The organism is Clostridioides sp. LIBA-2809, assembly GCF_056688965.1.
The window spans coordinates 1,694,631-1,809,973 of record NZ_CP197004.1; the positions used below are offsets into that span (position 1 = coordinate 1,694,631).

The 115,343-nt window shown below is 27.5% G+C and carries 108 protein-coding genes, 1 riboswitch and 3 other annotated features (2 of these 112 cut by a window edge); of the genes, 95 read left to right on the forward strand and 13 right to left on the reverse strand.

Features of this window, described 5'->3' with window-relative positions; translation table 11 throughout:
* The 7 genes from ACTG44_RS08130 to ACTG44_RS08160 form a co-directional block, all read left to right on the forward strand.
* On the forward strand, positions 1-135 hold the end of the coding sequence (locus ACTG44_RS08130; RefSeq protein ID WP_479921571.1) for a bifunctional diguanylate cyclase/phosphodiesterase. It extends 2,094 nt beyond the left edge of the window; only the last 135 of its 2,229 coding nucleotides appear in the window; its start codon lies off the left edge, out of view; its stop codon occupies positions 133-135.
* A 139-nt stretch (positions 136-274) separates the two neighbouring features.
* Positions 275-1,021: an ABC transporter ATP-binding protein gene (locus ACTG44_RS08135; RefSeq protein ID WP_479921572.1), complete on the forward strand. Its 747-nt coding sequence runs from the start codon at positions 275-277 to the stop codon at positions 1,019-1,021.
* A complete protein-coding gene (locus tag ACTG44_RS08140) occupies positions 1,021-2,895 on the forward strand; it encodes an FtsX-like permease family protein (RefSeq protein ID WP_479921573.1) in 1,875 nt (624 codons plus the stop codon). Before ACTG44_RS08135 ends, ACTG44_RS08140 begins: the two co-directional genes overlap by 1 nt.
* A gap of 119 nt (positions 2,896-3,014) precedes the next feature.
* Positions 3,015-4,406, forward strand: a complete 1,392-nt coding sequence (locus ACTG44_RS08145) for an MATE family efflux transporter (RefSeq protein ID WP_021384320.1) — start codon at positions 3,015-3,017, stop codon at positions 4,404-4,406.
* Positions 4,407-4,513: 107 nt separating this feature from the next.
* Positions 4,514-5,554: a Fic family protein gene (locus ACTG44_RS08150; protein WP_021384319.1), complete on the forward strand. Its 1,041-nt coding sequence runs from the start codon at positions 4,514-4,516 to the stop codon at positions 5,552-5,554.
* 312 nt (positions 5,555-5,866) lie between these two features.
* The gene (locus ACTG44_RS08155; protein WP_021384311.1) at positions 5,867-6,520 is read left to right on the forward strand and encodes an FMN-dependent NADH-azoreductase; all 654 of its coding nucleotides are present in this window, start codon (positions 5,867-5,869) and stop codon (positions 6,518-6,520) included.
* 75 nt (positions 6,521-6,595) lie between these two features.
* Positions 6,596-6,805: a hypothetical protein gene (locus ACTG44_RS08160; RefSeq protein WP_021384315.1), complete on the forward strand. Its 210-nt coding sequence runs from the start codon at positions 6,596-6,598 to the stop codon at positions 6,803-6,805.
* 140 nt (positions 6,806-6,945) lie between these two features.
* Here ACTG44_RS08160 and ACTG44_RS08165 read toward each other — a convergent pair whose 3' ends face one another.
* Positions 6,946-7,512, reverse strand: coding sequence for a DUF1836 domain-containing protein (locus tag ACTG44_RS08165; RefSeq protein WP_021384316.1), 567 nt, complete (start codon positions 7,510-7,512; stop codon positions 6,946-6,948).
* Between the two features lie 160 nt (positions 7,513-7,672).
* Between ACTG44_RS08165 and trhA the strand changes: the two genes are divergently transcribed.
* Positions 7,673-8,326, forward strand: coding sequence for a PAQR family membrane homeostasis protein TrhA (gene trhA / locus ACTG44_RS08170; RefSeq protein ID WP_021384309.1), 654 nt, complete (start codon positions 7,673-7,675; stop codon positions 8,324-8,326).
* Between the two features lie 157 nt (positions 8,327-8,483).
* Here trhA and ACTG44_RS08175 read toward each other — a convergent pair whose 3' ends face one another.
* Positions 8,484-8,660 (reverse strand): hypothetical protein, encoded by a 177-nt coding sequence (locus ACTG44_RS08175; RefSeq protein WP_003420092.1) that lies wholly within the window; start codon positions 8,658-8,660, stop codon positions 8,484-8,486.
* 526 nt (positions 8,661-9,186) lie between these two features.
* On the opposite strand from ACTG44_RS08175, the gene ACTG44_RS08180 reads away from it, so the two are divergent.
* From ACTG44_RS08180 to ACTG44_RS08280, 21 genes are all read left to right on the forward strand, one after another.
* Complete coding sequence (locus ACTG44_RS08180; RefSeq protein ID WP_021384314.1) at positions 9,187-10,131, forward strand: ATP phosphoribosyltransferase regulatory subunit; 945 nt, start codon at positions 9,187-9,189, stop codon at positions 10,129-10,131.
* 21 nt (positions 10,132-10,152) lie between these two features.
* Positions 10,153-10,779, forward strand: a complete 627-nt coding sequence (gene hisG, locus ACTG44_RS08185) for an ATP phosphoribosyltransferase (RefSeq protein WP_021384322.1) — start codon at positions 10,153-10,155, stop codon at positions 10,777-10,779.
* A 27-nt stretch (positions 10,780-10,806) separates the two neighbouring features.
* Complete coding sequence (hisC, locus tag ACTG44_RS08190) at positions 10,807-11,856, forward strand: histidinol-phosphate transaminase (RefSeq protein WP_479920136.1); 1,050 nt, start codon at positions 10,807-10,809, stop codon at positions 11,854-11,856.
* Positions 11,857-11,858: 2 nt separating this feature from the next.
* Complete coding sequence (gene hisB / locus ACTG44_RS08195) at positions 11,859-12,437, forward strand: imidazoleglycerol-phosphate dehydratase HisB (protein WP_479921574.1); 579 nt, start codon at positions 11,859-11,861, stop codon at positions 12,435-12,437.
* Position 12,438: 1 nt separating this feature from the next.
* Positions 12,439-13,044 (forward strand): imidazole glycerol phosphate synthase subunit HisH, encoded by a 606-nt coding sequence (hisH, locus tag ACTG44_RS08200; protein WP_021384321.1) that lies wholly within the window; start codon positions 12,439-12,441, stop codon positions 13,042-13,044.
* Entirely contained in the window at positions 13,041-13,763 is a 723-nt protein-coding gene (hisA, locus tag ACTG44_RS08205; RefSeq protein WP_479921575.1) for a 1-(5-phosphoribosyl)-5-[(5-phosphoribosylamino)methylideneamino]imidazole-4-carboxamide isomerase, read from the forward strand. Before hisH ends, hisA begins: the two co-directional genes overlap by 4 nt.
* Positions 13,745-14,503 carry an imidazole glycerol phosphate synthase subunit HisF gene (gene hisF, locus ACTG44_RS08210; RefSeq protein ID WP_479921576.1) on the forward strand — a complete coding sequence of 253 codons (759 nt, stop codon included), beginning with the start codon at positions 13,745-13,747 and terminating at the stop codon, positions 14,501-14,503. Before hisA ends, hisF begins: the two co-directional genes overlap by 19 nt.
* 28 nt (positions 14,504-14,531) lie before the next feature.
* Positions 14,532-15,200 (forward strand): bifunctional phosphoribosyl-AMP cyclohydrolase/phosphoribosyl-ATP diphosphatase HisIE, encoded by a 669-nt coding sequence (hisIE, locus tag ACTG44_RS08215; RefSeq protein ID WP_479921577.1) that lies wholly within the window; start codon positions 14,532-14,534, stop codon positions 15,198-15,200.
* A gap of 801 nt (positions 15,201-16,001) precedes the next feature.
* The gene (locus tag ACTG44_RS08220; protein ID WP_021384376.1) at positions 16,002-17,339 is read left to right on the forward strand and encodes an APC family permease; all 1,338 of its coding nucleotides are present in this window, start codon (positions 16,002-16,004) and stop codon (positions 17,337-17,339) included.
* Positions 17,340-17,889: 550 nt separating this feature from the next.
* Positions 17,890-18,723: a polysaccharide deacetylase family protein gene (locus ACTG44_RS08225; protein ID WP_479918571.1), complete on the forward strand. Its 834-nt coding sequence runs from the start codon at positions 17,890-17,892 to the stop codon at positions 18,721-18,723.
* A 68-nt stretch (positions 18,724-18,791) separates the two neighbouring features.
* Positions 18,792-19,748, forward strand: a complete 957-nt coding sequence (locus ACTG44_RS08230; RefSeq protein WP_021384346.1) for a peptidylprolyl isomerase — start codon at positions 18,792-18,794, stop codon at positions 19,746-19,748.
* A gap of 51 nt (positions 19,749-19,799) precedes the next feature.
* Complete coding sequence (locus tag ACTG44_RS08235) at positions 19,800-20,282, forward strand: RNA polymerase sigma factor (RefSeq protein WP_021384362.1); 483 nt, start codon at positions 19,800-19,802, stop codon at positions 20,280-20,282.
* A gap of 11 nt (positions 20,283-20,293) precedes the next feature.
* Positions 20,294-21,163, forward strand: a complete 870-nt coding sequence (gene rsiV / locus ACTG44_RS08240; protein ID WP_021384360.1) for an anti-sigma-V factor RsiV — start codon at positions 20,294-20,296, stop codon at positions 21,161-21,163.
* A gap of 13 nt (positions 21,164-21,176) precedes the next feature.
* Positions 21,177-21,956, forward strand: coding sequence for an anti-sigma-V factor RsiV (rsiV, locus tag ACTG44_RS08245; protein WP_479921578.1), 780 nt, complete (start codon positions 21,177-21,179; stop codon positions 21,954-21,956).
* A gap of 41 nt (positions 21,957-21,997) precedes the next feature.
* Positions 21,998-22,825 (forward strand): XdhC family protein, encoded by an 828-nt coding sequence (locus tag ACTG44_RS08250; protein ID WP_479921579.1) that lies wholly within the window; start codon positions 21,998-22,000, stop codon positions 22,823-22,825.
* On the forward strand, positions 22,825-23,586 hold the full coding sequence (locus tag ACTG44_RS08255) for a M48 family metallopeptidase (protein WP_479921580.1): 762 nt from the start codon (positions 22,825-22,827) through the stop codon (positions 23,584-23,586). Before ACTG44_RS08250 ends, ACTG44_RS08255 begins: the two co-directional genes overlap by 1 nt.
* A gap of 161 nt (positions 23,587-23,747) precedes the next feature.
* Positions 23,748-24,004: a binding site (T-box leader), on the forward strand.
* 110 nt (positions 24,005-24,114) lie between these two features.
* A complete protein-coding gene (locus ACTG44_RS08260) occupies positions 24,115-24,354 on the forward strand; it encodes an ACT domain-containing protein (RefSeq protein WP_021384344.1) in 240 nt (79 codons plus the stop codon).
* A 233-nt stretch (positions 24,355-24,587) separates the two neighbouring features.
* Positions 24,588-25,634, forward strand: coding sequence for a ketol-acid reductoisomerase (gene ilvC / locus ACTG44_RS08265; protein ID WP_265113935.1), 1,047 nt, complete (start codon positions 24,588-24,590; stop codon positions 25,632-25,634).
* A 50-nt stretch (positions 25,635-25,684) separates the two neighbouring features.
* On the forward strand, positions 25,685-27,373 hold the full coding sequence (gene ilvB, locus ACTG44_RS08270; protein WP_479921581.1) for a biosynthetic-type acetolactate synthase large subunit: 1,689 nt from the start codon (positions 25,685-25,687) through the stop codon (positions 27,371-27,373).
* A gap of 203 nt (positions 27,374-27,576) precedes the next feature.
* Positions 27,577-28,254 (forward strand): manganese catalase family protein, encoded by a 678-nt coding sequence (locus ACTG44_RS08275; RefSeq protein ID WP_021384353.1) that lies wholly within the window; start codon positions 27,577-27,579, stop codon positions 28,252-28,254.
* A 176-nt stretch (positions 28,255-28,430) separates the two neighbouring features.
* Entirely contained in the window at positions 28,431-30,467 is a 2,037-nt protein-coding gene (locus ACTG44_RS08280) for a thioredoxin domain-containing protein (protein ID WP_479921582.1), read from the forward strand.
* Positions 30,468-30,621: 154 nt separating this feature from the next.
* On the opposite strand, the gene ACTG44_RS08285 is transcribed toward ACTG44_RS08280, so the two are convergent.
* Complete coding sequence (locus ACTG44_RS08285) at positions 30,622-31,152, reverse strand: MarR family winged helix-turn-helix transcriptional regulator (protein WP_479921583.1); 531 nt, start codon at positions 31,150-31,152, stop codon at positions 30,622-30,624.
* A gap of 304 nt (positions 31,153-31,456) precedes the next feature.
* Between ACTG44_RS08285 and ACTG44_RS08290 the strand changes: the two genes are divergently transcribed.
* The 3 genes from ACTG44_RS08290 to ACTG44_RS08300 all read left to right on the forward strand — a co-directional run bounded on the left by ACTG44_RS08290 (position 31,457) and on the right by ACTG44_RS08300 (position 34,270).
* Positions 31,457-32,392: an alpha/beta hydrolase gene (locus ACTG44_RS08290; RefSeq protein WP_021384364.1), complete on the forward strand. Its 936-nt coding sequence runs from the start codon at positions 31,457-31,459 to the stop codon at positions 32,390-32,392.
* 294 nt (positions 32,393-32,686) lie between these two features.
* Positions 32,687-33,898 carry a helix-turn-helix domain-containing protein gene (locus ACTG44_RS08295; protein ID WP_479918578.1) on the forward strand — a complete coding sequence of 404 codons (1,212 nt, stop codon included), beginning with the start codon at positions 32,687-32,689 and terminating at the stop codon, positions 33,896-33,898.
* A 222-nt stretch (positions 33,899-34,120) separates the two neighbouring features.
* A complete protein-coding gene (locus tag ACTG44_RS08300; RefSeq protein WP_479921584.1) occupies positions 34,121-34,270 on the forward strand; it encodes a hypothetical protein in 150 nt (49 codons plus the stop codon).
* Between the two features lie 205 nt (positions 34,271-34,475).
* Here the strand turns inward: ACTG44_RS08300 and ACTG44_RS08305 are convergent, their stop codons facing one another.
* Positions 34,476-34,997 carry a GNAT family N-acetyltransferase gene (locus ACTG44_RS08305; RefSeq protein WP_479918580.1) on the reverse strand — a complete coding sequence of 174 codons (522 nt, stop codon included), beginning with the start codon at positions 34,995-34,997 and terminating at the stop codon, positions 34,476-34,478.
* A 361-nt stretch (positions 34,998-35,358) separates the two neighbouring features.
* Between ACTG44_RS08305 and ACTG44_RS08310 the strand changes: the two genes are divergently transcribed.
* From ACTG44_RS08310 to ACTG44_RS08440, 27 genes are all read left to right on the forward strand, one after another.
* On the forward strand, positions 35,359-36,156 hold the full coding sequence (locus tag ACTG44_RS08310; protein ID WP_021384368.1) for a 3D domain-containing protein: 798 nt from the start codon (positions 35,359-35,361) through the stop codon (positions 36,154-36,156).
* A 109-nt stretch (positions 36,157-36,265) separates the two neighbouring features.
* Positions 36,266-36,856, forward strand: a complete 591-nt coding sequence (locus ACTG44_RS08315; RefSeq protein ID WP_021384358.1) for an SGNH/GDSL hydrolase family protein — start codon at positions 36,266-36,268, stop codon at positions 36,854-36,856.
* 62 nt (positions 36,857-36,918) lie between these two features.
* Positions 36,919-38,616 (forward strand): phospho-sugar mutase, encoded by a 1,698-nt coding sequence (locus ACTG44_RS08320; protein WP_479918582.1) that lies wholly within the window; start codon positions 36,919-36,921, stop codon positions 38,614-38,616.
* 217 nt (positions 38,617-38,833) lie between these two features.
* Positions 38,834-39,673, forward strand: coding sequence for a YihY/virulence factor BrkB family protein (locus ACTG44_RS08325; protein WP_021384329.1), 840 nt, complete (start codon positions 38,834-38,836; stop codon positions 39,671-39,673).
* A 129-nt stretch (positions 39,674-39,802) separates the two neighbouring features.
* Entirely contained in the window at positions 39,803-40,423 is a 621-nt protein-coding gene (gene dhaL / locus ACTG44_RS08330) for a dihydroxyacetone kinase subunit DhaL (RefSeq protein WP_021384337.1), read from the forward strand.
* 55 nt (positions 40,424-40,478) lie between these two features.
* Entirely contained in the window at positions 40,479-41,480 is a 1,002-nt protein-coding gene (locus tag ACTG44_RS08335) for a dihydroxyacetone kinase subunit DhaK (protein WP_479920147.1), read from the forward strand.
* A gap of 23 nt (positions 41,481-41,503) precedes the next feature.
* A complete protein-coding gene (lsrF, locus tag ACTG44_RS08340) occupies positions 41,504-42,388 on the forward strand; it encodes a 3-hydroxy-5-phosphonooxypentane-2,4-dione thiolase (protein WP_479920148.1) in 885 nt (294 codons plus the stop codon).
* Positions 42,389-42,455: 67 nt separating this feature from the next.
* A complete protein-coding gene (locus ACTG44_RS08345) occupies positions 42,456-42,767 on the forward strand; it encodes a hypothetical protein (protein WP_479920149.1) in 312 nt (103 codons plus the stop codon).
* Between the two features lie 116 nt (positions 42,768-42,883).
* On the forward strand, positions 42,884-43,819 hold the full coding sequence (locus tag ACTG44_RS08350) for a sugar-binding transcriptional regulator (protein ID WP_021384370.1): 936 nt from the start codon (positions 42,884-42,886) through the stop codon (positions 43,817-43,819).
* A 127-nt stretch (positions 43,820-43,946) separates the two neighbouring features.
* Entirely contained in the window at positions 43,947-45,803 is a 1,857-nt protein-coding gene (locus tag ACTG44_RS08355) for a PAS domain-containing sensor histidine kinase (RefSeq protein WP_021384326.1), read from the forward strand.
* Positions 45,804-45,884: 81 nt separating this feature from the next.
* Positions 45,885-46,125, forward strand: a binding site (T-box leader).
* Between the two features lie 65 nt (positions 46,126-46,190).
* Positions 46,191-46,426: a binding site (T-box leader), on the forward strand.
* Between the two features lie 85 nt (positions 46,427-46,511).
* Entirely contained in the window at positions 46,512-47,729 is a 1,218-nt protein-coding gene (locus ACTG44_RS08360) for a homoserine dehydrogenase (RefSeq protein ID WP_021384371.1), read from the forward strand.
* A gap of 115 nt (positions 47,730-47,844) precedes the next feature.
* Positions 47,845-48,342 (forward strand): exosporium morphogenetic protein CdeM, encoded by a 498-nt coding sequence (cdeM, locus tag ACTG44_RS08365; RefSeq protein WP_021384340.1) that lies wholly within the window; start codon positions 47,845-47,847, stop codon positions 48,340-48,342.
* Between the two features lie 243 nt (positions 48,343-48,585).
* A complete protein-coding gene (gene hisD / locus ACTG44_RS08370) occupies positions 48,586-49,851 on the forward strand; it encodes a histidinol dehydrogenase (RefSeq protein WP_479918586.1) in 1,266 nt (421 codons plus the stop codon).
* A gap of 320 nt (positions 49,852-50,171) precedes the next feature.
* A complete protein-coding gene (locus tag ACTG44_RS08375; RefSeq protein WP_479918587.1) occupies positions 50,172-51,266 on the forward strand; it encodes an ROK family protein in 1,095 nt (364 codons plus the stop codon).
* Position 51,267: 1 nt separating this feature from the next.
* Complete coding sequence (locus ACTG44_RS08380) at positions 51,268-52,218, forward strand: N-acetylglucosamine kinase (protein ID WP_479918588.1); 951 nt, start codon at positions 51,268-51,270, stop codon at positions 52,216-52,218.
* The gene (locus tag ACTG44_RS08385; protein WP_479921585.1) at positions 52,211-53,395 is read left to right on the forward strand and encodes a hypothetical protein; all 1,185 of its coding nucleotides are present in this window, start codon (positions 52,211-52,213) and stop codon (positions 53,393-53,395) included. Before ACTG44_RS08380 ends, ACTG44_RS08385 begins: the two co-directional genes overlap by 8 nt.
* 12 nt (positions 53,396-53,407) lie before the next feature.
* Complete coding sequence (locus ACTG44_RS08390; protein WP_479921586.1) at positions 53,408-54,904, forward strand: sugar ABC transporter ATP-binding protein; 1,497 nt, start codon at positions 53,408-53,410, stop codon at positions 54,902-54,904.
* A gap of 22 nt (positions 54,905-54,926) precedes the next feature.
* On the forward strand, positions 54,927-55,877 hold the full coding sequence (locus ACTG44_RS08395; RefSeq protein ID WP_479918591.1) for an ABC transporter permease: 951 nt from the start codon (positions 54,927-54,929) through the stop codon (positions 55,875-55,877).
* A gap of 22 nt (positions 55,878-55,899) precedes the next feature.
* On the forward strand, positions 55,900-56,862 hold the full coding sequence (locus ACTG44_RS08400; RefSeq protein ID WP_479918592.1) for a sugar ABC transporter substrate-binding protein: 963 nt from the start codon (positions 55,900-55,902) through the stop codon (positions 56,860-56,862).
* Between the two features lie 372 nt (positions 56,863-57,234).
* Positions 57,235-57,867 carry a YitT family protein gene (locus tag ACTG44_RS08405; protein WP_021384339.1) on the forward strand — a complete coding sequence of 211 codons (633 nt, stop codon included), beginning with the start codon at positions 57,235-57,237 and terminating at the stop codon, positions 57,865-57,867.
* 421 nt (positions 57,868-58,288) lie between these two features.
* A complete protein-coding gene (gene kdpF, locus ACTG44_RS08410; protein WP_154106831.1) occupies positions 58,289-58,366 on the forward strand; it encodes a K(+)-transporting ATPase subunit F in 78 nt (25 codons plus the stop codon).
* Between the two features lie 46 nt (positions 58,367-58,412).
* Positions 58,413-60,089, forward strand: a complete 1,677-nt coding sequence (gene kdpA / locus ACTG44_RS08415) for a potassium-transporting ATPase subunit KdpA (RefSeq protein ID WP_479918593.1) — start codon at positions 58,413-58,415, stop codon at positions 60,087-60,089.
* A 24-nt stretch (positions 60,090-60,113) separates the two neighbouring features.
* A complete protein-coding gene (gene kdpB, locus ACTG44_RS08420; RefSeq protein WP_021384347.1) occupies positions 60,114-62,171 on the forward strand; it encodes a potassium-transporting ATPase subunit KdpB in 2,058 nt (685 codons plus the stop codon).
* An 18-nt stretch (positions 62,172-62,189) separates the two neighbouring features.
* Positions 62,190-62,816 carry a K(+)-transporting ATPase subunit C gene (locus tag ACTG44_RS08425; RefSeq protein WP_479918594.1) on the forward strand — a complete coding sequence of 209 codons (627 nt, stop codon included), beginning with the start codon at positions 62,190-62,192 and terminating at the stop codon, positions 62,814-62,816.
* A gap of 237 nt (positions 62,817-63,053) precedes the next feature.
* A complete protein-coding gene (gene cysK, locus ACTG44_RS08430) occupies positions 63,054-63,962 on the forward strand; it encodes a cysteine synthase A (RefSeq protein WP_479918595.1) in 909 nt (302 codons plus the stop codon).
* A gap of 26 nt (positions 63,963-63,988) precedes the next feature.
* On the forward strand, positions 63,989-64,579 hold the full coding sequence (epsC, locus tag ACTG44_RS08435; RefSeq protein ID WP_479918596.1) for a serine O-acetyltransferase EpsC: 591 nt from the start codon (positions 63,989-63,991) through the stop codon (positions 64,577-64,579).
* A gap of 159 nt (positions 64,580-64,738) precedes the next feature.
* Positions 64,739-64,927: a ferredoxin gene (locus ACTG44_RS08440; protein WP_021384372.1), complete on the forward strand. Its 189-nt coding sequence runs from the start codon at positions 64,739-64,741 to the stop codon at positions 64,925-64,927.
* Between the two features lie 53 nt (positions 64,928-64,980).
* Here the strand turns inward: ACTG44_RS08440 and ACTG44_RS08445 are convergent, their stop codons facing one another.
* Together ACTG44_RS08445 and ACTG44_RS08450 are read right to left on the reverse strand one after the other, a co-directional pair.
* Positions 64,981-65,850, reverse strand: a complete 870-nt coding sequence (locus ACTG44_RS08445; RefSeq protein WP_479918597.1) for a methionyl aminopeptidase — start codon at positions 65,848-65,850, stop codon at positions 64,981-64,983.
* A 196-nt stretch (positions 65,851-66,046) separates the two neighbouring features.
* The gene (locus ACTG44_RS08450) at positions 66,047-67,291 is read right to left on the reverse strand and encodes an anthrax toxin lethal factor-related metalloendopeptidase (protein WP_479918598.1); all 1,245 of its coding nucleotides are present in this window, start codon (positions 67,289-67,291) and stop codon (positions 66,047-66,049) included.
* A gap of 290 nt (positions 67,292-67,581) precedes the next feature.
* Here ACTG44_RS08450 and ACTG44_RS08455 point away from each other — a divergent pair, with 290 nt between their 5' ends.
* From ACTG44_RS08455 to ACTG44_RS08475, 5 genes are all read left to right on the forward strand, one after another.
* Entirely contained in the window at positions 67,582-67,893 is a 312-nt protein-coding gene (locus ACTG44_RS08455) for a GIY-YIG nuclease family protein (RefSeq protein WP_479918599.1), read from the forward strand.
* A 91-nt stretch (positions 67,894-67,984) separates the two neighbouring features.
* A riboswitch (TPP riboswitch) is annotated at positions 67,985-68,077 on the forward strand.
* Positions 68,078-68,178: 101 nt separating this feature from the next.
* A complete protein-coding gene (gene thiD / locus ACTG44_RS08460) occupies positions 68,179-68,973 on the forward strand; it encodes a bifunctional hydroxymethylpyrimidine kinase/phosphomethylpyrimidine kinase (RefSeq protein WP_021384361.1) in 795 nt (264 codons plus the stop codon).
* Between the two features lie 23 nt (positions 68,974-68,996).
* A complete protein-coding gene (gene thiM / locus ACTG44_RS08465) occupies positions 68,997-69,788 on the forward strand; it encodes a hydroxyethylthiazole kinase (protein ID WP_479918600.1) in 792 nt (263 codons plus the stop codon).
* A gap of 21 nt (positions 69,789-69,809) precedes the next feature.
* Entirely contained in the window at positions 69,810-70,442 is a 633-nt protein-coding gene (gene thiE, locus ACTG44_RS08470) for a thiamine phosphate synthase (RefSeq protein WP_479918601.1), read from the forward strand.
* Between the two features lie 137 nt (positions 70,443-70,579).
* Positions 70,580-70,882, forward strand: coding sequence for a PTS sugar transporter subunit IIB (locus tag ACTG44_RS08475; protein WP_003420211.1), 303 nt, complete (start codon positions 70,580-70,582; stop codon positions 70,880-70,882).
* A gap of 56 nt (positions 70,883-70,938) precedes the next feature.
* Here ACTG44_RS08475 and ACTG44_RS08480 read toward each other — a convergent pair whose 3' ends face one another.
* The 3 genes from ACTG44_RS08480 to ACTG44_RS08490 are packed head-to-tail and all read right to left on the reverse strand — an operon-like array spanning position 70,939 to position 73,106.
* The gene (locus ACTG44_RS08480; RefSeq protein WP_479918602.1) at positions 70,939-71,688 is read right to left on the reverse strand and encodes an ABC transporter permease; all 750 of its coding nucleotides are present in this window, start codon (positions 71,686-71,688) and stop codon (positions 70,939-70,941) included.
* Positions 71,682-72,644 (reverse strand): ABC transporter ATP-binding protein, encoded by a 963-nt coding sequence (locus ACTG44_RS08485; protein WP_021384366.1) that lies wholly within the window; start codon positions 72,642-72,644, stop codon positions 71,682-71,684. Before ACTG44_RS08485 ends, ACTG44_RS08480 begins: the two co-directional genes overlap by 7 nt.
* A gap of 3 nt (positions 72,645-72,647) precedes the next feature.
* Positions 72,648-73,106, reverse strand: a complete 459-nt coding sequence (locus ACTG44_RS08490; protein ID WP_479918603.1) for a GyrI-like domain-containing protein — start codon at positions 73,104-73,106, stop codon at positions 72,648-72,650.
* Between the two features lie 357 nt (positions 73,107-73,463).
* Here ACTG44_RS08490 and ACTG44_RS08495 point away from each other — a divergent pair, with 357 nt between their 5' ends.
* The 8 genes from ACTG44_RS08495 to ACTG44_RS08530 all read left to right on the forward strand — a co-directional run bounded on the left by ACTG44_RS08495 (position 73,464) and on the right by ACTG44_RS08530 (position 82,056).
* Positions 73,464-73,820: a GntR family transcriptional regulator gene (locus ACTG44_RS08495; RefSeq protein ID WP_021384333.1), complete on the forward strand. Its 357-nt coding sequence runs from the start codon at positions 73,464-73,466 to the stop codon at positions 73,818-73,820.
* Positions 73,821-73,892: 72 nt separating this feature from the next.
* On the forward strand, positions 73,893-74,609 hold the full coding sequence (locus ACTG44_RS08500) for an ABC transporter ATP-binding protein (RefSeq protein WP_021384335.1): 717 nt from the start codon (positions 73,893-73,895) through the stop codon (positions 74,607-74,609).
* Positions 74,602-75,426, forward strand: coding sequence for an ABC transporter permease (locus ACTG44_RS08505; protein WP_479918604.1), 825 nt, complete (start codon positions 74,602-74,604; stop codon positions 75,424-75,426). Before ACTG44_RS08500 ends, ACTG44_RS08505 begins: the two co-directional genes overlap by 8 nt.
* A gap of 10 nt (positions 75,427-75,436) precedes the next feature.
* Complete coding sequence (locus ACTG44_RS08510) at positions 75,437-76,636, forward strand: hypothetical protein (RefSeq protein WP_479921587.1); 1,200 nt, start codon at positions 75,437-75,439, stop codon at positions 76,634-76,636.
* Between the two features lie 8 nt (positions 76,637-76,644).
* Positions 76,645-77,457, forward strand: coding sequence for an ABC-2 transporter family protein (locus ACTG44_RS08515; RefSeq protein ID WP_021384365.1), 813 nt, complete (start codon positions 76,645-76,647; stop codon positions 77,455-77,457).
* A gap of 10 nt (positions 77,458-77,467) precedes the next feature.
* A complete protein-coding gene (locus tag ACTG44_RS08520; protein ID WP_479920158.1) occupies positions 77,468-78,736 on the forward strand; it encodes a hypothetical protein in 1,269 nt (422 codons plus the stop codon).
* Positions 78,737-79,677: 941 nt separating this feature from the next.
* Complete coding sequence (gene tnpB, locus ACTG44_RS08525; RefSeq protein ID WP_479921588.1) at positions 79,678-80,787, forward strand: IS200/IS605 family element RNA-guided endonuclease TnpB; 1,110 nt, start codon at positions 79,678-79,680, stop codon at positions 80,785-80,787.
* A gap of 144 nt (positions 80,788-80,931) precedes the next feature.
* Entirely contained in the window at positions 80,932-82,056 is a 1,125-nt protein-coding gene (locus tag ACTG44_RS08530) for a metal-dependent hydrolase family protein (protein ID WP_479921589.1), read from the forward strand.
* A 134-nt stretch (positions 82,057-82,190) separates the two neighbouring features.
* On the opposite strand, the gene ACTG44_RS08535 is transcribed toward ACTG44_RS08530, so the two are convergent.
* Positions 82,191-83,141, reverse strand: coding sequence for a CotA family spore coat protein (locus tag ACTG44_RS08535; protein ID WP_021384383.1), 951 nt, complete (start codon positions 83,139-83,141; stop codon positions 82,191-82,193).
* 252 nt (positions 83,142-83,393) lie between these two features.
* Here ACTG44_RS08535 and ACTG44_RS08540 point away from each other — a divergent pair, with 252 nt between their 5' ends.
* The 13 genes from ACTG44_RS08540 (at position 83,394) to ACTG44_RS08600 (ending at position 99,786) form a co-directional block, all read left to right on the forward strand.
* Positions 83,394-84,188, forward strand: a complete 795-nt coding sequence (locus ACTG44_RS08540) for an ABC transporter ATP-binding protein (protein ID WP_021384386.1) — start codon at positions 83,394-83,396, stop codon at positions 84,186-84,188.
* Positions 84,189-86,255 (forward strand): ABC transporter permease subunit/CPBP intramembrane protease, encoded by a 2,067-nt coding sequence (locus ACTG44_RS08545; RefSeq protein WP_021384382.1) that lies wholly within the window; start codon positions 84,189-84,191, stop codon positions 86,253-86,255.
* Between the two features lie 698 nt (positions 86,256-86,953).
* Complete coding sequence (locus ACTG44_RS08550) at positions 86,954-88,495, forward strand: putative bifunctional diguanylate cyclase/phosphodiesterase (protein ID WP_479918608.1); 1,542 nt, start codon at positions 86,954-86,956, stop codon at positions 88,493-88,495.
* Between the two features lie 265 nt (positions 88,496-88,760).
* A complete protein-coding gene (locus ACTG44_RS08555; protein WP_021384387.1) occupies positions 88,761-89,129 on the forward strand; it encodes a GntR family transcriptional regulator in 369 nt (122 codons plus the stop codon).
* Between the two features lies 1 nt (position 89,130).
* Positions 89,131-89,856, forward strand: a complete 726-nt coding sequence (locus ACTG44_RS08560) for an ABC transporter ATP-binding protein (protein ID WP_021384406.1) — start codon at positions 89,131-89,133, stop codon at positions 89,854-89,856.
* The gene (locus tag ACTG44_RS08565; protein ID WP_479918609.1) at positions 89,850-90,614 is read left to right on the forward strand and encodes an ABC transporter permease; all 765 of its coding nucleotides are present in this window, start codon (positions 89,850-89,852) and stop codon (positions 90,612-90,614) included. Before ACTG44_RS08560 ends, ACTG44_RS08565 begins: the two co-directional genes overlap by 7 nt.
* Positions 90,615-90,862: 248 nt before the next feature.
* Positions 90,863-92,113 (forward strand): MFS transporter, encoded by a 1,251-nt coding sequence (locus tag ACTG44_RS08570; RefSeq protein WP_021384413.1) that lies wholly within the window; start codon positions 90,863-90,865, stop codon positions 92,111-92,113.
* Positions 92,114-92,300: 187 nt separating this feature from the next.
* Positions 92,301-93,185, forward strand: a complete 885-nt coding sequence (locus ACTG44_RS08575) for a mechanosensitive ion channel family protein (RefSeq protein WP_021384393.1) — start codon at positions 92,301-92,303, stop codon at positions 93,183-93,185.
* A gap of 384 nt (positions 93,186-93,569) precedes the next feature.
* The gene (locus ACTG44_RS08580) at positions 93,570-95,015 is read left to right on the forward strand and encodes a cell wall-binding repeat-containing protein (RefSeq protein WP_479921590.1); all 1,446 of its coding nucleotides are present in this window, start codon (positions 93,570-93,572) and stop codon (positions 95,013-95,015) included.
* A gap of 310 nt (positions 95,016-95,325) precedes the next feature.
* Positions 95,326-95,943: a PepSY domain-containing protein gene (locus tag ACTG44_RS08585; protein ID WP_021384388.1), complete on the forward strand. Its 618-nt coding sequence runs from the start codon at positions 95,326-95,328 to the stop codon at positions 95,941-95,943.
* Positions 95,944-96,050: 107 nt separating this feature from the next.
* The gene (locus ACTG44_RS08590) at positions 96,051-98,582 is read left to right on the forward strand and encodes an FAD-dependent oxidoreductase (protein ID WP_479918611.1); all 2,532 of its coding nucleotides are present in this window, start codon (positions 96,051-96,053) and stop codon (positions 98,580-98,582) included.
* Between the two features lie 212 nt (positions 98,583-98,794).
* Entirely contained in the window at positions 98,795-99,415 is a 621-nt protein-coding gene (locus ACTG44_RS08595; RefSeq protein ID WP_479918612.1) for a TVP38/TMEM64 family protein, read from the forward strand.
* Positions 99,416-99,636: 221 nt separating this feature from the next.
* Positions 99,637-99,786, forward strand: a complete 150-nt coding sequence (locus tag ACTG44_RS08600) for a hypothetical protein (protein ID WP_479918613.1) — start codon at positions 99,637-99,639, stop codon at positions 99,784-99,786.
* 62 nt (positions 99,787-99,848) lie between these two features.
* On the opposite strand, the gene ACTG44_RS08605 is transcribed toward ACTG44_RS08600, so the two are convergent.
* Positions 99,849-100,385 carry a metal-dependent hydrolase gene (locus tag ACTG44_RS08605; RefSeq protein ID WP_021384404.1) on the reverse strand — a complete coding sequence of 179 codons (537 nt, stop codon included), beginning with the start codon at positions 100,383-100,385 and terminating at the stop codon, positions 99,849-99,851.
* 112 nt (positions 100,386-100,497) lie between these two features.
* The gene (locus tag ACTG44_RS08610; protein WP_021384410.1) at positions 100,498-101,202 is read right to left on the reverse strand and encodes a superoxide dismutase; all 705 of its coding nucleotides are present in this window, start codon (positions 101,200-101,202) and stop codon (positions 100,498-100,500) included.
* Between the two features lie 172 nt (positions 101,203-101,374).
* Here ACTG44_RS08610 and asnB point away from each other — a divergent pair, with 172 nt between their 5' ends.
* On the forward strand, positions 101,375-103,258 hold the full coding sequence (asnB, locus tag ACTG44_RS08615) for an asparagine synthase (glutamine-hydrolyzing) (protein WP_021384405.1): 1,884 nt from the start codon (positions 101,375-101,377) through the stop codon (positions 103,256-103,258).
* Positions 103,259-103,376: 118 nt separating this feature from the next.
* Here asnB and ACTG44_RS08620 read toward each other — a convergent pair whose 3' ends face one another.
* Positions 103,377-104,813 (reverse strand): trypsin-like peptidase domain-containing protein, encoded by a 1,437-nt coding sequence (locus tag ACTG44_RS08620; protein WP_479918614.1) that lies wholly within the window; start codon positions 104,811-104,813, stop codon positions 103,377-103,379.
* A 330-nt stretch (positions 104,814-105,143) separates the two neighbouring features.
* On the opposite strand from ACTG44_RS08620, the gene ACTG44_RS08625 reads away from it, so the two are divergent.
* The 9 genes from ACTG44_RS08625 to ACTG44_RS08665 form a co-directional block, all read left to right on the forward strand.
* Positions 105,144-105,722 carry a TerD family protein gene (locus ACTG44_RS08625; protein ID WP_479918615.1) on the forward strand — a complete coding sequence of 193 codons (579 nt, stop codon included), beginning with the start codon at positions 105,144-105,146 and terminating at the stop codon, positions 105,720-105,722.
* A 36-nt stretch (positions 105,723-105,758) separates the two neighbouring features.
* Positions 105,759-106,337 carry a TerD family protein gene (locus ACTG44_RS08630; protein WP_021384408.1) on the forward strand — a complete coding sequence of 193 codons (579 nt, stop codon included), beginning with the start codon at positions 105,759-105,761 and terminating at the stop codon, positions 106,335-106,337.
* 85 nt (positions 106,338-106,422) lie between these two features.
* On the forward strand, positions 106,423-107,052 hold the full coding sequence (locus tag ACTG44_RS08635; protein WP_021384403.1) for a TerD family protein: 630 nt from the start codon (positions 106,423-106,425) through the stop codon (positions 107,050-107,052).
* Complete coding sequence (locus tag ACTG44_RS08640; protein ID WP_479918616.1) at positions 107,042-109,801, forward strand: calcium-translocating P-type ATPase, PMCA-type; 2,760 nt, start codon at positions 107,042-107,044, stop codon at positions 109,799-109,801. Before ACTG44_RS08635 ends, ACTG44_RS08640 begins: the two co-directional genes overlap by 11 nt.
* A gap of 85 nt (positions 109,802-109,886) precedes the next feature.
* On the forward strand, positions 109,887-111,449 hold the full coding sequence (locus tag ACTG44_RS08645) for a YceG family protein (RefSeq protein ID WP_479918617.1): 1,563 nt from the start codon (positions 109,887-109,889) through the stop codon (positions 111,447-111,449).
* The gene (locus ACTG44_RS08650) at positions 111,450-112,586 is read left to right on the forward strand and encodes a toxic anion resistance protein (RefSeq protein WP_479918618.1); all 1,137 of its coding nucleotides are present in this window, start codon (positions 111,450-111,452) and stop codon (positions 112,584-112,586) included.
* A gap of 60 nt (positions 112,587-112,646) precedes the next feature.
* A complete protein-coding gene (locus ACTG44_RS08655) occupies positions 112,647-113,723 on the forward strand; it encodes an HpcH/HpaI aldolase/citrate lyase family protein (RefSeq protein WP_021384401.1) in 1,077 nt (358 codons plus the stop codon).
* Complete coding sequence (locus ACTG44_RS08660; RefSeq protein WP_479918619.1) at positions 113,701-114,939, forward strand: phosphoribosyltransferase family protein; 1,239 nt, start codon at positions 113,701-113,703, stop codon at positions 114,937-114,939. Before ACTG44_RS08655 ends, ACTG44_RS08660 begins: the two co-directional genes overlap by 23 nt.
* 53 nt (positions 114,940-114,992) lie before the next feature.
* A protein-coding gene (locus ACTG44_RS08665) for a cysteine protease StiP family protein (RefSeq protein ID WP_479918620.1) crosses the window boundary here: on the forward strand, positions 114,993-115,343 show its 5' end (the start). The gene runs 738 nt beyond the window's last position; the window shows 351 of its 1,089 coding nt (coding positions 1-351); the start codon lies at positions 114,993-114,995; its stop codon lies beyond the right edge, outside the window.

A 115,343-nucleotide genomic window follows, 5' to 3' on the forward strand; every position in this document is an offset into this window, starting at 1 on the left:
GTAGAAACTTATGAACAAGTAGAGTTTTTGAAAGAAATAGGTTGTGATAAAGTTCAAGGATACTTATTTGCTAAACCTATGGTGTTAGATGAATTTGAAAACCGTTTGAACTTTAAATTTAATACTAATCAATAATAATTAGATTGTTTAATGCCCTAATTTAATTGTCTTACAAATATGTAAGTTAATTGTTAGGGTATTTTTATGGTTAAAGTAGTATGTTCACGATAATATAGTATTGTAGTAAAAATAAAAAAATTATGGAGAATATAAAATGAACATATTAAGTATTGAAAATATATCAAAAACATATTGTGGAAAGGTTTCATTTAAAGCTTTAGATAAAGTTAGTATAAATATAGAAAAAGGAGAGTTTGTAGCTGTTATGGGTCCATCTGGAAGTGGTAAATCTACCCTTTTAAATATAATCTCTACAGTCGATAAACAGAGTGAAGGTAAAGTTATATTAGATGGATATGATATAAGTAAATTGGAAGGAGAAAAACTTGCTGAATTTAGAAGGAAACAACTTGGTTTTGTATTTCAGGATTTCAATTTAATTGATACTTTAACTGTTGGTGAAAATATCATGTTACCGCTTACATTAGATGGCACAAGTATTAAAGATATGAATAGACAAACTAGAAATATAGCTGAATTTTTAGGGATTGATAAACTTTTAGATAGAAGAACCTATGAAATTTCAGGAGGTCAAGCTCAAAGATGTGCTATTGCTAGAGCAATTATAAATAGACCTTCGCTACTACTTGCAGATGAACCAACTGGAAACCTTGACTCAAAATCTACCGATGATGTTCTAAGATTATTTAATAAGATAAACAAAGAACAAAATGTAACTACACTTATGGTAACTCATGAAGCATATAGTGCAAGTTATTCAGATAGAGTAATTTTTATAAAGGATGGATGTATATATACGGAAATAAAAAAATCTGGAAGTAGTAATTCTTTCTATGATGAAATACTATCTGTATTGTCTAAACTAGGAGGTGCAAGATAGTGGATTTTAGAAGATTTGCTTATAATAATATAATTAGAAATTTTAGGGCATATTTAGCATATTTTTTCAGTTCAGTTTTTTCTATAATGATATTTTTTGTTTTTGCTGTATCTATGTTTCATCCAATAATAACAGAATCAGGAATTCAAAATGGCTCTACTGCATTTATGGCTCTTATGGTTTCAGAATTAATAATACTAGTATTTAGTTTGCTTTTTATATTGTATTCTCTAGGAAATTTCTTAAAATATAGATTAAAAGATTTTGGAATATTGATGATAACTGGAATGAGTAATAGACAACTAAAAAGATTGATATTAATTGAAAACTTAATAATAGGTTCTTTAGCAATCATATTAGGAATATTGCTTGGATTGTCGATTTCTAAATTGTTTTTGCTGTATTTAAGCAAGTTGTTTTATATAAACTTGGCAGAAATTTATTTTCCAATAAAGGCAATATTGACTACAGTTATATGTTTTACAATTTTATTTTTAATAACAGGGCCATTGAGCTTAAAATTATTGAATAAGAATAATGTTTTAGAGCTTTTAGTAGGCACAAAAAAGCCTAAAAAAGATATAAAAACTTCAAAGTTGCTTGGCATAATTTGTATAGCATGTCTTATAATAGGGTATACAATGATTCTATTTGGTAATAAGTTAAAAATAAATGGAGGTATGTACACAATAACACTACTAATTACTTTAGGTACATTTCTATTTTTTTCTCAATTTATGATTTTAATATTAAAATATTTAAAAAATAAAGAAAAAATTTATAAAAATAAAGTGAATATGTTGCTTATAAGTAACCTAATGTATAAATTAAAAGATAATACACGATTATTATTTTTAATGACAATACTTTTATCAACTACCTTAGTAGCGTTTACAACAACTTCAACACTTGTAAGTTCTCAAGGAAAATCTTCTAAAAATAACTTCCCAATGGTTTACTCATATTTCTCCGAAGATAATAATGAAAAAGAATATGAAGAAGTACAACAAATTAGAAATACAATTAAAGGATATGATTATAAAGAGGTGAGTTTTTCTATACTTAAACACAATAGAGAAGCACTATTAAGTGTAAGAAGTTATAATGAATTGTCAAAACAATTAAAATTAGACAAAGTTAATCTAAAAAAGGATGAAGGTATATTAATTCCTGGTAGTAATTCAAAAGAACATATAAATTTTTTAAAACAAATAAAAAATTATAATATAAAACATGTAAATATAAAAATAAAAAAATCATCAAATAATATAATCTTTCCTACTGGAATGTTTAATAAAGTTATAATTATAAATGATAGTTTATACAATGATATAAAAAATGAATTTTCAAAAATGAGTTTTCATGGATTTGATTATAATAACTGGCAGACTAGTGCGAATATAACTGAAAACCTAAAAGAAAAATATTTTAATTTGGATAGAGAGTATAATAAATCATATTTTTTAACTTTACCAGATATGTATTTAGTAGAGTTACAGCAAAGTAAAATTCTACAGTTTATGGGTATTTTTATAGGTGTGATATTGTTTATGGGAGTTTTCAGTTTTTTATATTTCAGATTATATACAGATGAGCCATCGGATAAAGTTAAATATAAAAATCTATCAAAAATAGGTCTATCTTTTAAAAATATGAATAAAATTGTTAGTATAGAGATAGGGACCTTATTTTTTATACCGTATTTCATAGCAATTGCAAATACCATGCTTTCTCTATTCTTTTTAAATAATATATTAAACAGTAGTTTTAACCTAGAAAATTTGGGTATATTACTAGTGCTCTCATCTATATATACACTTTATTTTTATTTGTTAAAAAAATTTTATATTAGAAAAGTTTGGTTTTTTGATTAAAGTGGTATATAATAGATATATAAAATTAATATTTAAAAAGTAGTTAATATTAAGGGAGGGCATTTGCACCTCCCTTGTAATATGTGGAAAATTGAATATTAGAAGAAGGAGGAGACTTGATGGAAAATCAACAATTATTAGGAACAGAACGAATTAGTAAATTACTACTTAAATACTCTATACCAGCAATAATAGGTATGTTGGTAAATAGTTTATATAATGTAGTAGATAGAATCTTTATTGGAAATATACCAGGAGTTGGGCCACTTGCAATAACAGGTCTTGGTGTTACAATGCCGATAATGACAATAATACTTGCATTTGGTATGTTGATAGGTATAGGAACCACTACTACAATATCAATAAAACTTGGGCAAGGTAAAGTAGAAGAGGCAAGAAAGCTTATAGGAAATGCAATGACATTATCTGTAATAACAGGAATTATTATAATGATACTTGGAATATTATTTGCAAATAAGATACTTACATTATTTGGAGCAAGTGAAAATACTCTTATATATGCAAAATCATATATAAATATCATATTATTAGGTACAGTAGTAAATCTTCTTTCCTTTTCTTTAAACCACTCAATAAGAGCTGATGGTAGTCCTAAAATTTCAGCAGGAATAATGATAGTAGGATGTTTAACTAATATAGTTTTAGATTGGATATTAATATTTGGATTTAATTTGGGAATACAAGGGGCTGCAATTGCTACAATAACTTCTCAAGCTCTTACAGCTGTTTTAACTATAGGATATTATATAAGTGGAAAATCAAACTTACGATTCAGTAAATCTAATTTAAAATTAGATAAAAAACTAATAAAAGCAGTATTTGCAATAGGTATGTCTCCATTTGCAATGCAACTTGCAGCAAGTTTGGTTCAGGTCATATCAAATATTGCACTTAAAACTCATGGTGGAGATTTGGCTATAGGGGCTATGGCTACAATTTCATCTATCGCAATGGTATTTTTAATGCCTATCTTTGGAATAAATCAAGGAGCGCAACCTATTATAGGTTTCAATTATGGAGCTGAAAAATATGATAGAGTTAAAAAAGCATATTTAGGTTCATTAGTAGTGGCTACTATAATTTTATGCATGGGTATGGTGGTAATTGTACTTTTCCCAGAAGCGATTATAGGAATATTTAATAAAGACCCTGAACTTATGAATATATCTGTTAATGGATTAAGAATATACTTACTTATGTTGCCAATTGTAGGCTTATCAGTTACAGGAACAAACTTTATACAATCTATAGGAAAAGCCAAAATGGCAATGTTGTTAAGTCTCTTAAGACAAGTAATTTTATTGATACCAGCAGTACTAATTCTTCCTACATTCTTAGGTTTGCAGGGTGTATGGACAGCTCAACCAGTATCTGACTTTATAGCTACAGTAATTACAGGTATAGTTGTATTTAAAGAGTTAAAAAGATATACTCCGAAGAGTGAAAGGTTGAATGAAAGTGAAAAATTAAATGAGATAACAACAGAATAAAAAATATAAATTCAGATAATTGAGCAAGAAATTGCAAAAAACACAATTATATGATAAAATAAAACCGCTGTCAAGGATAAGAGAAATTCTAATTATGGAGTGATTTTATGGAATTTACAAAGAAAAGCAAATTAAAAAATATGTATGTAAACATGAATGTAGCAAGAATGTTGTCTAAGATAAATGAGTATAAGGGAAGACAACTGCTTTACAAAAAACAACCAAAAGACATTTTAGAAAGATTAGAAAAAAAATCTTTAGTAGATTGTTCTGAATCTACATACATTGGAAATCAAAGAGATAGTAGTAATTTTAATTTAGAAAAATTAATAAGTAATGAAGTTACACCTAGAAGTAGAGAAGAATTGAGTATTGTTGAATACAGAGATGTAGTAAAAACTATTAATAGTGCTTATGAAAGTATTCCAATAAGTTCACAAACAATTCTTGAGCTTCATGGATACTTATATAAATTTTCATCTACTAGAGGAGGAAGCTACAAATCAGATAATGATTTTATTGAGCACAATTTAAAATGTGGTGAATTCATAAGTATTGATTCAAGCATCAATAAGGTCGAAAAAGCTATAGAAGAAATATGTGAAGCTTATAATACATTGATAGAGGAAGATGAAATTGATATATTAATATTAATTTCTGCATTTGTGTTAGATTTCATATTGATACATCCATTCAAAGAAGGTAATATAAAAATGGCGAGAGTGCTTATCCTATTGTTGCTAAATAAAAATGGATATGAAGTTGGAAGATATATAAGTTTAGGAAAAATATTTGATGACAGTTCATATGAGTATTACAGTAATTTAAATTATCTGAAAGCGTCTATAGGTAATGAAAAAGCAGATATGAATGCTTGGATTGAGTACTTTTTAGAGACAATATTGACCGCATATGAGAAGTTGGATGATAGTTTAAATATATCTGATAAAAAGAGACAAACAAAAACTAGTAGAATAGAAAAAATAATAAATTCTACTCTTGGATATTTTACAAAAGAAGATATAAGAGATTTATGTCCTGATATTCCAGAACCTACAATAAATAGAGTTTTTAACAATCTAAGAAAACAAGATAAGATAGAGGTTGTTGCAAGAGGTAGAAGCGCAAAATGGAAGAAAAAATATTAAAAAATATTTAAATAATTGTAATGGTATAGTGTTTTAACACTATACCATTTTTGTTTAAATTATAAAATTTAAGTATTATTTAATCTTAGTACATTTTATTATAAAAAATATTGTAATAATTACTTATGTTAAAGTCTCTATTTTTTATTATATCTTTAATATTTTCTGTAACTAATATACATTGTATTTTATTGTTTTTTACTTTTAAGATTATTTAAGATTTGCATCTCTATTTATTTTATGATTCGTCAACAGAATAGAATGGTTATATTTGTGAAATAATAATATAAAAATAATATTAGGAGTGATTTTATGAAGAAAAAATTATTATATATAAATGTAAATTCAAAACCTGAAGACTTATCTTCAAGTAAAACTGTAGCAAGAAAATTTATAAATAAATTTATGGAAGAAAACAAGGATTTTGAGGTTGAAGAGATAGACCTTTATAAAGAGCATATACCAAGACTTGAATATCAGTACTTTGAAAAGAGAAATTGCATAGTTAATGAAGAAGATGCTAAGAAGTTGGATGATAAGGACAGAAAAGAGCTTACGAAGATTAGGAGCCTTTGCGACCAATTTGTGAGTGCAAGTGTATACGTAATAGCAGCACCTATGTGGAGCTTATCTTTTCCAGCACCACTTAAAGAATATATAGACTGTATAATTCAAGATGGAAAAACTATATCATTTGAAGGTAATGATAAACCACAAGGGATTTTAAATGATATTGATAGAAGTATGGTATATATACAATCTTCAGGTGGACACATACCATGGGTATTAAAACCAGTTATGAACAAAGGGTTAAATTATGTGGAAAGTATCATGAAATTTATAGGAATTAAGAAATTTGATGAATTATTAGTAGATGGAACTGGAACTAGTGAAGATGAAAGACAAAGTGCAATAGAGAAAGCATCTGAAAAAATAGAAGGAATAATAGATTCTATGAAATTTTAGTTATAATATTTTATTAAAAATATAAAGGAAAAACCTCTTTTAATGTAGAAACTTATATTGAAGGAGGCGAGAATCATGCGAGAAGAAAAAAGTAATGAAAAGTATGATTGTTATTGGTGTAATCAAGAAAATAATTTCTGTGTAGAGATAAAAGACAATGTAGTTATGATAGATGATGGCACTGGTATATTAAAACAAGCCGTTTTCATAGGGTACAAACAAATCCAAGTTAATTTAAATTGTTCACATTGTCAAAATTTAAATAGAATAAAATTAAATTTGTAGAACCTTAACATGGAAATTATTAGAAAGAATTAAAAATAGAAAGTATTAATATTTAGACTGAAAATTATATTGTATACAATGGAAGTTGATTTAATTAATATTGTATTTTAATATTTATTTTCAGTCTTACTTTATTGAAGTTATTTTTTAGAAATCTCTGGGAAGTAGGTATCTACTAATTTTTCTGAAATACTTTTTAATTGGTCAGCCATTGAAGTAAGGCTCAATAAGGCTATCAACAAGTCTTCTTTATTTTCTGGATTTATACTGATATTTTCAAAATTAGAATCTATAAAGTTTGGCATATTCTTTCTTTGATTTTCTTTTATAGACATGAATTTTTCATAACAAGTAACTAAGTCTTCTTCATTGAAGTCATCTTTTTCGTACACACCATGTAAGATTCTTTTAATTTCTTGTATTGTAAGTGTATTTTTCATAGAATAAATGATTATCATTTGTAAAATTTGTTCTTTAGTATACTTTTTTCCCTTAATAGGTTTGATTAATCCCTCTTTACTGTAATTATTTATCATAGTTTTGGTAAGAATTTTGTCACTCTCAAATCTCTTATTGGCAGAAAGTTTGTTGTCAATTAAAGAAATTATTTGGTCCATGTATAAATCGATAGAGGGAATATCATTTGAAGTTATATCAGCATTATTTACTGTTTCTAGTATTATAGTATTAAGTTCATTATTCATCATATGTTACCTCCATAATATATATAATACAGCAAATTAGAAAATAAAACAATATTAACTCTTGTAAAAAAAACATAAGGTGGTATAATTAAATCTATAATATAGTAATTAAAACTATATTGATAACTGTGATTTTTAAAATACATAATTGTAGGAGGACGAAATGTATCAATTTTTTTTGAAGGGTAGAGACCCAATAAGTAGTTTAACCCATTTTATAGGGGCTTGCTTATCTCTTTTAGCAACTATAATTTTAGTTTTTCAATCTGTATCATTACAAGAAACCTCTCTTTTGATGATAGTATCTGTATCAATATTTGGATTGTCGTTAATTGCCTTATATAGTGCAAGCTCATATTATCATTTTTTAAAGGGAACACCAGAACAAGAATTATTTTTTAGAAAAGTAGACCATGCAATGATTTATGTATTGATTGCTGGTTCTTATACACCGATATGTCTAAATTTTATGGGAAAAAAAGAAGGCATAATATTTGTTACAGCAATATGGATAGTGGCTTTTATTGGCATAATAATAAAAATATTTTGGATGGATGCACCTAGATGGTTGTCTACAAGTATATACTTACTTATGGGTTGGGCAATTGTTTTTGATATAAATGCATTCAATTCAATACCTAAGGATTGTCTTAAGTTATTGATTATGGAAGGTGTATCTTACTCTATAGGTGCGATTATTTATATTATTAAAAAGCCTAATATAAGTCCTGAATTTGGTTTTCATGAAATCTTTCATATTTTTATTATGGTAGGTTCCTTATTTCACTTTTTAGCTGTTTTATTGTATGTTTTATAATTTTAAAAAGTTTAATTAGTTGATACTAAATTTCTACAATGAATAAAATGGAACTGTCTTATATAGATTATATTTTCTACAAATAAGACAGTTCCTTATTATAAATATTAAATTTTATTTATAATAGATTTTGATAAAAATAGTACATTCAAAATGTCTATTCCATAATTCCTTTAATGTACTTTTCATTTACGACATATAGTTTGAATTTATGTACTATAATTATGTCCTCTAAATTCTCTGAAACACTAACAATTCTAACACATTTATTTCTAATTTCTACAGGTAAATCTAAATCATTTGTTAAATTCACATAGTCATCATATTTATACATAAAATCATCCCTTTACATTAAGATATACTTATTATACTATATTTTAATAAGTTTTTTTAAATTATTACAATTTTTCCCGAAATTTCATTTTATATACATAAAATTTCCAAATTAGGCAAGGATTAAATTTATAATTGTACAAATAAAAAGCCTATATAAAATATTTTATTCAATTTTACAAATAACTATTGCCAATTTTTGAAAAATATATTATCATTAATAGTAACAAAAAACTGTAAATTTAGAATATTAATAAAAATTACTTGGGAGGAAATTATCATGGTGAGATTAAATATAGTAAAATTAAATACAAAATTAAATCATCACCATCATCATAGATTAAAGGGATTGTAATATGAAATTAATTCATAGACACAAGCCCTGTTTTTAGTGTAATTGGTCTTGTATCTATGATGGGAAGTAATTTTAAGAGAAAATTATAGCCATATAGGTATAAAGCCTATATGGCTTTTTATTGTTTTAAATTTACAAAGGGAAGAGTAATTTTAATGAAAAGGGTGATAATATGAAGTTTTTAAGGATTGAAGATGAAGTCATTTATTCTAAAAAAAGATATAAATTAAAAAGAGAAATAGATAAACTTTTTTTAGACGAAGAGTATTTTCAAATAGAGCCACAATTATTTGAAGAATACGATGAGTTTACAAGTATTAACAATAAAATACCAGAAGAATCTATGGTAAAGGTTGTAAATGGAAAAGTAATGGTGCTTAGAGCTGATATAACTACAAGTATAATCAAAAGTCTTGTGCCAAGATGGGAAGATGGTTTAAAACTTAAACTTTTTTATAATTCATCAATATATAAAAATAAAAATACAGTTGGAATAAAAGAGATAAGACAGATAGGATGTGAATGTCTAGGAGAATCTTCTGTAGAGGCAGATAGAGAAGTAGTAAAATTAGCTCTTAAGATACTTGAGAAATACAATAATAAGTTTATATTAGAAGTTGGGAGTAGTAAGTATATTAATGGCTTGTTAGAAGAATTAAACCTAAATAAGAATTGTGAGAATCAAATTAAAAATTTATTGTATACGAAAAACACTCATGAATTAAAAGCATATATTGAAGAGTTAAAGCTTAAAAATGAAATAAAAGAGTTATTATCAAATATTTTAAGTTTGCAAGGGAATTTATATACTGTTATTGAAAAATCAAAAAATTTCTATTGTAATGATAAGATGAAACAAGCACTTGAAGAATTAAAGCAAATAAATAACTTAATTGAAGAATGTAATTTTTTAGATAAGGCTAGATTTGATTTATCAATGATTACAATGCTTGATTATTATGAAGGTGTTATGTTTAGAGGTTATTATCCAAACTCATATAAAGAGATTTTGAGTGGGGGAAGATATGATTCTTTAACTAAAGAATATGGAAAAGAAATTCCAGCTATTGGGTTTACATTAAGTGTTGATGAGTTAATGAAGTATGTATATAAATAGGAGTTAAAAGGAGGGGTTATTTTGGATTATTTGACTATAGCACTAGCAAAAGGAAGAATAGAAGGAGAATCGTTTAAAAAATTTAAAAAAATGGGTCTAGGGGATAGTATAGACACAGATACAAGAAAGTTAATCTTTAAAGATGAAGAAAATAAAATAATATATATACATGTCAAGCCATCAGATGTAGTTACATATGTTGAAAAAGGAGTAGCAGACCTTGGTATAGCAGGGAAAGATACTATTTTAGAGAATGAAACAGATGTATATGAAATATATGACTTAGGTTTTGGTAAGTGTAAATTTGCTGTAGCAGGATTAAAAGGCGACAGTATATATAGAGAAGATGAATATCTAAAAGTAGCTACAAAGTATCCAAATATAGCTAAAAAATATTTTAAGGAGAAAGGTCAAAAAATTGAAATAATAAAATTAAATGGTTCTGTAGAATTAGCTCCAATAGTAGGATTATCAGATGTAATTGTAGATATAGTTGAGACAGGTAATACACTTAAAGCAAATGGTCTTGAAATATTGGAAGATATATGTGATATAAGTGCTAGAATTATATCAAATAGAGCTAGTTATAGATTTAAATACGAACAAATTCAAAATATAATTCGTTTATTTGAAGAACTGGATAACTAAAATACAATTAAGAAGGAGGAGTTTAAATTGAGAGAAAAAGAAAGTATAAGAGAATTAAAGGGATATGAACCAAATCATGTGAATTGCAAAGTAAAACTTGATGCAAATGAAGGAAGTAAGAAGTTGTTTAAGCATCTTATTAAAGAAATTTCTGATAGTGATATAGATTTAAATTTATATCCTGAAGATTCTTATAGTGAATTGAAAGAGTCTATAATAGATTATATAAACATTTTTGGAGTAAGTAAGAAAAATCTTTTAGTAGGAAATGGCTCAAGTGAAATAATTGATTTGATAATACACACTTTTGTAGATAAAGATGAAGTGATATTAAGTTTTTCTCCAAGTTTTAGCATGTATTCTATATATAGTCAAATAAATGGCTCTAAGTTTATAGGCGTTGAAAGTGACGAAAATTTAGTTATAAATATAGATAATGTAATTGAAAAAGTAAAAGAAAATAATCCTAAAATAGTAATTGTATGTAATCCAAATAATCCAACTGGAACAATACTAAAGAGGGAAGATATAATAAAACTTTTAAATTCAACTGATAGTTTAGTAGTTCTAGACGAAGCATATATGGATTTTGGAGAAGAAAGTATGTTGAGTGATGTTTTTAAGTATGAAAACCTAATAGTTCTTAGAACCTTATCAAAGGCATTTGGATTGGCTGGAATAAGAACAGGATATATGTTATCTAATAGTAGTTTAATAGATTCTGTTGAAAAGGTAAGACCTCCATATAATTTAAATTCATTATCAGATTTCATTGCAACAAGAGCTCTTAGAAATAAAGATGTAGTAAAAACTTATATAGATGAAGTAAAAAAAGAAAGAGAAGTTTTATATAAAGAAATGATTGATATAGGAATTAAGGCATATAAATCACAAGCAAACTTTATATTATTTTATTCTGAATTTGAAAATCTATCACAAAAACTTATTGATAGAGGGGTGCTAATAAGAGAATTTAGTGGAAAGTTAAAAAACTATTATAGAGTTACAATTGGTGATAAAGAAGAAAATGCTATATTTATGGAAGCTATAAGAGATATTTTGAAAAAGGAGAAATAGGTATGAGAATTTGGAGGATAGAAAGAAATACTCTTGAAACACAGATTTCAGTAGAACTAAATATCAATGGTTCTGGTAAAGCTGAAATAGATACTGGAATAGGATTTTTAGACCATATGCTTACATTGATGGCATTTCATGGCAAGTTTGATTTAAAGGTGCTTTGTAAAGGTGATATATATGTAGATGACCATCATAGCGTTGAAGACATAGGTATAGTCATAGGTGAAGCATTTAAAAATGCTTTAGGTGATAAAAAAGGAATAAGGAGATATTCTAATATCTATATACCTATGGATGAATCTCTATCAATGGTAGCAATAGATATAAGCAATAGACCATATCTTGTATTTAATGCTAAATTTGATACTCAAATGATTGGTAATATGAGTACTCAATGTTTTAAAGAATTTTTTAGGGCTTTTGTAAATGAATCCAGAGTAACATTACATATTAATCTTTTATATGGAGAAAATGACCATCATAAGATAGAAAGTATATTTAAAGCATTTGCAAGAGCTTTAAGAGAAGGTAGTGAAATAATTTCCAGTGATATAGCATCTTCAAAGGGGGTTTTGTAGAATGAATATAATAGTAGATTATGGTCTTGGAAATATAGATTCTGTATCTAGAGGTTTTAAAAAAGCTGGAATAGAAACTAAAATTTCTAGTGATGTAAATGAAATCAAGCAGGCAAATTCACTTATACTTCCAGGCGTTGGGGCCTTTAGAGATTCTATAAATGCTTTAGACGAACTAGGATTGATACCAATATTAAGAGAACATGCTTCAAAAGGAAAATTTCTGATAGGTATATGTTTAGGGATGCAATTACTTTATGAAAAAAGTTATGAGTATGGAGAATACGAAGGATTAGGACTTATAAAAGGCAGTATTGATAAATTAGACATAAGTTTAAAAGTGCCACATATGGGATGGAATAATCTAAAATTTAATAAGAAAGACGATGATATACTTAAATATATTAAGGAAGATGACTATGTATACTTTGTTCACTCATATTATGCAAATTCATCAAATGAGGAGCTTGTTGCATTTTCAGAGTATGAAAAGAAAATTCCTGCTATAGTTAGAAAGGGTAATGTATATGGTATACAATTTCATCCAGAAAAAAGTGGAGAAGTAGGTTTAAATATATTAAAAGCATATGGGGAGATGATAAAATGATAATATTTCCAGCAATAGATGTAAAGGATAACAAATGTGTGAGACTTACTCAAGGAGATTTTGATAAAGTAAATGTATATTATGATAATCCATTAGAGGTAGCTCACAAATGGAAAGATGAAGGAGCAGAATATATACATATAGTAGATTTAAACGGAGCTAGAAGTGAATTTGGTGTAAATACGAAAACAATTGAGAATATAGCTAACAATATAGATATACCAATTCAAGTTGGTGGTGGAGTTAGAGATAAGGAAAAAGTCCAAAGTTTAATAAAAGCTGGTGTTACTAGAGTGATACTAGGCAGTATAGCTATTGAAAATTTAAATTTGGTCGAAGAATTAGTCGATGAATATAAAGATAAAATTGTAGTTTCTATAGATGCTAAAGATGGAAAGGTAGCAGTCAGAGGTTGGGAAGTTGTAAGTAATGTGGATTCGCTAACCTTGTGCAAACAACTTGAAAAAATAGGTGTACAAACTATTGTTTATACAGATATATCAAAAGATGGTATGTTACAAGGTCCAAATTTTGATATATATGAAAAAATCTCAAATGAAACATCACTAAATGTTATTGCTTCAGGAGGAGTAACTTCTATAGATGATGTCAGAAGATTAAAAGATATGAACTTATATGGTGCGATAATAGGTAAAGCACTTTATGATAAAAAGATAGACTTTAAGGAGGCACAACAATTATGCTTACTAGAAGAATAATACCATGTCTAGATGTAAGAAATGGAAGAGTTGTAAAAGGTAAAAAATTCAAAGATATAGTAGATGTTGACAGCCCAGAAGTACTTGGGAAATTTTATAGTGATTGTGGTGCAGATGAACTTGTATTCTATGATATAACTGCATCAAATGAAGATAGAAAGACATCCTTGGAATTTGTAACAAAAGTTGCAGAAAATATAAATATACCATTCTGTGTTGGTGGAGGAGTAAATAAGTTAGAAGATTTTACTGATATTTTAAGAAAAGGTGCTGATAAAGTTTCTATAAATTCATCAGCAGTCAAGAATCCTGAATTAATAAGGGAAGCATCCTTAAAATTTGGAGCACAATGTGTTGTTTTATCAATAGATGCAAAGAAAAATGAAGAAGGTTCATGGAGTGTATATGTAAAAGGTGGTAGAGAAAAGACTCGTTTAGATGCAATTGAGTGGGCTGTTAAAGGTGTAGAACTTGGAGCAGGGGAAATCGTTGTAAATAGTATGGATGAAGATGGAATGAAAAATGGATATGACATAGAGTTGTTGTCAAAAATAACTTCTTTAGTGAATGTACCTGTTATAGCATCAGGTGGTGCTGGTAAAATGGAGGATTTTTATGAGGCTGTCAAAGAATCTAATGTAGATGGAATTTTAGCAGCATCTGTTTTTCATTTTGGAGAGATAAAAATAAATGATTTGAAGAAATATTTAAAAAACATGGGTGTAGAAGTAAGATTGTAAGTCAAATATCTAAGAGGAGATTGAAAAGATGGAAAATAAATGTAGTAATATATACAGTGGGGAAATAGAAGAATTTATAAAAAGTGTAAAATTTGATGATAAAGGTTTAATTCCTGTTGTTGTTCAAGATGTAGTGAGTAAAGATGTGCTAATGTTGGCATATATGAATAAGGATGCTATAAAGAGAACTTTAAAAGATAAAGTAGCTTGTTATTTTAGCAGAAGTAGACAAGAGCTTTGGATTAAAGGAGAGACATCTGGGAATACTCAGAAAGTTGTTAAGATGTCTTATGACTGTGATGTAGATACTATATTACTTTTAGTTGAGCAAACTGGTGTAGCTTGTCATACAGGAAATTATTCTTGTTTTTATAGAGATTTATTTGATGATACTAATAAAATGGAATTTGAAGTAGAAAAAAGTATATTGAAAGAATTATATGATTTAATAAATGAAAGAAAAAATAATCCTGTTGAAGGTTCTTATACTAATTATCTTTTTGAAAAAGGTATAGATAAAATACTTAAAAAAGTTGGTGAAGAAAGTAGTGAAGTAATTATAGCATCAAAGAATACTGATAAAAATGAACTTATCTATGAAATTAGCGATTTAGTATATCATACATTGGTATTGATGATAGAAAAAGACGTTAAGATTGATGAGATAAAAAAGGAGTTACTCAACAGAAGGAAATAAAATAAGATAGATTGATAGGGAATAAGAAAATATATCGCTTTTTATAAAAAGTGGTATATTTTTTTATTCCCTATTTTTAATTTGTGGAGTAATATGTAAATATCTCGATTTAATTTATTATATACATAATTTATTAATAAAATAATTAAAATACATTATTTATTTTATAAAAAATAAGATTATCTAATTATATTTAAGTAAAATAATATGAAAATAATTTTTAAATTAAAAAATAGTAATAAAAATAGTGATTTTATAAAAAAATAGAGTTAGATTTCAATGCTTGAAAAACGTTTTTAAAACTAATATTTTATTTTTTTATTAAAAAATAAAATATTAGTTTTGATTTCTGGTTTAAGTTGAGTTATAATAAATTGTCAAATTATTTATTATTATAAAATAGACTATAAAACAAGCAAAAGTCATACTATTATATAAAAGACATTTAAAATAAGAAATTATAAAAAGACAAATAAAATGTTTTTGAAAAATAGTGAAATTTTATTACAAAAAATTTAAAACGATTTCAACTTAATAGTTATAATCCTTTTTAGTTGCTATAAATATACAATGTATATTATACAATATAAAAAATGCATTTACTTAAAAAAATATTATTAGATTTGGATTTATAATTTTTTTAAACTTTAAGCTATCATAAAAGTAAAATATTACAAAAGCTGAGTAGAGATTATTTTATTTTAATAAATAATAAAAACTATTTTTCTATAATATTGGCATAATATATGCTTATATAACTATGAAATTAAAATTAAATAAGATTAAAGTAGGAGGAAAAAAATGGGAAGTAATGAACTAAAAAAGACTCTTGGCGTGTCAGCAGCATTATCTACTGTTGTTGGTTCTGTCATAGGAGCTGGTGTATTCTTTAAACCGCAAGCAGTTTATACATTGACTGGAGGAGCTCCAGGTCTTGGTATATTAGCATGGTTAATAGCTGGAATTATAACTATAACAGCTGGTCTTACAGCTGCAGAGGTATCAGTAGCGATACCAAAAACTGGTGGAATGATGGTATATATAAAAGAAATTTATGGAGAAAAATTAGGATTTTTAACTGGATGGATGCAAATTGTACTATTCTATCCTGGAATGATGGCAGCCTTAGGTGTTATATTTGGAGAACAAGCCTCAGCTTTAATTGGTAGCCCATCACTATTACTTCCAATAGCTATTGGAATTATAGTAATAGTTGCAGGATTAAATATGTTGGGTTCAAAAACTGGAGGAGCTATACAGACTGTTTCTACAATATGTAAATTAATACCACTTATTTTGATAATGATTGTTGGATTTATTAAAGGTGGTGGAGATAATCCAATACTTACACCTATGGTTGGTGAAGGCTTAAGTCTAGGTAGTGTGTTAGGTCAGGTTTTAATTGCTATATTATTTGCATTTGATGGATGGATGAATGTTGGTACTTTAGCTGGAGAAATGAAGAATCCTGGAAAAGACCTTCCAAAAGCTATAATAGGTGGATTATCAGTTGTTATGGCTGTTTACTTTATAATAAACTTAGCATATCTTTGGGTATTACCAGCTAATGAATTAGCAAACTATGCTTCTCCTGCATCAGCAGTTGCTGAAGTTATATTTGGTTCAATGGGTGGAAAAATAATATCTGTAGGTATATTAATTTCAGTATTTGGAGCATTAAATGGATTCTTATTAACTGGTTCAAGAGTTGCATATACTCTAGCTACAGATAAGACTTTACCAAAATATAATACTTTTTCTAAATTAAATTCTGCTCAAGTTCCAGCAAATGCTATAGCATTAGTATCTGTTATTGCATCTATATATGCTTTATCAGGTCAATTTAACTTATTAACTGACTTAGCAGTATTTGCGACTTGGATATTCTATGTATTAACATTTATAGGAGTAATGAAACTTAGAAAAACTCATCCAGATATGCCAAGAGAGTATAAAGTACCATTATATCCAATTGTTCCTATAATAGCTATAGCAAGTGGTATATTTGTTGTAGTTAATCAATTATGCTTTGCAGGTATGAAAACTACTATGATATCTATAGGAGGTCTTATAATAACAGCTATAGGCTTACCAGTGTATGCCTATATGACTAAAGGGACAAAAAGAGAGTCTAGGTAGTTTATAAATATTTTATAATTATGTAAAAAATAAAATCCCAATCTATTAGCTAATAGATTGGGATTTTATTTTTAATTTTTTGGAAATTAAACTTTTCTATTATAAATAATATAATATTGTATGAATCAGAAAAAATTACCTAATTAATGTAATGATTTATGAATAAGATTAGAAATTTTTACCTAATAACAAAAAATAGTAAACATAAATATATATTGTATGCACTAAAAATGTGCGATAGCATTGTTTTAGTAGTTATTTTGTGTTCGATATTTCTAATTTATAAAAAAAAAATTATAAATTTTAAAAATTATAAATGACATTTTAACTAGAATTAATTGTAAAAAACACTATATAATACTCAATTTTCAACATTCTATGCAATTATACATAAATTATACAGCATAATAATCATCAAAATAACAAATTTTAAAAATTAAGTAAAACTTTTTGTCGAAGTTCAACGTCTATATATATGTAGTGTAAATTTTGTGTGTAAAATACTACAAAAATATAAATGTAAAAATATAGCAATATTGGAGGTCGAACGATGAGAAATAAAAAGAAAAAAATAAATAGAAAGAAATTGTATGTACTTTTAAGTGCTATTGTAGTATGTCTAGCTTTTATAGTAGTTGGTATACGAGTTAGCTCTTTAAATATGAAAGAAGACGAAATTAGTAGAAATACAAAATTGTCAAATTCTACTATTACAGATATAGTATCTAATACAGCAACAGAAATTAGCAAAGGACCAAGTAAAAGTTCTGGAAAAGTAGCATACATAACTATAGATGATGGTCCATCTAAATTTACTGACCAGATGATAAAAACCCTAAATAAATATAATGTTAAAGCAACTTTTTTTATGATAGATGGCAATATGAAGGAATATCCACAACAAGTTAAAAATATAATTAAAAGTGGGAACACAGGAGGTTTTCACAGTGTGTCACATGATATTCATAAGCTTTATGTTACCAATACATCAGCAAAAGAGGAATTTGATACAAATGACCAAACTTTTTACAAAATAACTGGCAAACATTCAAAAGTAATAAGAATACCTTATGGAAGTAAACCATATACACCACAAGCTTCTTATCAAGCTTTAGTTGATGCTGGATACAAAATTTGGGACTGGGATTTAGATACAGAAGACTGGAAATCTAATTCTGCTCAAATCGTACAAAATGTAAAAAATCATATTAAGAATAGAAAAGGTGAAGATAAAGACCAACTTGTAGTTTTAATGCATGAGAAAAAACAGAGTGCAGAAGCTTTAGATTCTATTTTAAAATTCTTATCAGATGAAGGATATGAATTTGCAGCAGTAGACCAAAATCAAATACCAAAAAATTATTGGTTACGTAATTTAGAGTAATTAAAATATAAGAATATTGATTGATATTTTTAGAAATTGATAATAAAAATGAGTGAGGTGTAGATATATTGAATAAAAAACTTTATATAGGAATGGTCGGAATACTATCTTTAATGATGGTTGGTTGCAATAAAAGTTTGGCAAAAGTAAATGATGTGGAAATCACAAAAGAGCAGTATAAAAAAACAAGAGCAGTTTTATCTGCTACTAATAATTATATAAATGGTCAATCTTTAGATGAATTAGAAAAAACTTTGGATAAAAAAGGTAGAAATAAATTAGAAAATGTTATAATATCGTTTATGGTGGATAATGAACTTTTATATCAAGAGGCTAAGGATAAAGGATTAACTCCAACTAAAAGCGAAGTAGACTCAAAATATCAAGAACTAGAAGATAATATGAATTTGAATACAAGTTACAAAGAAAAAATGGACAAAGCAGGTGTTGATAAAGAATACTTAAAACAAGAAATATCTAAAGATTTAGCCATAGATAAAAATAAGAAGGCCTTTGAAGATAGGATAAATGTAAGTGATGTTGATATGGAATCTTATTATACAAAACATAAAAAGGATTTTAATGTAGAAGAAGTAAGTGCTTCTCAGATACTTATATCAACTTTAGACAAAAATAAAAAGGAAGTAAGTAAAGATAAGAAAGAAGCTTTAAAGAAAGAGGCAGATAATATATTAACTAAAATCAAAAATGGAGAAAGTTTTGAAGAATTGGCTAAAAAATATTCAGATGACAAAGCAACTGGAAAAAACGGAGGACAGCTAGGTTATTTCACAAAAGAAGACAAAAATGCTGAGTTTACAAAAGAAGTATTCAAATTAAAGAAAAATGAAGTTTCAAATGTATTTGAGACTAGTTATGGATATCATATAGTCAAAGTTACTGATAAAAGAGAAAGACAAAAAAGTTTTAATGAGTGTCAGAGTTTAATAAGAGAATCTATTTTAAATGAAAAGTATATTGAGCATATAAAGAAATTGAATGAAGATGCAAAAATAGACAGATAGATTTTCTAAAAACTCAATCCTAGCCTGTAATCGGAGGGAGATTTTACAGGAATGTTTAAGAGTTTAAAGAGAACGAAGGTTGAGAAATACATTATCGATAATAAAGACTCTTTTTATAGAATTGCATATAGTTATACAAAGAATGAAGAAGATGCCTTAGATGTGGTTCAAGAAGCCATGTATAAGGCTCTATATTCAGTGGAAAATATTAAAGAAGTAAATTATATAAAGACATGGTTTTATAAAATTTTAGTCAGAACTAGTATAGATTTTATTAGGAAAAACCGTAAATATAATAACATGACAGATATTGACCATATAGATGAAACTGGAGAATGTGATAAATATACTGATTTAGATTTAAAAAGAGCTTTAGAAGAATTACCTATTGAGTATAAATCTATTATAATATTGAGATTTTTTGAAGATTTAAAGATTGAAGAAGTAGCAATAATATTGGATGAAAATGTGAATACTGTTAAAACTAGGCTATATACTGCTTTAAAAAAACTAAAATTAAAAATTGAAGAGTAGGGATAAAAAGAATGACGAGCAAAGAAAGGTTAGATAAGTTAAAAGAGGAGTATCATAAAATTCCAATACCAAAGAAACTAGATACTATAATAAATCATGAGAAAATAGAAAATATATATTATGAAAAAAATAAGAAAGTAAATAGATTAAGATTTAAAGTTGCAATAGCTTTTGCGTGTATGTTTACAGTATTAGTAAATATAAGTCCTGTATTTGCAGACAATTTTTCTAAGATACCTATAATTGGAGGAATAGTAGAAGTAATAACTATAAAAAATTATAGCTTAAAGAGTGAAAATTATGAGGCCGAGATTGATATTCCTAAGGTACAAGGTTTAAAAGATAAAAATTTAGAAAAGCGATTAAATAATAGTTTTATGGAAGATGGAAAAAGACTTTATAATGAATTTCAGCAGAGAATGGAAAAGATAGAATTATCAAAGAATAAAGGATATAAGTCTTTAAGTTTGAGTTATAGTGTTAAAAATAATTCTAAAGATTTTCTATCAATAGAAATGACAAAAAATGAAATAGAAGCATCGTCATATGTGAGTAAGATACATTATAATGTTGATAAAAAAAGACAAATAGTTTTGACCTTGCCTATGCTTTTTAAGGATGACAAATATATAAAGGTTATTAGCAATAATATAAAAGAACAGATGAGAGAGCAGATTAAAAAGGATAATACAAAATCATATTTTATAGACCAAGAAAAAGATTTGCCTGTTGAAGATTTTAAAACAATCAACAAGTATCAGGATTTTTATTTTAATAAAAATGAAGATCTCGTAATTTGTTTTGATCAATATGAAGTAGCACCTGGTTATATGGGAGCAGTAGAATTTGTAATACCATATAAAGTAATAAAAGATTTGTAAATTGAATAGTAGTTTGTATAAGTATATTAAGGAGGTCAACATGAATACATGTAAAGAGCTTAAAAAATCTATATTTAAAATTGCTATAGTTTCAATATGTTTAGTGGTATCATTAGTAAATATAAAACCTATATTTGCAGAAAGTTCCTCTAATGAAAATCCAAATAATACAATAAAGGTTGTAAATGCGAAAAATCTCAATTTTAAACAAGGTAATTACGAAATAAAGGTTAGTATTCCTAAAATAGAAGGTTTAAAAGATAAAGATTTAGAGAATAAATTAAATAATGAGTTTTTACAAGATGGAAAAAAACTTTACAGTGAATTTCAAAATGAAATAAAAAAAGAAAATAATAAAGGTCATAAATACCTAAATGTAAGCTATAATGTTAAAAATAATTCTAAGGATTTTTTATCTATAGAAATGATAAAAGAAGAGATAGAAGCTTCTTCAACTGTAACTAAAAAACATTATACTATTGATAAAAATAGAGAAATACTATTAAATTTACCAATATTTTTTAAAGATAGTAGATATATAAGAGCTATAAGTGATAATATAAAAGAGCAGATGAGAACTCAGATTAAAAAAGATAACACAAAATCTTATTTTATAGACCAAGGAAAAGATTCACCAGTAAAAGATTTTGAATCTATAAACAAGTATCAAGATTTTTATATTAATAAAAATGGAAATCTTGTGATTAGTTTTGATGAGTATGAAGTAGCGCCAGGTTATATGGGAGCAGTAGAATTTGTAATACCAAATAAAGTAATAAAAAACCTAAGATAGATATATAGAAGATTTTTAGATAGACTGGTAAGGAGAATTATATGAATATATATGAACAAGCGATACAATTAATAGAGAATAAGGAGGATTTTGCATTTGCTACTATAACTTCTCACTCAGGTTCAACACCACGTGAAACTGGGGCCATGATGATTGTAAAAAATGATGGTAAAATATTTGGTTCAGTAGGTGGAGGCAGCGTAGAAGCGACATGTATAAATCATGCAATTAATGTCATAAAAACTAGAGAATCAATGCTGTATAAATTTACTCTAAATAAATCTGATGTAGCAAAACTTGGAATGATATGTGGTGGTAATGGAGAGATACAAATAGATTTTATTGATAGTAACTTAGATAGTAACATAGAAAGGTTCAATAGGAATCTAAAAGAAAATACAAGTAAAGCGTATATATTTGGAGCAGGTCATATTTCAAGAGATGTGGCTGTAATATTATCCCTTTTAGAATTTAGAACAGTAGTAATAGATGATAGAGAAGAATTTGCCAACTCTGAAAGATTTCCAGATTCAGAAGTAGTAGTTTTAGATTCTTTTGAAAATATACCAGATTTTTCAATTGATGAAAATAGTTATATAATTATTTTAACAAGAGGCCACTTATATGATTCAAGTGCTTTAGAATGGGCTCTTAAAAGAAATTCTGGGTATATTGGTATGATTGGAAGTAGAACCAAGATTGGACTAACATATGAAAAGCTTATGAAAAAAGGTTTTAAAAAGGAAGAATTGGAAAAAGTTCATGCACCAATAGGTATAAAATTGGATGCTCAGACACCAGCTGAAATAGCTGTATGTATAGCTGCTGAGCTTATAAATTGTAGAGCAAATAAGGAAAAAAGAAGCTGATGAATACAGTAACAGAAGAAGCTGATATTTTAAATGTAACTTTTAGAGGGAATGAAATAAAAGTGGTTTTACTGTATAAAAATAGAAAAAATATCTCTATAAAAATAGACTCATTTGGTAAAATAATTGTAACAAGTCCTCCAAGCATATCTAAAAAAATAATAAGAGATATAATAATTGAAAAAGGGGACTGGATACTTAAAAAATCTGAAAAATATAAAGGCAGAGAAGAGTCATACCAACAAAGAATGTTTATAGCTGGTGAAAAATTTCTTTATCTAGGTAAAGAGTATTCTTTAGTTATAAAAGAAACATTGGAGAATTCTGTCAAAAAAAGTAACTATAAAATAAATATTGATGAATCTCAAATAATTATTCATACCAATGATACTAGTAAAGACTTTATAAAAACGTCTTTAAAGCATTGGTATAAAACAGAAAGTCAAAGAATAGTTTTAGAGAGAATAGATTTTCTTAAGTCAAATTGTGAAATAATAAAGCGATTGATTCCAGCAAGTGTCAAGATAAAAGAGCAAAAAAAGAGATGGGGGAGTTGCACATCTCAAAAAAATATTTATATAAATTCAAAAATATCTATGGCAAGAGTAGATGTAATTGATTATATAATAATACATGAGTTTAGCCATTTAATACATATGAATCATTCTAAAAAATTTTATGATTTGGTAAAATCTATTATGCCAGATTATAAAGAAAAAGAAAATTGGCTAAAAATAAATGGATATAAAATAATAATATGAAAACGGTTGTTTCAAAACTTATATTTAGAATATAGAAAACATATTATTGTGAAAAAAATAAATAATCTGAAAATTTTAAAAAAAGTCGTTGACATTATAAAAGATAGAGAATATAATCTATATTAACAACAAAACAGATGGAAAATATAAAATTAAAAAAATTAAAAGCGATGACAGAGACAATGATACTAATGGTGTTATCCACAGAGAACCAATGTTGCTGAGAATTGGTGTTAACAGTAGTATAATGATCACTCTGGAGCTTTTGTACTGAATATTTTTAGTAAGTACAAACGTCTGCCAACGTTACATGGCTAAGGTTAAGGTAATTAATTACCCGACCTGAAAAAAGAGGGGTAGATGTATTTTTATATCTACAAATAAGGTGGTACCGCGGAATATAACTTTCGTCCTTATAAGTAATATTTATATTGCTTATAAAGATGAAAGTTTTTTTATTTTAAGTGATATAAAAAGTTCAATCCATATAAAATTAATAAAAAATAATAAAAATAAGGAGGAATTTTTATGGAAAATACTGTATATGCTAAATTAAACCAAGGGATAGATTCTTTTTTAAGAGTGGCTATGACTCTTAGAAGGAGAGAAGTTGATATACAATCAATAAGTATGACTGTAGATAATATGAATAACTCAGGCATAAAACTAATAGTAAATGAAGAAAAAACATCTTTAGATTGTGTTTTAAATCATATGAAGAAGTTACATGATATAAGAGAAATAACTGTCGAGAAAGTAAGACATTAATTAAATGTATTTTATAAAAATAAAAACTAAAGATAAACGTATTTATGTTAAAGTAAAAAACTAAAGATAAATATTAAATGAGAAAAATCTTAGAATAAAAATACAAACATCATTGAATTTATGAATTTACTATAATTGATAAAGACTGAAAATTCTAAAAAATGATTTTGAAATCATGAGAATTAAGAAATGGAATCTGTTAAGTAGCCTAAAATCAATGATAATGAGTATAAATTTCTAATAAAAATAAATATCATAAAAACGAGAGAAAGTATTGGGAGGAAATAAAAATGGCAAAGATGTATTATGAAAATGATGTGAATTTAGAGGTTTTAAAAAATAAAAAGGTTGCAGTTTTAGGTTATGGGAGTCAAGGGCATGCACATGCACAGAATCTTAGAGATAATGGTGTAGATGTAGTGGTAGGACTTTATGATGGAAGTAAATCAGCACAAAAAGCAAAAGAAGATGGTTTTGAAGTTAAGAGTGTAGCAGAAGCAACAAGAGAAAGTGATTTGACAATGTTATTAATGCCTGATGAGAAACAAAAGAAAGTTTATGAAGAAAGTGTAAAGGATAACTTAAAAGAAGGTCAAACATTGGCTTTTGCACATGGATTCAATATACATTATAACCAAGTACAACCACCAGAATTTGTTGATGTTGTAATGGTAGCTCCTAAAGGACCTGGTCACCTAGTTAGAAATGTATTTACAAAAGGAAGTGGAGTTCCTGCACTATTTGCAGTATATCAAGACTACACTAAAAAAGCTACAGAGACAGTTTTAGCATATGCAAAAGGAATAGGAGCAACAAGAGCAGGAGTTTTAGAAACTACTTTTAAAGAAGAAACAGAAACAGATTTATTTGGAGAGCAATCAGTACTTTGTGGTGGAATAAGTGAACTTATAAAATTAGGATATAAAACACTTGTAGATGCAGGGTATCAAAAAGAAGTGGCATATTTTGAATGTCTACATGAAATGAAACTAATAGTTGACCTTATATATGAAGGTGGATTTGAAAGAATGAGATATAGCATAAGTGATACAGCAGAATATGGAGACTATGTATCTGGTAAAAGGGTAATAACTGATGCAGCAAAACAAGGTATGCAAGAAGTTTTAGAAGATATACAAAATGGAAAATTTGCGAAAGCATGGATTAAAGAAAATGAAGAGGGACGTGAAAACTTCCTTAAAACTAGAGAAGCAGAATATGCTACAGAAATAGCGGAGGTTGGAAGAAATCTAAGAAGTATGATGTCATTCTTAAAATAAATATATTAAATGGATTAGTTTGAGGGAAAGAGTGGTGCATGGTAGTGCGTATGAACGGGGCAAAAGTAATTTTAGAATGCTTAAAGAAAGAGGGAGTCGACACAGTATTTGGATATCCTGGTGGAGCAGTAATACCTCTTTATGATGCTCTATATGATTATCAAGATGATTTCAAGCATATAAGGACATCTCATGAACAAGGTTTAGTTCATGCAGCAGATGGTTATGCAAGAAGTACTAATACAGTGGGGATCTGTTTTACAACATCTGGTCCAGGGGCAACAAATGCTATAACTGGAATAGCAACAGCCTTTATGGATTCTTCTCCTATGGTTGTAATTTCAGGGCAAGTTCCAACAAGTTTATTGGGAAAAGATTCTTTTCAAGAAATTGATATAACTGGAGCAACTTTATCCATGACAAAGCATAATTATTTAGTTAGAAGTACTAAAGAATTGATTTCTACAATAAAAGAAGCTTTTAAGGTTGCAAATTCAGGAAGAAAGGGACCTGTACTTGTAGATGTACCAAAGGATTTATTTTTGGCAGAAATGGATTTTAGTGATGAGGATTATGATTTATGTCAAATAGATGATTATATGGATTATAAGAATGATTTTGACTTAGAGGATGAAATAAATGCTAAACTTTTAAACGATGCAATAGATATAATAAAAGAATCTAAAAGACCTATAATATATGCTGGTGGAGGTGTTAAGTCATCGGATAGTGAAGAGATTCTTGAAAAATTTGCATCCAAAATAGATACACCTGTATTAAATACACTTATGGGTCTTGGTAATATAGATAGAAAAAAAGAGCTATCTCTTGGCATGGTTGGAATGCATGGGAGTAGAGAAAGCAATCTAGCTCTTTCTAACTCAGATTTGGTTATAGCTATAGGTGCAAGATTTAGTGATAGAGTAATAAGTAAAAGTTCTGAATTTGCTAAAAATGCAAAGGTAATACACATAGATATAGACCCATCTGAAATAAGTAAAAATATAAAATCAAATGTATCTTTAGTTGGAGATGTGAAATTGGTTCTTAGTCTATTATTAGAAAAGGTGGATAGTAAGAACAATAGCCATTGGAAAGAAGAGATAAAGACTTTTAGAAAGAGTGAGGGTGTACAAAAAGGAGAATTTCATCCACAAAACATACTTAGAAAAATAAATGAGAAGTATGAGAAACTAGAGAACCCTACTGTAGTGGTAACTGATGTTGGTCAGCATCAAATGTGGGCTGCGAAATACTGGGATTTTAAAGGTAATAAAAGCTTTATAACATCAGCAGGACTAGGGACTATGGGCTTTGGTTTGGGTGCAGCTATTGGAACTAAAGTTGGTAATGCAGATAAAAATGTAGTTTTAGTTACTGGTGATGGAAGTTTTAGAATGAATTGTAATGAATTAGCTACAGTTGCAAACTATAATGTACCTATACTTATTTTATTGCTTAATAATAGGACATTAGGAATGGTAAGACAATGGCAGAAATTGTTTTCTAATCAAAGATACTCTCAAACTGACATCAATGAAAATGTAGATTATGTTAAACTTGTAAATGCCTATAATATTGATGGATATAAGGTATCTGATATGGAAGGATTAGAAAAAGCTTTAGCTGTAATTGATTTTGATAAACCTGTGTTTTTGCAATGTGATATAGACAAGGATTATGATGTTTATCCTATTGTAGCTCCTAATGATGCTTTAGAAAATTTAATATGTAATTAAGACCTATGCTGAATATTGATAAAGTTTTTTATTGAAACTTTATGGATATTCAGTTTTTTATTTAAGTATAGATTTTTTTATCTTTGTAAATAAATTACTAAATGTATAATTAAGTATTTATTAAATATTAATTATAGAACTTAGAATAATATTGTAACTTAAGTAAATAATAATTTTAAATAATAATTTACGGAGGTACTCATATGTTTAAACACGATAAAGCATTATTAAAAGAAGTAAAAGTAGAAAGACCAAATCCTCAATATGCTGTTTTGATGCAAGAACAATTAGGAGGAGGAAATGGAGAATTAAAGGCAGCAATGCAATATTTAGCTCAAAGTTTTAGAATAAAAGACCCTCAAATAAAAGATTTATTTCTTGATATAGCAGCAGAAGAGCTTAGTCATATGGAAATGGTTGCTCAAACTATAAATTTATTGAATGGTCATGATGTTGATTATAATGCAGTTGATACAGGTGAAATAGAAACTCATGTATTAACTGGCTTATCACCAGTATTAATAAACTCATCAGGAGCTCCATGGACTGCTGATTATGTTACAGTTACAGGTGATTTAGTAGCTGACTTACTTTCAAATATAGCTTCTGAACAAAGAGCCAAGGTGGTTTATGAACACTTATATAGACAGATTGATGATAAATATGTAAAAGAAACAATAGATTTTTTACTTAACAGAGAAGAAGCACATAATGCTTTATTTAGAGATGCTTTAAATAAAGTTAAAGATACGGGTTCAAACAGAGATTTCGGAGTTACAGAAGATTCTAAGTTGTATTTTGATTTATCAACTCCAGGGCCAAATCATGATACTAAGATAGATATTAATCCTCCTTCTTTTGAAAAACCTTTAAAGAAATAATTTGATATTTTTTATGTTGTTTTGTTTTAGTAAATATATAAAAAATTATTTGCCTAGAAGAATTAAGTAGATAAAGACTTAAATATATGTAGTTAAGATGGGTATACATTTATAATAAGTGTATATCTATTTTTTTATTGCAAAACATATAATAAAATAATAAATGAGGTGGTACTGTGGAAAATAATAGAAAACCTAATAATCTAATAAATGAAAAGTCTCCATATCTTTTACAACATGCATATAATCCTATAAATTGGTATAGCTGGAATGAAGAAGCCTTTAGAAAAGCAAAAGAAGAAGATAAACCAATATTTTTAAGTGTAGGGTATTCAACATGTCATTGGTGTCATGTTATGGAAAAAGAATCTTTTGAGGATGAAGAAGTTGCTGAAATAATGAATAAAAATTTTATAGCAATAAAAGTAGATAAAGAAGAAAGACCAGATATAGATAGTGTGTATATGACAGTTTGCCAAGCTATGACAGGTAGTGGTGGATGGCCAATGACAATAATAATGACACCAGATAAAAAACCTTTTTTTGCAGGAACATATTTCCCAAAATATTCAAGATATAATAGACCAGGTGTCATAGATTTATTAGAAAGTGTATCTGACAAATGGAATACAAGTAAAGATATACTTATAAAATCTGGAGATGAAATAATAGAAGCTCTTAAAGATGATTTTGGGGTAAAAAATACGGAGGGCGAGTTATCAAAAGATATGTTAAATTCATCTATTAGGATATTTAAGGCTATCTATGATGAAAAGTATGGTGGTTTTGGAAATGCACCTAAATTTCCAAGTCCTCAAAACCTTATGTTTTTAATGAAATACTATATTATAGAAAAAGATGAAGATGTATTAAAAATGGTGGAAAAAACTTTAGACGGAATGTATAGAGGAGGTTTGTTTGACCATATTGGATTTGGTTTTTCAAGATATTCAACTGATAAAAAATGGTTAGCACCTCATTTTGAGAAAATGCTATATGACAATGCTATGCTTACAATAGCGTATTTAGATGCATATAAAATAACAAAAAAAGAATTGTATAAAGAAATTGCTATAAAGACTATAGATTATGTAATTAAAGAGATGCAAGATAAAGAAGGTGGTTTTTATTCAGCACAGGATGCCGATAGTGAAGGTGAAGAAGGAAAATTTTATACATTTAATCCTCTTGAAATAATTGATGTACTGGGTGAAGAAGATGGAAAGTTTTTTAATGATTATTTTGATATAACTAATGGTGGAAATTTTGAGGGTAAAAATATCCCAAATCTTATAAAAAACAAAGAATACGATAGATATAATGAAAAAATAGCTAATCTTAGCAAAAAGGTATTTGAATATAGAAAAGAAAGAACATCTTTGCATAAAGATGATAAGATACTTACTTCATGGAATGCATTAATGATAGTAGCTTTGGCAAAGGCTTATAATACTCTAAAAAATGATGTGTACTTAGAGTATTCAAATAAATGCCTTGATTTTATAAATGACAACCTTGTAAATGAGTCAGGTAGATTGTTAGCTAGATATAGAGAAGGAAGTTCTGATTATTTAGCTTATTTAGATGATTATGCTTTTTTAATATGGGCATATATAGAGCTTTATGACTCAACATTTGACTTGAGATATTTAGAAAAGGCATTGAATTTAAATGAAAGTTGTATTGACCTTTTTTGGGATTATGAAAAAAGTGGATTCTATATATATGGTAAAGATAGTGAAAATTTAATAGCAAGACCAAAAGATTTGTATGATGGCGCTATTCCATCAGGAAATTCTGTTCAACTATATAATCTTATAAGACTTGCAAAAATTACTGGTGATAATAAACTTGAAGAAATATCGTATAAACAATTAAAAATATATGTAGATAATGTAAAAAATTCTCCAACTGGGCATAGTTTCTATATGCTTTCATTGATGTATGAACTTTATCCTACCAAAGAAATTATATGTATTTTAAAAGAAGACTCTGATTTGATTGAATTTAAAGAATTAATAAGTAAAAATTTTATACCAAATGCAACTTTTCTAGTGAAGAAATACAATGAAGAAAATACTAAGATAGATTTTTTAAAGGATTATAAATTAAAGAATGATAAGACTACTTATTATGTGTGTCAAAACAATAGCTGCAGCCAACCATTTAATGATTTACAAAAACTAAGTGATATGATTTTGAGAGTACAATAACTATAAGAAAAAACTCTGTATTTATACTTAATGCAGAGTTTTTTTTATAGATAACAAATATCATGTTAATCATTTTTTAGTAGTATTGAGAAATTAAAATTTTTATTTCTTAAAAATTAACTTTAAATTTATATATTTTATAAATATTATAATATTAGTAAGTTTTGTTTATCTTATTTCTTCTTCTTGAAAACTCTTCGAGTAGTTCAGATTTTACTTTATCCAGTTCTTCGTCTTCCATAAAATTAGCATCTTCTTCAAACCCATCTTGTTCTTCACCATTAAAACGATACATTTTTTTTAGTAAATTCCACAGGGTTTCCAATTCATTTTTGGTAAATTCATGAAATACATCAGCCATAAAATTTATTCCAATTTTACTACATGTTATCATGACTTCTTTACCTAAGTCTGTAATTTTAACATTAATTGCTCTCTTATCATGAGGACTTGGAACTATTTCAACATATCCATTTTTTTCAAGATTAGCAACTAGTCTGTTTATATTCTGTTTACTTGTGCCCATTTTTCTTGCAATATTATTTAATGTTGTTTCTTCTTCTGGTAAATGGAGAATAGATAAAATAGTCATATACTGTCTTGAAGTAAGTATGCCAAAATATTTATCTCCTTCTATTTGTATTTTGTTTGTAAGGGTAAAAAGAGTCGCATATGTTTGGTTCATTAAAAAGAGCTCTTTTAATTCATTTGAATAATCCATGAAATATCTCCTTTATATTTTTAGATATTATTATGATTAAAACAGAATATCATGAATTGATTCTAATGTCAATATGGTGTCAAAGTATATCTAAGGGTCATTTTTTTACATTAATATTAAGCAATTAGATTATTATATAGTTTTATATAGTAATTTGTATTAGCAATTAATAAATCTTAGATGTCTCTAGAAAGATTTTGACTTGAAAATATTTGTAATATAATATATAAGTTAATACATTGAATAAAATCAATCTGGAGGGATAATTATGAAGTGTACAAACTTTACTTTCAAAGGAGAGGAAGATTTAGATATATATACATATAAATGGGAAGATGAAAATATAAAAAATCCAAAAGCAGTTGTGCAAATTTCACATGGAATGGCTGAAACTGCACAAAGATATGAGCCTTTTGCTAAGGAACTTACTAAAAATGGATATATAGTATACATTAACGACCATAGAGGTCATGGAAAGACTGCAAAGACAATAGAAAATGTTGGGCATTTAGCTGAAAAAGAAGGATTTAGATGTCTCGTAGAAGATATGCACACTTTAACAAATATTATAAAAAAAGAAAATGAGAATTTACCAATTTATCTATTTGGACATAGCATGGGTTCATTTGCAAGTCAAAGATATATAATGGATTACAGTGATAATTTATCTGGACTTATACTATGCGGTTCAAATGGAAAACAAGGGATTATCTTAAATTTTGCTCATATGATAATCAATCATGAGATTAAAAAACATGGGAGAAGTTCTAGAAGTAATAAAATAAATGATTTGATATTTGGTGGAGAAATTATAAAAAGAAATAAAAACACTAAATTTGATTGGTTAAGTAGAGATAGAGAACAAGTTGAGAAATATATAAATGACCCATTTTGTGGAGTAGTGTGTAGTTGTGGTTTTTTTTATGATTTGGTTCAAGGATTAAAAGAAATTGAGAATAAAGAAAACTTAAAGAAGATACCTCTTGATATACCTATTTACATAATCTCTGGTGATAAAGACCCCATTGGAAAAAATGGAAAGGGTGTATTAAGATTGAGGGATAGGTATATAAAATTAGGACTAAAAGATGTCTCGTGTAAACTTTATAAAGATGGAAGACATGAATTATTGAATGAGATAAATAAGGAAGAAGTCTTTGAAGATATAATTTTTTGGTTGAATAATAAAATAGAAATATTATAGTAAAGAAATATATAATGAAATATTAACTTTAAATTTGTTTTTATAAATATAATAAGTTATAGTAAATAGATAATCTAAGTATTTAAAAAGACTATTTAATGTGAACCTATTAATTAAGTTACACTTAAGTCAACCTAATTAATAGGTTTTCTATTTTAAGTTATTAAAAGAAAGTTTTATGTTAAAATATAACCAATGGTTAAATTATGAACACTTTGTTAACTTTGCCTCGATTTACTAATAAATATTTTTTATATATACTTAAATTACAACAGATATACTAGGGAGGTATATATGCAAATTAAAATAGGTAAAGTCATACAAACTCTTAGAAAAGAAAGAAATCTGACTCAAGAACAATTGGCAAAGTTTATAGGGGTGTCAACACCAGCAGTATCCAAATGGGAGAGTGGAAATTCTTATCCAGATATAGAATTATTACCATTATTAGCAGATTTTTTTAACGTATCTATTGATAAGCTTATGAATTATAAGATTGATTTAAGTGAAGAAGAAGTAATGAAGATTTATCAAGAATTAGAAGCAATTTTTGCTGGGATTGAAATTGATTTATCGACAGAAGAACCAAAAGAAGAATGTAAAGAAGACTTAGAATCTGTGAAAAAACTTTCTAATATGTACATAGAGAAATATCCTAAAAGCTATTTATTAAAGTTAAAGATATGTTCACTGTACCAGATGTATTCATATAAATTTGGTAAGAATGAGTTGAACAACAAGGTAAAAGAAACAACAAATATTCTTGAAGATATAGTAAGAAATACAGATGAGATTCAAATAAAAGAAACAGCACTCATTATTTTATCAAATGCATACTATATGTTAGAAGATTATGAAAAAGCAGAGTTATACTTAAATATGATACATAAACCAATAGGAGATACAAGTGTCAATTTAGCTATGATATATTTAAATCAAAATAGGCTAGAAGAAGCAGAAATATTGCTTCAAAATAAATTGTTCACTAATGTATTCAATGTAAGTATGGATTGTAAAGGAATAATCAATGTATATAAATACCAATATAAGGAATTAAAGAAAAAATTGGAGGATAGAGATTCCAATAAAAAAGCAACAGAAAAAGAAATGAAATATATAAAAAATAAGTTGCTAGGGTATGCAAACTTCTCTTTGGAAATGAAAAAAATGCTTAATGAAGATAAAGGTGCATTTTTTAGTATATATATGGATTATATGGAATTATCTTTAACTTTTTTATTTTTTAATATGAAAGAAGAAGCAAAAAAAGCTTTATATAATCTAAAAGAGATATTAGAAAAATATCCTATACATGAAAGTTTGGATGTAAGTCAGATGAGTTTTTTTGATAAAGTAAAATCTAAAAATTCATATACTTTTAATATATATACGAATTTGTTAATAGTATTTAGTGATGATAGCTATAATGAACTTAGAGAAGAGCCAATTTTTAAGTCTATAATTGAAAAAATTTTGGAATTAGAGAAATCGTTAAAAAATAAATAAAAATTTAATACTTAAAGATTACTTAAATTAAAAGGGGATGTTTCAAAATAAAATTTGAAATCATCTCCTTTATTATGAGAAAATAGAAAAAGATTTCATAAGATATCCTAATTTATGGAATAATTTTTTTTCAAAGAGAAAGAATCTTTTATTTTTGTAGCATTAATTAATATTACTAATTTTCTTTCTGTCACAGTAGATACATTGTTATGTGATAATGTATTGGCTTCTAAAATTTTATTTGAGGGAGAAGTTGAAGAAATTTTCAATGATTGTGATGACTATGAAGTGAGAATACTTGTTGATATCTTAAAATATACTAAAAAAGCAATACGTAAAGATAGAAAAGTAAGAAATCAATTTAGTATATAGAATTAAGTTATTTACATAAAAATTATTTATTTATTTATGCCACTTAAAGTAGCTATTTTTCTGTTTGTTCTATTTGATATAGGTTTCTATATCAAATAGATAGAGTAGTAGCTTTAAGTATTAAAAAAGCAACTAACCACAATGAATTAACTGCTTTATATAAGTGTTATGAAATTTTATGTAGTTCAATAAATGAGAATAGTATCTAGAAATTCATTACATGATTTCTTAAGTATTGATTAAACTTATTATATTCCATTTTAGATAGAATTTCTGGATAAGACATTACAACTAGATGATGACCACTAAATTTATCTTGGTATGGTGGATGAATATGTTCATAATCATTTGTCTTATATTTTACTCTTTCATAGAACGTCTTTCGCTGGATTGAAACTTCATCAATAGGAGGGTCAATTTCTAAAATAACAGTTTTCCCTCTCTTGTTTAGAAGTTCCAATGCTCTTTGTCCATACCTATTATTACGCATTTCTGGAAAAATACAGAAATGTTCTACATAAATAAAGTTTTTTGTTTCCCAGCACAACATTATACCAACAAACTGTTCTTTATCATAAATTAAATTGAATTGATATTCTTCATTTTCCATAATTTCTGCCTGTAAAGAAGATTTTCTTTGTTCATGAAATGGGAAACTAATTTTATATAATTCCATAGCCTTATGATATAATCTATCTTCACTAGTTTTTAAACGTTCAAATTTCATTTTGTTCCTCCTAACCATAAAAACTACTAATTTGTGTATGAGTTTATTTTATCACAGTCAATATGGGCATACAATGTGTTTTCATTTGTGCATCATTTCTAAGTTTTGTTTCCTCTGTGTACATTTCTTATAGGATGAAATATAACTGTTTGCATGTGATTTCAAATTATTATATTAAGCCATGATGGCTTAAAAACAGTATATGTTATCGCTTTTATATTATGTAAAAATGACTTTAATGATTTTAGAAGTTACAAAAAAGTTACATAAATTTGGAAAGCTGTAATATACATATATAATATAAGATTAAAGCTGTAATGAATAATACTAATTTGAAGTTTGAATATGGAGGGAGATTATTATGGAGAAAAAAGAAAAGAGGATAATAATATCATCTTTATTAAGTGTATCAATTTTAATGGGTTTGGTAAGTATCTATTCTATATTAAATAAAGAAGATATACGTTTAACAGTTAAAGGTCAAGAGCAAAAAGTCTCTTCATTTAAAAAAACAGTTGAAGAACTCTTGGATGAACAGGGAATTAAGTATAATTCTGAAGATAAAATTAATCCAAGTTTAGATACAGAATTAAAAGATGATATGAAAATAAAAGTTGTCAAAGTAACTAACAATCAAAAAGAAGAAATTGAAAAGATTCCATTTGACACAAAACATGTAAATGATAGTAATTTGTTAAAAGGAAAATCTAAGGTCTATCAAGAAGGAAAAGAAGGAGAAAAAAAACTAGTCTATAAATTAACTTACCATGATGGAAAGTTAGTCAAAAAAGTCCTATCAAAGGAATTAATATCTAAGGAGCCAACTACGAAAATTATAAAATATGGAACTAAAGAAAAAGTATTAATTGCATCAAGAGGAGCGAATATAAGAGGTGGAAAGCATATGAAAGTGGTTGCTACTGCATATTCAGGAGATACAATAACATCAACTGGAACAACTCCAAGATGGGGTGTTATTGCAGTCGACCCGAGTATAATACCATATGGAACAAAAGTATATATACCTAAGTTGGGTATGACTTTTGTGGCAGAAGATTGTGGAGGTGCAATTAAAGGCAATAGAATAGATATTTTTATGAATAGTGAAGGAAGTGCGTCAAATTGGGGAAGAAAGAGTATAGATATATATCTACATTAAATTAGTGAATAGAATAACTTTACTTGAAAGATAAAAAAGTATAAAATATGAATTAACTAAACTGTTAGATTATTCTTGAAACATAAAAACATATCTAAGGGGGGATAGGATGAAAATAGTCTGCTTAGGAGATAGTTTAACATATGGGTTTGGAGTATCACGAAGTAATTCATGGACAAACATAGTTAATAAAGAGACTCGATTAGAAATAATAAATAAGGGTATAAATGGTGATACAACAAGTGGTATGTTAGTTAGGTTTAATGAAGATGTTGTAAAAAATTCTCCCGATATAGTTTTTATAATGGGTGGTACCAATGATTTGATTGTTGGAGCAGGAAATGAAGTTATTAATTCTAATATAATGGCTATGGTGCATCAAGCATATTCAAAAAATATTATACCTATAATAGGAATACCATTAAAACCAGATATCCCAAATGTTAGAGAGGATTGGAGTTGTTTTACTGATTTTAATATAGTATCCAAAAAATTAGAGTTATATAATTATTGGGTAAAAAAGTTTAGTGTAACATTTAATACTGATTTTGTAGATTTTTATTCAAAATATAATGAAAGTATGGAACGAGAAGGATATAAAAAATTGTATTTTGATGGATTGCATCCAACTAAGGAAGGGCATAGAATAATGGCAGACATTTTTATTAATTCAGTTAATAAGTATATAGACGAGTTATAATTATATAAAAAATATTTATTTATGCAATTATAATAAATACATAAGATAGGGAGGATTTTATTATGGATTATAGGAAAACTTATGAAGAGTGGGTAAAAAGTTCATATTTTGATGAAGATACAAAACTAGAATTGGATAAGATAAAAGATAATGAAAAAGAAATAGAAGATAGATTTTATAAGGATTTGGAATTTGGGACTGCTGGTCTTAGGGGAATAATTGAAGCAGGTACAAATAGAATAAACAAATACACAGTTAGAAGAGCTACTTTTGGATTGGCTAACTATATATTAGAAAATACGACAGCTGAAGAAAAAAATAGAGGAGTAGTGATAGCTCATGACAATAGACACAAGTCTAGAGAATTCTGTATAGAGTCTGCAAATACTTTGGCAGCATGTGGTATAAAAGCATATATATTTGATAGTTTAAGAACCACTCCAGAATTATCTTTTGCAGTTAGAAATCTAAATGCAATAGCTGGTATAGTTATAACAGCCAGTCATAATCCTCCTGAATATAATGGATATAAGGTATACTGGGAAGATGGGGCACAAGTTATGCCAGATATAGCAAATGCAATAACTGAGAAAGTAAATAGTATACATGATTACAGTATAATACCAACTTTAAGTGAAGATAATAAAAATTTAGTTGTTTTATTGGATGAATCACAGGATACTGAATTTATAGAAGCAGTAAAGAATCAAATTATAAGAAAAGATTTAGTTAAAAATGTAGGCAAAACTTTTAAAATAGTTTATACACCTCTTTGTGGAACAGGTAATATACCAATAAGAAGAGCATTAAAGGAAGTTGGATTTGAAAATATAATTGTAGTTCCAGAAGAAGAAAATCCAGACCCAAATTTTGCAGGACTTGATTATCCAAATCCAGAAGAGAAAAAAGCTTTAAATAGAGGAATATTACTTGCAAAAGAAAAAGGTGCAGACCTTGTAATAGCTACTGACCCAGATTGTGATAGAGTAGGTGTAGCTGTAAAAACTACTACAGGCGAGTATGCTCTGCTTACAGGTAATCAAATTGGTGGTATGTTAACACATTATATAATAGAAGGTTTAAAAGAAAATAATAAATTAAAAGAAAATCCTACAATGATAAAAACTATAGTTACATCAGAGTTTGGAGCAGATATAGCCAAAGCAAATAATGTTGATGTGTTAAATGTTCTTACAGGTTTTAAGTTTATTGGAGAAAAAATAAAATTATTTGAACAAAATAAAGACAGAAATTATGTATTTGGATATGAAGAAAGTTATGGCTATTTAGTTGGTACTCATGCAAGAGATAAAGATGGTGTAGTTTCTTCGCTATTGATATCTGAAATGGCAGCATTTTACTATTCAAAAGGTATGAGTTTATATGAAGGTCTAATAGAGCTTTATAAGAAATATGGATTTTTTAAAGAGCAGACTATATCTTTGACTTTAAAGGGGATAGAAGGTGTAGAAAAGATAAAAGAAATAATATCTTATTTTAGAGAAAATCAAATTGATTATATAAATAACATTAAAGTAGTAGACAAAAAAGATTATAAAAAAGGTATAGATAATCTTCCTAAGTCTGATGTGTTAAAATACTTTTTGGAAGATGAATCTTGGGTAGCAATACGACCATCTGGAACAGAACCAAAACTTAAATTCTACATAGCTGTAAAAGGAGCTAGTGATGTTGAAGCAGATGAAAAACTTAGTGGTTTAAAAGAATATATAGATATTATGGTTGAAAAATTAAAATAAAACACATTTAACTATTTTATAAGATAGTTTTATGATAATACTTATTTGGCTGAAAATTATAATTTACTTTCATTGATTAGAATATGGAAATGTTAGTATAATTGTTATTTTCAGCTTTTATTTATGTTATTTTTATTTAAATAATTATATTATGGCATGAATCTGAGTATAATTAATATTGTATAATGAAATTAATTTGAGAGAAAAGGGGATATTTATGTTTGGGATAGATAAAAAATTGATTGAATATATAGTTGCAAAATCTAATTATAGTGAGTTGAGTTCGAAATCAGCAGAAGTATCTTTTTTCTTAATGCTGTCCATATTTCCTTTTTTAATATTTACTATAAGTTCTATAGCATACATACCAGTTCTTCATTTAAATAAATATATAGCTCTTTTTAGAAGTATGATGCCAGAAGGTGCCTTTGATGTATTATCTTCAATTATAGTTTCTGCGATAGATAATAGAAGTTTAAATTTTTTAGCTGTCAGTTTTGTACTTACTATGTGGACATCTTCAAGAGCAGTAAAAGCTCTTATTAAAGGGATGAATAGAGCTTATAAAGTTAAAGAAACTAGGTCTTTTTTTAAAATTTTATCTATATCATTTTTATTTACAATCATGCTTCTAGTATTGATTTTTTTATCTATGATATTTCTGGTTTATGGAGAGAAAATAGGTTATTTTATTTTTAATTTTATAGGATTAGATGAGATATTTATAAGGATATGGGATATTTTAAGATACTCTGTAGGTATATTAACAATAATAATTATATTTACAGTTCTGTATAAGTATACACCAAATAAAAAATTGACTATGAAAGAATCTGCCCCAGGTGCCATTTTTGCTACATTTGCATGGTTTTTAGTATCATTTTTATACTCTTATTATACAAATTATTATGCTAACTATGAGGTAATATATGGAAGTATAGCTGAAATAATTGTACTTATGACATGGATGTATTTTAGTAGTTGGTCTATCGTTATAGGATATGAAGTAAATTCAAGACTGTATTTTAGAAAGATAAGAAATGAAACTTTAAAGTAAAATATTAAAACCAGGAATAATGTTTAATATAACAAATGTAAATTTTGTAAAAACGTTTTCTAAAAATAATTTACATTTGTTATTACATATGATAATATTGAGTTAAGATATTGATAAGGAGATGATTCAATGTTATCAACGACTACATGGAAAAAAATGTTGATAAGTGCAGCAGAAGTATTAAAAGAAAATAAGATATATTTATGTGAACTAGATAGTATAGTTGGAGATGGAGACCATGGTGTTACTATAGATAGAATAGCAGATTGCATGAAAAAAAGAGCATTAGAAGAAAATGAAAATGATAGCATAAAATCAGTCAATGAAGATTTAAGTACTTTATGTATGAATGTAAATGGTGGTTCAGCAGGGCCTTTATGGGGGACTATATTTGAAGGAATGGCTGAAGGAATAGATTATAAAGAGGAACTTAAAATAGAAGAAATAAAAGATATGTTTAATGAAGCAAGAGAAAATTTATCTCTTATCTCTACTGCTAAAATAGGTCAAAAAACTTTGGTAGATGCATTATATCCAGCCATAGATGCTATTTATAATATACAGAGTAATGACATAATAGATATCTTTAGAGTGGGTTATGAAAAAGCAGTAGAAGGTGCTGAGAATACTAAAACTTACATAGCAAAATTTGGACGAGCAAAAAGTATAGGAGAGAGAAGTCTAGGACATATGGACCCAGGTGCTGTTTCTATATCATTAATGTTTAAAGGTTTATATAACGCATTATAAATGATATTAACAAATTAAATAATTAATATAACAAATTTAATAGGGGGAATTTATCATGCCAATGAAAAAATTTATTAACCAGCCAGAAGATTTAACTAGAGAAGTTTTAGAAGGTTTAGAACTTGCAAATTCAGACTTACTGAGAGTTACAGATTCTAATTTAGTAATAAATAAAAAACTAGAAGAAGCAGAAAGAGTAACAATAGTCACTCTAGGCGGAGCAGGTCATGAACCAGCACTTAGTGGATTTGTTGGAGATGGAATGGTCGATATAGCTGTGGTTGGAGATGTATTTGCAGCTCCAGGGCCTAACTCTTGTTTAGAAGCTATAAAAATGGCAGACAGAGGAAAGGGTGTACTATTTGTAGTTCTCAATCACGCAGGAGATATGTTAACAGGAAACCTTGTCATGAAACAAGTTAAAAAAGAAGGGCTAAATGTTAAAAGGGTTATTACTCAAGAAGATATAGCAAATGCACCAAGAGAAAATAGTGATGATAGAAGAGGTTTAGTTGGTTGTATACCTTTATATAAAATAGCTGCAGGAGCTGCTAAAGAAGGCAAATCTTTAGATGAAGTTGCAGAAATAGCACAAAGCTTTGCTGATAATATGGCTACTATAGCTGTGGCATGTAAAGGAGCTACTCATCCATCTACAGGAATGGTTATTTCTGAGCTTGGAGAAAATGAGATGGAAATAGGAATGGGGCAACATGGAGAAGGTGGAGGTGGACGTATGGAAATGAAGTCTGCTGATGAAACTGCTGAAATAATGACACAAGCTTTGATTAAAGATTTAGACATTAAAGATGGAGAAAAAGTAATGTTAATAGTTAATGGCTCAGGAGCCACTACTTTGATGGAAATGCTAATAGTGTATAGAAAATGTCATAAAATACTACAAGAAAAAAATATAGAAGTACTTTCGAATCATGTTGGAGAGCTTTTAACTACACAAGAAACAGCTGGATTCCAACTATTTATAGCTAGAATGAATGAGGAATTATTGAGATATTTTAACTCACCATGTAATACACCTTACTTTAAAAAAAATTAGATTGAATTAAAGGGAGATAAAAAATGGCAGATAAAGATGGAATGATACTACCAAAAGATTATGGAGTAGGTATAAAACCTCCAGAACAAAATTTTTATTTAAAAGGAATGGACAATGTGGATTGGGGAATGAAAAATAGATTGTCAAAAATATTCAATCCTAAAACAGGAAAATCACTTATGTTAGCCTTTGACCATGGGTATATCATGGGGCCTACTCAAGGGTTAGAGAGATTAGACCTTTCAATACCTGACCTTATAGAAGATGCAGACTGTCTTATGGCTACAAGAGGTGCTTTGAGAACATGTATAAGTCCAATTCAAGATAAAGCTATAGCACTTAGATGTTCAGCAGGAAGTTCAGTACTTAGAGAAGATATGAGTAGAGAAGTTATAGGAGTTGATATAGAAGATGCTATAAGAATGAATGCATCTTGTCTAGCTATACAGACTTTTATGGGAGCTGAAGGTGAATGTAAAGCCATAGAAAATTTAGTTAAAACAATAGATATGGGAAATAGATATTCTATACCTGTTTTAGGAGTTGTTGCAGTAGGTAAAGAAATGGAAAGAACTGCAAAATACTTTCTGTTAGCTACTAGAATGTTAGCTGAATTTGGAGCAAGCATAGTAAAGAGTTATTATTGTGAGGATTTTGAGAAAATAACAGCTGCTTGTCCAGTTCCTATAGTTATAGCAGGAGGAAAAAAAGTTCCAGAAAAAGAAGCATTAGAGATGGCCTATAGAGCTATAAACGAAGGTGCAGCAGGTGTTGATATGGGAAGAAATGTATTCCAATCAGAAAGTCCAAAGGCAATGATAAAAGCAATAAAAGCTGTTGTTCATGAGAATAATACACCAGAGCAAGCATATAAGTTATTTGAAGAATTAAAGAGAGAGTATAAGTAACATATACTAAAATAAATATATAAAGAGCAATATAATACATAAATTTCAATATATTGGAGGTAAATTTATGGAATTTGTACATATAGGTGTTATAACAGAAAAACAACAAGAACATGAAGAGTTTAATGAAGAATTAAAGGTTTATATAACAGACCCAAAATATACAGAGTTTAAATATGAATATTTGAGATTTGTCAAAGGAAGTCCTCTTCCAGAAATAATGCAAAAGAATCCTCATGTTGCATATAAAGTAAAAAATATGGACAAATACTTGAGTGAGAACGAAGTAATTGTAGAACCTTTTAAGGTAGGAGATAACTTGAAATGTGCATTTATAATTAATGGTGGTTTTATAATTGAATTAATGGAAGAATGTTGATATTTAAGATAAAAAGCCTAGAATTTTTCTAGGCTTTTTTTATTATTAATACAACTTGACAAATTTTATTTAATGATATAATTTTAATTTATAATCAGCTTTGAAAGGATGAAAATATGACTATTGATAATGAAATGTTGAAATTGGTAGAAGTATCAAAAATGTATTATGAAGAAAATAAAACTCAAGCAGAAATTGCAAAAATCTTGGGTGTATCAAGACCATTGATAAGTAAGATGTTAAATAGGGCGAAAGAGATTGGAATAGTAAAAATAGAAATTAGAGAATTATTTTCTAGCAACGATTTATTGATGAATCAAATAAAAGATATATTTAGTATTAAAGGAGGGTTAATAGTTCCTGAAGCTAAAACTGAATATATAACTCAACAGACTATACTAAGTCATGGAATAAAGTATATAAAGGAAGAATTAAATAAGGTCAGTAATGTAGGTATAGGGTGGGGTTATACTATAGGTAATATAATGGAAGAAATGCAAAAGAGTGATGATAACTGTACCTTTAAAGGAGAAGTATATCCATTGGTTGGGATGGCCAATATACCAAACAAAGGGTATCATCCTAATGAATTAATATCTGTATTTTCAAATAGTACAGGATTTAGTCCTGTATTTTTATATGCCCCTGCATTTCCAACCAGCAGTGAAGAAAGAGATATATATTTGAAAACTGAAAATTATCAAAGTATAGAGAAAAAATGGGATAATATAGATACAGTAATTTTATCTATAGATAATTACCCACAGGTACCAGACCAAGCTACTGCAATTAGATTTGGGAAAAAACTTACAAAAGAGAAAGCAGTAGGTTCTTTCCTATCCTATTACTTTAATAAGGATGGGGAAATAATTAAAAGTGACAATGACTATGTAATACAAATACCTCTTGAAAAATTAAAAAAGGCAAAGAAAGTTATAGCTATATGTTCAGACACTAGTGTAGGTGCTATAACAGGTGCATTAAAAACTGGTTACATAACACATATAATAACTGATGAGAAAAAAGCGACACAAATAATTATAAACAAATAAAAAATTACATAAAATTAAATTTATTTACAAGAATATCTTATAAAATATGTTATAATTAATAGAAAATTGTCATATAATTACTTAAAGAGTACTATTGTAAATAACATTGAGAGGTAGTGGTTAGAATATGGATACCCATAATAAATATGTAAATTTTATAAAAAATATACCTGTGCCTTTTTTATATTGTAGAATCATAAAGGAACAAGAAAATATAGAATATCGAGTAGAATATATAAGTAAAGGTATGGGTAAAGAATTAAACCTAAAAGAAGGAATTTGTAATGAAAATATATTGGATTTATTACCTGTGTTTAAAAACAAAAAATATTTCAATGAGTTATTCTCAGACGATGTAGACTGTATAAAAAGATATATACCAACATTTAAAAATTGGATAAACATAAAAAAACAAATAATAGGGGAATCATACATAATTTTGTATTTTGGTAAAATTGTATTTGATTATAGACAAATAATCGATTCTTTTAATAAAAAGGAAAAAATAGCCTATATTAAAGATGAAGAAGGCATATATATAGATTGTAGTGAAAATTTAGTTCCAATATTAAATAATAATATTAAAACTACAAAAGATATATTTGGAAAGAATGATGTAGAAGTATGGGGAGAAAAAACTGGAAAATTATTTAGAAATGATTATATAGAAGGAGTATCCAGTAAAAAAAGATTTTTACAAAATTTATTTGAATACAAAGAAACGTTCTTTATGGTTGAAAAATATTTTTTATATGATGAAAATAAACTTTTAGGAACTATAGGAATAATAGGTAATATAATATATAGTGAAAATAGCAAGAAAAATTATAACTCAAAAAACTTAATGAAAATGATTGAACATTCAATTCCAGAGAACATGTTTTATAAAGACGTGTATGGAAACTATATTGGATTTAATTCAGGCTTTTTAAATTTGGCTTGTATGAATAAAGAAGAATTATTAGGAAAGAATAGTTATAAAATATCAACAGAAGAATCTTTAGTAGAGAAGATACTCAAAAGTGATAAGGATGTAGTTGAAAATAAAAAAGTGGTTACATTTGAATCAAATGTAAGTATGGATAATGAAAACAAGTGTATTGAGATTACAAAAAGACCTTTTTTTGATAGTTATGGAAGTGTCATTGGAATAATTGGAACAGCAAAAGATATAAGCAGAAGAAAAAAGCTAGAAGAAGAAATGGATAAATCTAGAATGGAGTTCTTTGCAAATTTATCTCATGAACTTAGAACCCCCATAAGTTTAATCTCATCTTCATTACAAGTGATAGAAAAAAAAGAAGCGGATTTAATAGAATCAAATGATACTTTAAAAAGAAATCTAGGTATGATAAAACAGAATGGAAACAGAATATTAAGATTGGTAAATAATTTTATAGACTTTACAAAAATGCAGTCAGGATATTTAGACTTTAAACCAGAAGAATCAGATATAATTTCATTTATAGAGGATATATGTATGTCTGTAGCTGATTTTGCAAGTCAAAATAACATACAACTTACATTTGACACAGAAATAGAAGAATTTTCAATGTTATTTGATTCAGAAAAATTGGAAAGAATAATACTAAACTTACTATCTAATGGAATTAAGTACAATAAAGAAAATGGAGAAATAAACATATTTCTATATGTGAAAGATGATGTGTTTAAAATGAAAATATCCGATAGTGGGATAGGTATACCAAAAGAAAAAATAGATAAAATATTTAATAGGTTTGAACAGATTGACAATGAACTTTCTTACAGAGTTAAAGGAAGTGGTATTGGTCTTTCATTAGTGAAATCTTTAGTTGAATTACATGATGGCAGTATATGTTTAAAAAGTCAACTTGGAGTTGGAAGTGAATTTGTCGTTTCACTGCCAGTTAGAAGAGAAAATAATACTGAAAAATGCAATTATAAAAGAGAAGTTAGCGACGAGCTAAGTAAAAAATTAGAAATAGAATTTTCGGATTTATAATTTAAGGGTAAAAAATAAAATTTTAAAAAACTATTGACAATTGATTTAGAAGGGTTTAAAATAAGTTACAACATAATAAATAAAAAAGCGATGAATAGGAAGAGTAAATCTAATTCGATTGCCAGAGAGAAGAGTCCATCGGCTGAAAGACTTTTTAAATTAGAGAGATTGAAAACTACCTAGGAGCTACTTTCCGAAGTTATCTATATTAATAGATTTTAGTAAGAATAGTCGTTAACTGCGTTAAAGTATAAAGAGAGTTTTCATAATAAATGAAAACTAAATTAGGTGGAACCGCGGGAATAATACTCTCGTCCTTATGTTATAAGGATGAGAGTTTTTTGTTATTTAAAAATATAAATAGTAATTATAATAATTATAAAAAATAAAAAAGCGATGAATAGGAAGAGTAGATTTAGTTCGACTATCAGAGAGGAAAGTTCAAAGGCTGAAAGACTTTCTAAGTTTGAAAAATTGAAAACTACCTAGGAGCTGTGGTCTGAAGTTACCTTAAAAGGTCTTAGTAAGATTAACCGTTAACTGCGTTAAAGTGTAAAGTGGATTTTATCAATAAATGATGAAATCAAATTGGGTGGAACCGCGAGTATAGACTCGTCCCTTTATCTAGGGATGAGTCTATTTTTATTGCAATAAAAGATTGAAAATAAAAAAAAATCGGAAAATTATAAATTTTAGGAGGATAATAAAATGGAGAATAAAGTAAAAATTGGAGTACTAGGATATGGAACTGTAGGAAGTGGACTTATAGATATAATAGATAATAATAAAGAAAAAAGAAATATAGAAATAGTTGGAATTTTAGTTAACAATCTAGAAAAACATAAAGGGAAAAAATATTCTAATATAATAACTAATAATATAGATGATATATTTGAAAAAGATATAGATATTCTTGTAGAAGTTATGGGTGGTTTAGAGCCAACATTATCTTATATTAAAAAGGCTTTAAATAATAAAATTCATGTTGTTACAGCAAATAAAGACTTGTTAGCTGAATGTGGAGATGAACTTGCAAAATTAGCAAGTGAAAATAAGGTAAGTATTAAATTTGAAGCTTCAGTTGCTGGGGGTATACCAGTATTAAAGCCAATAATAGAATCATTAGAAGGAAATAATATAGATAGTATAAATGCTATTTTAAACGGAACTACTAACTTCATATTGTCTAAAATGTATGATGAGAATTTATCTTATGATATGGCATTAAAACAGGCTCAAGAATTAGGCTTTGCTGAAGCAAATCCAGAGTCAGATGTATTAGGATATGATGCTGCTAGAAAACTATCAATATTATCAACTTTAGCTTATGATAATAGAGTATATTGGAAAGATGTATATTTAGAGGGAATTACAGATATAGATGAAAAGGATATTGAATATGCAAAAAAATTAAATTGTAAGATAAAGTTAATTGGTCAAAGTAAGTATGAAAATCATAAAGTAAGTGCTTTTGTTAGACCTGTCCTAGTAGAAAAAGACAACATACTTGCTAGAATAGACAATGAGTTCAATGCTGTTATAGTAAATGGTGATTCAGTAGGAGAAGTTTCTTTTGTAGGTAAGGGAGCTGGAAGTCTAGCAACAGGAAGTGCAGTTTATTCAGATGTTATTGATATAATAGATAATAGAGTTTCAAGTATAGATTCTTTTACTAAAGATAAAATACAGGTTAATAAGATAGTTAGAGAAAAGTGTGGAGCACTTCTTAGATTTAAAAAATGTAATAAAGATGAAATATTGAATATAGTTGAGAATTGCTTAGTAAATTATGATGTTTTAAATGATGATGATGAGCTTGCTATTATGGTTTATGCTGATTCTGAGTATGAAATAAATAACAGCTTATGCCTAATAAAAGACAAGGGATATTGCGAAAAAATGAATAAAATGTTGAAAATAAGTTAAAAAAGGAAAAATATAAGTTTATATGTAACATATTTTGACGATTTTAATACTATATAGTATGAGATAAAACAAAACATCTCATAAAAAATTAAAATTAAAAGGAGAGATATGTTATATGGAAAATAAAAAATATGCAAATGGTGGTTATACAGAAGATTGGTATGAAAGAGGAGAAGCTACAGCTAAATGGTTCCAAAATGATGGAGAAGAATATGAAAGAGAAGCATACGATGAAGATAGAGAAAGAAGAGGTTCAAACTGTGAATGTTCAAATCAAGAAGGAAATAGACCTAGAAACTGTGAAAGATTTAGAAGAGAAGCTGAAGTAAGAGAAAGAGAAGCTAGAGAGGCATTCTGTGAATCTGCAGAAAGAAAAAAAGAAGCATTAGCATACGAATGTGAAGCTAGAAAATTATGGAAAGAAGCAGAAAAATACTGGGATGAATATTCAGAGTTTAATTATAGAGGAATAGAATATTTAGCAGAAGCTGCTAGATTATTTGATAAAGGTATGGAATGTGAAGCTAGAAGAAATGGAAATAATGGTGGAAATAATAATAACCATTGTTGCCATAAATGCCATAAACCTAATTGTAACTGCTGTAGAAAATAAAAGAATTTCATTGACAAATCAATAGTTAAAATATATCATATTATGTATAATAAAGAGAAAATTCAGAAAAAAATTAATGATTAGAAGAATTATAAGTATAGTTATTAGACAAATAGTGCTCAGTTAGTGAGGTGAGTACAATATGATTAGACTCCTATCCTCTAGCTTTTAATAGAGGGTGGGAGTTTTTATTTATTGATGTATTTTAAATGATAATAATATTGTAAAATTAGGAGGTAAAAAATGAAAAGCATTAAAACATCAAGCACAAAAGAAAAGGTAGATGAAAAGGTTTTAAGAGAGCAAGTAAGTTCTATAATAGAAGATATAAGAAGAGATAAAGATGTTGCACTTAAAAGATACAATGAGAAGTTTGACAGAAATACCAGAGATGAATTTAGAATTACTAAAGAAGAGATAAAAGAAGCTTATAAACATGTAGATAATGAATTTATAAATAATTTAAAGATTGCTGCTGAAAATATAAGAGAATTTGCTAAAGCTCAAAAACTAAGTTTTGAAAATTCTTTTGAAAAAGAAATTTATCCAGGAGTAATCTTGGGTCAAACCAATATTCCAATAGAGTCATGCCTTGCATATGTTCCAGGTGGACAATATCCATTATTTTCAACAGCACTTATGCTTATAATACCTGCAAAAGTTGCGGGTGTAAAAAGAATAGTAGCATGTTCACCAACTATGAAAAATACTGAAGATATAAATCCTAAAACATTGGTAGCTATGGATATAGCAGGAGCTGACGAAATATATGCAACTGGAGGAGTTCAAGCTATAGCAGCGTTTACATATGGTACAGAAAAGATTAATCCAGTTGACATAATTGTGGGACCAGGGAATAAATTTGTAACTGAAGCTAAAAGACAATGTTATGGCCAAGTAGGGATTGATTTTGTGGCTGGCCCAAGTGAAGTTCTTATAATAGCTGATGAAACTTCAAATCCAGTTTATATTGCAGCTGATTTATTAGCACAATGTGAGCATGATTTAAATGCAAGGGGGATATTATTAACAAATAGTTTAGAAATAGCGCAAGAAGTTGAAAAAAATATAAAAATTATGTTAAAAGATTTGCCAACAAAAGATATAGCATATAATTCATGGGAAAATAATGGAGAGATAATACTGGTTGATGATATGGAAGAAGCCATTAAAATAAGTAATTTTTATGCTCCAGAACATTTAGAAGTTGCAGTAAAGGAATATAATGAAATTTGTGATAAATTAATTAACTATGGTTCGCTATTTATTGGAAATCTTTCTGCTGAAGTATTTGGTGATTATGTTTCAGGTACAAATCATACATTGCCAACACTTAAAGCATCAAGATATACTGGTGGCGTTTGGGTTGGTACATTTATAAAAACTTGTACAAAGCAGATATTAAATGAAAAAGCTATAGAATCATTGGCACCTATTGCTGAAAAACTAGCAAAAGAAGAAGGATTATATGCACATGCAAAGGCAGCTGAAGTTAGATTTAAAAAATAGATTTAGAAACAATCTATTTTAAATTTATTTCTTTTATATAAACAACCATATGAACAACTATATAAACAACTTTAAAATATTTTTATAACATATGAAAATACATCAAGTTTAAAGGTTAGAAGAGTTTCAATAGTAGCTTTACACCCATTATAAATTTTATAAAAATATAATATATGTATGAAGTTATAATAGAAAAGTCGTTTTATGATAATTTTAATTTATCTTGAAACGACTTTCTTATTGAAAATTTGTTGACAAATTTAACTTACACATATTATACTAAACTTAATAAATAAAGTTTATAAAGTAAGGTGTTGTTTATGAAAAATATAGTTGGAAAACCACAGACGATAAAAAAAGTAAATGAAGACTTAATAAAAAATATTATAAAAAATGAAGGACCTATAACAAAACCAGAAATTTCGAGTATTACTGAGTTGAGTTTAGCTACAGTTAATAAAATTGTAGAACAGTTAGCTTTGAAGAAGGAAGTTAAAGTAAGTGGATTAAGTGAGTCTACTGGAGGGAGAAGAGCTCAATTATTTGAAATAAATGCAAACTTAGAACACATAATAGCTTTATATTATTATAGAAATAGCTGTATAGGGGTAGTTGCAAATTTATTAGGTGATATAACTTATAAAGAAGAATTCAATATAAGAATGGATACATATGAAAACGTTAACAAAGATACTTTTTTTGTTATAGATACTCTAATTCAAAATGTAAGAGGAAACAATATAAGGGCTATTGGGATTGGTGTTCCAGGAGTTGTAAAAAATGGTGTAGTTAAAAATATACCAACTATAAAAAGTTGGGAAGGAATAAATTTAGAAGATTTAATAAAGAGTAAATACAATACTAAAGTATTTATAGAAAATGATACAAATATTACTACTATAGGAATTTATCAAAAACAGTATAAAGATGAATATAAAAATATGGCACTTATGTATTTAGAAGATGGTATTGGTTCTGGTATAGTTATAAACGGTGAATTATATCTAGGTAATACAAATTTTGCTGGAGAATTAGGTTATTTAAATATAGAATTTGGCAAGTATAATAGCAATAATTTAACTATTGAAGATTATATTTTAAGCTTAAGAAAAAGATACTTAGAGAGCAAAGATAATAAATTTAAAAAAGAAATTTTATCTATAATATCAAATTTTGTAAGGACCCTTGTTTGTGTTTTAAATCCAGAAGCTATGATTATACAGTGCAATATATTAACTAAAGCTGACATGGAATTTATAAAAAAAGATGTAAGTAAGAGTGTTGGAGAAGAAAATTTCCCTAGACTAATAAAGGTGGAATCATTGAAAGAAGGAAGTATAGATGGAGTAATTAGTATGTGTTTAAAAGAAACTGACTATCAATATTCCTTATCTAATAAAAAAGGAGGATATTAATGTGAAATATTTGATTTCAATAGACGGAGGAGGAACAAAAACAAAATTTTGTGTAAGTGATTTAGATGGGAACATATTAAAGGAACATACTACAGGTTCAACTAATTATAAGTCAGTTGGAATTCAAAAAACATATGAAAATATTAATAATGGATTTAATAAAATATTAAAAGATTTACATATTGATTATGCTGATATTGAGTACACTGTATTTGGTATATCTGGGTGTGATTCTCCTAATGATTATAATATTATAATGGATGAAATATTAAAGATTGGACTAGATAAAGAAAAAATATATCTAGTAAATGACGCAGTTTTAGCTTTTTATGCACAAACTAATGCTCCTGGCCTGGTAATTGTAGCTGGGACAGGTTCAATAATACTGGGAATTAGAGAAGATGGAGAAATATATAGAGTTGGTGGATGGGGATATAACTTTAGTGATTTGGGTTCTGGATATGATATAGGGAGAAAATTACTAAAGAAAGTTTTACTTTATTGTGATGGGTGTCATGAATATAGTGATTTGTTTAATTGCGTTTTAGATTTCTTTAGAACAGATAGCTTTGAACAACTTACATATACAATTACTGAGATAAACAACAATGTTGAAATAGCAAATTTAGCTTCATTAGTGATTGATTGTGCTGAACAAGGTGATAAATTAGCTATTAAAATATTGGAAGAGTCATCAACTGAATTGTCTAAATTAGCTCAAGTAATATTAAATAAGATATCTAATTCAATGAAAGATAATAAAAGTGAAATAAATATAGTTTTATCCGGTGGTACATTAAACAGAACTGTATATGCTCAAATGTTAATGAATAATTTAAAAAGAGAAAATACAGATAAAAAATTGAAATTTATACTCCAAGAAAATCAGCCAGTATATGGAGGTATAAGGCTTGCTATGGCATTAGCTAATAGGAGGGTCAAACATGGATAGAAAAAAAGTAATAGTACAAATCTTTACAGGTGGATTTAAAAACAAAGAAATAAAATTTAATGATATAAAACATAAATTATTAGAATTATTGGACTGTATTGAAATAGAAAAGGTCATTATGGGTTGGAGTGTAGATAAAGAGCTATATATAGAAACTAAAAAACTATTAAAAAAATATAATGTTGAATTATATCTTTGGTTACCATGTTTTTCAGAAATAGGATTACTTAAAAAAAGTAATTTATTAGTTGATTATACTGGAAAAGAAGTTAAAGGATACGCTTTACAAGAAGATGAAAATTTTGAATTTTATTGTCCAAATAATAAGGAAAATATAGAAAATATAAAGAAAGTTTATAATACTTATTTTAGTGAAATTGATTTTGATGGAATTTTCTTAGATAAGATAAGGTATGGTTCTTTTTCAAACAAATTAAATGGTGTTTTTAATTGTTTTTGCAAAGATTGTTTACCTATTTATAAAGCAAGCAATATTGATAAAAAGTCATTAATTATGGAAATGAAGAATATGTCTAGTGAAGTTATAGGCAATGAAAATACCCCATTTGGTATAACAGAATACACTAATGGAAAATACAAATTTAAAAATAAAATATGGGAAGATTTTTTCGAAATAAAAAGTAAAAATATATACAATGCGTTAGAAGATATAAGCAATTATTTCAAAAACAAAGGATTGAAAATAGGTATAGATACTTTTTCTCCTTTTATTTCTTACTTTGCAGGTCAAGATTTAGAAAGATTACAAGACGTAGCAGATTTTATAAAACCAATGATGTATAGAGCTACAAAAGCTCCAGCAGGTCTACCATTTGAATTTGAAAGATTAGTTGATGAATCTGTACATGGAAATAAAGAACTTGCAAAAGAAAGTTTTTTAGAAATTTTAGGAATCAAAGAGTATCGAGGAGATATATATCCTATAAACTTTGTACTGAAGGAAATCGATTTTATGACAAAAAATATTGCTACAGATATATATATAGGTATTGAAATAAATAACAAAGAAATTATAGCTCCTGTTACACCTAAATACATAAGTGAGAATATTTCAAATATAAATAAGACAGCAGTAAAAGGGTATGTTCTATCTTGGGATTTATTATCAGCACCAAAAGAAAATATTGATGAAGTTATAAAATGGTTTAGGAATTAGTGAGGTGATATAGTGAGTAAAATACTGGAAATGCAACAAATATATAAAAGCTTTGGGAAGGTAGATGTTTTAAAGGGTATAGATTTTGACTTAGAAAAAGGAGAAGTAAGAGCACTTTTGGGAGCCAATGGAGCAGGTAAGTCTACACTTATTAAAATTTTAGGAGGCGTTCATCCTCAAACTAAAGGTAAAGTGATTTTAAATGGCAATGAAATAATATTTAAAAACCCACATCATTCTAAAGAAAATGGTATTAGCATAATTTATCAAGAGTTAAGTCTGATACCAACACTTACAGTACTTGAAAATGTTTTTCTTGGTAGAGAAACTTTAAAGGGAATCGTGTTTTTAAATAAGAAAGATATGCTAGAAGAATATATTAAGATTTGTGAAGATTTTGATTTTAATATAGACCCATATACAGTAGTTTCTAATTTGAGTGTGGCAAATCAACAAATGGTTGAGATAATGAAAGCTGTTTCATGTAATTCTGAAATTATCATAATGGATGAACCGACAACATCACTTACTAACAATGAAAAAGATGGACTATTTAAAATAATAAATAGATTGAAAGCTAAAGGCAAAACAATAATTTACATTTCTCATATATTAGAAGAAGTTTTTAAGGTATGTGATAGTGCAAGTATAATGAAAAATGGAACTATGATTGGAACTTATGATGTAAAAGACTTAACTAAATTAAAAATAACTCAACTTATGACAGGAAATGATAATCATAAACTCATTGAGAAAAAGGATTATACATTTGCAAAGTATGAAGAACCTCCAGTACTAGAAGTTAAGAATATAAGTTGGTCCAATAAAATAAAAAATGTTTCATTTAAAGTTTATAGAGGAGAAGTTGTAGGTCTAGCAGGTCTTGTAGGTTCAAGAAGAACTGAAATTATAAATTTGATATTTGGGATAGATAATAAAGATAGTGGAGATATATTTATAAATGGTAAAAAAGTAGATATAACTTCTCCTAAAATTGCTATAAAAAATAAAATAGGGTTGATTCCTGAGGACAGAAAAAATCTAGGTCTAATTTTAGAGCAAGCTATATATACTAATTCAGCATCAGTACAAATTGATAAATTCAAGAAATTCTTGTTTATAGATAGAAATAGGGAAATTGAGTTTTCTAAAAAGGGTGTTAAAGAACTAGGAATAAAAGTTAGTGATGTAAAACAAGAGGTAAAAGAGCTTAGTGGTGGAAATCAACAAAAAGTAGTAGTTTCTAAATGGTTAGAGAAAGATTTAGATTTAATAATATATGATGAGCCGACAAAAGGAATAGATATTGCTGCAAAAGAAGATATTTTTAATACAATAAAAGAATTTTCAAGTAAAGGAATAGGAGTAATATTTATATCTTCTGATTTAGAAGAAGTAATAAGAGTAAGTGATAGAATTTTAGTAACTAGAGAAGGTTCTATTGTAGATGATTTAAAAAATGAGAATATAAAGGTTCAAGACATAATGAGTAGTATATTTAATGTATAAAAAATAAAAATGGAGGACTGAGATGAAAAAAGCTTTTGAGAAATTAAATTTAAGAGATTATGGAGTATTAATAGGTTTTTTAGCTTTATGTATAGCTATAAGTATTGCAACTCCATCATTTTTAGGTAAACAAAATATACTTAATCTTTTACGACAATCTTCTATAATCGGAATAATTTCAGCAGGTATGACTTTTGTTATAATATCTGGAAACTTTGATATATCAGTTGGAGCAGTAGCAGCTCTTGCAGGTGCTATAACAATGAAATTTGCAACTGGTGGAACTAATTTGTTTGTATCTATGATTTTAGGTATAGCAATTTGTGCAGTAATAGGATTAATCAATGGGATAGTAGTTGCAAAGATAAATGTACCATCACTAATAGCTACCATGGCTATGGTCACTATTGTAAGAGGATTGTTATTGATGCTTACAGGAGGATATCCAATTACTGAGAATATACCAATACTTGATTACATTGGAAATGGATATTTGTTTAATATACCAATACCAGTAGTAATTTTCTTTATAGTAGTATTTGCTTCATTTGTTGTACTTAATAAAACTAAGTTTGGTAGATATGTTTATTCTGTAGGAGGTAATCAAGAAGCAAGTAAACTTAATGGTATAAATGTAGATTCTCATAAAATAAAAGTATTTATTATCAATGCTATACTTGCAGGGATAGCTGGTATTGTGCTAACTGGAAGACTTGGAACTGCCACTGCGATTGCAGGTGAAGGATATGATATGGATGCAATTGCATCTGTTGTAATAGGAGGTACCTCCGTGGCAGGAGGCTCTGGTTCTGTACTTAAAACAGTTATAGGTGTATTACTTATGAGTGTTATAAACAACAGTTTTAATCTTCTTGGAATAGATGTATATTTCCAGTACATATTTAAAGGATTAATAATCTTAGCAGCGGTTGGATTTGATTCTTATAGCAAGAAAAAACTTGCTTCAAGATAAAAAATAAGAGGGGGAATTTTTTATGAAAAAATTAATGAAACATTTAGCGTTTTTACTATCACTTATTATGATATTCAGTCTAGTTGGATGTTCTGATGGTGGTGGCAAAGAAACGAGTGGAGAAAAGAAAGTAGCAGTATTATTGCCAGGTTCAACAGGTTACTTTGTAGCAACTAAACAAGGGATAGATGCAAAATCTAAAGAATTAGGTGTAAATGTAGAATATGCAGATGCTCAATGGGATGCTAGTAAACAATTGTCACAAGCTGAAGATTTTATGGCTAAAGGCGTAGATATGATTGCATTATGCGGAGTTGATTCTGCTGTAAGTGAGAGAATAGTTAAAGCTGCTAATGATTCAGATGTTCCTATAATAGCATTTACAAATTCTATAGGAAGTAATCCAACAGGAGAATTTAAAGGCTTAGTTACATATATAGGACAAAATGAGGAAGAGACAGGAGCATTAACAGGTAAAATTGCTAAAAACTTATTAGGAGAAGCTGGAGGAAAGGCTGTATTAATAGAAGGTGTTCCAGGAACTACTCCACAAGTATTAAGAAAAAAAGGTCTTGAGAAAGAATTAAAAGATAGTAACATACAAATAGTTTATAACCAAACTTCAAATTGGGAGAAAGAACAAGCATTAAAGGTAACAGAAGATTTAATTCAAAAGAAAACTGATTTTAATGTTATAATATGCCAAGATGATAACTCTGCTACAGGAGCAGGACAAGCTTTAAAAGATGCTGGTCTTAAAGATAAAGTTAAAGTTATAGGTTTGGGTGGAAGTAAAGATGGATTAAAAGCTATAACTGATGGATTAATAGATGGTACAACTTATATGTCTGCTGTGGAAGAAGGAGCATTAGTTGTAGAAAAGGCATCTAATTTCCTTAAAGGTGAAAAAGTAGAACCTGTTACACAAATTAAACAAGTTGAAGTTAACAAGGACAATATTTCAGAATTTAAGGGTGAATGGTAAAGTATTACAGAAAATAAATAAAATAACTAGAGTTACTTTATATAGTTTCTAAAGTAACTCTTTTTTTAAATCTAACTTAGTGATAAATTATTGAATAGTATTTCTAAACAAATAAAAAATTAATATAAACAAAGACTTAACTATACTAAATTATAAGTCAAATTAATATAAACTTTTGTAAAAAAGGAAAACGTCTAAGGTGTTGGAAATACTTAGGTGTAGATGGAACGCTAAAAAAACATAAAAAAACATAAAAAAAATGTTGAAAAAAATATAGAAATTTTGTATAATTAAAGATTTGAAAAGTGCGGTATACAAAGCCAATTCTTTTGTATATAATATATATAAATTAAGAAAAAGGAAGGGATATGTATGGCCAGGCGGTTATTTTTAGAAAGGATTGGACTTATATTTTTAGGTTCAGCAATATTAGCATTTGGAGTTTACAATTTTTATTATTTAAACAACATAACAGAAGGTGGAGTGTTAGGTATTTTACTACTGTTAAAAAATTTATTCAATATACAACCAGCAATAGCAAATGTTGTAATAGATGGTTTACTACTTTTAGTAGGATATAAATTTTTCGGTAAAAAGTTCCTAATATATTCAATAGTAGCTTCTATAACTTTTTCAGTGTTATATGACTTATTTGAAGCTATAGGACCTCTGGTACCACAATCACAAAATATGCTTTTATCAACTGTTTTGGCAGGTGTAACTGTTGGAACTGGTGTAGGTATAGTAGTAAAAGCAGGTTGTGCATCAGGAGGAGACGATGCTTTAGCATTAGTAATTTCTAAGACTACATCTTTGAACATAGGGCAAGTTTATTTAGCAACAGATGTTATTGTATTGTTGTTATCATTATTTTATCTATCAGCGTTTGATATATTTTATTCTTTGATTGCTGTTACAATTAGTGGTAAAGTAATTGATTTTATCTATTATCATGGTAAAAGTTTAGATATGGATATAAGTAATGACATAGTTCCAGAATGTTAATATAAATTAAATAACATTAGATTTTATTAAAGATGGCAAATTTGCCATCTTTTTTTGCGTCTAAATATTTATAGTAGACATTTTCTTATCTAGATTTTTATAAATTCAACATAATGAATTGTATTGGAATCTCTAGGAATACGGTTGCTAGATGTATGTTTTAAAAACTCAATTTTATATTTATGAAATACTAATCAGTAATAGATGTTTCTTAATCCTATCTTTATACCTAAAATGATAAGATAAATGAAGTAGCAATACAAAACTAAAATTTGTAAAAGAAATTAAATTAAATGGAGGAGTTAAAATGTTGGATATAGTTATGATAGCATTGTTACTCATAGGATTTATTTCCATGAAGTTGCTTGCTGACTGGTGTGGGAAACAAACTGAAAAAAAATAATGTATGGAGGGATTACCTATGTGGTTTCTGGCAGTTGTAATTATAATGTTAGTAATATATTTGGTGTATGCGCTTATTAATCCTGAAAAATTTTAAATAGTATAAGGCTAATAAGTAAGTTGAATTGGGGGGAACAATTTTTATGGTGCAGATAGTAATAGTGTTGGCAATTTTTATGATTTTAGTAATACCTATGGGCAAGTATTTATATCATATAGCCACTAATCAAAAAACATTTGGAGATAGACTATTTGATAAAGTAGACAATTGTATATATAAGGTATGTAGTATAGATAAGAAAAAAGAAATGAATTGGAAACAGTATGCCTTAGCTTTAGTATTTACAAATGCAGCTATGGTATTTATAGGATATATCATACTTAGAACTCAAAGTATGCATATCTTTAATCCAAGTGGAATTAAAGGCATGGAACAAGGTTTATCATTCAATACAATCATAAGTTTTATGACAAATACAAACCTTCAACATTATTCAGGTGAATCAGGGCTTTCATATTTTAGTCAGATGACAGTGATAATATACATGATGTTTACATCAGCAGCAACAGGATATTCAGCTGCGATGGCATTTGTAAGAGGTTTGGTTGGTAAAAAGAAAACAATGGGAAATTTTTATGTAGATTTAATTAGAATAACAACAAGAGTACTTTTGCCAGGAGCTTTAATTGTTGGGATTATATTAGTTACACAAGGAGTACCACAAACTTTTGCAGGAACAGAAACAGTGACTACTATAGAAGGAAAACTTCAAGATATAGCTAGAGGTCCTGTAGCAGCTCTTGAATCAATAAAACATTTAGGAACAAATGGTGGAGGATTCTTTGGTTCAAATTCATCACACCCATTTGAAAACCCAACTATAATATCAAATATAGTAGAAATGTTGTCTATGATGATATTACCAGGAGCTTGTGTTGTTGCATTTGGGCATATGATAAAGAATAAAAAACAAGGTTGGGTTGTATTTGGGGCAATGTCAATCATATTTTTAATAGGTCTAATGGTTTGTTTTAAAGCAGAGAGTTCAGGGAATCCTATTTTATCACAATTGGGGCTTAGTCAAAGTATGGGAAGTATGGAAGGTAAGGAAGTTAGATTTGGTATAGCACAATCTGCATTATTTACAACAGTAACAACTTCATTTACAACAGGTACAGTTAATAATATGCATGATACCTTAACTCCTTTAGGAGGTCTAGTACCACTTTTGAATATGATGTTAAATGTTGTATTTGGTGGTAAAGGTGTAGGTCTTATGAATATGTTGATGTACGCCATAATAGCAGTGTTTTTATGTGGATTAATGGTAGGAAGAACACCAGAATTTTTAACTAAGAAAATCGAAGGAAAAGAAATGAAGCTTATTGCTTTACTTATTATACTACACCCACTTTTGATACTTATGTTCTCTGGTCTTTCAGTTGCAGTACCAGCAGGGCTTGAAGGAATTTCAAATCCTGGATTCCATGGATTATCACAAGTATTATATGAATTTTCATCTTCAGCGGCCAATAATGGTTCAGGATTTGAAGGTCTAGGAGATAATACTATGTTTTGGAATATAACAACAGGTATAGTTATGTTCTTTGGAAGATATGTATCTATTATAATACTACTTGCTATATCAAGTTTATTGGCATCTAAGAAAGCTGTAAATGAAAGTATAGGAACACTTAGAACAGATAATTTCACATTTACAATAATTTTAGTACTGGTTGTTTTAATTGTTGGTGCTTTAACATTTTTCCCAGCCTTAGCGCTTGGACCTATTTCAGAGCATCTAGTGTTATGGCACTAAAAAATTGGGAGGGAGTAAAGTTTTATGGAAACTAAAAAAACAAAGTTTATTACAAAAGATATTTTCAAAACTTCCATTATAGAAGCTTTTAAAAAGTTAAATCCTAAATATATGATGAAAAATCCAGTTATGTTTGTTGTAGAGATTGGCTTTATAGTAACATTGATACTTACAATAATACCTAGCTTGTTTGGTGATGAAGGCAATAATTTAAGAGCCTATAATGGGATTGTGACAATAATATTATTTATAACAGTGCTTTTTGCAAATTTTGCTGAAGCTGTAGCTGAAGGTAGAGGAAAAGCACAAGCAGATACATTGAAGAAAACTAGAAAAGACACAGTAGCAAGGGTTTTGGATAAGCTAGGAAATGAAAAAATGATAAGTGCAAGCGAACTAAAACTTGGCGATATTGTTTTAGTAAATGCAGGGGAAGTTATTCCAAATGATGGAGAAGTTATAGAAGGAATAGCTTCTGTGGATGAATCAGCAATAACTGGAGAATCCGCACCTGTGATGAGAGAATCTGGTGGAGATTTCGCTTCTGTTACAGGGGGTACTACAGTTGTAAGTGACTGGTTAAAAATAAAAATAACAACAAAACCAGGGGAATCATTCTTAGATAAAATGATAGCTCTTGTAGAAGGTGCTTCAAGACAAAAAACGCCAAATGAGATTGCTTTAAATACATTGTTAGTGGGATTAACTCTTATATTTATGGTTGTATTAATCTCTCTTTATCCAATGGCAAATTATGCAGGGGTTAAGATTCCAATTTCTACTATGATAGCACTTTTGGTGTGCTTAATACCAACTACTATAGGTGGATTATTGTCAGCTATTGGTATTGCAGGTATGGATAGAGTAACGAGATTCAATGTTATTGCAATGTCAGGTAAAGCAGTAGAAGCTTGTGGTGATGTTGATACTATGATTTTGGATAAGACAGGTACTATTACCTATGGAAATAGACTTGCATCAGAATTTATAGCAGTTGGAAATGCAGACTCAAAAGACTTAATAAACTATTCTGTTATGTGTTCATTAAAAGATGATACACCAGAAGGAAAGTCTATAGTTGATTTAGGAATGAAATTAGGTTCAACAGGTAAAACAAAAGAAGCAGAGCAAGCTGAATTCGTAGAATTTTCTGCACAAACTAGAATGAGTGGGATTAATTTAGCTAATGGTAGCGCTATAAGAAAAGGTGCTTATGATAGTATAATAAAACGAGTAAAAGAATCTGGGGGAATAGTGCCAGAAGATTTAGAAGAAAATGTAAACAGAGTAGCTAAATTAGGAGGTACACCTTTAGTAGTATGTGTAGATAATGAGATATATGGAATTATCTACTTAAAGGATACAGTAAAATCAGGGCTTGTAGAAAGATTTGCTAGACTTCGTGAGATAGGAATAAAAACAATCATGTGTACGGGGGATAATCCTCTAACAGCAGCTACAATTGCAAGAGAAGCTGGAGTAGATGGATTTATTGCAGAATGTAAGCCAGAAGATAAAATAGATGCTATAAAGAAAGAACAATTAGAAGGTAAAATAGTAGCTATGACAGGTGATGGAACAAATGATGCTCCTGCACTTGCTCAGGCAGATGTAGGTCTTGCTATGAATAGTGGTACAACATCTGCAAAAGAAGCAGCAAACATGGTAGATTTAGATTCAGACCCAACTAAGATATTAGAAGTTGTTGAAATAGGAAAACAACTTTTAATAACTCGTGGAGCTTTGACAACTTTTAGTATAGCAAATGATGTTGCAAAATATTTTGCAATTATACCAGCTATATTTACTCTTGCAATACCTCAAATGGAGATATTAAATATAATGAAACTTTCTACATCATTTAGTGCGATATTATCAGCTTTAATATTTAATGCTATAATCATCCCATGTTTAATACCTCTTGCAATGAAAGGCGTAAAATATAGACCTATGAAATCACAAGCTATGTTAATGAGAAATATGATTATCTTTGGTCTTGGAGGAGTTATAGTTCCATTTTTAGGAATAAAATTAATTGATTTATTAATTACACCTTTAGTAATGGTTCTTAATTTAGGTTAATAAATGGAGGATATAAAAATGAAAACATTAAAACCGGCATTGCTTGTAAGTCTTGTATTGTTAGTTGTTTGTGGACTTGTATATCCACTTGCTCTGACAGGCGTAAGTCAAGTTGCATTTAGAGATAAAGCTAATGGAAGTATGATAGAAGTAAATGGTGTAAAAGTAGGTTCAGAACTTATTGGTCAAAACTTTACAGATGCTAGATTCTTTAAAGGAAGAGTATCATCAATAAACTATAATACTTATACAAAAGAAGATTTAAAACCAGATAAAGATGGAAATGCATCTTATGGAGGCGTTTCATCAGGCTCTTTTAATTATGGAGCTACAAATCCAGAACTTCGTGATAGAGTACAAAAAGATATAGAAAAGTTTTTAAAGGATAATCCGACTGTCAAAAAAGGAGATATACCAACAGACTTACTTACAGCATCAGGTTCAGGTCTTGACCCTAATGTAAGTCCAGCTTCTGCAAAGGTTCAGATACCTGCTGTAGCAAAAGCATCAGGGATATCAGAAAATAAATTACAAAAAATTGTAGATGATAATACTTCTAAAAAACTGTTTGGAGTTTTAGGTGAAGATAGGGTAAATGTGTTAAAGGTTAATATAGAGGTAGCAAAAATATTAGGTCTTGTATAGTATTTTGTAGAGCTTTTGTAGCAAAGTATTATGTATGACTTAGTCTAAAGCTTTATATTTAAAAGGTGGAAATCGATAATGATTTTCACTTTTTTTGTTTGAACATTACTAATATTTGGAATAAAACGATTGAAAGTATAAAATCCAAAAAAAGGTTGCATTATCAAAATGATAATACTATAATATATTTATCGTTATCAATTTGATAATAGATTTAGACATATAGGAGGAAGTAGTATGTTATATAATAACGCATTAGAGTTGATAGGAAACACACCTGTAGTAAGGTTGAACAATTTAGGATGTACTAACGGGTGTTTTAACATATATGTAAAATTAGAAAAAGTAAATCCAGCAGGAAGTATAAAAGACAGAGCAGTTTATGAAATGTTAGAAGGATTAGAGAAAAGAGGCGAATTAAAAAAAGGAGATGTCTTAGTCGAAGCTACTAGTGGTAATACTGGTATTGCATTATCTATGATAGGAAAATTAAAAGGATATGAAGTAATAATAGTAATGCCTGAGACTATGAGCATTGAGAGAAGAGACTTAATGAAGGCATATGGAGCAAATTTGGTGCTTACAGATGGAAAAGCTGGAATGGCAGGTTCCATAGAAAAAGCAAATGAACTTTTAAGAGAAAATCCAAACTATAAAAGTTTAAAACAATTTGAAAATAAAGATAATCCAAACGCACATTATAAAACAACAGCAGTTGAAATTATGAATGATGTTAAAGATTTAGATATATTTGTATGTGGAGTTGGAACAGGTGGTACTTTAATAGGGACTGCAAGGTATTTAAAAGAACAAAATCCAAATATAAAAGTAATCGCACTTGAACCAAAAAAATCTCCAGCTATATCAGAAAACAAAACTGGACCTCACAAAATACAAGGAATAGGTGCCAACTTTGTTCCTGAAAATTATGATTCTAGTGTAGTTGATGAAGTAATATTAGTAGATGATGAAGATGCATTTGAAACAGTTAAATTACTTGCAGCAAAAGAGGGTATTTTAGTGGGTATATCTTCTGGAGCAAATATATTTGGAGCTATGGAAATGGCGAAAAAATATCCAGATAAAAAGATAGTAACAGTAGCTCCAGATGGAGTAGATAAGTATATGTCCATGGGACTATTTTAAAAATTTTATTTTAGGGAGTGAATACTTTGTTTAAGAAAATAAATAAAGATATTGAATATATAATGAAAAATGATCCAGCAGCTAGGTCTAAGGTAGAAGTATTTTTACTTTATCCATCAGTACATGCAATGATAATGCATAGGATGGCTCATACTCTTTACAAGAAAAATATGCTTTTTACAGCAAGACTAATATCTCAGATATCCAGATTTATGACTGGTATAGAAATACATCCTGGAGCTAAAATGGGAGAAGGTATATTAATAGACCATGGAATGGGTGTTGTAATCGGAGAAACAGCAGAAGTAGGTAATAGAGTAACAATATACCAAGGAGCTACTTTAGGAGCCACAGGAAAAGACACAGGAAAGAGACATCCAACTGTTGGTGATGATGTATTGATTGGAGCTGGAACAAAGATATTAGGACCTTTAAATATTGGTTCCAATTCAAAAATTGGTGCAAATTCTGTTGTCGTTAAGGATGTGCCTAATGGAGCAACAGTTGTTGGTATACCAGCAAAAATAGTAAAAATAAGAAATTTAGAACCTGTAAAAAAGAATAAAAAAGAAGCATCCTATGAGTATGATGAATTAGATAATGTGTATTATATATAGAATTGGTATGATTATAAAAGAAAATTTATGAAAATTATTTTAAAAGGTATTTTTTTCAAATTTGGGGACATAATAAAAAAGAACTAAATGTTAAAGTTTTGGTTCATAAATCTTTGACAAACAAGATTTTAAATTTGTAGTGTTTAGGAGGATTTTATTATGAAAGCAGATGTTAATCAAGATACTTGTATAGGTTGTGGATTATGTCCATCAATATGTCCAGAAGTATTTGATATGAATGATGATGGTAAATCACATGTTATAGTTGATGAAATACCAAGTGATGCTGAAGAATCAGCAAAAGAAGCTAGAGAAAGCTGTCCAGTTGATGCAATAGATGTGCATTAATAAAATAAATGCCTATAAAAATTGAATTTTCAATTTTTATAGGCATTTGTCTTTTATTCAGTTAAGATTTCAAATCCTGTTTCTGTAACTAAAACCATACATTCCCATTGAGCAGACAATTTACCATCCTCTGTATAGATAGTCCAATTATTTTCTTTATCAACAAAAATTTCATGAGTACCTTCATTTACCATTGGTTCTATTGTAAATATCATTCCAGGAACTAATAACATCTCAGTTCCTTTTTTAGATACATAACTTACAAATGGGTCTTCATGGAAACTTAATCCAACCCCATGACCACCAATTTCTCTTACAACAGAGTACCCATTTTTTTGAGCATAGGAATTAATAGCATCTCCTATATCACCCAAGAATCCCCATGGTTTAGTAGCATCAAGACCTTTTTGAACACATTCTTTAGTAACCTGAACTAATTTTCTTGCATTTTCTTTAACATTTCCTATCATAAACATTCTTGAAGCATCTGAGTAGTATCCATTAAAAATAGTAGAAACATCTACATTGATAATATCTCCATCTTTTAAGATAATATCTTTACTAGGAATACCATGACAAACTTCGTTGTTTATGGATGTACATACACTTTTAGGAAATCCATTATAATCCAAAGGAGCAGGAATGGCTCCATTTTGTAGTGTAAAGTCATGTACTAGTTTATTTATATCCTCTGTGGACATTCCAATTTCAATTTTATCTGAAATATAATCTAAAATTTTTGTATTTATTACTGCACTCTTTTTTATTTCTTCAATTTGTGTTGGATTTTTAATAATATCATGAGTTGGCACAATATGACCTAACTTTGCAAATGAATCTATTTTATTATCCATATCTATATGGCATTTTTTATATTTTTTAGTACTTCCACACCAACAACTATCATTTCTATTCAACTTCATAGCTCTTCATCCTTCTTCTATTATTTATTTAAATTATGGTTTACATAAACTATTTTAAAACATAGCCATTATGAACATTATAACATAAATAATAAGAAATCTTTTAATGATAGTACTTTATCAAAAATATAAATTGTCATCTTATTATTATTTATGAAGAGGGTATAGTTAAATATGTTATTGAAAGTTAGGGTATTTAATAGTTTAATTCAAGTTGTTCAAGAAAACCATATGTTAAAGGACAATTTTCTTTTAAGATATTTCTTGAAACTTCATCAAGATAGTAGTGTACAAATGACTCTGCAAAAAATTCTTCTATAAACTTACTAATGTAGGCATGTGCAATTTGCTTAGGGTCGTAAAGTTTATATCTTTCTTGAGCAAATATTTCCATAAATTCTTCTGAACTTGATTTTTTATTTAAAACATTTTTGTCTATAGCATGTGCAGTTTCATGTAATTCTAAATTTTTAGCTGAATGTACATTTGCATAGCTAGGATTACTGTAGCCTATTTTAACTACGATAGAATTGTTTCTATATATACCAGGTACATCTTTCCAAGTTTTGCCTGATCTTACCCAACATGGTGGTAACTGATGTTTTAAATCCTTAAATTCTGACTCATCAGTTAAGTTTGAATTTATTAATTTTATTTTTATATCCTTTTCTTTAAGTGTTTGTAAATACTTAGTATTTATATTTGCAATCCTATTTTTCATATTTTCAACTTCATCTTTGTCATAGTCTAAGTCATCAGGAAGTATAAGCATTTGCTCAATTATATCTATATTGTTTTCTTTTATCTCTTCATCTTTTTCATCAAATTCAGATTGAAGAGTATCACTTTCATAGATAGTTATATTTGTATTGTTTTCTATAGGATAAGAGTGGATATTTTCTAAGTCTAAAATATTCATTTGTTGTAAAATATTTTTTGTCTCACCACTCCAAACCACTAAAGAAAGCGAATTAAAGTTAATTAATGGATTTTCTTTTATTTTTGTCTCATTGCTTATATCAACATCAAATACATATTCAATCGAGTCTTCTATGCTAAGCCCATCTGTATTCTTTTTAATGTATAAATATGCTTGTTTTAATTCTATATAAATGTCATCTAAAGACTCATCATAAAATTCTGATAAATTTTTGATGAAGAGTTCTTCATTTAAAAGTTCATTTTTATCAGTTATACTTTCGATTAAAGTGTTAATTTCTTTTATCATATCAGAGATACTTATTTTTCTATTTGCTTTTTCATTAGATACATTGCATGGCGCAAGAGCAATGCAATAAAAATCTTTTTCTTTTTTGTAAAAGGCTTTAAGTGATTTTGATAAAAGTGTAAAATCTACACCTATCTGTAGATTAACTTTAAGTAATTCCTTTTTAGATAATTTAGTATTATTGCTTTTAGCTATAATTAAATTGTTTTCCATAATCATTGCCCCCTTTTTATTAGGGTATCATAATTTTTTTATATGTGTCAATTTATTTTTTTGAAAATTATAATTTTTTTGAAAATTTTATTTTTTATAATTTGTGAATTTTTTATTATAAAAATAAAAACGTTATTATTGTGTCAAATTTTAGCGTTATACTTATATAGAATGGATTTTATACATCTACATTAGAACTAACACTAAGAAGGTTACATATGCAAAATACATGCCATTTTTATCAATTCTATAATATAATATTTATATATTTAATAAGGATGTGATTTGAGATGTATTTTACATATATTATAAGATGTAAAGATGGTTCTCTATATACTGGATATACTAGTAATATAGTTAGAAGAATGAATGAACATAAGTTGGGAATTAATTCAAAATATACAAGGGCAAAGGGATTTAAAAAACTAGAAGTTTATTTTGTAACCAATACAAAAAGTAATGCAATGAAATTGGAATGTTATATAAAGAAATTAACTAGAAACAAAAAATTATCTATAATAAAAAAACCAGAGATACTTATAGATTTAATTGATAATAAAGATGCTTATATTGTTGGAAAAGAAATAGAACAATTAACATAAATATTAGCATTAACATTATAATAAGTGTATATGATGTAAAACTTGACAATAAATACTATTGTAATATAATGAAGTTATAAATATAATAAATTAAAATAGCTAGGGGAGCCAAGAGCTGAGAGGAATACCGACCCTTACACCTGATCTGGATAATACCAGCGTAGGAAAGCTTAGTATAAAACTTAAGTGTATATTATTTATGATATATGCGATTTCTAAGCTATACCTATTGTAGGTATAGCTTTTTTAATTAAGTTATTTAAATTAAACTTTAGGAGGGAATAAATGAGTAATTATAAAATACCAACACTTACAATCGCTGGGTCAGATTCATCTGGAGGAGCTGGAATTCAAGCTGATTTGAAGACTTTTAGTGCAATTGGTACTTATGGTATGAGTGTAATAACAGCTATAACAGCACAAAATACTCAAGGAGTTTTTGCAGTAGAAGATTTAAGTAAGGAAATAATAAAAAAACAGATAGAGGCAGTATTTGAAGATATACCTCCAAAAGCTGTAAAAATAGGAATGGTTTCAAGTCCTGAGATTATACTTGAAATAGTTGAAAATATAAAGAAATACAATCCAAAATATTTGGTAGTAGACCCTGTAATGATATCTAAAAGTGGATATTATTTATTAAAGCCAGAAGCAAAAGAAAATCTAATTAAATACTTGATGCCACTTGCATACATAATTACACCAAACATCCCAGAGGCAGAAGAAATCACAGGAATAAAAATAAATAATATAGATGATATGAATAGAGTAGGAAAAGAAATACTACAACTTGGTCCTAAATTTGTCCTTATGAAAGGGGGGCATTTAGATGGAGAAGCAGTAGATATTTTAGTTGGTAAAAATATGTTTAAAGTTTATAAAAGTGAAAGAATTGATAAAAAAAATACACATGGAACAGGATGTACATTATCTTCTGCAATAACATCCTATTTGGCATTAGGTTATGAAATAACAGAAGCAGTAAATTTAAGTAAACTCTATATAACAGAAGCAATAAAAAATAGTTTTGATATAGGTCATGGAGTAGGACCAGTGCATCATTTTTATAAATTTGAATAATAAAAAATTGTTGGAGGTTGGCTATGTATAATTTAATTAAAGATGTAAAAGAATCAAATCCATTGGTAATTCATTATACTAATAATGTAACTATAAATGACTGTGCCAATGTAACTTTAGCTATAGGAGCAAGTCCTCTTATGAGCTTCTCATATGAGGAAGTAGAAGAAATAGTAAGTATAGCAAATTCTGTAGTAATAAATATAGGAACGATGAATTCAAATATGTTAGATTTATTTTTATTAGCAGGAAAAGCAGCAAATAAGTATAATAAACCTGTTATATTAGACCCAGTGGGAGTATTTGCAAGTAAAGCTAGAGCAGAACTAACAAACAAACTTTTAAATGAAGTCAAATTTAATGTAGTTAAAGGTAATATGGCAGAAATAAAGTTTATAGGTGGTTTTGATGTAAGGGGAAAAGGTGTAGATTCATTTGACTATGAAGAAGATTCTACTGATATAATAAAAAAAGTTTCTGAAAAACTTGAATGTATAGTAGTAGCAACTGGAAAAACAGATATAATAACTGATAGTAAAAATACATATAAAATAAATAATGGAACTGATAAATTAAAAGGAGTTACAGGAACTGGATGTATGACTGCAAGTTTAATTGCAAGTTTCATGGCTATTACTGAGAATACATTAAAAGCAGCTACAATGGGTGTTCTTACAATGTCTTTAAGTGGAGAGCTGGCAAATCTAAATAATCCACCAATAGGAACATTTAAAGAGAATCTTATGAATACTATTTATAAAATGGATATAGATACTTTAAGTAAAAATTCTAATATTGAATTTTTAAATGAATAAAGGTTTAAGAGGAGACTTAAAATGATAGATAAAGAAAACTTAAAAAAAGACTTAAAATTATATTTAGTAACTGACTCTGAAATGCTTGAAGGTAGAGATTTCTATAAGTGTATTGAAGATGCAATAACTTCTGGAATCACAACTGTACAACTTAGAGAAAAAAATGCTTCTGGAAGAGCGTTTTTAAAAAAGGCTATGAAGCTTAGAGAAATAACTAGAAGATATGGTATTAAGTTTATAGTTAATGATAGAGTTGATATAGCACTTATCTGCGATGCAGATGGAGTACATGTAGGTCAAAGTGATATTGATGCGAGAGAAGTTAGAAAGCTTATAGGAAATGATAAGATACTAGGAGTATCAGCAAGAACTTTAGAAGAAGCTATCTGTGCAAAAAATGATGGTGCAGATTATTTAGGTATAGGGTCTATATTTACAACATCTACTAAATTAGATGCAAAATCTGCTTCATTTGAAACTGTCAAAGTAATTAAAGAAAAAGTAGATATACCATTTGTACTAATTGGAGGCATAAAATTGGATAATATAGATAAACTTAAGAGCTTAAATAGCGATGGGTATGCTATAATATCTGCTATATTAAAATCCGAAAATATATCTAAAGAAGTGGAAAAGTGGACATTAATAATATAAAATTAGTTCTAGTAGTGAAAAAAATGGAAAAATTTGATATAATTTAAGAGTGAATTTAAAAAGTTATAAATGACAAACTTTTCTACATATACTTTTTAATCAAGGGATATGTAGATTTGATTAAAAAGGAGTTATTAATGATTAGGATATTGTTAGTGTGTGTTGGAGGTATGTCTTCTACTTTATTGGTAAATAAAATGGAGAAAGATGCAAAAAAAAGAAATATAGATTGTAAAATATGGGCAGTCGGAGAAGGCGATATAAAATCGGAACTCGATAATTTTGATATTTTACTTCTTGGACCACAGCTTAGATTTATGTTTGATGATGTAAAATCTATAGTTGGAGATAGAGCTCCAGTATCTATAATAGATATGGTAAACTATGGTACTTGTAATGGTCATGCTGTATTAAATTCAGTCTTAGAAATATTAAAATAAATCATCTATAGTGAACTCTATTATATAGAGTTCACTTTTTATTATAATTTTATAATTTAACTTACCATTTCCTTTTTTAGTCTCCACATAGCAAGTGAAAAACTTGCACAGCATAATATTAAAAATAACAGGATAACAGGTAATATATCTCCAATAAGAATAGCCTCGCCAAATATTAAGCTACGTAAAGCATTAATAACATGGGTAAATGGATTGAGCATAACAGCTATTTTTAATCCTCCAGATAAATTTTCTATAGGGAAAAGAGCTGAACTTAAAAAGAAAATAGGAAGTACAATTGCAGTCATAATTGTTTCATAAATTATTTCATTTGGCAATAATAGACTTATAGAATAAGCTAGACTTGATAAAAAAAATGCAGTCATAAATATTAGTATTATCATAAGCATAATTCCTCCAATGCCAGATTCTATCCTTACTGAGAAGAATATACTTACTACACATAAAATAGTTACTTCTAAGAAGGAAACTAAGATAGCTTCTAGTAATTGACCAAAAACAATTGAATATCTACTAATAGGTGCAATTAAAACCCTATAGAAACTTCCACTATTCTTCATTATGAAGTTGATGATACCACCACTACTACATGAGGAAAATATAACTAGAATAATAATACCTGGTAGTATAAAAGCGGTATAATTACTAATATTCATATTACTCATAGTTTGATTTGCAATAGAGCTATAAAGTACAAGCCAAAGAAAAGGTTGTAATATAGTAACTATAAACGAGATTGGATTTTTAAAACGCCATTTCATACTACGCCATAAGATATTTAACATTCCCATTCCTCCTTTAAGCCTTTTTTAGAACTTGTTAATGCTAAAAAAACATCTTCAAGACTTGGCTCTACAATTTCTATTGCATCAAATTTTATGTCATGTTCTAAAAGCCACTTATTTATTGAAGTAAAAGCAACTCTACTATCCTGTACACTTATAAAAATTGAATTCTCTCTTATACTCATAAACTTGGCTAATCCAATATTTTTAATTTCATCTTTATATTTTTTTATATCTTTGATGTCATGAAAAGCTATACGAAGTATATTTTGTCTGATATAGCCACGTAAACTAGATGGCGTTCCATGTGCCAAATCTTTTCCATTTTTCATAATACAAATATTATCACTCAATTGTTCAGCTTCTTCAAGATAATGAGTAGTTAGAAATATAGTTGTGCCATACTCATCTCTAATTTTTAATAACATATCCCACATAGATTTTCTTGAATCTACATCCATACCAACAGTTGGTTCATCCAGAAATAGAATTTTAGGAGATGATACCATATTCATAGCTATGTCTAATCTACGCTTCACTCCACCAGAATATGATGAAGTGGGATATTTTAAGTAGTTAGATAACTCAAATTTATCAATTAAAGACTCTATTCTTTGTTTTGCAATTTGTGGTTCTACTTTATACATCTTGCTTTGAAATACCATATTTTCCATAAGAGACAGGTGTTCATCAATAGAGACTTGTTGTGCTACACAAGCAATCTGAGTACGTATCCAAGAAGGATTATCTACTAAATCTTTTCCAAAGACTGTTACATTTCCAGATGTAGGTTTATAAAAGGTGGTCAAAATGTTGATAAGAGAAGATTTACCAGCTCCATTAGGACCAAGTAAAGAAAAAATCTCTCCAGCATTTACATTAAAACTTAGACCATTTAAAGCTTTCACACCATTTTTATATTCTTTTACTAAATTATCTATTTTAATTGCTATCATATGTTATTCCTCCTCTTTAAGTGGAAATATGATTTCTGTAATATATTTATCTGGATTTCCTTTTATCAGCATACCTGGCCCTTTAATGAATACTTCTCTCCAAGGAGTTTGTATTTCTATATTATTTTCATGAATGTATTTAAATATCATTTCGTACGTTTTAGGTAAAGTACTATATGAGCCTATGTGAGTGAAAAACAAAGCTTTTGTTTTAGGAAATTCTTTTATGGTTACACCAATGCGATTTGGAGTTTCAGAAGTTGGAACACATAATTCCATTTCTCCAAAACCAGTTTTTTGGTCAACATTATAGTAACAGAAGAATGGAGCCCCATTAGATTTTCCCTTTATAGATTTAAATACATTTGGAAAGTACTTTGTTGCTTCAGTAATAGGTCCGTTATAACGCATAGTAGCTGCTGCGACTGGTTCAATATTTTTGATTTCAATTTTATAACTCATTTGTTTACCTCCTAATATGTGTTAATATTTTTACTAGATTTTTAAGAGTTAATACAGATAAGATTTTTGACTGGTTGATAATATATAATCTTATCTCATTTACTTGTTTTCAAGTCTAACATAACATAAAATATATATCCTCTCATTTGATGCTCCATTTTGTAAAGTTATTATTTAAGCTTTACATTTAACTCTTTAATAAATTAAAGTTAGGGTTAAATAATAAAAAAGTATTTACAAATTAAGTGTATTAATCGTATAATACACTTAATAGAATATTAAAGAAGGTCTGAACTGAATGTGTATTTTTTTAAAGTAAGTGTACTAACGTATTAATACACTAGAATAGGAGGAATCATGAATTTTGAACTAGATAATACAACTCCCATTTATTTGCAAATAGTAAAGCATATAAAAAGACAAATAGTAACAGGAGAGTTGAAACCAGGAGAGACAATACCCTCAAGGAGAGAAATGGCACTTAATCTAAAAGTAAATTTAAATACTGTTCAAAGAGCATACAAGGAGATGGGTGATATGAATATAATAAATACTTTTAAAAACTATCAAAGTAGTGTAACAGTTGATGAGAATATATTAAAAAACTTAAAATTAGAGCTTATAAATGAGTCTTTATCTGTTTTTATAGAAAATATGAAAGCAATAAATGTTACGAAAGAAGAAGTTTTAAAGATAATAGAAGATGAATATTAGCCTTTTAACAAATATAAAACTCAATTTAGAAAGTCTATTGTACAAGTGTATTAAATATGGAGGATATTAAATATGATAGAAATAAAGAATGTCAGTAAAACATATAAAAGGATGCAAGGGATTAAAATAAGAAAAATAGATGCTTTAAAGAGTGTAAGCTTTAATATAGAAAAAGGTAAAATAACTGCGTTACTTGGAATAAATGGAGTTGGTAAATCAACCATGTTAAAAGCAATAGCAGGGCTTATAAGCATTGATAGTGGAGAGATTCTTATAGATGGAGCAAAAATAAATGAAAAGATATATAATAAACTAGCATTTGTCCCAGATGTAGAGTCTCATTTTAGTAATACAACAATAAAAGAAACCTTTGAATTTATGGAAATATTTTATCCAAAATGGAATAAAGAAAAATCAAAAGAAATGATGAACATATTCAGATTAGATGAAGATGAAATAATTGATAATTTATCAAAAGGAAATATTGCAAGAGTAAAATTAATACTTGGATTTTGCCAAGACCCAGAGTATATACTACTTGATGAACCATTTACAGGAATTGATTTGTTTAAGAGGGAAGAGTTTATAGGGGTAATAGCACAATATATGGAGGAAAATCAAGCTATTATCATAACTACTCATGAAATAGTAGAGATAGAAAGCTTAGTAGATGAGGTCATAATTCTTGATGAAGGGAAGATTATAACTTCATTTAATGCAGAAGAATTAAGAGAAAGAGAAGGGAAATCTATATTAGATAAAATGAGGGAGGTATATAAGAATGAATAAACTTCTATATCTAATAAATGTAGATTTGAGAAGAAGCAATAGGTTTTATATAGCTTATATATCATTTTTTTCATTAATTACACTTAGTTTAAATTTATTTGAAATGAATAAATTTAAAAACTCTAGATTTATTATGAACTTAGCAATAGAAGATTTTGGAGGTATATTTTATGGAATAGGTATACTTAGTAACCTTGGATTTATCCAAAACATATTGTTCTTTGGTATGTTGGGAATCTTTATATACTATGTTTTTATGTGGAAAAGAGAGTTTTTTTCAAAAAATCAAAGCATTTATACACTTATGATGTTACCACAAAATAAGTTTAAGATTTGTATAACTAAGTCAATTGCTTTGATAACAATGATATATGGTTTTTTGATAAGTCAGATAGCAATATTATTTATATGTAAATATATATTTAATTTTATTTTTAGAAATATGCCGATAATCAACATGTCTTTCGCACAAGATCTATATTATTTTAATTTAAGAAATATGCCTGTTGATTTTATATCTTTTATGGAGATATATGTTTTTTTACTACTTATAGCTATTTCTTTTGTAAATTGTTGTATATTATTTATATTTTCTTATATAAATAGACCTCATGTAATTTTAATCGCTTTTGTAGTTTTAATAGGCTTATATTTTTCAACAGTATATATAAATATAATCAATTTATTTAGAAAATATTATCAGTTCATTGGAATACAATTTAATACTTTAGTAACTGGTTTACTAAGTTTTTTAATTATAATGTCTATTCTAAATGGAATATCTTATTTTCTAATTAAAAAGAAAGTATCTCTTTAGGAGGGGTGGTATGAAATTAAAATCTAAAATATCTATACTTATTATATTTTTGACTTTAGCAATATATTTTAGTATAGGTTTGTTAAATAATGAAGACAATTTGAAGATAAAAACTATAAAAGGTGACCCAGATGAATTAGACTATATAAACATAAATTTTGGATATGATTTTAATGGATATATAAATTCACATTATACAATAAATGGAAACAATAAAATTAAAAAGACTGAATTAGTAAAACTACAAAAAGATAGTGAGAATACGAATAATTTAATTGATGTATCTAGTGGTTCTGATTTAATTGCTCATGTTGGTTTTGAAACGAATGATGATTCAAAAGAGATAAATTTTGTTATAGATGAGAAAAAAGAAGATTTGGACAAAGGTGTATTTGCATCTGAAGGGAGTGATAAGGGCATTGAATATGAAAAACTAGATATGAATAATTTTACAAGAACAAAATATAAAGTAGATAAAAATACTGATGATTATTATGCAAAGATACTATCATCAAAAAGATATAAAAAAGACTTATATGTGTCTGTCCTTTATGCTGAAAGTTATTCATCAAAAAATAATAAAGAATATTCAAGCACTATAGATATAATAAAAATCAATCCAGAAAATAAAAAAATACAGATAATAAAAAGTATAAATTTAAGTAATTATTTTTCTAAAAAATACAAAAACATAGAAACTATTGGCGTAAGTTATGCTAGCAAATATGAAGATAAGATGTATATTTTAGTAAATGTATCAAAGGCAAGTACAGGTGATAATAGTGATTCTAAATTTAATTTACTTGAGTATAATCTTGAAGAAAATAAAGAAAAAATAATGGAATTAAAAACAGATAGTAAAATGACTTTAGAAAAAGCAAAGTTAGAAGATAATAAATTATACATGGTAATGTCAAATGCTTATGATGATAATTCAAATATAGAGTTAAATTTACTTACCTATAATATGTTAGATAAAAATTTAAGTGAAGATAAATATGTTTTAGAAGGTAGAGATAAAAGAGAAATTGGAAGTGTTGAAATTGATTCAAACAAAATCATTGTATATACATCAAAGCAAAGCTCTATATTATCTTGGGATAATAAATATATGTTATATATAATAAATAAAAAGTCTAAGGAAGTGGTATACGAAGGGGAATTACAATTTAACAGTTCAAATAGTATGCTAGAATTTGAAATAAAGTAGGTGAATTAATGAAAGATTTAATGAAATTATTCGAATTTGAATTAAAAAGAAATATAAAAAACTATGTATTTATAATAATTTTTTGCTGTTCTTTTGTGATTTTAAATATAGTAAACAACTTAAATGACTATAATTACATAATAGAAAATGCAGTTAAAAAAGAACAGTTAACAAAAATAGGAGATACAATAGAAACAGCAAATATCATAGGTTTTTCAAGTTTCAGAAATATAATGAGTTCTACAGATTTATGGTTTATATTTGGTATAATCGCATGTATTTGCTATGCTTTTTTTATTTGGTACAGGGATTTTGATGGAAAGAGTAAATCTATATATACACTTATAATGTTACCTAAAAATAGAATCAATATCTATATATCTAAATTATTAAATATATTATTTCTAGTATATAGTTACACAATAATATTTACAATAACTTTGTTTATTATGAGTAAGTTGTTGCCTAATTATATGCTGGGGGATATTGTAAGTTATGGATTTATACAAGAAACAATATATAATTTGAAAATATTACTTCCATATAGTTTTGAAATACTGCTTGTAGAGTATATATTTTTACTGATAGGATGTGTATCTGTAGTGTTTACATCAATTCTTATAAATAAGTCTACTTATAAACTAAGCACTTTAATAAGTTTCATGTTTTTAGTTTTGGAAATTTTAATATTTATAATTTCTGTAGTATTTATTATACCTTATGAATACAGTAATATATTTATTTCCTTATATTCAAGTATAAACATATTTGTATGTAGTTTTATATCTAATAAACTTTTGAAGCAGAAGATTGACTTTTAGGAGGTGTATTATGAAAGAAAAAAATATAGGAAAATATACAATATGTTTTATAATAATGTGCTTATTAATGATTGTCATGACTTCAATATTGAGTTATTTTAATAAGGACAAACTATCTATAAATACTTTAAAGGGTAATATAAAAGATATAGGGAAAGCAAGCTTAGTATATACGCCTAACATAAATAAATTTTCTTATGAAGAGGTAATTGTAAGTAAGAATGGAATAAAAAATGATACAAATCCTAAATTAAAAATTAGAAATGATTATCTAAATATTGATAAGAAATACAGTGATTTTATCAATGATAAAGGATTTGAATTTTTATATAAAGATGATTTAAATATAGGAGAAGCATACTCTTCTGTTAAGTCTAGTTTGGAGCAAGAGAGGGTTAATTTAAATGATTGCATAAAGATTACAAATAAAAATTTAAAAAGTGGTGTAGAAGAAAATTTTGATATTAGTTTAAAGAAATCTGATTTTAAAGAAAATAGTTGGCAAACTGTGTTTAATAAAATATATAAAGGTAACTTATATATGGTAGTTAGTGAAACTAATCTTTCGGGCTCTAAAGTTAATAATATCTGCATATTAAAGATAGATATAAAAGATAAGTCTTATAAATTGTTAAATAGATTTAACTTAGACTTACATAATGGATATCAGCAAAATATCCATGAAATCAAATTTTCTATAGGAAGCAAAATCTATTTAGAAATAGTAAACAATAAAAGTACAAATGGAGATATTGAAGGATATGATAATTATTCCAATTTTATCGTATATGATATAGAAGATAACACTTTTAATATGAGTAATAAATTTATGGATAATCTAAATCAAGAAAAAAATGCCAATCAAAAAGAGATGGGATTATTAAGCAAAACTAAGTTAGATTACGTTGTTAAAAATAGTAAGCTAAATCTTATAGCTACAGATAGTAGTAATTCTATAATCAATCTTGTTTATGATATTAATGCAAATAATATTAAACTAGAAGATTATGAGATACTTGATTTTAAAGTAGACTATAGTGATACATCATCTGGAATTAGGAAAGTTAAGTTATTAGATGATAAGATATATTCTATTTCAAGTATAAAAGAGAATCTATCAGGAGAAAAAAAAGGAAGTAGAGGGGTTTTTGATGTAATTGGAACTAAACCAATAAAATTTCAAGTATTTGATATGAAACTTAGAAAGATATTATATGAAGCTGAGTTAATAAATGGAGATGTGAGTTTACATGATAAGTTATTTTTTGTTGCTAATTAGATGGTAGTATTAATTGTATCACTTTAGGTTGCTATATATTTACTATAGATTAAATATAAATAAGATGAGATAATCAAAAATATATTTTGATTATTTTGTCTTATTTTTAAATTTAATATAAAAATATTTTTTAATATTTTCTGTGTTATATCATTTTTTAACTTGTATTTAATTCACTAAGATTTGAAATAGAATGAGTATAGTGGTAAAATTAATTATTAGAATATTAAAAATAATAAATAAATAATACATTATAATTAAAAGGGGGAGTACTTTAAGATGAACAAAAAATATATTAAAGCAGGAAATTTAATTGATTAAAAAATAGCTACGCACACTTGTGACTTTAGTCGTGAGTTAGTAGCTAAAATAGTCAGCATATAGGGAAACTTATATGTAGAGATAGGATAGAACCTATCCAATACTACTTGAATTGCTGGAAACCCCTAAAGCTAACCAAACTAAAACATAAGGATGAAATAAACCTAAGTGTGAAAGTTACGAAAGTAGAAAAAATTGGTTAGATGGTATAAGGTTAAACCCTAAGTACTTTAAAATGGGCAATCAGCAGGTAAGCTCCTAAGTAGGAGAAACTTCAACGACTATTCCTCTTGAGGGAAGTACACTACAAGCTATTGGTAGTGGAAGTGGGTAGACCTTAACGGATAATGCCGAAGGATAAGATATAGTCTGTGCTTGCATGAAAGTGTAAGAAGTTCATAAGAGAACTGCATAGGTAGTAGCGAACTTATGTGAACGACAACCTCAAAAATGATAAAAGTTAGGACTTACGGTTCTTAAATATGTTATTTAAAAATAAATATAAAACCTTCGAAATAATTGTTTTAAATAATTACGTTTGTTAATATTATAATGGGTGATGAAAAATAGAAGTTACTCGGATATGTATATTAATAATCATAAAAAACAATTAAAGTGAGGTGATAGTAGTGGAAAAAGCTTATAAGTTTAGAATGTATCCAAATAAAAAACAGCAAGAGTTAATTAATAAAACTTTTGGATGTTGTAGATTTGTATATAATAAGTATCTTGCTAAAAAAATAGAAGTTTATGAAAACGATAAAGACATTTTTACTTATAAACAGTGTAGTTCTGATTTGACCAATTTAAAAAAGGAATTAGAGTGGCTTAAAGAACCTGACAAATTTTCACTACAAAATACCTTAAAAGATTTAGAAAACGCATATAAAAAATTCTTTAAAGAAAATGCAGGATTTCCTAAATTTAAATCAAAGAAAACTAATAGATTTTCATATAGAACTAACTTTACCAATGGAAATATTATGTACTTTAGTCAATATATAAAATTACCTAAACTTGGTATGGTTAAAGTAAGGGATAAACAAGTACCTCAAGGGAGAATACTTAATGCTACTGTATCCAAAGAACCAAGTGGAAAATATTATGTATCATTATGTTGTACTTATATAGATATTAAAGCATTTGAAAATACTAATAGTCAGATAGGTTTAGATTTAGGAATTAAAGAATTTTGTATCTCAAGTTTTGGAGAATTTATAGAAAATCCTAAGTATCTTCAAAAGTCATTAAACAAACTTGCTAAATTACAAAGAGAATTATCGAGAAAAACAATTGGTAGTTTAAATAGAAATAAAGCAAGGTTAAAAGTTGCAAGACTTCAAGAACATATAGCTAATCAAAGGAAGGATTTTCTACAAAAACTATCTACTAAATTAATACGAGAGAATGATATTATTTGCATAGAAGATTTACAAGTAAAGAATATGACTAGAAATCGTAAATTATCTCTTTCTATTTCTGATGTGTCATGGTCAGAATTTGTTCGTCAATTAGAATATAAGGCTAATTGGTATGGTAGACAAATTGTAAAGGTAGGTAAATTCTTTGCAAGTTCACAAATATGCAATAAATGTGGGTACAAAAACGAGGAAGTTAAGAATTTAAATATAAGAGAATGGATTTGTCCTTGTTGTAATGTAACTCATGATAGAGATATAAATGCAAGTATAAATATATTAAAAGAAGGATTAAGACTAATAACAGTTTAAAATAGATAACTTATGTAAGAACCGTAGGAACTACGGGGATAGCCTGTGGAGAGTTTGTAAGACATATTTTAGTATGCAAAATTCTATGAAGCAGGAACCCTGTGACTTTAGTCATGGGAGGTTCAGGGAACAGGAAATAGTATTATGAAAAATAAGGGTGTAATTATTGAGGGAGATACTATAGTTGGAATTGAAGATATAAGAGAAGAGTTAAATGGATATGATGTGTATGATTACTTAGATAAAACTGTTATGCCAGGAATTATGAATTGTCATGTTCACTTGACAATGGAGCCAGTTGGAAATCCAAAGGTTTATTATGAGAATGTATCAGATGTAGAGCTTGTAGTGAATACAATAAAACAACTTGATGCTTATTTAGATTCAGGAGTAACATACATTAGAAGTCTAGGTTGTCCAAAATATGTTGATGTACAACTTAAAAATCTTGTAGACAAAGGGTCTATAGATGGTCCTGGTATAGTTACTTCAGGTCCAGTTATATGTATGACAGGAGGACATGGATACTATTTTGGCATTGAAAGTGATGGAGTAGATGAATGTAGAAAATCAGCTAGAACAGTTTTAAAGAATGGAGTAGACTGTGTAAAGATAATGGCAACTGGAGGTGTAACGACTGATGGAGTTGAACCCGGTTCACCACAGTTGACTTTAGAAGAAATGAAGGTTGCTGTAGAGGAGGCTATAAAAGCAGGTAAAATAACTGCTACACATGCACAAGGAAGAACTGGTATAAAAAATGCAGTACTTGCAGGTATAACTTCTATAGAACATGGTGTTTATTTAGATGATGAAATAATTGATTTGATGCTTGAGAGAGGAACATATTTAGTTCCAACCGTAGCTGCTCCATATTTTATTCTAAATGCAGGAAAAGAAAGTGGAATAACTGAGGCTACTCTTAGAAAATGTGAAATTGTTGCTATTCCGCATAAAGAATCGTTCTTAAAAGCATATAAAAAAGGAATTAAAATTGCAGTTGGTTCTGATGCAGGAACTTCTTACAACGAACACGGTAAGACATATTATGAAATGAAATTAATGTCAGACTATGGTATGGATAATATGGATGTAATAGTGGCTGCTACAAAAACTGCATCTGAGCTTTTAAGAATTGATAAGAATTATGGAACTTTAGAAAAAGGAAAGAAAGCAGATGTTATAGTTGTAAATGGAAATCCTATAGATGATATAGATGTACTAGCAGATGTATTAGCAGTATTTAAGCTTGGTAAAAAAGTTAGATAGAAATCAATAAAAATAAAAAAGAGGGTCTAAAGTTATTTTTAAATAGACACTCTTTTTTATTAGTGATAATCAAATATTTTATTTTTTAAAGAATATATGCTATTTTACATTTAAATATAGTTCTTTAAAGTGTTTTATGCAATATAATCTATAGAATCTACACATACAAAGTATATTCTTGAGTCATTAGAGTTTCCAAGCACTAGAACATCGTTTTTCTTACCTAAAACTTCAACACCAGTTAGAACTAAACTACCAGCTACTACAGTAACTTGATTATTTATTTTTGAAGTATAAAGGTTATCAAGTATACCTTTATTACAACAGCAATCATCACAATCGCAGTTGCAATTGCAGTCTTTATATTGTTTTTTATCAAGATAATATCCTAAAGCTGCTACAAAGTCATTATAATCTCCAGGTGAAACATTAAAAGCAACAGCTTTAAGAGAACATAATGATGCTAATTCTACAGTTGTTAGTGGATTGATTGTAGCAACTATATAATCAATTATATCATCAAGTATTGAATTTACTATAGCTCCAAGGTTTATATTAGCAGGTACTGCTGCCTCTATAAGGTCAACCAACTCAGATATACCTGGAATAGTACCAATAGAAGTAACTAATCCACCAAGTGTCAATGGAATAGGTTTAGGATAATATATTTGACCAGAGATATCTATTAAATCACAGTTACAAGCTGAAAATCTTTTAAAAGTAGCATTAAGACCAGATAGATTATCCTTTGGAGGTAGTGAGTAGTCTATACCTACTAAATAAGCACCAACTATAAAGAAATCTGAAATAAAAGCAAATTGATTAAAATTAACAAAAGGTCTTATAGCGTCATATCTTAAAAGTTCTAATGCATCTTTCATACTTTTTTTGCAACAGCAATGTTCGATTATTTTAGGTTCTTTGCATTTGTTTGGGTAATTATAGTATCTATCATCTGCTTGATAATTGTCATAATATCTGTCTTCTACTTGATAGTTGTCATAATATCTATCATTTGTGTTTAGATAGCCTTCTTCATAGTCTTGAGAAAATCTAAAGTTTTCTCTACATTTATTATTTTCCATTAAATTAACTCCTTTTATATTTTGATTTAAATGTATAGATAATTAAGTTTATCTATATAGTAATATTATATTTAATATGTAAAAAAATGTTACAAAAGATATTATAAAAGAATAAAAAAAGGTAATTTGTCAAATGGATGCCTAAACCTTTTATAAATAATCTATTTTAAAATAAAAAACTGTATATAAAAAAGGTTTATATGATATATTTATATAAATATACCTATAAACAAGAAAGGAGTAATTTGATAAATGATTGAGGTTGATAAATTATGTAAGTCTTTTACAAGAGTTGTAAAAGATGATAATAATAAAAATTCAATAAAAAAGTTAAAGAAAATAAAAACTAGAAAGGAAGAATTCTTTGCTGTGAACAATGTTTCTTTTAAAGCTGAAGAAGGAGATATTGTTGGAATATTAGGTCCTAATGGTGCAGGAAAAACTACATTACTTAGAATGTTAGGAGGTATATTAACACCAACATCAGGGAATATAAGTGTTTCTGGATATGATTATTCAATAGATAGGAATTCAGCAAAAAAAGAAATAGGATATTTATCTGGAAATACAAAATTATATGGGAGACTTTCTCCTAGAGAACTTCTAACGACTTTTGGAAGTTTATATGAAATGTCAAAAGAAGATATAGAAGAATCAATTGAAAATGTTGTAAAGATAATGGATATGAGTGAATTTATAGATAATCGAATTGAAAATCTATCAACTGGTCAGACTCAAAGAACATCTATAGCTCGTTGTTTAATACATTCTCCAAAGGTGTACATTTTTGATGAACCAACACTAGGGCTTGACGTTTTAAGTAGTGCATCAATAATAGATTTTATGAAGAATGAAAAATTAAGAGGTAAAACTGTTCTTTATTCAACTCATTATATGGAAGAAGCAGAAACTTTATGTGACAAGATTTTTATGATTCACAATGGAAAAATAATTGCATCGGGAACACCAGAGAGTTTAAAAGAGGAATCTGGAGTAAATAATTTGAGAGATGTATTTATAAAACTTGCTAGAACGGAGGAAGTTTAGATGAGAAGTAAGATTGTAAAATACATATTTAAGAAAGAAATGTTAGATATATTGAGAGATAAAAAGACATTATTTATGATGATTGTTTTACCACTTCTTTTGTATCCTCTACTTATGATATTGATGATTCAGGTAATGAATATGTCTGCAAATAGCATGAATAGCAAGGATATTAATATAGCTTTTGATAGTAAACCAAATAAAGTATTAGTATCGATGATTGAAGATAATAATTTGGATAGAGATACTGAAAGTAAAGATACTGCAAATGATAAAGGCAAGATAAAGATACTTGATGTTGATAATTATAAAAAATCTTTAGAAGAAAATAAAATAGATGCTTATATAAAGATAGAAGAAAAACAAGCATCTACTAGTTATAAAATATATATGAATTCTTCACAAGAAAATTCTTCTAATGCAGTAAAGAGGATTGAAACTGTTTTAGATAAATACAAAAGACTTACTGTGGAAAAAAAGTTATCTGAGAAAGGTTTAGACGTACAATCTACATTGGAGCCATTGACATATAGTACTGTTGATGTTGCAAAGACAGAAGAAGTGGCAGGCTATTTTTTAGGACAAATATTACCATTCATATTGATAATAGGAGTTTTGCTTGGCTCAATATATCCAGCAATAGACGTTATGGCTGGAGAAAAGGAAAGAGGTACCTTAGAAACTCTATTTACACTTCCAATATCAAATTTAGAATTGGTTATGGGAAAATATATGGCAGTTTCTCTTAGTGCAATAGTAACAGCAATTTTAAATATTGTATCTATGGGATTGACTATGGCATTTATTTTGGTTAGTGGAGGTCTTAGCAGTCAATTTGGCTTTGGAAATTTCAACTATGGAGATTTAATCTTACCAATTATAACTACTTTAATTTGTATATGTCTGTTTTCAATGGTAGTTGCAGCAATAAGTATGTGTGTATGTTCACTGGCAAAAAGTTTTAAAGATGCTCAAAATTACATAACGCCTCTAATGTTAGTTATTATGATACCATCATATGTATCTATGATACCAAATATAGTGTTGGATAGAGTAACATCTGTAATACCTGTGGTAAATATATCTCTACTTATAAAAAGTGTATTATCTTTTAAAAGTGATTTAAATTTAATAGCTCTGGTTTTAGTATCAAATATAGCTTTTGTAATATTGGCAATCATATTACTGTCTAAGATGTTCAATTCTGAGGAAATACTTTTTGGCAATAGTAAGAGTTTTTCTTTCTTAGAGAAAAGAAGTAATATAAAAAAAGGGTCTATACCAACTATAAGTGATGGTATTATTTTATATGCAGTAGGATTAGTTCTTTTAATTTATGTTGGTTCTTTAGTACAGATTAAATTTGGTATAGGTGGTATAGTAATGACACAATTTATGATAATTTTATTACCATTAATATTTGCATACTATATTAAAGCTGACTTTAAAGAAGTATTTAGCTTGAAAGTTCCTAAATTAAAACACGTATTTGGAAGTATTGTTCTTTGGATTGGTGGATATATACTTATTATGATTATAACACAACTACTTTTATTCTTGTTTCCTCAAAACATGGAGGTTGCTGAAAGTTTAAATGAAGCACTTTTTATGAAAGATAAGTTTTTATTAAATTTACTGATAATAGCTTTATTACCAGCGATATGTGAAGAAATGTTTTTTAGAGGATTTATATTTTCTTCATTTAGTAAATCAAAAGATAAAAACAAGTCTGTTAAGTTTGCTATAATATGCAGTGGTGTATTATTTGGTATTATGCATATGGATTTTATAAGAATAATTCCGACATCTATATTGGGTATTATATTTGCATATAGTGTATATAAATCTGGTTCTATATTTGTATCAATGTTATTACATTTTTTTAATAATAGTATAGCAATCATAGTAAGTCATTATACAACTGGAAATATAGCTAATCTGTATAAATTTATGGAAGTAGATTTTGCGAATTTAAATACACTTAAGTTTATTTTAATTCTTTTAATAAGTTTTATATTAGTTATATTGGGAGTAAGAATTTTATATAGAAAATCTTTAAAAAGTTAAATGTAGATTTAATATATATATTAAAATATTGATTAGCACTAAAGTATATAAATATATCTTATATATAAAATACTTTAGTGCTATTTCGTATATTTACTTTATCTTTTAATTATATGAATGCTTTATTGTTTCATTTATATAATATTCTCATTATATAAATGAAACAATAAAGCATTTTAATTTTAGAAGTTTATATTTAAAAAATCAATTATGAAGTAAGATAGTAAAAAATTTAAATTAGATATTTTTTATTTAGTTAGTTATAAAATTTTAAAATTGGTTTGTCGAAAAAAAATATAAGAAAAAATAGAAAAAATAAAGTATGAATATGTTGCAAATACTGGTTTTTAGGAAAAAGTAGTCATTTCTTGTAAAATGGATAGTTTATATTTATTTTAAATTTGGTGAAATTTTCAGCTACTATAATTATAGAATGTAGTATATTAGTTGTCTTAACTATTGATTTATACATTTCATATCGGTATAATAGAAAATAAATTGGATTATTTTGGCATATGATTATTGATAAAAGGTACTTATTTTTCTTCAAATTATCCGAAAAATTTTATTTTTATATTATAATTTTACTATTTTCTTTTCAAAACTATCCATTTTACAAGAAATGGAAACTTTTGAGATATGCTTATTTATTAACAGTTTATAATAAAATAGAGGTGTTTTAATGGGAGGAAATTTTTATGAGGAATTTACAAAAAAAATTAATGTTTTTTTTATTTATATGTATAATTTTACAAATTACACATACAATACCAGTTTATTCTTTAAATGAACTTTATAAAAATAACTCCCTAAATAACTTCGAATCTATTATGTTTAATAATCAATTTATTAGTAAATATTCATTACAGATAATATGTACTATGACTATAATATGCATAATACTTATTTTCTATATAATATATGATAAATTAAATGTTAAAATTAAGCTACAAAAGATAGCCTATACAGATAGTCTTACAGGAGCAAGTACTCTGGATAAGTTTGTCATTGATGCTAATAAAGTATTATGCAAAAATACTCAAGAGAAATATGCTCTACTATATATAGATATTGATAAATTTAAATATATAAATGACTTGTTTGGATATGAAGTTGGAAATGAAATTTTACGTAACTTAACTAAGATTATTAAAAATAATATATTTGAAGATGAGATATTTGCAAGAATATCTGCCGATAATTTTACTATAATCATGAAGTATGTAGAAGAAAAAGATATAACAAATAGATTAAATAATATATTTGAAGAATTAGATTTGTTTAATAATAACCAAGAGGAAAAGTATAAACTAGTTTTAAGTTGTGGAATCTACTTTATACTTCCAGAAGACAAAGACATTAACTCAATAATAGACAGGGCTAATATACCTCATAAAATGGCAAAGGGAGGGCATAAAAGTTCTTATGCATTTTATGATAATAAGATTCATGACCAAGAAATAAAAGAAAAAGAGATGGAAAATACAATGTTCTCAAGTTTAGAAAATAAAGAATTCATTGTACACTTGCAACCTAAGATAGAGCTTGATACAGGAGAAATACAAGGTTCAGAAGCACTTGTTCGATGGAAAAGCCCTGATAAAGGGTTAATACCTCCAAATGAATTTATACCATTTTTTGAAAAAAACGGTTTTGTAATAAACTTAGATTTATATGTACTTGAAGAAATCTGTATACAGCTTAGAAAATGGATTAATGCAGGTATAAATCCAGTTACCATTTCAGTTAATGTTTCAAGAATACATCTATATTGTAATAATTTTATAGAAACATATAAAAATATAATTGATAAATATGGAATACCAGCAAAGTATATAGAACTTGAACTTACAGAGAGTATTATATTTGATAATTTTGATATTTTAATTGATATAATGAATAATTTAAAAGAAATAGGATTTTTAATATCTATGGATGATTTTGGTTCAGGATATTCATCATTAAATATGCTAAAAGAAATTCCTATGGATATTTTAAAGCTTGACCAAAAATTTATTATGGAAACCTATAATAGTAATAGAAGTAAGATAATTGTTACTAAAGTTATAGAAATGGCGAAAGAATTGGGAATGAAAGTAGTATCAGAAGGGGTTGAAACAGAAGAACAGTTTGAACTTTTAAAAGAAGTAAAGTGTGATATGGCACAGGGATATTTATTTGGAAAGCCAATGCCAATTGAAGAATTTGAAAAGCTGATTATGTATAGCTCAATAAAATAGTAATTAATTTATATTATAAAAAATTTAATAAATTATGTTAAAAATGAACTCTAATATAGAGTTCATTTTTTTGTCAGCTTTTTTATATATACACAGACTCATTTTATTAAAAAGATATTTTAGCTGTCTTTATAAATTCATATATAGAACTACAATATACATAAATATTTTCATGATTTTATTAAAAATTAGTTGACATATAAATTGTATTATTATATTATTGTATTAAGATATTAGTACAATAATATAATAAGGAGGTATGAATATGGAATGGGAACTTGATAATAACAAACCTATATATATACAATTAGTAGAGCATTTAAAATTGAAAATAATTTCAGGTGAGATTGTGATAGGCTCTAAACTAGAAACGGTAAGAGCACTCGCAGAAGATGCTGGAGTAAATCCAAACACAATGCAAAAAGCTCTAACAGAACTTGAAAGACAAGGTTTAGTTTACAGTCAGAGAACTAAAGGAAGATTTGTAACCGATGATAAGGAAAAAATAAAAGCTATGAAAGAGGAAATAGCTAATGTTGAGATAAATACATTAAAAGATACTTTAGAAAAGCTTGGGTATGATAAAGATGAAATGCTAAAACTTATTACAGAAAATCTGAAAGGGGAATTATAAAATGGATAAAAATATAAATAATATTTCTCAAGATGGAATAGTTGAATTTAAAAGTGTAAATAAAAGTTATGGAACTAAGAATGTTTTGAAAAATATTCAACTGAATATACCAAAGGGAAAAATAGTTGGTTTGTTAGGTCCTAATGGAAGTGGTAAAAGTACAATGATTAAGTTAATGAATGGATTATTACAGCCTGATAATGGCGAAATTGTAGTAAATGGAATGAAACCATCCATAGAAACTAAGAAAATAGTATCGTATTTGCCAGAAAGAACGTATTTAAATGACTGGATGAAGGTATCGGATTTACTAAAATTTTTCTATGATTTTTATAGTGATTTCGATGTTAGAAGAGCAAATGAAATGATTAAAAGTTTAGATATTGATGTAAATGAAAAGTTAAAAACAATGTCTAAAGGAACTAAAGAAAAAGTTCAACTTATCTTAGTTATGTCAAGAAAAGCAAGTATATATATACTGGATGAACCTATTGGAGGTGTCGACCCAGCTGCAAGGTCATATATACTTAAGACTATATTAAAAAATTATTCTGAAGATAGTACTTTATTGATTGCTACTCACTTAATAAGTGAAATAGAGAATATATGTGATGAAGTAATATTCATATCTAAAGGAGAAATAGTATTACAGGGAGATGTTGAAACAATAAGAGAAGAAAAAGGAAAATCTATAGATGCATTATTTAGGGAGGAATTCAAATGTTAGGTAAATTATTAAAATATGAGTTAAAAGCAAGTGGAAGAACCTTCATACCATTATATATAGCTATATTGGTAGTAGCTGTATTCAATGGAATATTTATAAATACAGATATATTTCAAATACAAGGAATAGGAATATTGGTATTGATGAGTCTTTTCATGGCATTAGGTGTTTTAACTATTGTAGTTACAATTCAAAGATTTAGAAAAAATCTTTTAGGTGATGAGGGATATTTAATGTTTACTCTTCCTGTTAGTACCAGTTCACTTATATTATCTAAATGTATAACAGCACTTATATATGCTGTACTTAGTTTTATAGTTTCAATGCTTACATTTGGAATGCTTATGCTTTTTAGTGCTTCTGGAATACACTTACCTGAATTTTTAGATTTTTTCAATACTGTTTTTACTAGGGGTTCTGAATACTTTTTAGATGTTGTATTATTTTCAGTAACAATGCTTATTTCGTATTCATCATTTATTTTGTTATTATATACATCAATTTCAATGGGACAATTGCCAAAATTTAATAAACATAGAAATTTAGTAGCATTTGTTTCTTTTATAGCTATAAATATAGTAATATCAAGTGTTGGAAATGCTATAGAAAGAATTTTGCCACATAAAGATACAAATATGATATACCATTTTTATCAAAGTCCTCATTTTGCACTCGCAATACTTGGTAGTATTGCAGTTGTAGTAATATTATTTTTCGCTACAAAATATATATTAGATAAAAAATTAAATTTAGAATAGATATTTTTATAGAGAGCCATCTTTTGAGTAATGTTCAAAGATGGCTTTTTCTATTTAAGGAGTTAATTTATATATATAACGGGAATGAAACTTTATTTCTAGTTAAATATGTATATATGTAGTATAATGAGACTATATGTTAAAATTTGTAATAAATAGATGTATACTTGATAGAATCGCTTAGAAAGCATGAATTTCATAGAGTATATCAAGAAAATTTAAAGCTATGTAGATTTGAGGGAGAAAATATGAAAAGTTATACAAAGGCTAAATGGAGTGTTTGGGGCATAATTACATTTTCATTCATTTTAGTCTTATTTTTAAGGATGTCAACTGCTGTTGTTTCAGACAACTTATCAAATGAGTTAGGTTTTAATTCTATACAAATTTCAAATATAGCATCTTTTTGCCTCTATGCATATGCATTTATGCAAATACCAGCAGGAATCTTAATTGATAAATATGGAGCAAGAAAAATTAGTAGTCTTGGAATAATAATGGCAAGTTTAGGTTCTATTTTATTTGGATTGATTCAAAGTATAGAGTTAGCATATATTTCTCGTATAGCTGTAGGTGCAGGGACATCAGTAATATTGCTTTGTATTTTGAAAATTCAGGGTAGATGGTTTAATAAATCAGAATTTGCTTCTGCAACAGCTAAATTTTCATTTGTAGGGAATTTAGGGGGAGTTCTTGCTACTTTTCCACTTGTGTTTCTATCTGAATTTGTTGGGTGGAGAAATTCATTTTTATTGATAGGCATAATTGGTGTTGTAATAGGATGTTTTATGTATATTATTGTTAGAGATACACCAAAAGAATATGGATTCAATATAGATATCGAATCTCATGAAGAATCAGAGAAGATTAGTATTGTTGATGGAATTAAGTCTGTTATAAAGAATAAATCAACATGGTATAATTCAATGATAATGTTCTCCTTTGTAGGTCTGACAAGTGCATTTACAAGTCTATGGGGAGTAAAATACATAATGGATGTTTATGGAGTTAGTAAGAGTTTTTCTGCATTTATAGTATCATTTTTTACATATGGATTTATATTTGGTTCAATAATTATGGATTTTGTATTTGCCAAAATAAAATCCAGTAAATTTAATATAATAAAATATGGAGCAATAATAGATTTGTTTATATGGATTGTAATTGTAGTTGTATACAAAGTAAAACCACCAATAATGGTTTTGCCAGTAGCATTTTTTATTATGGGATGTATAGTTATGTCTCATCTACAAGTTTTTAATGATGCTAAGTATAAAAATAAAGAAATTTATTCTGGATTGGCAACTAGTGTTATCAATACTTTTGAATTTATAGGTAGTGGAATCATTAATTTAATTATAGCTGTATCTTTGCAAGCAAATTCATATAATGTAGTTGATGGATACAAAAGAGGATTTATGATATTTATAGTACTCAGTATTATAACTATAACAGCATCTCATATAGGCGTAAAAAACGATAATTTTAATGCTAAATAACATTTTATTAGTAGTTTGATTTAGTACAATACTTTGTGGATGACAAAGGGTTTATATTTATACTGGAGGTATAATTGGAATATAAATCTTGTTTACTATGTCGAAATGATATTGTATTATATTAAATAGAAAATAAGAACTTTAAACTATAATATTGGTTCTAAAAATATAAGGTAAGGAGTTTTTTATGGATAAGACAAAAATAGATGATATAAGCAAGTTGGATTTAAATAATCTAGATATTAATAAAATAGATATGGGAGGTATAATGGAAAGCCTTTTAGAATGGGCAACTACAAGTGGAGTAAAACTTATAATAGGTATACTTATACTATCCATTGGATTCAAAATAATAAAGAAATTTGTAAACCATGTCATGTTATTACTTGGTAAAAGAGACCTTGATTTAACTTTAAGAAGGTTTTTGAAATCTCTTCTTTTGAGTGTACTTAAAGTTGCTGTCATAATCATTGTTTTAGAATATTGGGGAATGAGTTTATCTAGTTTTGCTGCTGTGATAGCATCAGCAGGGGTAGCAATTGGTTTAGCATTACAAGGTAGTTTATCAAATTTTGCTGGAGGATTTATCATACTTTTGATTAGACCTTTTAAAGTAGGAGATTACATAGAAGCAGCAGGTCATGGAGGAACGGTCGAGCAAATAGGTCTTTTTTATACACAATTGGTTACTCCAGATAATAAACAGATACTTATACCTAATGGTTCTGTATCAAATGACAGTCTAATAAACTATTCAGCAAAGAATACTAGACGAGTTGATTTAATATTTAGTGTAGGATATGAAGATGATATATTACATGTAAGAAAAGTATTGAAAGAGATTGTGAATAAGCATAAATTAATAATAAATGAACCAGAACCATTTATAGGAATAGTGGAACATGGAGATAATGCCATTAAATTTGCAGTTAGAGTTTGGTGTAATACAGAAGATTACTGGGCGATTTATCTTGATTTATTAGAAGCTGTTAAAGTTAGATTTGATGAAGAAGGAATTACAATTCCTTATCCTAAAATGGATTTAACACTAAAAGAATTAAATAGAATTTAATACTATAATGTCAAAGCACCCTTTAGATTCAATCTTTGGGTGCTTATTTAGAATTTTTTACTTATTATAAATTAAGTATTTTCATATTGCTTACAAGATATATATGTATAGAGTATCTATTCAATAAAGTAGTATATAATTTTTCATTTGTTTTTCTTATAAAGGATAATTTAATACCCATAAGAATAGCATTTTTTTATTTAAAATAATTACCTAACTGCATTTCATATTACATATAGGAGTTTTTACTTTAAATTAAAATGATATTTTATTTTTAAATGATTCAATGTCATTAAATGGCTAGAAATAATCTTTGTTTTCGACAACATATAATATATTGCTGTTATATAATTTAATTATAAAGATATTATAAGGGGGGATATTATGAAATCAAGGAAGTTATTATTACTAGGATTGGCTATGTCAATGTTTATTGCTGGCTCTCCTGTATCTGCAAATGCACTTGATAAAATTGATAAATTTCAAGGGGAAGATAAATATGAAACTGCTGGGCTTATTGCAGATAAACAAAATTATACTACTGTAATACTTGTAAATACAGATAGTACTATGGCTGATGGTCTAAGTGCGAGTGGGCTTGCAGGAGCTACAAATTCACCAATTCTTTTAACTAAAAAGAATAATATACCAAGTGCAACTCTAAAAAGAGTGGAAAAAGCCAATAAAGTGTACATAATAGGTGGAGAAAGCTCTATTGACAAAAAGACTGAAAAAGTTTTAAAAGATAAGAATATAGAAGTTAAGAGGCTTCAAGGTAGCGATAGAATTAAGACAAGTTATAATGTAGCTAAAGAAATAGGTGCTATTAATAAAGTTAGTAAAGTTATATTAACCAATGCTTTTAAAGGTGAAGCTGATGCTATGAGTATTGCATCTGTAGCTGTTAGAGATAAATCACCTATAGTATTAACTGATGGTAAAAGTATACCATTTAATACTACTGGAATAGAAAGTTATGTAATAGGTGGAACTTCATCAATGAGTGATAGTTTAGTAAAAGATACTAATTCAACTAGATTAGGTGGAGTAGATAGATATGATACTAATAGGAAAATAATAAATAAGTTCTATAGTGGAGCAAAGGAGTTTTATGTAGCTAGCGGAACAGATTTAGCATATGCACTTATTGGCTCTACAATAGTCCAAAATACTCCAATAGTTCTAGTTGATGATAATAGCAATAAGGCTGTATTAAAAAGTGCAACTAAATTAACAGTAATAGGAAATCTAAGTGATATTGTGTTACAGCAGTGTTTAAATGTAACAAAAAATATAGGAAATTCAGATACTGGAAGACAATATACAGTAGAGGATGCTGCTAATATAGTGAAAAAGTTCCTAGGTGTTGATAAACTTTATTATAATGAAAATTATCCAGAAGATGAAGACTTAATATTTTTATCAGATACTAACTTTGAATATTCAGGAAAAAATTTCTACGTATTTGGTTATGTAGTAGAAAATTCTGAAAGTGATATTAGATACTGTGTAGAGAAAAACGATATGAGCAAAATATATACATACAATACTAGTGGTGTTATGGAAGTTTGTAATCCAGCTGATTATGAAAATAGAAAAATGATTACAGAAGAAAAAGCAAAAGAATTAGCATTAGCAGAATGTGCTAGAAAAAATAAGGTTAGTGTCAATCTATTAAGTGTAAATATTGCTTATATTGATGATATTAATGATATAAAAGTATATGCTGTAAGAATAGATTCAAAGCCACAACCAAAACAGACTTATGGATGGTATTTCATAGATGTTTATAGTGGACATGCTTATAAAGATATTTGGAATAACATTTAAGAAAGTATTTTTGAAAATAATTACAAATATTTTCAAACCTCTTCCTTCTGTAAAAGATAATAAAGCAATAATTAAAAGTATTAATAGAATTAATGAATAATTTTATAATTACAATTAAGCATTCTTATACTGGGGAATGCTTTTTTTATTTATACAAACAACATATTTTGTTTCAGTAAATTTATTTTAGTAGATATAAATTTTATAGTTTTAAAACTAGTAAAGTAGGAAGTAAATTTAATATAAAAGGGTAAATAAAGGATTTAGAGGGCATAATATAGAATAAATTAATTATTTAAGGAGGGTTTTTATGTATAAAAAAACATATTTATTAGTAGTGAGTATACTAGTTGCAGGTTTATTGACTGCATGTAGTGGAAATCCAACTACAGATTCAGGACAGGCACAAAATAATACAAATAAAGAGGCAAATACGTCAAATAGTGCTTTAAAAGATGAAAAAAATAATGAAAATTTAAATGAACAAGATTTTAAAGTACCCTACACAGATGCAATAAACATATTTAAAGATAAGTATAAAGATGCTGATATAGTAGATTTAAGCCTTGAAAGAGACTTAAATAAATTTGTCTATACTGTTGAAGGTGTAGATGATAATAATGAGTATAAAATGAAAATAGACGCTAATACAAAAGATGTATTACAGGATAAAACAGAAAAACTGGATTCAGATGATTTAAATGGAGTAGCTAGAAAAGAAAAATTAGATTTAAATGACATAATAACACCTCAAAAAGCTATGGAAATTGCACTAAAAGAGCAAAATGGAATGGTGAAAGAATGGAGTTTAGATAAAGATTTAGATGTTACTTTTTATAAAATAAGAATAGATAAAGATAAAAATGAATATGACATAAAGGTAGATTCTAAAAAGGGAACTATATTGGAGGTAGAAAAAGAAGATTAGAAGCTCTATTTTATTTTTAAAGTAATTTCTTTTTTGAATAAATTTTGTTTAAAATATAACAATCAGGGTATAAAAAGATTAAATAACTATTTTAGGAGGAGTACGGTATGTCATTGAAATCATTAAAAATAAAAGAAAATTTATATTGGGTAGGTTCGCTTGACCCTGACTTAAGAGTATTTGACATAATTATGTATACACCTTATGGAACTACTTATAATTCATATGTATTAAAAGGGACAGAAAAAACAGTTTTATTTGAGACAGTTAAAGATAAACATTTTGACAATTATGTTGAAAGATTAAATGATTTAAATATAGATTTTGAAAAAATAGACTATATTGTTGTAAGTCATACTGAACCAGACCATGCAGGAAGTGTTGAAAAACTTTTGGATTTAGCTAAAAATGCAAAAGTAGTAGCATCAGAAACGGCAATTAAATATCTTAAGGAAATCGTAAACAAAGACTTTGAGTATATTGCAGTTGCAGATGGAGATACATTATCAATTGGAGATAAAACTTTAGAATTCTTCTCTGTGCCTATGCTTCATTGGCCAGATACTATATACACATATATAAAAGAGGATAAAACTCTTGTAACATGTGATTCATTTGGAAGTCATTATAGTAATGATAAGATAGTAAATACACTTGATGAAGACGAAGAAAAGGATTACTTAGATGCTTTGAGATACTATTATGATTGTATAATGGGACCATTTAAACCATCTATGGTAACTGCTATAGAAAAGATAAAAGATTTAGATATAGACACTGTGTGTCCAGGTCATGGACCTGTATTAACTGAAAATCCTAGAAAAATTATAGACCTTTATTATAACTGGAGTGTAAATGAACAAATAAAATTAGAAAAAGAAGTTACAATTTGTTATGTTTCTGCACATGGATATACAAAGATAATGGCAGAAGCTATAAAATCATATATTGAACAAAATAGCAATTATAAAGTAAATTTATTTGATGTAATAGAGAATAAACAAGAAGATATTTTAGCAAAAATAGCAGTATCCCAAGGTGTATTATTTGGTACACCAACAATATTAGGAGATGCATTAAAGCCTATATGGGATATCTTAGTATCTTTAAATCCAGTCATTCATGGTGGAAAAGTTGCTTCAGTATTTGGTTCATATGGATGGAGTGGAGAAGGTATAGAAAATGCCATGGAGAGAATACATCAACTTAGAATGACAGCGGTAAAACCATTTGCTGTTAACTTTAAACCATCAAATGAAGAGTTGGATAAATTATATTCTTATACAGGTAAATTCTTAGATAAATTAAATTCTACTTTTGGAAGTAAAAAGAAGACTAAGAAATTTAAATGTGTAATTTGTAATGAGGTTTTTGAAGGGGATAGTGCTCCTAGTGTATGTCCTGTATGTGGAGCTAAAGAAGACCAATTTATAGAAGTTGAAGAAGATGAAGTTACTTTTAGGAAAGACACTGATGAATACTTTGTGATAGTAGGAAATGGGGCTGCTGGTTTTTATGCAGCAGATGCTATAAGAAAAAGAAATAAAACTTGCAAAATAACTATGATTTCCAATGAAGATGAGTTAACTTACTATAGACCTGCACTTTCTGATGGAATAAATGAAGAGTTGGGTTCAGATTTCTATATGGAAGACAAAGCTTGGTACGACGAAAATAACATAGTAGTAATATTAGGAACAAATGTAGATAAGTTAGATGAAGTAAATAAAACTATTATAGTAAATGATGGTGCTATTAAATTTGATAAGCTTGTAATAGCTACAGGAAGTAGAAACTTTATACCACCAATTAAGGGTCATGATTTAGAAAATGTGTTTACTCTTAGAAATATAAAAGATTTATATAGTGTAAAGGAAGCCTTAGAAAAGTCTAAGAAAGTTGTAGTAATCGGTGGTGGTTTATTAGGACTTGAAGCTGCATGGGAATTTAGATTAAAAGGATTGGAAGTAGTTGTTGTTGAAGCAATGGATGGCATATTATCAAAACAACTTGATAAAGAAGGTAGTAAAATATTAGAGCAATGTGTAAGAGATACAGGAATAGATGTAAGATTAGGTGTAGCAGTCGATGGTATTGATGGTAATGGAAAAGCTCAAAAAGTCATATTCAAAGATGGGGATAGTGTTGAATGTGATATGGTAGTATTTTCAATTGGTGTAAGAGCAAATACACAAATAGTTCAAGATACATCAGTAAAAACTGATAGAGGTATTGTTGTAGATAAGACATTACAGACAACTGTTAAAGATATATATGCTTGTGGAGATGTTGCACAAGTAGAAAATACTAACTTAGCTATATGGCCATCTTCAGTGGAAATGGGAAAAATAGCAGGTGCAAATGCAAGTGGAGATAATTTAACATTTGAAAGTGATGTATATCCAGTTTCATTGGATGCCATGAATGTAAAAGTATTTAGTATAGGTAATATACAAAATTTTGATAAAGAAATTTCATCAAAAGATGAAGGAAAAAGAATCTACAAAAAATTATTTATGAAAGAAGGCTCATTAGTAGGAGCTATACTTATAAATGATTTAAGTTGTACTGTTAAATTGATAAGATTAATATCTGAAAAAGGTGATTTTGAAGATATTATGAAGGCGGATATACTATAGTTTAAATATATCAGAATGGAAAAGTCTTAAAATATGACAATTCATATTTTAAGACTTTTTTGTTATAATATATAATAAACTAATTATACCTTAACTGTAAATTTATATAGATTGTTTACTTTTTAATATTAGATTCCTTTTTTTGAGATTGGTATATAATAACAATATGGAGTAGATAATAATAGTTAAAGTTAAAAAAGGGGAAAAGCAATATGCAGTATATACAAGAATTACTTGATTTGACTCAAAACTATTGGGCATTAGCCACAATAATTGGTTTGTTAAGTGCATTTATAGAAAGCTTTATACCAGCTCTACCGCTTGTTGCTATAGTTACAGCAAATGCTGCAATACAAGGATTATTGCTTGGATGTTTGTTATCGTGGATTGGCTCAGGACTTGGGACAACCTCATTATTTTTATTAATAAGCAGATTTAATGACAGTAGGCTTTTTAATAAGTTAAGAAATAGTAAAACTGAAAGAGCAATAAGTTGGATGGACAAACAGGGATTTAAGTTATTATTTATAGCATATGCCTGTCCGTTTATGCCTGGGTGTTTAGTTACTATTGCATCAGCTTTTGGTAAAAAAGATATAAAAGATTTTGTGCCAGCGATGCTGGCAGGCAAATTTGTGATGTTTATAGTAATAAGCTATGTGGCAAGTGATATAGAAGGATTTATAACAAGTCCTTTAAAGATAGCATCATTTATATTATTGGTGTTTTTATCATGGAAGATTGGAAATAGAGTTAATAAAAACCTTGAAAATCATAATTATGATTTTCATCATAAAAAACACCACAATGATAGAGATAACAGAAAGATTTAGTTTGCTAAAAAATAAAAAGTATCAAAAAATGATTAACTTCTAAATTATTATTTTAAGATACTTTTTATTTTTGATTTTATAAGGAACAATATATTTTTAAAAACTATTAAACATAAATGTGAACTAACATAAGTTTGTAAAAAAATATTGAGAAATAACTTTTATGGAAAAATAGTCACTAGCACTATAATAATATAAGGTGAGTTGCTTTGATTACATGTATGATTAAATTATACTTAATAGATAAAATAAGAAAGAAAAGAGCAGTTGATTGCAATAGATTAACTGCTCTTTTACATGTAATTAAACTTATTTTGGAAAAATTCTTTGCTACAGTAACAAAATTAGTATGTATTTACCATACAAAGTAAAAATATGTAAAACTTATTTGAACTTACTCTTAAATAATTTTACCTATCAATTATAAATATAACTATAGCAAAATATAAAATTGATATCCAATCAAAAAAATAACTATGAAATTCAAGAGCTTAGATATGAATTTTTCTGTTTTTGAGTTAGTTTTTATAGGTAGTAAAGAAATGTTTATGGTAATGGGATAAAACAATTCAATACCTTCTTTAGTAATAAGGTCAAGGCACAGGTGAGATAGATATCCTATTATAAATCCACTAGACAAACATGAGAAAACTATATTGTTGTGAGTAAAGATTGTTAGAGATTTAAAAAAACTATAAAGAAGCAATAAAGCAATTAAGCTATGGGTAAATCCTCTATGTCTAAACCTGCTTCCAAATAATTTGTATATCAATATAAATTTTTTACTTATGTGAGAGCCTCGCATATCTATATCTGGAAACAAAGAACCTAAATATGCAAAATAAATATAAACTATAATTAATACTATTTTATATGTAATATCGTATTTGACTAAATATATATTGTTTATAAAGGGGAGTATCAAAAGTGCAAATATATATCCTCCCCTTTCATGTGTTTCTTTTATCATATAAAAATCCTCCTGAATCGTCACTATAAACATAATATTGGTAAATTTAGACTATCTTCTTTTATATTATATAGCAAACATAAGTTTTTTTCAAAAGGATTTTAATATTTAATTAATCTTGAGATTTTAAATTTTTATAGTTTTCTAAAGCACCATTCCAATTGACTACATTAAACCAGTTGTCAATGTACTCATTTCTTCTATTTTGATATTTTAAATAGTAAGCATGTTCCCAAACATCAAGTCCTATTATAGGTGTTAAATTTTTACTTATAGGGCTATCTTGATTTGGAGTAGTTATAATAGATAAATTACCATCTTTAGTGGCTACAAGCCAAGCCCAACCAGAACCAAAAACATCTAAAGAAGCTTTTTTGAATTCTTCCTTAAATTTTTCAAAAGAGCCGAAGTCTCTATCAATTGCCTCTTTTAAAGATTCAGAAGGTATAGTTTTTTCAGGCGTCATTATATCAAAAAAGAATTTATGATTATAAGCACCTCCTGCATTATTTCTTACTGTTGTAGCGATATCTTTAGGCAAAGAATCTAAATTTTGCAATAATTCACACAAAGAATACTTGTAAAGCTCAGGATATTTTTCAAGAGCAGCATTTAATTTATCAACATAAGCTTGATAGTGTTTATCATGATGCAACTTCATAGTTTCTTTATCTATATAAGGTTCAAGTGCATCGTATGCATAAGGTAATGGTTTAACCTTAAACTTATTGTTTTCAGGTGTAAAAGCAAATGAAGTTATACACTGTGAAATTATAAATAAAGACATAATAACTGGTATTAACATTTTTTTCTTCATAAAAATCACCTCCTAATATAGTATTTCTAGAAATAAAAAAAATATGAAGGATTAACAAATAATTTATAAAAATTTGATAGTAATTTTCTTTTAAATTGAATAAGTTTTAAATCTAAAGACAAAACTATGAGATATAGAATAAGATTAAAAGATAGGAAGGAATTTTGATAATATGGATGGCAATATTTCAATTTATTATAAAGGAGATATATCTAAAAGAGAAGATATTAAATTTAAAAAAAAAGAGTCTATAAATAATATGAATAATGTAGACCTTGATAGTAGAAAAGAATTTAAAAATGATGAAAAAACTTTTAATTTTGATAGATTCAATGTAATAGATGTTATTTATGGAAATAAACCATTTGAAAAGGATGGAAAAGTTATTATCTTCAATGGAAATATCTATAATTGTCACGAAATAAAAGCAGAATTGGTCGAAAAAGGATATACTTTTACTACAAATGATGATATTGAAATCTTATTGACATCTTATATAGAATTTGGTAAGAATTGTGTACATAAGATAAAAGGTATGTTTAGCTTTATAATATATGATAGAGCAAGTGAAAGTATATTTGGAGCAAGAGATTTATTTGGAATAAAACCACTTTATTATATAAATAATGAAAAAGCAATACTTTTTGCCTCAGAGTATAAATTTATGCTTGAATATATAAAAAATTTAAATATAAATGAAAGAAGTTTGCAAAGTTATTTTTCATTCCAATATGTACTTCCTGAAGATACGATGATACAAGGAATAAGGTTGATACCAGCAGGTCATTATTTTAGAGTGGAAAATGGCATATTATCATTAAAAAGATATAACAAACTTGAATTTAGAAGTAGTACAAAATTTTTTTATAATAAAAATCATCTAGGAAATAGGGATGTAAATGAAGAAGAAGTAAGAAATATAATAATCGATTCAGTAAAAAGTCATATGCCAGAGAATACACCAATGGGAACATTTTTGTCTGGTGGTATAGATTCATCCATTATAACTACTTTAGCTTCGCAAATTAATCCAAATATAAAATCTTTTTCTGTAGGGTTTAATGTTAAGGGATATAGTGAGCTGGAAATAGCAAAAAAAACAGCTGATAAGTTAGGCATAGAAAATATCCAGATTAATATAACACAAGATGAATATATAAAAGCATTGCCAAAAATAATTTATTCTTTGGACGACCCTGTAGCAGACCCTTCAGAAGTTGGTCTTTATTTCTTAATCAAAGAAGCAGGTAAACATGTTAAAGTGGCATTGTCTGGAGAAGGTGCAGATGAATTATTTGGAGGATATAATATATATAATGAATACAATAATATGAAATCCATTGTAAATTCACCTACTTATATTAAAAGTGTATTAGGAAGAGTTTCAGAACTTATGCCAAACATGAAAGGAAAAAACTATTTTTATAGATCTACAACACCACTAGAAAAAAGATATATAGGAAATGCAAAGGTTTTTGAAAATAGTGAAGTAAAAAGATTTTTTTCTAAGTACAAAGAGAAGAATATATATGAATATTTATTATATAATTTGTATAGAGATGCACAAAAAAATAATTATGATTATATAAGTAAGATGCAACATATAGATATAAATACATGGCTTCAGGGCGATATACTTCAAAAAATGAGTAAACTTTCTGCATGTGAGCAACTTGAACTTAGAGTACCGTTTCTATATAAAGATGTTTTTGATGTAGCAAAAAACTTGAGAATGGAGCAAAAGACAACCAAGAATAATACAAAAGTTTTGCTTAGAGAGGCATTTAGAGATATAGTTCCAGAACATGTTATTCAAAGAAAAAAATTAGGATTTCCAACACCAATAAGAGTTTGGTTAAAAGATTCCTTAGGAGAAATTGTAAAAGAAACTATTTCTAATTCAAATGTAGATGATTTTATAGATAAAAAATATGCAATAAACCTTTTAGATACGCATTTTAAAGGTCATAGAGATAATTCAAGAAAAATATGGACTATATTCATCTTTTGTTTGTGGTATCAATTATTTATAGAAGACAAGAATATTAAATACTAATCTTGTATTATATTTTGTTTGCGTTACATTTTAAAAATAGCTAGAATTAAATTTTTTATACATGTTATCATGGGAAATTTAGTTCTAGCTATTTTATTAAGAGTTTATTTAAATACATTTATTTTATTATCTCAATAAAATTATTGGCAAACATTTTGACAAGGTCACTTTCTACTGCTAGATTTAAGTTTTGACCATCATCATAACCAGCAGAAATCAACCCTAGTAAATTTCCAAACATATCTAAAAGTGCTCCACCTGAACTACCACTAGAGATTGGAGCTGTAAACTGTATCATTTGAACTGTTTCAAAATCACGAAAAGCTGAGATAATTCCATCCGAAACTGTATTAAAAAGACCTAAAGGGCTACCAATTGCAACTATTTTTTGACCTCTTACGGGTCTTTTACTAACTTTAATAGGTATTGGCTTACATTTTCTATCAACCTTTATTACAGCCAAGTCATAGTCTGTGTGATACTTTATAATTTGGTAAGATGTATAGACATTGTCATCATTTTCAAATCTAACTAAAAATGAGTAACCATCATTAACTACATGAAGATTTGTAAGTATATAACCTTCATTATTTATTACTACTCCAGAACCACTCTTGAATGGCTTGTCCTCATTATTACACACAACAATCATAACAACAGAAGATGATAACCTTGCAAGTTCTTCATAAGAAAGTTCTATTTCTTTATTTTGTATAGGCTTTTTAGATATATGATTTGTGTCAATAAATGTGCTTTCAGAGTTAGGCCTATCTGTAGAGGTGTAAGTCTTATTGGTATCTTCTTTATAGCTTATATTTGAAACATACTTTTCAAAGGGTAATTCTAATATATTTTGATTCTTTTTAGAAAGTTCAAATAGAGTAGAAAAATTTGAAATTTCAGGATATAAATCAATAATATCTTTACATGGATTTAAATATAAAATATCACATCCAAGTTGTGATAAAAAATACAAGAAAAAAAGTTCTTGTCTCTTGATATTTCCAAAGTAAACTATTTTTGGAGAAATAGTAGTTTTTATTTTATTATAAAATAACTTAGGTAGAAAGTATTCTATCCAACACAAAAGTTTAACAGCAAAGTTTTTAACAATAGAAGGTGTTGAATTTGGCATACTTGTAGCAAATAAATCCAGTGTATTTTTAAATGCAATCTTTTTAGTCCAATCCAGAGTATCATTTTCTATCTTACATGGAAAGTCAATATTATATAAGTTCCAACTGCTAAATTTAGCTTTATCATAAATTTTAAAAATTTTAAGCATGTTATCTATTTGTAATTTGTCAAAATTTATGTTTAAGTTGCTTAATCTAATGTAAGGAATTGTTGGATTATTAAAAAAATAATTATCTATGTTTTTAATTTTTTCTATGTATTTATCAATTGAATCATCAACACCTATATATCTTGTAAAGTAAACCTCTTTAATATATGAAGAACTCTTGTTTGTATATGGCATATTAGACATAAATTCAATTAGAGGTTCATTTGACCTTTTTACTAAAATCTTTAATGGTTTAATAGTACAAAGCATATTTTTTCTCCTATAAAATAAGATGATATAATCTATTATAAAACAACTTAAAACAATATAGTACAAGAATTTTGTAGTTTCAAAATAAAATATGTACTTGTTTATACAAATGATATATAATTACATATTAAACATAGATTTTACATATTTAATAAAGTATGTAAAATCTATGTAAAAAGTAAGAAATATAAACATTTTTTTAATTATATTTTAAAAATATCAAGTAAGTTTTCTTCACAAATGAATAAAAAATGATATAATATGATTAAAGAAAAAGATAAATAATTAGCAAGATTTGTTTAGCTAAAATTAACAAGGGAGCGATAAATTATGGGTATAACATTATCAAAAGGCCAAAAGGTTGATTTAACTAAAGGAAATCCAGGCCTTAAAAATATTTTAGTAGGTTTAGGATGGGATACTAACAAGTATGATGGTGGATTTGACTTTGATTTAGATACAGCAGCATTTTTAACAGGAGCAAGTGGAAGTGTTACTAGTGATGGAGATTTTGTGTTTTACAATAATTTAAAACATACATCTGGGGCAGTTGAACATCTAGGAGATAACAGGACTGGTGAAGGTGATGGAGATGATGAACAAATAGTTGTTGATTTATCTAAGATTCCTGCAGAAATAAGTAAGATTTCTTTTACAGTTACAATTCATGATGCAACAGAAAGAAGACAGAATTTTGGACAAGTAAGTAATTCTTATATAAGAATAGTAGATAAAGATACAAATGAAGAACTAATAAAGTATGAACTAGGAGAAGATTTTAGTATAGAAACAGCTATAGTAGTATCCGAAATATATAAGCACAATGGAGAATGGAAGTTTAATGCACTAGGCTCTGGTTTTGAAGGTGGTCTTGCTGCACTATGTGGAAACTTTGGAATAAACTTATAATTTCAATATAATAATAAACTAGAGGGGGTATTTTCCATGGCTATAGTATTAAAAAAAGGACAAAAAATTGATTTAACTAAAGGAAATCCAGGTCTTAAAAATATAAAACTTGGACTAGGTTGGGATACAAATTCATTTGATAGTGGATATGATTATGACTTAGATGTAAGTGTTTTCATGGTAGGAGAATCTCAAAGGGTTGAAAAAGATGAAGATTTTATATTCTATAATAACTTAAAACATATCTCTGGAGCAGTAGAACACTTAGGTGACAATAGAACTGGTGAAGGCGATGGAGATGATGAGGAGATATTAGTAAATTTAGATGTAATGCCAAAGCATATTCAAAAGATAGCTGTAACAGTTACAATATATGAAGCCGCTGAAAGAAGACAAAATTTTGGACAAGTAAGTAACTCATATATAAGAGTTTTAAATTCTGAAAATGACGAAGAAATATTAAGATATGACTTAGGTGAAGAATTTAGTATAGAAACTGCAATTACAGTATGTGAGATATATAAGTATAATGGAGAATGGAAGTTTAATGCAGTTGGAGCAGGATTCGAAGGTGGTTTAGAAGCACTTTGTAGAAACTATGGATTAAATGTTTAATTTGAGTAATATAATATATTAAATATAAATAACCTATACAAATAATGTATAGGTTATATTATATAAAATTTTGTGGAGGTTTAGTATGTCGATTAATTTATCAAAGGGTGATAAAATAGATTTAAAAAAATCGAACCCTGGACTGAGTAATATACTCGTAGGATTAGGATGGGACCCTGTGCAACAAACAGGTGGAGGATTTTTTAAATCTCTATTTGGTGGAGGACAAGCTGATATAGATTGTGATGCGTCTGTATTTATGCTTAATCAAGAAGGAAAATTGAGTGGAATAAAAGATTTGATTTATTTTGGAAATCTAAAAAGCGCCTGTAAGTCAGTGTTACATACAGGAGACAATTTAACTGGTGAGGGTACAGGTGATGATGAACAAATCCTAGTTAATTTGGATAAAGTTCCAGCAAATATTCACAAATTATTATTTGTAGTAAACATATATAATTGTGTGGATAGAAAACAACACTTTGGTATGATAGAAAATGCCTATATAAGAGTTGAAGACCAAAGTAATAAGAAAGAGATAGCTAAATATAATCTATCTAATAATTATTCTGAAAAAACTACTCTTATAGTAGGAGCTATATATAGAAAAGATGGAAGTTGGCAATTTAAAGCAATAGGTGAAGGAACAAAGGATGCGGGCCTTAAGGAAGTAATGCAAAATTTAGACAGGATTGAGTGTGCATATGGAATTTAATAATGATATCAAATATTATAATGTAGATAAAGAAGAGGTAACAGAAGACTTATCTGTTAACCCTGAAAAAGGTTTATCAGAATCAGAAGTCAAAGCTAGAAGAGAAAAGTATGGTTTAAATGAGTTTACACCAAAAGAGGAAGGAAGCTTTTGGGATGATTTAAAAGATAGTTTAAGTGAACCAATGATAGTTATTTTGATTATTGCGGCAGTAGTGAGTGCAATCATTGGAGAAACTCATGATGCAATAGGGATTGTAGGAGCTATAGCAATAGGTATAGCAATAGGTATGATTACAGAGGGTCGTTCTAAGAAAGCAGCAGATGCCCTTTCTAAGTTGACTGAAAACATAGAAGTTAAAGTATTGAGAGATGGAGAAGTACATCAAATTTCTAAAAGTGAATTGGTACCAGGAGATATAGTATATGTTGAAACTGGTGACATGGTACCTGCTGATGGTAGACTTATAGAAACTATAAATCTTAAAGTTAGAGAAGATATGTTAACTGGAGAATCTGATGATGTATCTAAAAAGAGTGATGTAATAGTTTCTATGGAAGAAATAGAATCTAAAGGTGCATTAGTAGTACAAGAGCCAATACCTGCAAAACAAATAAATATGGTATTTGGTGGTACACTTGTCGCTTATGGTAGAGGAACTCTAGTTGTAACTTCAATTGGAGATAGTAGTGAAATGGGTAAAATAGCTCAAAATCTGTCAGATACAGATGAGCAAACTCCACTTCAAATAAAGCTTGGAAATTTAGGTGGATTGATAGCTAAAGTTTCTAGTGCAGTAGCAGGATTATTATTTATATTTATGGTTTTCCAAATGGTAAGTAAGAATGTATTAAATGTAGATATGTCTGGAATATTACCATTTTTAGAATCAATAGACCCTGTAAAAACAGCATTTACAGTATGTGTTGCGTTGATAGTTGCAGCAGTACCAGAAGGTCTTCCAACTATGATAAATATGACACTTGCAATAACAATGCAAAAAATGGCTAAAATAAATGCCTTAGTTACTAAAAAAGAAGCTTGTGAAACTATAGGTTCTGTTTCTGTAATATGTTCAGATAAAACTGGTACACTAACTGAAAATAGAATGACTGTAGAAGTTGCATATATTGATGGAAGATATATTGAAAGTTCAGAAGAAGAAATAAATAGTTATTTTGAAGAAAACTGTATGATAAACTCTACAGCTGATATAGAGCATAATGATGGTGAAGTTAAGTATTTGGGAAGTGCTACTGAATGTGCATTACTTTTATACTACAAAAATGTAGATTATAGACAATTTAGAAAAGATTGTAATATAGTAGCTCAAAATCCTTTTACTTCTGACTCAAAAAGAATGACTTCTGTTATGGGTCAAGATAATCATCATGTACTATTATCAAAAGGAGCACCAGAAGTTTTACTTGAGCTATGTTCACATATCCAAAGAGGAAAAGATATAGTACCAATAACTGAAAATATAAAACACGAGATTTTAGATGAAATAAAAAAATTACAAATAAAATCAATGAGAACTTTAGGTTTTGCGTATAAAGAAATCTCACAAGCTGAAGAAGAAGCAGCAGTAACTGCTGAAAGTGATGCTATGAATGTGAGTGCAATGGAAAGTAATTTAGTATTCAGTGGTTTTGTTGGTATAAGAGACCCACTTAGAAAAGATGTTATAGAGTCTGTAAATACGGCAAACAAAGCTGGTGTTTCTGTAAAAATGCTTACAGGAGATAATATAAATACAGCAAAAGCTATAGGTGAAGAATTAGGTTTATTAAAAGGAAATATGAGAGCAGTTGAAGCCTCATATATAGATACTTTAGATGATGAAGAGTTAAAACAAGAGATACAAACTATTTCAATTGTTGCAAGAAGTAAGCCAGATAGTAAAATGAGAATAGTTACAGCTCTACAGAAGAGTGGAGATGTCGTTGCGGTAACAGGTGATGGTATAAATGATGCTCCAGCACTTTCAAAGGCAGATGTTGGTATAGCAATGGGTATCTCTGGTACAGAGGTATCTAAAAATGCAGCAGACATAATTTTAACTGATGATAGTTTTAGTACTATTGTAAAAGGTATTAAATGGGGTAGAGGAATTTATGATAACTTCCAAAGATTCGTTCAATTCCAATTAACAGTAAACGTAATTGCCTTTTTAGTGGCTATAATATCTCAGGTTATGGGACAAGAGATGCCATTTACTACAATACAATTATTATGGGTAAACATAATTATGGATGGTCCACCAGCACTAGCATTAGGTCTAGAGCCTGTTAGAAACCATGTATTAAATAGAAAGCCTGTTGATAGAAAAGCCAATATAATTTCTAAATCAATGGTGTATACAATAGTATTAAATGCAATCTATATAACAACAATACTAATGCTACAATCTACATTTAACTTCTTAGGGGTTGATGAAGCTCATAAAGGAACTGTAATGTTTGCATTGTTTGCATTTAGTGCATTATTTAATGCATTTAACTGTAGAGAATTTAATGCAGATAGTATTTTTCCAAACTTTACACATAACAAATTAGCACTACAAATAATAGTTTTAACAGGAATTGCACAAGTAATATTTACTCAGCTATTCCAAGATTTCTTTAACTCTGTAGCTATGGATGTTATGACATGGGTAAAAGTTTTATGTGTAGCAGCAAGTGTGGTTGTAGTCAATGAAGTTGTAAAATGTATAATAAGACTAGTAAAACCAAAGAAGACTGCTTAAAATAAATTTTTAGAAGATAATGGACTGACTCAAAATGTGTATTTTGAGTCAGTTCTAAATAAACATTTAAATTGGGAGGATAATTATGGGTGACTCAAAGGTATTTGAAAAAATATTCTCCAGCCAATCAGATAGAGGAAATTACACTCCTTCAAAAGGATATTTAAGTTATTTTATTTCATATATTGGTTTAGAAGATGAGATTTTGTACAATCTTGAGATATTTAAGGCAAAACAAAATATTGATAGCAAAAAAGATATTGCTTTATTTACTGATGCTATAGCAAATCCTAGTGACTTTGATATTATAAATTATTTTAAAAATGGACTTAAAAAATATAGAAACAGCATGGAAGACATAGATATAAATATTTTAGGGTTCGATGAGATTGATTATAAGCTGAAGCAAGCTATAGATAGGGTATTAAAAGAGGAAGAAAAAGAGTTTACAAACGATAGAGTTAAACAAAATTTTATAGTGAAAATAATGGCATGGATAAAAATCTATATCGGTGCTTTAGATATAAATAAAAATGAGGCTCCAAAAGTAATATTTTATGGAGATATAAAAAAACATGAAGTTTATTTACTCTTAATATTGTACTTGGCAGGCTTTGATATTTTATATCTTAACCCAAATTCAAAGAGTAATATAAATGTTTTAAACCTAGAAAAATACAAGATAGAGTTTGAAGAAGCCAATATAATAGAAGAAAAAGTTGCTTTTGAAGAAAGGGTTATCTCAGGAGAAAAAATAGACAAAGGTTCTGTAAAAAAAGCTTTTACTGTCGGGGCTGAAGCATCAAAACGTATAAGTGAAGAATTATTAAATGATGCAGGATTTATAAAACCCTGGCAACTTCAAGATAGAAAAATAAAAAATTTACTTTTAAGTTCAACTGTTGATGAAATATCAATATACTGGAATCAGCCATTAAAATTGAGACCAGGATTTAAGTTTAATGATACCACAGTAGAAGCTCCAAATTTTCTTTCTAAGATTAATGGAATATATAATGATAAAAGTGAATATATTAAGTTTTTAGATTTATTAAGAGATTCGGAAAGTTCAACATTTATTGAATTTAATGGAGATATAGATAGATTTTCAAAAGAATTTACAAGAGAAGCTTTTAGTTTGTCTTTTTTACTGAATTCAAAAGGTGTTATAGATAAAAATTCTGTATTAAATAATAAAGATTATTCCATTTCAACACTGACATTAAATCAGCAAATTATGATTTTAGAAAAAGTTGAAGAGCTATTAGAAGGAAATATGTTTTTGACTGGTCTAAGTGGAGAGGACAAGATAAAAGGTTTATTTACAGTACTTCATATGGATAAGAAGCTTGTTCATATGATGAATAATTTTGATTATTCTCTTATAAATCCAAAATTGATTATATACATGTACAAGAGTATAGTATTTGATAAAGAAATAGTTTTCCTTATGCTTTTACTAAGTAAAATTGGATTTGATATTATTATTTTATGTCCAGGAGGGGAAAATAATATAGAGAATGTTATAAATAACCAATTGATTGATGTACACAGATTAGATAAAATGGTATATGACCTTAGATTAAATTTACTTGAAGATGATATACCTTTACTTAAAAAAATTTTTGGAAAGAGGAGAAGATTTTAGATGGGGATAAATATAAATAGTTTTTCAAAAGAGAAGAATTCTGTAGAGGTTACTGACAATTTACCTACAGTTGTTCAAGAAGAAAATTTTGATATAATGGAATATACAAATAATAAAAAAAATGAACTGAGAAAGTCTAAGGAAGTTGAAGCATTGACATCTCTTATAGAAGTAGAAAATCCAGATACAATTTTGCAATTTGGGAGAAAAGCATCTGAAGGAGTAGCAAGGGTTTCTGATAGTCTTCTAAACACAATAAAATTAAATAGAAATGAAGAAAATTCTAAAATGTTGGTTCATTTAACTAAAATAATGGACAAGTTTGATTTAGATGATTTTCAAGAAACTAAGGAACCAAATTTTGTTCAAAAACTTTTCAAAAAAGCTAATAATGCCATTGAAATGATGTTTCAAAAGTATGAAACATTGGGAGGAGAAGTTGAAAAAATCCAAATTGAGCTTGAGCAATATGAGAGAGATATAGCACTTTCTAATAAGCAAATAGGCTCTATGTTAAATGAGAACTTTGAGTTTTATAATGAACTTCAAAAATATATTGTTGCTGGAGAAATGGCACTAGAAGAAATGGATAATGAAATACTACCTTTCTTTAAACAAAAATCAGAAACTAGTGGAGACCAAATGGATGTTGTTAATTATCAAGAGCTATTAAAAGTTTATGATATGTTAAATCAAAGAATCTATGATTTAAGAATAGCAGAAAATATAGCTATACAGACAATACCTATGCTTAGAGGTATGCAACATAATAATTATGGTTTAATTAGAAAAATAAACAGTGCATTCGTTGTAACTTTACCAGTATTCAAACAATGTTTATCTCAAGCTATATTACTTAAAAAACAAGAACTGCAAGCAAAATCTCTAAAAGCACTTGATGATAAAACTAATGAATTATTACTTAGAAATGCTCAAAATGTAAGTAGTCAAAGTGCACAAATAGCTAGAATGGCTGGAACGAGCTCTGTTCAAATAGAGACATTAGAAAAAATGTATACTACTATTAAGAGTGGTATAGATGAAACTATGAGAATAGAAGAAAATAATAGAGTTTTGATTAAGGATAATACAAAGAGATTAGAAGAATTAAATACAGCTATAATTTATAATAAGTAGTATATTAGGGGCTAATTTGTATAAAGTTGGCCCTTTCTATGTATATGAGGAGGCCATACATTGAAATATTTCGATTATATCTGCAAAGATGATTTGGAGAGAATTTTTTTGAAAGAGCCAGAAGATTTTAATGCTAAGACTGAAAAAGATGTGTTGAAATATGCACTAGGTGCTTTTTTATACGTTCCAGCTACTCAATATAATATGATTTATAAGAGTATTATAGGAGATGTCAAGGGAGTTAGACCATTAGCTATTTGCTTAGAAGATGCTGTTGGAGTAAACGGAGAGTTAGAGGCTATAGAAAATCTTAGATTAATTTTGAAAAATATTAGTGATGAAAGTATAATCAATAAAGATGGAATACCATTAATTTTTGTAAGAATAAAAGATGTGGAGCAGTTGTTGAGGATTAAAGATATTATAGTTAAAAATAGTCATACTATAACAGGGATATTAATTCCTAAAGCAAATTCCGAGTTAATAGAGAATTGCATAGAAGCCTTGAATTATATGAATCTTCAAGATATGTATGTTATTCCAATAATAGAGACAAGAGAGTTTATATATAAGGAAAGTAAAGAACTGAGTTTTAATAGTTTGTACAATACTATTTTAAGATATAAGTCAAGAATACTTAGCATTAGAATAGGTATAACTGACGTATTGGGTATGTATGGTATAAGAAGAGACAAAAACTTTTCTATATATAACAACTTGATTTGTTCATCATTTATACTAGATATAATCACATATCTTCAAAGACCAGAGCTAGATATACCTATAAGTGGAGGCGTGTCAGAGTTTTTTGATATGACGAATGAAGAGATAAGAAGTAAGTATGTAGAAGAAATATTGTTGGATAAATTTCATGGGTTAATTGGAAAGACAGTAATTCATCCAATGCAAATTCAAATTGTACAAGCACTATCTGCCATATCATATGAGGATTTTACTGATGCCTTGGATATATCGAATAGTACAGATAGTAAATATGGTGTAAGTAAGGGTGTATTAGGAGAGAGAATGAATGAAACAAATCCACATTTTTTATGGGCTAAAAAAACATTGATTCTATCTAAAATATATGGTGTATTAAATAAAGGAGTAGACTATGAAGAATTGCTTAAATTTTAATTGTGAAATTGACATTATTGACAATCCATTAAATTTAGAATTAAATGATTTTTTAGATATAGGAATAAGAAATAATAGTAAAAGACGTTTTTTATTTATATCAAAGAAACTTGGTAAGCATCTAGCATGTAAACCAAGTGAGATGGACAATTTGGGAAAATTAATAGCCACAATTTATAATGAAAAAAATAAAGTAACATCAAATGGAACTGTTATAGCTTTTGCTGAGACTGGTACAGCTATTGGGCATAGTGTTTTTGATTACTTATGTGGAGAATATGAATTTATTCATACTACTAGAGAACAATTTGATGAGTTAGAGAATCTAGAATTTTTAGAAGAACATTCTCACGCAACAGACCAAAATCTATACTTTGGTATGCTTAGTAACTTTAAAGCTGGAGATGAAGTAATATTAGTCGATGATGAGATTACCACAGCTAATACGTGTATGAATATAATTAAGAAGGTTCAAAGTATTTATCCTAAAAAGAAATACACTATATGTTCAATACTTAATTGGGTGAGTGATGATAACTTAAGAAAAGTTGCTAATTTGGAAAAAGAGCTAGACTGTAAGATAGAATTTGTATATTTATTTAAAGGAAACTTTAAATTTGACATAAATGAAGATGTTATTTCAAATTACAATGATAATTATACTATTGATGAATCACATACTATTTCAAATGATAAAGTAAATTTAGTAGTGAATCATATTGATGTTGATTTAGAAGATTATATTGGAAGTAAGAAATATGTTAAGTATACTGGTAGATTTGGAATTAATAGAAGAGAACAATCTAGATTAAAAGAAATTGTAAAGAGAGAAAGTAAAAAAATAACTATGGATAATAAAGAATCTTTAGAAAATGAAAATGAAAAGATTCTATTTTTGGGTACTGAAGAATTTATGTATATACCTATGTTGTTTGCGAAGGAAAAAGAGAATCAATGTGATGCATACTATCATTCAACAACAAGAAGTCCAATTATTGATATCGAAAAAAATAATTATCCTATTAGAAGTAAGTTTAAGCTAAAGAGCTTTTATAATATAGATGTTCAAAATTATATTTATAATATAGATAAGCATAATTTTTCTAAATGTTATTTATTTGTAGAGTTAAATAAAAGTGAAAATTCTTATCTGGAATTTATTGATATAATTAAAAGTACAAGTATAAAAGAATTGACTATAGTATGTTGTAGCTAAATGCTTTAAGAGAATTAAAGTATATCACAGTTTTAAGATAGGAGTTGAGCCATATGGAAGATTTTAGCACATATTCTAAGGATGATGTTATCTTTTTATTAAAAGATATATCAAATTTAATTGAAGAAGAAGGAAATAAAGAGAGAGAATTAAAAATACAAAATGGTAGACATTATTCAGAAATGATACCAATAGAGTATGAAGTTAGTGAAGATTATCTGAATTTATATCATGATAAACTAGAACAAAATAAAAATAAGCTTGCGTTTTCCATAGGTGTTATGTGTGAAAAGATAATTAAAAAAAATGGGACTGATGTAGTATTAGTTTCACTTGCTAGAGCAGGTACACCTATTGGTATTTTGGCAAAGAGATATATAAAAAATAAGTATAATCTAAATTTA

Coding starts and splice junctions, on each gene's coding strand:
- ACTG44_RS08135 (WP_479921572.1), top strand. CDS start 275: ATGAACATATTAAGTATTGAAAATATATCAAAAACATATTGTGGAAAG.
- ACTG44_RS08145 (WP_021384320.1), top strand. CDS start 3,015: ATGGAAAATCAACAATTATTAGGAACAGAACGAATTAGTAAATTACTA.
- ACTG44_RS08150 (WP_021384319.1), top strand. CDS start 4,514: ATGGAATTTACAAAGAAAAGCAAATTAAAAAATATGTATGTAAACATG.
- ACTG44_RS08155 (WP_021384311.1), top strand. CDS start 5,867: ATGAAGAAAAAATTATTATATATAAATGTAAATTCAAAACCTGAAGAC.
- ACTG44_RS08160 (WP_021384315.1), top strand. CDS start 6,596: ATGCGAGAAGAAAAAAGTAATGAAAAGTATGATTGTTATTGGTGTAAT.
- ACTG44_RS08165 (WP_021384316.1), bottom strand. CDS start 7,512: ATGATGAATAATGAACTTAATACTATAATACTAGAAACAGTAAATAAT.
- trhA (WP_021384309.1), top strand. CDS start 7,673: ATGTATCAATTTTTTTTGAAGGGTAGAGACCCAATAAGTAGTTTAACC.
- ACTG44_RS08175 (WP_003420092.1), bottom strand. CDS start 8,660: ATGTATAAATATGATGACTATGTGAATTTAACAAATGATTTAGATTTA.
- ACTG44_RS08180 (WP_021384314.1), top strand. CDS start 9,187: ATGAAGTTTTTAAGGATTGAAGATGAAGTCATTTATTCTAAAAAAAGA.
- hisB (WP_479921574.1), top strand. CDS start 11,859: ATGAGAATTTGGAGGATAGAAAGAAATACTCTTGAAACACAGATTTCA.
- hisH (WP_021384321.1), top strand. CDS start 12,439: ATGAATATAATAGTAGATTATGGTCTTGGAAATATAGATTCTGTATCT.
- hisA (WP_479921575.1), top strand. CDS start 13,041: ATGATAATATTTCCAGCAATAGATGTAAAGGATAACAAATGTGTGAGA.
- hisF (WP_479921576.1), top strand. CDS start 13,745: ATGCTTACTAGAAGAATAATACCATGTCTAGATGTAAGAAATGGAAGA.
- hisIE (WP_479921577.1), top strand. CDS start 14,532: ATGGAAAATAAATGTAGTAATATATACAGTGGGGAAATAGAAGAATTT.
- ACTG44_RS08220 (WP_021384376.1), top strand. CDS start 16,002: ATGGGAAGTAATGAACTAAAAAAGACTCTTGGCGTGTCAGCAGCATTA.
- ACTG44_RS08225 (WP_479918571.1), top strand. CDS start 17,890: ATGAGAAATAAAAAGAAAAAAATAAATAGAAAGAAATTGTATGTACTT.
- ACTG44_RS08235 (WP_021384362.1), top strand. CDS start 19,800: ATGTTTAAGAGTTTAAAGAGAACGAAGGTTGAGAAATACATTATCGAT.
- rsiV (WP_021384360.1), top strand. CDS start 20,294: ATGACGAGCAAAGAAAGGTTAGATAAGTTAAAAGAGGAGTATCATAAA.
- ACTG44_RS08250 (WP_479921579.1), top strand. CDS start 21,998: ATGAATATATATGAACAAGCGATACAATTAATAGAGAATAAGGAGGAT.
- ACTG44_RS08255 (WP_479921580.1), top strand. CDS start 22,825: ATGAATACAGTAACAGAAGAAGCTGATATTTTAAATGTAACTTTTAGA.
- ACTG44_RS08260 (WP_021384344.1), top strand. CDS start 24,115: ATGGAAAATACTGTATATGCTAAATTAAACCAAGGGATAGATTCTTTT.
- ilvB (WP_479921581.1), top strand. CDS start 25,685: ATGAACGGGGCAAAAGTAATTTTAGAATGCTTAAAGAAAGAGGGAGTC.
- ACTG44_RS08275 (WP_021384353.1), top strand. CDS start 27,577: ATGTTTAAACACGATAAAGCATTATTAAAAGAAGTAAAAGTAGAAAGA.
- ACTG44_RS08285 (WP_479921583.1), bottom strand. CDS start 31,152: ATGAACCAAACATATGCGACTCTTTTTACCCTTACAAACAAAATACAA.
- ACTG44_RS08290 (WP_021384364.1), top strand. CDS start 31,457: ATGAAGTGTACAAACTTTACTTTCAAAGGAGAGGAAGATTTAGATATA.
- ACTG44_RS08295 (WP_479918578.1), top strand. CDS start 32,687: ATGCAAATTAAAATAGGTAAAGTCATACAAACTCTTAGAAAAGAAAGA.
- ACTG44_RS08305 (WP_479918580.1), bottom strand. CDS start 34,997: ATGAAATTTGAACGTTTAAAAACTAGTGAAGATAGATTATATCATAAG.
- ACTG44_RS08310 (WP_021384368.1), top strand. CDS start 35,359: ATGGAGAAAAAAGAAAAGAGGATAATAATATCATCTTTATTAAGTGTA.
- ACTG44_RS08315 (WP_021384358.1), top strand. CDS start 36,266: ATGAAAATAGTCTGCTTAGGAGATAGTTTAACATATGGGTTTGGAGTA.
- ACTG44_RS08320 (WP_479918582.1), top strand. CDS start 36,919: ATGGATTATAGGAAAACTTATGAAGAGTGGGTAAAAAGTTCATATTTT.
- ACTG44_RS08325 (WP_021384329.1), top strand. CDS start 38,834: ATGTTTGGGATAGATAAAAAATTGATTGAATATATAGTTGCAAAATCT.
- dhaL (WP_021384337.1), top strand. CDS start 39,803: ATGTTATCAACGACTACATGGAAAAAAATGTTGATAAGTGCAGCAGAA.
- ACTG44_RS08335 (WP_479920147.1), top strand. CDS start 40,479: ATGCCAATGAAAAAATTTATTAACCAGCCAGAAGATTTAACTAGAGAA.
- lsrF (WP_479920148.1), top strand. CDS start 41,504: ATGGCAGATAAAGATGGAATGATACTACCAAAAGATTATGGAGTAGGT.
- ACTG44_RS08345 (WP_479920149.1), top strand. CDS start 42,456: ATGGAATTTGTACATATAGGTGTTATAACAGAAAAACAACAAGAACAT.
- ACTG44_RS08350 (WP_021384370.1), top strand. CDS start 42,884: ATGACTATTGATAATGAAATGTTGAAATTGGTAGAAGTATCAAAAATG.
- ACTG44_RS08355 (WP_021384326.1), top strand. CDS start 43,947: ATGGATACCCATAATAAATATGTAAATTTTATAAAAAATATACCTGTG.
- ACTG44_RS08360 (WP_021384371.1), top strand. CDS start 46,512: ATGGAGAATAAAGTAAAAATTGGAGTACTAGGATATGGAACTGTAGGA.
- cdeM (WP_021384340.1), top strand. CDS start 47,845: ATGGAAAATAAAAAATATGCAAATGGTGGTTATACAGAAGATTGGTAT.
- hisD (WP_479918586.1), top strand. CDS start 48,586: ATGAAAAGCATTAAAACATCAAGCACAAAAGAAAAGGTAGATGAAAAG.
- ACTG44_RS08375 (WP_479918587.1), top strand. CDS start 50,172: ATGAAAAATATAGTTGGAAAACCACAGACGATAAAAAAAGTAAATGAA.
- ACTG44_RS08385 (WP_479921585.1), top strand. CDS start 52,211: ATGGATAGAAAAAAAGTAATAGTACAAATCTTTACAGGTGGATTTAAA.
- ACTG44_RS08395 (WP_479918591.1), top strand. CDS start 54,927: ATGAAAAAAGCTTTTGAGAAATTAAATTTAAGAGATTATGGAGTATTA.
- ACTG44_RS08400 (WP_479918592.1), top strand. CDS start 55,900: ATGAAAAAATTAATGAAACATTTAGCGTTTTTACTATCACTTATTATG.
- ACTG44_RS08405 (WP_021384339.1), top strand. CDS start 57,235: ATGGCCAGGCGGTTATTTTTAGAAAGGATTGGACTTATATTTTTAGGT.
- kdpF (WP_154106831.1), top strand. CDS start 58,289: ATGTGGTTTCTGGCAGTTGTAATTATAATGTTAGTAATATATTTGGTG.
- kdpA (WP_479918593.1), top strand. CDS start 58,413: ATGGTGCAGATAGTAATAGTGTTGGCAATTTTTATGATTTTAGTAATA.
- kdpB (WP_021384347.1), top strand. CDS start 60,114: ATGGAAACTAAAAAAACAAAGTTTATTACAAAAGATATTTTCAAAACT.
- ACTG44_RS08425 (WP_479918594.1), top strand. CDS start 62,190: ATGAAAACATTAAAACCGGCATTGCTTGTAAGTCTTGTATTGTTAGTT.
- cysK (WP_479918595.1), top strand. CDS start 63,054: ATGTTATATAATAACGCATTAGAGTTGATAGGAAACACACCTGTAGTA.
- ACTG44_RS08440 (WP_021384372.1), top strand. CDS start 64,739: ATGAAAGCAGATGTTAATCAAGATACTTGTATAGGTTGTGGATTATGT.
- ACTG44_RS08445 (WP_479918597.1), bottom strand. CDS start 65,850: ATGAAGTTGAATAGAAATGATAGTTGTTGGTGTGGAAGTACTAAAAAA.
- ACTG44_RS08450 (WP_479918598.1), bottom strand. CDS start 67,291: ATGGAAAACAATTTAATTATAGCTAAAAGCAATAATACTAAATTATCT.
- ACTG44_RS08455 (WP_479918599.1), top strand. CDS start 67,582: ATGTATTTTACATATATTATAAGATGTAAAGATGGTTCTCTATATACT.
- thiD (WP_021384361.1), top strand. CDS start 68,179: ATGAGTAATTATAAAATACCAACACTTACAATCGCTGGGTCAGATTCA.
- thiM (WP_479918600.1), top strand. CDS start 68,997: ATGTATAATTTAATTAAAGATGTAAAAGAATCAAATCCATTGGTAATT.
- thiE (WP_479918601.1), top strand. CDS start 69,810: ATGATAGATAAAGAAAACTTAAAAAAAGACTTAAAATTATATTTAGTA.
- ACTG44_RS08475 (WP_003420211.1), top strand. CDS start 70,580: ATGATTAGGATATTGTTAGTGTGTGTTGGAGGTATGTCTTCTACTTTA.
- ACTG44_RS08480 (WP_479918602.1), bottom strand. CDS start 71,688: ATGTTAAATATCTTATGGCGTAGTATGAAATGGCGTTTTAAAAATCCA.
- ACTG44_RS08485 (WP_021384366.1), bottom strand. CDS start 72,644: ATGATAGCAATTAAAATAGATAATTTAGTAAAAGAATATAAAAATGGT.
- ACTG44_RS08490 (WP_479918603.1), bottom strand. CDS start 73,106: ATGAGTTATAAAATTGAAATCAAAAATATTGAACCAGTCGCAGCAGCT.
- ACTG44_RS08495 (WP_021384333.1), top strand. CDS start 73,464: ATGAATTTTGAACTAGATAATACAACTCCCATTTATTTGCAAATAGTA.
- ACTG44_RS08500 (WP_021384335.1), top strand. CDS start 73,893: ATGATAGAAATAAAGAATGTCAGTAAAACATATAAAAGGATGCAAGGG.
- ACTG44_RS08505 (WP_479918604.1), top strand. CDS start 74,602: ATGAATAAACTTCTATATCTAATAAATGTAGATTTGAGAAGAAGCAAT.
- ACTG44_RS08510 (WP_479921587.1), top strand. CDS start 75,437: ATGAAATTAAAATCTAAAATATCTATACTTATTATATTTTTGACTTTA.
- ACTG44_RS08515 (WP_021384365.1), top strand. CDS start 76,645: ATGAAAGATTTAATGAAATTATTCGAATTTGAATTAAAAAGAAATATA.
- ACTG44_RS08520 (WP_479920158.1), top strand. CDS start 77,468: ATGAAAGAAAAAAATATAGGAAAATATACAATATGTTTTATAATAATG.
- ACTG44_RS08530 (WP_479921589.1), top strand. CDS start 80,932: ATGAAAAATAAGGGTGTAATTATTGAGGGAGATACTATAGTTGGAATT.
- ACTG44_RS08535 (WP_021384383.1), bottom strand. CDS start 83,141: ATGGAAAATAATAAATGTAGAGAAAACTTTAGATTTTCTCAAGACTAT.
- ACTG44_RS08540 (WP_021384386.1), top strand. CDS start 83,394: ATGATTGAGGTTGATAAATTATGTAAGTCTTTTACAAGAGTTGTAAAA.
- ACTG44_RS08545 (WP_021384382.1), top strand. CDS start 84,189: ATGAGAAGTAAGATTGTAAAATACATATTTAAGAAAGAAATGTTAGAT.
- ACTG44_RS08550 (WP_479918608.1), top strand. CDS start 86,954: ATGAGGAATTTACAAAAAAAATTAATGTTTTTTTTATTTATATGTATA.
- ACTG44_RS08555 (WP_021384387.1), top strand. CDS start 88,761: ATGGAATGGGAACTTGATAATAACAAACCTATATATATACAATTAGTA.
- ACTG44_RS08560 (WP_021384406.1), top strand. CDS start 89,131: ATGGATAAAAATATAAATAATATTTCTCAAGATGGAATAGTTGAATTT.
- ACTG44_RS08565 (WP_479918609.1), top strand. CDS start 89,850: ATGTTAGGTAAATTATTAAAATATGAGTTAAAAGCAAGTGGAAGAACC.
- ACTG44_RS08570 (WP_021384413.1), top strand. CDS start 90,863: ATGAAAAGTTATACAAAGGCTAAATGGAGTGTTTGGGGCATAATTACA.
- ACTG44_RS08575 (WP_021384393.1), top strand. CDS start 92,301: ATGGATAAGACAAAAATAGATGATATAAGCAAGTTGGATTTAAATAAT.
- ACTG44_RS08580 (WP_479921590.1), top strand. CDS start 93,570: ATGAAATCAAGGAAGTTATTATTACTAGGATTGGCTATGTCAATGTTT.
- ACTG44_RS08585 (WP_021384388.1), top strand. CDS start 95,326: ATGTATAAAAAAACATATTTATTAGTAGTGAGTATACTAGTTGCAGGT.
- ACTG44_RS08590 (WP_479918611.1), top strand. CDS start 96,051: ATGTCATTGAAATCATTAAAAATAAAAGAAAATTTATATTGGGTAGGT.
- ACTG44_RS08595 (WP_479918612.1), top strand. CDS start 98,795: ATGCAGTATATACAAGAATTACTTGATTTGACTCAAAACTATTGGGCA.
- ACTG44_RS08600 (WP_479918613.1), top strand. CDS start 99,637: ATGATTAAATTATACTTAATAGATAAAATAAGAAAGAAAAGAGCAGTT.
- ACTG44_RS08605 (WP_021384404.1), bottom strand. CDS start 100,385: ATGATAAAAGAAACACATGAAAGGGGAGGATATATATTTGCACTTTTG.
- ACTG44_RS08610 (WP_021384410.1), bottom strand. CDS start 101,202: ATGAAGAAAAAAATGTTAATACCAGTTATTATGTCTTTATTTATAATT.
- asnB (WP_021384405.1), top strand. CDS start 101,375: ATGGATGGCAATATTTCAATTTATTATAAAGGAGATATATCTAAAAGA.
- ACTG44_RS08620 (WP_479918614.1), bottom strand. CDS start 104,813: ATGCTTTGTACTATTAAACCATTAAAGATTTTAGTAAAAAGGTCAAAT.
- ACTG44_RS08625 (WP_479918615.1), top strand. CDS start 105,144: ATGGGTATAACATTATCAAAAGGCCAAAAGGTTGATTTAACTAAAGGA.
- ACTG44_RS08630 (WP_021384408.1), top strand. CDS start 105,759: ATGGCTATAGTATTAAAAAAAGGACAAAAAATTGATTTAACTAAAGGA.
- ACTG44_RS08635 (WP_021384403.1), top strand. CDS start 106,423: ATGTCGATTAATTTATCAAAGGGTGATAAAATAGATTTAAAAAAATCG.
- ACTG44_RS08640 (WP_479918616.1), top strand. CDS start 107,042: ATGGAATTTAATAATGATATCAAATATTATAATGTAGATAAAGAAGAG.
- ACTG44_RS08645 (WP_479918617.1), top strand. CDS start 109,887: ATGGGTGACTCAAAGGTATTTGAAAAAATATTCTCCAGCCAATCAGAT.
- ACTG44_RS08650 (WP_479918618.1), top strand. CDS start 111,450: ATGGGGATAAATATAAATAGTTTTTCAAAAGAGAAGAATTCTGTAGAG.
- ACTG44_RS08660 (WP_479918619.1), top strand. CDS start 113,701: ATGAAGAATTGCTTAAATTTTAATTGTGAAATTGACATTATTGACAAT.